This is a genomic window from Amycolatopsis sp. NPDC004625, assembly GCF_040609695.1.
Lineage (GTDB): Bacteria > Actinomycetota > Actinomycetes > Mycobacteriales > Pseudonocardiaceae > Amycolatopsis.
Genome location: NZ_JBEXKX010000006.1, coordinates 113,401 through 194,218 on the forward strand (window position 1 = coordinate 113,401; position 80,818 = coordinate 194,218).

At 71.5% G+C, this 80,818-nt stretch carries 70 protein-coding genes and 1 pseudogene (1 of these 71 cut by a window edge); 33 read left to right on the forward strand and 38 right to left on the reverse strand.

Annotated elements, in window-relative coordinates; translation table 11 throughout:
• The 5 genes from ABZW17_RS08865 to ABZW17_RS08885 all read left to right on the forward strand — a co-directional run.
• Window positions 1-11, forward strand: partial view of a hypothetical protein gene (locus tag ABZW17_RS08865; protein ID WP_354811204.1) — the 3' portion only. It extends 1,081 nt beyond the left edge of the window; only the last 11 of its 1,092 coding nucleotides appear in the window; its start codon lies off the left edge, out of view; it ends in the stop codon at window positions 9-11.
• 260 nt (window positions 12-271) lie between these two features.
• Entirely contained in the window at window positions 272-1,141 is an 870-nt protein-coding gene (locus tag ABZW17_RS08870; RefSeq protein WP_354811206.1) for a ribokinase, read from the forward strand.
• Window positions 1,142-1,169: 28 nt separating this feature from the next.
• Complete coding sequence (locus ABZW17_RS08875; RefSeq protein ID WP_354811208.1) at window positions 1,170-1,907, forward strand: hypothetical protein; 738 nt, start codon at window positions 1,170-1,172, stop codon at window positions 1,905-1,907.
• Window positions 1,900-3,528 carry a phosphoenolpyruvate--protein phosphotransferase gene (gene ptsP / locus ABZW17_RS08880; RefSeq protein ID WP_354811210.1) on the forward strand — a complete coding sequence of 543 codons (1,629 nt, stop codon included), beginning with the start codon at window positions 1,900-1,902 and terminating at the stop codon, window positions 3,526-3,528. The genes ABZW17_RS08875 and ptsP overlap by 8 nt, the downstream gene beginning before the upstream one ends.
• Before the next feature lie 289 nt (window positions 3,529-3,817).
• Window positions 3,818-5,221, forward strand: coding sequence for an MFS transporter (locus ABZW17_RS08885; protein WP_354811212.1), 1,404 nt, complete (start codon window positions 3,818-3,820; stop codon window positions 5,219-5,221).
• A 73-nt stretch (window positions 5,222-5,294) separates the two neighbouring features.
• Here the strand turns inward: ABZW17_RS08885 and ABZW17_RS08890 are convergent, their stop codons facing one another.
• Complete coding sequence (locus ABZW17_RS08890; protein ID WP_354811214.1) at window positions 5,295-5,957, reverse strand: DUF1707 domain-containing protein; 663 nt, start codon at window positions 5,955-5,957, stop codon at window positions 5,295-5,297.
• A gap of 96 nt (window positions 5,958-6,053) precedes the next feature.
• On the opposite strand from ABZW17_RS08890, the gene ABZW17_RS08895 reads away from it, so the two are divergent.
• On the forward strand, window positions 6,054-7,040 hold the full coding sequence (locus ABZW17_RS08895; protein WP_354811216.1) for a hypothetical protein: 987 nt from the start codon (window positions 6,054-6,056) through the stop codon (window positions 7,038-7,040).
• A gap of 3 nt (window positions 7,041-7,043) precedes the next feature.
• Here ABZW17_RS08895 and ABZW17_RS08900 read toward each other — a convergent pair whose 3' ends face one another.
• Genes ABZW17_RS08900 through ABZW17_RS08910 form a run of 3 tightly spaced genes read right to left on the reverse strand, consistent with a single transcriptional unit; the run spans window position 7,044 to window position 10,074 of the window.
• Entirely contained in the window at window positions 7,044-7,703 is a 660-nt protein-coding gene (locus ABZW17_RS08900; RefSeq protein WP_354811218.1) for a response regulator transcription factor, read from the reverse strand.
• Window positions 7,700-8,836 carry a DUF5931 domain-containing protein gene (locus ABZW17_RS08905; protein ID WP_354811220.1) on the reverse strand — a complete coding sequence of 379 codons (1,137 nt, stop codon included), beginning with the start codon at window positions 8,834-8,836 and terminating at the stop codon, window positions 7,700-7,702. The genes ABZW17_RS08900 and ABZW17_RS08905 overlap by 4 nt, the downstream gene beginning before the upstream one ends.
• Window positions 8,833-10,074: an AI-2E family transporter gene (locus tag ABZW17_RS08910; RefSeq protein WP_354811222.1), complete on the reverse strand. Its 1,242-nt coding sequence runs from the start codon at window positions 10,072-10,074 to the stop codon at window positions 8,833-8,835. Before ABZW17_RS08910 ends, ABZW17_RS08905 begins: the two co-directional genes overlap by 4 nt.
• 232 nt (window positions 10,075-10,306) lie before the next feature.
• On the opposite strand from ABZW17_RS08910, the gene ABZW17_RS08915 reads away from it, so the two are divergent.
• Both ABZW17_RS08915 and ABZW17_RS08920 read left to right on the forward strand, forming a co-directional pair.
• Complete coding sequence (locus ABZW17_RS08915; RefSeq protein WP_354811224.1) at window positions 10,307-11,275, forward strand: hypothetical protein; 969 nt, start codon at window positions 10,307-10,309, stop codon at window positions 11,273-11,275.
• Between the two features lie 207 nt (window positions 11,276-11,482).
• Window positions 11,483-14,911, forward strand: a complete 3,429-nt coding sequence (locus ABZW17_RS08920; protein ID WP_354811226.1) for a PE-PGRS family protein — start codon at window positions 11,483-11,485, stop codon at window positions 14,909-14,911.
• A 220-nt stretch (window positions 14,912-15,131) separates the two neighbouring features.
• On the opposite strand, the gene ABZW17_RS08925 is transcribed toward ABZW17_RS08920, so the two are convergent.
• Together ABZW17_RS08925 and ABZW17_RS08930 are read right to left on the reverse strand one after the other, a co-directional pair.
• Window positions 15,132-15,902 (reverse strand): class III extradiol ring-cleavage dioxygenase, encoded by a 771-nt coding sequence (locus ABZW17_RS08925; RefSeq protein ID WP_354811228.1) that lies wholly within the window; start codon window positions 15,900-15,902, stop codon window positions 15,132-15,134.
• A gap of 67 nt (window positions 15,903-15,969) precedes the next feature.
• Window positions 15,970-16,362, reverse strand: a complete 393-nt coding sequence (locus ABZW17_RS08930; protein WP_354811230.1) for a MarR family winged helix-turn-helix transcriptional regulator — start codon at window positions 16,360-16,362, stop codon at window positions 15,970-15,972.
• A 65-nt stretch (window positions 16,363-16,427) separates the two neighbouring features.
• On the opposite strand from ABZW17_RS08930, the gene ABZW17_RS08935 reads away from it, so the two are divergent.
• Window positions 16,428-16,880 (forward strand): MarR family transcriptional regulator, encoded by a 453-nt coding sequence (locus tag ABZW17_RS08935; RefSeq protein ID WP_354811232.1) that lies wholly within the window; start codon window positions 16,428-16,430, stop codon window positions 16,878-16,880.
• On the opposite strand, the gene dnaB is transcribed toward ABZW17_RS08935, so the two are convergent.
• The 12 genes from dnaB to ABZW17_RS08995 all read right to left on the reverse strand — a co-directional run bounded on the left by dnaB (window position 16,877) and on the right by ABZW17_RS08995 (window position 26,610).
• Window positions 16,877-18,286: a replicative DNA helicase gene (gene dnaB, locus ABZW17_RS08940; protein WP_354811234.1), complete on the reverse strand. Its 1,410-nt coding sequence runs from the start codon at window positions 18,284-18,286 to the stop codon at window positions 16,877-16,879. The two genes, ABZW17_RS08935 and dnaB, sit on opposite strands and share 4 nt — an antisense overlap.
• 502 nt (window positions 18,287-18,788) lie before the next feature.
• Entirely contained in the window at window positions 18,789-19,577 is a 789-nt protein-coding gene (locus ABZW17_RS08945; protein ID WP_354811236.1) for an ESX secretion-associated protein EspG, read from the reverse strand.
• Window positions 19,578-19,670: 93 nt separating this feature from the next.
• A complete protein-coding gene (locus ABZW17_RS08950) occupies window positions 19,671-21,017 on the reverse strand; it encodes a hypothetical protein (RefSeq protein ID WP_354811238.1) in 1,347 nt (448 codons plus the stop codon).
• A gap of 1 nt (window position 21,018) precedes the next feature.
• Window positions 21,019-21,618 (reverse strand): DUF3558 domain-containing protein, encoded by a 600-nt coding sequence (locus ABZW17_RS08955; RefSeq protein ID WP_354811240.1) that lies wholly within the window; start codon window positions 21,616-21,618, stop codon window positions 21,019-21,021.
• The gene (locus tag ABZW17_RS08960; RefSeq protein WP_354811242.1) at window positions 21,615-21,971 is read right to left on the reverse strand and encodes a hypothetical protein; all 357 of its coding nucleotides are present in this window, start codon (window positions 21,969-21,971) and stop codon (window positions 21,615-21,617) included. Before ABZW17_RS08960 ends, ABZW17_RS08955 begins: the two co-directional genes overlap by 4 nt.
• Before the next feature lie 128 nt (window positions 21,972-22,099).
• Window positions 22,100-22,561, reverse strand: a complete 462-nt coding sequence (gene rplI, locus ABZW17_RS08965; RefSeq protein ID WP_354811244.1) for a 50S ribosomal protein L9 — start codon at window positions 22,559-22,561, stop codon at window positions 22,100-22,102.
• Between the two features lie 14 nt (window positions 22,562-22,575).
• Window positions 22,576-22,824, reverse strand: a complete 249-nt coding sequence (rpsR, locus tag ABZW17_RS08970) for a 30S ribosomal protein S18 (protein WP_003098744.1) — start codon at window positions 22,822-22,824, stop codon at window positions 22,576-22,578.
• Window positions 22,825-22,867: 43 nt separating this feature from the next.
• Complete coding sequence (locus tag ABZW17_RS08975) at window positions 22,868-23,380, reverse strand: single-stranded DNA-binding protein (protein WP_354811246.1); 513 nt, start codon at window positions 23,378-23,380, stop codon at window positions 22,868-22,870.
• A 17-nt stretch (window positions 23,381-23,397) separates the two neighbouring features.
• Window positions 23,398-23,724, reverse strand: a complete 327-nt coding sequence (gene rpsF, locus ABZW17_RS08980) for a 30S ribosomal protein S6 (RefSeq protein ID WP_354811248.1) — start codon at window positions 23,722-23,724, stop codon at window positions 23,398-23,400.
• A 104-nt stretch (window positions 23,725-23,828) separates the two neighbouring features.
• Window positions 23,829-24,704: a hypothetical protein gene (locus ABZW17_RS08985; protein ID WP_354811492.1), complete on the reverse strand. Its 876-nt coding sequence runs from the start codon at window positions 24,702-24,704 to the stop codon at window positions 23,829-23,831.
• A gap of 85 nt (window positions 24,705-24,789) precedes the next feature.
• Window positions 24,790-25,698, reverse strand: coding sequence for a hypothetical protein (locus tag ABZW17_RS08990; RefSeq protein ID WP_354811250.1), 909 nt, complete (start codon window positions 25,696-25,698; stop codon window positions 24,790-24,792).
• Window positions 25,699-25,815: 117 nt separating this feature from the next.
• Window positions 25,816-26,610 carry a hypothetical protein gene (locus tag ABZW17_RS08995; protein ID WP_354811252.1) on the reverse strand — a complete coding sequence of 265 codons (795 nt, stop codon included), beginning with the start codon at window positions 26,608-26,610 and terminating at the stop codon, window positions 25,816-25,818.
• A gap of 116 nt (window positions 26,611-26,726) precedes the next feature.
• Here ABZW17_RS08995 and ABZW17_RS09000 point away from each other — a divergent pair, with 116 nt between their 5' ends.
• Window positions 26,727-27,500, forward strand: a complete 774-nt coding sequence (locus tag ABZW17_RS09000; RefSeq protein ID WP_354811254.1) for a deoxyribonuclease IV — start codon at window positions 26,727-26,729, stop codon at window positions 27,498-27,500.
• Window positions 27,501-27,510: 10 nt separating this feature from the next.
• Here ABZW17_RS09000 and ABZW17_RS09005 read toward each other — a convergent pair whose 3' ends face one another.
• Complete coding sequence (locus ABZW17_RS09005; protein WP_354811256.1) at window positions 27,511-29,061, reverse strand: glycosyltransferase 87 family protein; 1,551 nt, start codon at window positions 29,059-29,061, stop codon at window positions 27,511-27,513.
• Window positions 29,062-29,109: 48 nt separating this feature from the next.
• Window positions 29,110-30,168: an ROK family transcriptional regulator gene (locus ABZW17_RS09010; protein WP_354811494.1), complete on the reverse strand. Its 1,059-nt coding sequence runs from the start codon at window positions 30,166-30,168 to the stop codon at window positions 29,110-29,112.
• A 56-nt stretch (window positions 30,169-30,224) separates the two neighbouring features.
• Here ABZW17_RS09010 and ABZW17_RS09015 point away from each other — a divergent pair, with 56 nt between their 5' ends.
• The gene (locus ABZW17_RS09015; protein ID WP_354811258.1) at window positions 30,225-31,271 is read left to right on the forward strand and encodes a Gfo/Idh/MocA family oxidoreductase; all 1,047 of its coding nucleotides are present in this window, start codon (window positions 30,225-30,227) and stop codon (window positions 31,269-31,271) included.
• Between the two features lie 42 nt (window positions 31,272-31,313).
• On the opposite strand, the gene ABZW17_RS09020 is transcribed toward ABZW17_RS09015, so the two are convergent.
• From ABZW17_RS09020 to ABZW17_RS09030, 3 genes are all read right to left on the reverse strand, one after another.
• Entirely contained in the window at window positions 31,314-32,291 is a 978-nt protein-coding gene (locus ABZW17_RS09020) for a S8 family serine peptidase (protein ID WP_354811260.1), read from the reverse strand.
• 62 nt (window positions 32,292-32,353) lie between these two features.
• Window positions 32,354-34,684: a transglycosylase domain-containing protein gene (locus tag ABZW17_RS09025; RefSeq protein WP_354811262.1), complete on the reverse strand. Its 2,331-nt coding sequence runs from the start codon at window positions 34,682-34,684 to the stop codon at window positions 32,354-32,356.
• A gap of 135 nt (window positions 34,685-34,819) precedes the next feature.
• A complete protein-coding gene (locus tag ABZW17_RS09030) occupies window positions 34,820-38,185 on the reverse strand; it encodes an RICIN domain-containing protein (RefSeq protein WP_354811264.1) in 3,366 nt (1,121 codons plus the stop codon).
• Window positions 38,186-38,679: 494 nt separating this feature from the next.
• Here ABZW17_RS09030 and ABZW17_RS09035 point away from each other — a divergent pair, with 494 nt between their 5' ends.
• The gene (locus tag ABZW17_RS09035) at window positions 38,680-39,258 is read left to right on the forward strand and encodes a hypothetical protein (RefSeq protein ID WP_354811266.1); all 579 of its coding nucleotides are present in this window, start codon (window positions 38,680-38,682) and stop codon (window positions 39,256-39,258) included.
• A 58-nt stretch (window positions 39,259-39,316) separates the two neighbouring features.
• Here ABZW17_RS09035 and ABZW17_RS09040 read toward each other — a convergent pair whose 3' ends face one another.
• On the reverse strand, window positions 39,317-42,652 hold the full coding sequence (locus ABZW17_RS09040; RefSeq protein WP_354811268.1) for a hypothetical protein: 3,336 nt from the start codon (window positions 42,650-42,652) through the stop codon (window positions 39,317-39,319).
• Window positions 42,653-43,195: 543 nt separating this feature from the next.
• Between ABZW17_RS09040 and ABZW17_RS09045 the strand changes: the two genes are divergently transcribed.
• The gene (locus ABZW17_RS09045; RefSeq protein ID WP_354811270.1) at window positions 43,196-43,648 is read left to right on the forward strand and encodes a hypothetical protein; all 453 of its coding nucleotides are present in this window, start codon (window positions 43,196-43,198) and stop codon (window positions 43,646-43,648) included.
• Window positions 43,649-43,701: 53 nt separating this feature from the next.
• On the opposite strand, the gene ABZW17_RS09050 is transcribed toward ABZW17_RS09045, so the two are convergent.
• Entirely contained in the window at window positions 43,702-46,377 is a 2,676-nt protein-coding gene (locus ABZW17_RS09050) for a transglycosylase domain-containing protein (protein ID WP_354811272.1), read from the reverse strand.
• 67 nt (window positions 46,378-46,444) lie between these two features.
• Window positions 46,445-46,840, reverse strand: a complete 396-nt coding sequence (locus ABZW17_RS09055) for a DUF5318 domain-containing protein (RefSeq protein WP_354811274.1) — start codon at window positions 46,838-46,840, stop codon at window positions 46,445-46,447.
• A 244-nt stretch (window positions 46,841-47,084) separates the two neighbouring features.
• On the opposite strand from ABZW17_RS09055, the gene ABZW17_RS09060 reads away from it, so the two are divergent.
• The 3 genes from ABZW17_RS09060 to ABZW17_RS09070 all read left to right on the forward strand — a co-directional run bounded on the left by ABZW17_RS09060 (window position 47,085) and on the right by ABZW17_RS09070 (window position 49,615).
• Window positions 47,085-47,630: a PadR family transcriptional regulator gene (locus tag ABZW17_RS09060; protein ID WP_013230991.1), complete on the forward strand. Its 546-nt coding sequence runs from the start codon at window positions 47,085-47,087 to the stop codon at window positions 47,628-47,630.
• A gap of 69 nt (window positions 47,631-47,699) precedes the next feature.
• Window positions 47,700-48,788, forward strand: coding sequence for an inositol-3-phosphate synthase (locus tag ABZW17_RS09065; RefSeq protein WP_354811276.1), 1,089 nt, complete (start codon window positions 47,700-47,702; stop codon window positions 48,786-48,788).
• A 356-nt stretch (window positions 48,789-49,144) separates the two neighbouring features.
• Window positions 49,145-49,615, forward strand: a complete 471-nt coding sequence (locus tag ABZW17_RS09070; protein ID WP_354811278.1) for a hypothetical protein — start codon at window positions 49,145-49,147, stop codon at window positions 49,613-49,615.
• On the opposite strand, the gene ABZW17_RS09075 is transcribed toward ABZW17_RS09070, so the two are convergent.
• Window positions 49,581-50,219 (reverse strand): HAD family phosphatase, encoded by a 639-nt coding sequence (locus tag ABZW17_RS09075; RefSeq protein ID WP_354811280.1) that lies wholly within the window; start codon window positions 50,217-50,219, stop codon window positions 49,581-49,583. The genes ABZW17_RS09070 and ABZW17_RS09075 overlap by 35 nt on opposite strands.
• A gap of 66 nt (window positions 50,220-50,285) precedes the next feature.
• Here ABZW17_RS09075 and ABZW17_RS09080 point away from each other — a divergent pair, with 66 nt between their 5' ends.
• The 5 genes from ABZW17_RS09080 to ABZW17_RS09100 all read left to right on the forward strand — a co-directional run bounded on the left by ABZW17_RS09080 (window position 50,286) and on the right by ABZW17_RS09100 (window position 56,506).
• On the forward strand, window positions 50,286-50,744 hold the full coding sequence (locus tag ABZW17_RS09080) for a MarR family transcriptional regulator (protein WP_354811282.1): 459 nt from the start codon (window positions 50,286-50,288) through the stop codon (window positions 50,742-50,744).
• Window positions 50,734-51,954, forward strand: a complete 1,221-nt coding sequence (locus ABZW17_RS09085) for an MFS transporter (RefSeq protein WP_354811284.1) — start codon at window positions 50,734-50,736, stop codon at window positions 51,952-51,954. The genes ABZW17_RS09080 and ABZW17_RS09085 overlap by 11 nt, the downstream gene beginning before the upstream one ends.
• A 97-nt stretch (window positions 51,955-52,051) precedes the next feature.
• The gene (locus ABZW17_RS09090; RefSeq protein ID WP_354811286.1) at window positions 52,052-54,118 is read left to right on the forward strand and encodes a PhoX family phosphatase; all 2,067 of its coding nucleotides are present in this window, start codon (window positions 52,052-52,054) and stop codon (window positions 54,116-54,118) included.
• 88 nt (window positions 54,119-54,206) lie between these two features.
• Complete coding sequence (locus ABZW17_RS09095) at window positions 54,207-55,832, forward strand: SdrD B-like domain-containing protein (RefSeq protein ID WP_354811288.1); 1,626 nt, start codon at window positions 54,207-54,209, stop codon at window positions 55,830-55,832.
• A complete protein-coding gene (locus ABZW17_RS09100) occupies window positions 55,829-56,506 on the forward strand; it encodes an SDR family oxidoreductase (protein ID WP_354811290.1) in 678 nt (225 codons plus the stop codon). The genes ABZW17_RS09095 and ABZW17_RS09100 overlap by 4 nt, the downstream gene beginning before the upstream one ends.
• On the opposite strand, the gene ABZW17_RS09105 is transcribed toward ABZW17_RS09100, so the two are convergent.
• From ABZW17_RS09105 to ABZW17_RS09115, 3 genes are read right to left on the reverse strand one after another with little or no spacing between them, the layout of a single operon-like run.
• A complete protein-coding gene (locus ABZW17_RS09105; protein ID WP_354811292.1) occupies window positions 56,503-57,810 on the reverse strand; it encodes an amidohydrolase in 1,308 nt (435 codons plus the stop codon). The genes ABZW17_RS09100 and ABZW17_RS09105 overlap by 4 nt on opposite strands.
• Window positions 57,811-57,833: 23 nt before the next feature.
• On the reverse strand, window positions 57,834-58,487 hold the full coding sequence (locus ABZW17_RS09110) for a response regulator transcription factor (protein WP_354811294.1): 654 nt from the start codon (window positions 58,485-58,487) through the stop codon (window positions 57,834-57,836).
• Window positions 58,484-60,283, reverse strand: coding sequence for a histidine kinase (locus tag ABZW17_RS09115; protein WP_354811296.1), 1,800 nt, complete (start codon window positions 60,281-60,283; stop codon window positions 58,484-58,486). The genes ABZW17_RS09110 and ABZW17_RS09115 overlap by 4 nt, the downstream gene beginning before the upstream one ends.
• Window positions 60,284-60,455: 172 nt before the next feature.
• Between ABZW17_RS09115 and ABZW17_RS09120 the strand changes: the two genes are divergently transcribed.
• Together ABZW17_RS09120 and ABZW17_RS09125 are read left to right on the forward strand one after the other, a co-directional pair.
• Window positions 60,456-61,157: an ABC transporter ATP-binding protein gene (locus tag ABZW17_RS09120; RefSeq protein WP_354811298.1), complete on the forward strand. Its 702-nt coding sequence runs from the start codon at window positions 60,456-60,458 to the stop codon at window positions 61,155-61,157.
• Window positions 61,154-63,403, forward strand: a complete 2,250-nt coding sequence (locus ABZW17_RS09125) for an ABC transporter permease (protein WP_354811300.1) — start codon at window positions 61,154-61,156, stop codon at window positions 63,401-63,403. Before ABZW17_RS09120 ends, ABZW17_RS09125 begins: the two co-directional genes overlap by 4 nt.
• Before the next feature lie 105 nt (window positions 63,404-63,508).
• On the opposite strand, the gene trmB is transcribed toward ABZW17_RS09125, so the two are convergent.
• The 6 genes from trmB to ABZW17_RS09155 all read right to left on the reverse strand — a co-directional run bounded on the left by trmB (window position 63,509) and on the right by ABZW17_RS09155 (window position 68,404).
• Entirely contained in the window at window positions 63,509-64,204 is a 696-nt protein-coding gene (gene trmB / locus ABZW17_RS09130) for a tRNA (guanosine(46)-N7)-methyltransferase TrmB (RefSeq protein ID WP_354811302.1), read from the reverse strand.
• Window positions 64,205-64,213: 9 nt separating this feature from the next.
• The gene (locus ABZW17_RS09135; protein ID WP_354811496.1) at window positions 64,214-64,765 is read right to left on the reverse strand and encodes a hypothetical protein; all 552 of its coding nucleotides are present in this window, start codon (window positions 64,763-64,765) and stop codon (window positions 64,214-64,216) included.
• 165 nt (window positions 64,766-64,930) lie between these two features.
• Window positions 64,931-65,692: a hypothetical protein gene (locus tag ABZW17_RS09140; RefSeq protein WP_354811304.1), complete on the reverse strand. Its 762-nt coding sequence runs from the start codon at window positions 65,690-65,692 to the stop codon at window positions 64,931-64,933.
• Entirely contained in the window at window positions 65,689-66,597 is a 909-nt protein-coding gene (locus tag ABZW17_RS09145) for an ATP-binding cassette domain-containing protein (RefSeq protein ID WP_354811306.1), read from the reverse strand. Before ABZW17_RS09145 ends, ABZW17_RS09140 begins: the two co-directional genes overlap by 4 nt.
• A gap of 101 nt (window positions 66,598-66,698) precedes the next feature.
• Window positions 66,699-67,448, reverse strand: a complete 750-nt coding sequence (locus tag ABZW17_RS09150) for an ABC transporter permease (protein WP_354811308.1) — start codon at window positions 67,446-67,448, stop codon at window positions 66,699-66,701.
• 17 nt (window positions 67,449-67,465) lie between these two features.
• Complete coding sequence (locus ABZW17_RS09155; protein ID WP_354811310.1) at window positions 67,466-68,404, reverse strand: ABC transporter ATP-binding protein; 939 nt, start codon at window positions 68,402-68,404, stop codon at window positions 67,466-67,468.
• Between the two features lie 288 nt (window positions 68,405-68,692).
• Here ABZW17_RS09155 and ABZW17_RS09160 point away from each other — a divergent pair, with 288 nt between their 5' ends.
• Window positions 68,693-69,280: a TetR/AcrR family transcriptional regulator gene (locus ABZW17_RS09160; protein WP_354811312.1), complete on the forward strand. Its 588-nt coding sequence runs from the start codon at window positions 68,693-68,695 to the stop codon at window positions 69,278-69,280.
• Complete coding sequence (locus ABZW17_RS09165; RefSeq protein WP_354811313.1) at window positions 69,277-70,188, forward strand: SDR family NAD(P)-dependent oxidoreductase; 912 nt, start codon at window positions 69,277-69,279, stop codon at window positions 70,186-70,188. The genes ABZW17_RS09160 and ABZW17_RS09165 overlap by 4 nt, the downstream gene beginning before the upstream one ends.
• A gap of 4 nt (window positions 70,189-70,192) precedes the next feature.
• Here the strand turns inward: ABZW17_RS09165 and ABZW17_RS09170 are convergent, their stop codons facing one another.
• Both ABZW17_RS09170 and ABZW17_RS09175 read right to left on the reverse strand, forming a co-directional pair.
• Window positions 70,193-70,849, reverse strand: coding sequence for a response regulator transcription factor (locus ABZW17_RS09170; protein ID WP_354811314.1), 657 nt, complete (start codon window positions 70,847-70,849; stop codon window positions 70,193-70,195).
• The gene (locus ABZW17_RS09175; protein WP_354811498.1) at window positions 70,846-72,000 is read right to left on the reverse strand and encodes a sensor histidine kinase; all 1,155 of its coding nucleotides are present in this window, start codon (window positions 71,998-72,000) and stop codon (window positions 70,846-70,848) included. Before ABZW17_RS09175 ends, ABZW17_RS09170 begins: the two co-directional genes overlap by 4 nt.
• A gap of 203 nt (window positions 72,001-72,203) precedes the next feature.
• On the opposite strand from ABZW17_RS09175, the gene ABZW17_RS09180 reads away from it, so the two are divergent.
• From ABZW17_RS09180 to ABZW17_RS09215, 8 genes and pseudogenes are all read left to right on the forward strand, one after another.
• Window positions 72,204-73,724 (forward strand): dynamin family protein, encoded by a 1,521-nt coding sequence (locus tag ABZW17_RS09180; RefSeq protein WP_354811500.1) that lies wholly within the window; start codon window positions 72,204-72,206, stop codon window positions 73,722-73,724.
• 59 nt (window positions 73,725-73,783) lie between these two features.
• A complete protein-coding gene (locus ABZW17_RS09185) occupies window positions 73,784-74,431 on the forward strand; it encodes a hypothetical protein (RefSeq protein WP_354811315.1) in 648 nt (215 codons plus the stop codon).
• 32 nt (window positions 74,432-74,463) lie between these two features.
• Window positions 74,464-74,949 carry a hypothetical protein gene (locus tag ABZW17_RS09190; protein ID WP_354811316.1) on the forward strand — a complete coding sequence of 162 codons (486 nt, stop codon included), beginning with the start codon at window positions 74,464-74,466 and terminating at the stop codon, window positions 74,947-74,949.
• Window positions 74,946-75,071, forward strand: a pseudogene (locus tag ABZW17_RS09195) (TetR family transcriptional regulator); the annotation flags it as partial. The gene ABZW17_RS09190 and the pseudogene ABZW17_RS09195, both read left to right, overlap by 4 nt.
• A gap of 499 nt (window positions 75,072-75,570) precedes the next feature.
• Window positions 75,571-75,957, forward strand: coding sequence for a nucleotide exchange factor GrpE (grpE, locus tag ABZW17_RS09200; protein WP_354811502.1), 387 nt, complete (start codon window positions 75,571-75,573; stop codon window positions 75,955-75,957).
• Window positions 75,954-77,792 (forward strand): dynamin family protein, encoded by a 1,839-nt coding sequence (locus ABZW17_RS09205; protein WP_354811504.1) that lies wholly within the window; start codon window positions 75,954-75,956, stop codon window positions 77,790-77,792. The genes grpE and ABZW17_RS09205 overlap by 4 nt, the downstream gene beginning before the upstream one ends.
• Before the next feature lie 101 nt (window positions 77,793-77,893).
• Entirely contained in the window at window positions 77,894-78,586 is a 693-nt protein-coding gene (locus ABZW17_RS09210; protein WP_354811317.1) for a hypothetical protein, read from the forward strand.
• 349 nt (window positions 78,587-78,935) lie between these two features.
• Window positions 78,936-80,759, forward strand: a complete 1,824-nt coding sequence (locus ABZW17_RS09215; protein WP_354811319.1) for a phosphoenolpyruvate carboxykinase (GTP) — start codon at window positions 78,936-78,938, stop codon at window positions 80,757-80,759.
• The last annotated feature ends 59 nt before the right edge of the window (window positions 80,760-80,818 follow it).

An 80,818-nucleotide genomic window follows, 5' to 3' on the forward strand; every position in this document is an offset into this window, starting at 1 on the left:
GGGCTACGTGATCGGCGCCGGCGACCCGATGCCCTGCCCGGCTGGTGCCGGTTGGGGCAACGTCACCACGTCCGACGTGGTGACGCACCAGGAGAGCGGGACCGGACCACGTAGTGACGGCCGGGGGACGGTCATCCCCCGATCGAGTGACGGGCTTCCGCTGCTCGCATGATTGTCGCACTCAGCCCCGGATAAGTTACAAAAACCTTCACTTTCCCTTCCTTGCCCGTGCTGACCTGGAGCGGACGGCTTTCGTGGCACAGTGCGGGGCATGAACTCTGACGTGCTCGTTGTGGGATCCGCCAACGCCGACCTGGTCGTCGCGGTGGACCGGCGGCCGGGTGGCGGAGAGACCGTGCTGGGCGGGGACACCGTGCTCTCGCCGGGCGGCAAGGGCGCCAACACGGCGGTCGCCGCCGGGCGGCTCGGTGCGGACGTCGCGCTGCTCGGCGCGGTCGGCGACGACTCCTACGGCCGGCTGCTGCTCGACTCGCTGCGTGCCGCCGGTGTCGACACCGGCCTCGTGCGGACCAGCGACCGGCCGACCGGCATCGCCTACATCACCGTCACGCCGGACGGCGAGAACTCGATCCTGGTCTCCCCCGGCGCCAACTCCAGCCTGGCGCCCGCCGACGTCGACGCCGTGTTCGACGGGGTCGAGGTCATGGTCGTCTCGCTGGAGGTGCCGCTGCCGACCGTCGAGCACGCTGTCGCGCGCGCGGCCGAGAGGGGCGTAAAGGTGCTTCTCAACCTTTCGCCGGCCGCGAAGCTTTCGCCGGAGACGCTGGCCAGGCTCGACGTCCTGCTCGTCAACGAGCACGAGGCCGCGTGGCTGACCGGGCCCGGCGCCGACTTCCGGAAGCTGCTCGACCTCGGCCCGCGGGCGGCCGTCGTGACGCTCGGTGCGGCCGGGGCCGTGGTCGTCGAAGCCGGTTCGGTGCGCCGGGTCGAGTCGCCGGCGGTCGAGGCCGTGGACACCACCGGGGCCGGGGACGCCTTCGCGGGCGCCCTCGCCGCGTCGCTCGCCGACGGCGCCGACCTCGTGTCGGCGGCGAAGCGAGCGGTGCGGGTCGCCGCGGTCAGCGTCACGCGGCACGGCGCGCAGCCGTCCTACCCCACCGCCGCCGACCTCGGGGAATGATCACCCGGCCTGCCGTGTTGCCGATCACATGGGCGATTCGTTCGGCTCGGCCTGGCGGCGCGGCTACCTCGCGCAGCTGCGGGCGATCGCCGACGCACGCCGGCCGGACCACCTCGCGATCATGCCGCTCGACGAGACCCTCAAGGCGCTCGGCAAACAGACCGAGGTCGACGAAGGCGTCCACGAGGTGCCGCTGGAGGGCGTCGTCGGCACCGTGGCCCGCGCCGGGGACTTCGACCGCGAGTTCCGGCCGCGCAACCGGGCGCTGCGCGACCGTTGGGAACACCTGACCCGGACCTCCGCGGACCTCCCGCCGGTGCGGCTGGTCCGGCTCTCCGACATGTTCTTCGTCGAGGACGGCCACCACCGCGTCGCGATCGCCCGCGCTCGCGGGGCCCGGACGATCCGCGCCCGGGTCCGCTGGATCAGCACGGTCGCCTGCGCGCTGCGCTGCCTGACGCTGGCCGACCTGCCGTCGAAGACCGCCGAGCGGATGTTCCTCGAGCGCGTGCCGCTGCCGGACGACGTCCGGCTCGGGCTGTGGCTCGACGACCCGGGAGACTGGTTCCGGCTCGCCGACTCGGCCGAGGCCTGGGGTTTCCGCCGTATGCTGGCCGGACGGCCGGTGCGCAGCCGCGAAGAACTGGCCGACGCCTGGTGGCACGAGGAGGTCCGGCCGGTGCTCGAACAGGTGCGTGAACGCGGTTTGTGCCCGCCACCACGAGATATCCAGACGTATCTGAGCTATGGTCTAGACCATGTCTGAGCTTCTCTCCGGGGTCGCCGTCAGCCCCGGCCGCGCGAGTGGTCCCGTCGTCCGTGTCGCGGAGCCGCTCGGCGAGCCCGCAGCCACCCCGGCCCCGGCCGATCCGGCCGCCGAAGCCGCCCGGATCGCCCCCGCGGCCGCAACCGTCGCCGGCCGGCTGGAGAAGCAGGCCGAAGGCGCGTCCGGCGAAGCGGCGACCATCCTGATCACGACGGCCGCGATGGCCGCCGACCCGGCGCTCGCGGCCCAGGCCGAAACGCTGGTCAAGACCCAGGGGCTGCCGGCCGCGCGAGCCGTCTACCAGGCCGCGGAAGGCTTCGCCGAAGCGCTGGCCGCGGCCGGCGGGTACATGGCGGAACGCGTCCGCGACGTCCGTGACGTGCGCGACCGGCTGATCGCCGAGCTGCTCGGCATCGCGCCGCCGGGGGTGCCCGAGCTGGCGTCCCCGAGCGTCCTGGTCGCGCGCGACCTCGCCCCGGCCGACACCGCGGGCCTCGACCCGGCGAAGGTCCTCGCCCTGGTCACCGAGGAGGGCGGCCCGACGAGCCACACGGCGATCCTGGCGCGCGCCCTCGGCATCCCGGCCGTCGTCGCGGTGCGCGGCCTGCTGAACCTGGACGCGCAAGCGCTTGCGGTCGACGGCGACACGGGCACGGTCGAGGTCGCGGACCCGTCGGCCCCGGTCGTCGCGGCGACGGTGGCCGAGCTGGCCGAGTGGAACGGCACCGGCGCGACGGCCGACGGCCACCGCGTGAAGGTCTACGGCAACGTCGGCTCCCCGGCCGACGCGCAGGCCGCGGCGGACGCGGGCGCCGAAGGTGTCGGCCTGTTCCGCACCGAGTTCTGCTACCTGGACGCCTCGGACGAGCCGTCGGTGGCCGACCAGCGCGCCGCGTACACGGCGGTGCTCGCGCCGTTCGCGGGCAAGCCGGTGATCGTGCGGACCCTGGACGCGGGCGCCGACAAGCCGCTGGCCTTCCTGTCACCGGACGCCGAGCCGAACCCGGCGCTCGGCGTCCGCGGGCTGCGCGTGGCGTTCGACCGGCCCGAGGTGCTGGACCGCCAGCTCGAGGCCATCGCGGGCGCGGCAGCGGATTCGGGCGCCGAGGTCTCGGTGATGGCCCCGATGGTCGCGACGGTCGAGGAGGCCGCCTGGTTCGCCGGCCGCGTCCGCGCGGCGGGCATCGCCCGGGCGGGCGTGATGATCGAAATCCCGGCGGCGGCGCTGAGCGCCCGCGAGATCCTCGACGCGGTGGACTTCGTCTCGGTCGGCACGAACGACCTGGCCCAGTACACGTTCGCGGCGGACCGCCAGCTCGGCGCGGTGGCCAAGCTCAACGACCCGTGGCAGCCGGGCCTCCTGCGCCTGCTGAAGCTGATCGGCGACGCGGCCAAGGCCACGGGCAAACCAGCCGGCGTCTGCGGCGAAGCGGCCGCGGACCCGCGGCTGGCGCTGGTCCTGACGGGCTTGGGCCTGACGAGCCTGTCGATGAACGCCCCGGCGATCCGCACGGTGGGAGCCAGCCTGGCGGCGGCGACCCTCGCGGAGTGCGAAGCCCTGGCCGAGGCGGCCCTGGCCACATCGGACCCGGCAGCCGCCCGCGCGGCGGCCCGCCCCTGACCCGGACGGGATAGCGGCAGCCGGCTCCCGGTGAGTGGGCCGCCCCCCACTTTCAGTCTATCGGTCATCACCGACAGTGCCGCTCTGTGCCAACCTGGACGGGCGCAGTTGTCCACATTGATCGAGGGGTGTGAACAACTCGCCCGAAGTCCGTGAAGGTCATCACCGCAACCCGGAGGTGGCCTTCGCGGACTTTCTCCGGAAAAAACTTCCGGCCGGTTGTCGATTCCGCGCTTCTCCGCTCGACGCAGGGGTGAACGCGAACGATCGAGCCGAGAGGACCCTCACCATGACCGCCACCATCGCCGCCCCGGCTGATGCCGTTCGGGCCGGACGTCGGGAGTGGATCGGGCTGGCCGTGCTGGCGCTGCCGACCCTGCTCGTCTCGCTCGATGTCTTCGTGCTCGTGCTCGCCCTGCCGAAACTGGCCGTCAGCCTGCACGCCGACGGGACCGAACAACTCTGGATCATGGACACCTACGGCTTCATGGTCGCCGGGTTCATGGTCACCATGGGGACCCTCGGGGACCGGATCGGGCGGCGGAAGCTGCTGCTCATCGGGGCCGCCGCCTTCGGGGTCGCCTCCGTCGCCGCCGCCTTCTCCACCACTGCCGGCATGCTGATCGCCGCCCGGGCCGTGCTCGGGATCGCCGGGGCGACCCTCGCGCCCTCCACCCTCTCGCTCATCGGGACGCTGTTCGAGAACCCGCGGCAGCGGGCCGAAGCCATCGGGATCTGGGCCGGCTGCTTCTCCGTCGGCGCGATCGTCGGGCCGATGGTCGGCGGTTTCCTGCTCGAGCACTTCTGGTGGGGTTCGGTCTTCCTGCTCGGCGTGCCCGCCATGGTCGTGCTGCTGATCGTCGGGCCGAAGCTGCTGCCCGAGTACCGGGACGAGACCGCCGGGCGGCTCGACCTGCCGAGTGTCGCCCTCTCGCTCGGTGCGATCCTGCCCGCCGTCTACGGCGTCAAGGAACTCGCCCGTGACGGCTTCCGGACCGTTCCCGTCCTCGCCCTCGTGATCGGCGTCGTCGTCGGCTACGTCTTCGTCAAGCGGCAGCGCACGCTCGACGACCCGCTGATCGACTTCAGCCTGTTCGCCGCGAAGGCGTTCCGGACCACGCTCGGCGGGATGCTGCTGTTCAGCATGCTCGGCGGCACGACCATGCTCTTCGTCGCGCAGTTCTTCCAGCTCGCCCAGCACCTGTCGCCGGTCGGGGCCGCGCTGGGGCTGCTGCCCGGGATGGCCGGCTCGACCGTCAGCTTCCTCGCCGCGCCCGTGCTCGCCCGCCGCGTGCGGCCCGGCGCCCTCATCGCCGGTGGCGTCGCCCTCGCCGCGTCCGGGATGGTGATCCTCGCGCTCGTCGACCCCGCCGCCGGGCCGGTGTGGCCCGCGCTCGGGTTCGCCGTGACGTCGCTGGGTGTGGGGCCGATGGTCGCCCTCGGCACCGACCTCGTCGTCGGGTCCGTTCCGGTGCGCAAGGCCGGGGCCGCCGCTTCGCTGGCCCAGACCGTCAACGAGTTCGGGTACGCCTTCGGCCTCGCGACCGTCGGCACGCTGGGCAACGCCGTCGTCCGTTCTCACGGCCTGCCCGACGGGCTGCACGTCGTCGCCGGGCTCGCCGCCGTCGCCTTCGCCGCGCTCGTCTGGTTCGTCGCCCGGCACCTGCGCGAGATCCGGCCGCTGGCCGCCTGACGACGGCGAAGGCCTCCCCACCCGATGCCTGGGTGGGGAGGCCTTCCTGACGCCGGGGGCAGAGGGGCCCCGGCTAGCCGAACAGCCCGCGCCGCGGGTGCCGGACGACCAGCGAACCGCCGTGGACCCGGCCGCTCAGCACGTACCGCGGGTTGCCCATCCGCCCGTTGCTGCGGGTCTTGTCCTCCATCGAGCCGAACTTGACGTCCCCGATCGAGTTGAGGTCCACCGCCGCGTGCTCCGGGATGATGATCTCGACCGAGCCCCACTTGGCGTCCAGCTCGATGTGCACCACCGGCGACTGCACCTGGGCCTCGGTGAAGTCCAGCTTCGTCGAGCCGTACTTGTTGCGCACGACCAGCTGGGACGGCACCACCCACGGCCCGCCGCGGTGCAGCGACGAGTACTTCGCGTTCAGCTCGACGCGCGGGCCGGGCGAGTAGCCGCCGTAACCCACCGGAGCCGAGTACGCCGGCGCGGCGGCGAGGGCCGCGGCCGGGTGGTAGAGGCCGGCCAGGTCGGCCAGCACGGCGTTCAGCTCGCCGCGGGTCCGCGACGCCAGCGCGCGGTCCGTGCGCTCGGTGAACTCGTCGAGGTCGATCATGCCGCGGCCGATCGCCTTCTGCAGCACGTTGACGACGTGCTCGCGTTCGTCGTCCGACACCCGGAGATCGCGCTCGCCCAACGGCTTGGTTTCGGTCACCGGTTCCGCTGCCGCGGTCTCTTCCTCGCCCATGTCGACGATGGTAGAACTGGATTCCACCAGGGAGATCGGGGGAAAACCCTGAACGGACCCGTAGTTCGCGCCGCCGCCTTCGCGGCCGTTGTCCTGGTGGCCGGGTGCACCGCCGAGGCCCCGCCGCCGCCACCCGCTCCGCTCACGGAGCTCTCCGGCATCCAGGCAACCGGCGGCATCGGCGTCACCGCGCTGCTGGCGACCACCGCACCCACCCTGTTCGACGCCGACCGCGGCGCCGCGGCCACCGCGCCCGGCTACCCCGGCGGTGACGTCCGGCCGGCCGTCGTGCGGGTCGGGAAGCACGTCGTCCTGACGGTCAGCCCGTTGTACTCCCGGGACGCCGAACCCGCCGAAATCCTCGAGTACACCGGGCCGTCGAGCCCGCCGCGGTCCCTCGGCCGCGCCTTTTCGGCGGGTCCGGACACCGGTGGCGAAGGCGTGTGGCTGATCCGGCAGGACGCGCCGGACACCTGCCGGCTCGAGCACGTTTCGCTCACCGCGGGCGCGCTCGGCCCCGGCCAGCCCGCCAGCTGCCGCACCCGGGTGCGGGCCGAGACCCCGCACGGCCTGCTGATCACCATCAACGCCGATTCCGCCGAGTCGACCGACGCCCTGGTCGAACCGGCGACCGGCCGCACGATCCGGCAGGCGCCGCGCATCCTCGGCGCCGCCGGCGACTGGCTGCTGCTCGACGGCCTGACCGACCTCACCCTGGTCGACCTGCGGGACAACAGCAGCAAGAAGCTCAGCCGGCCCTCGATCGGCGCCGCGCCCACCGTGGTGCCCTCGCGGGAAGGAGCCATCTGGGCGGTCGACTTCGCCAACGCCGCCTACCGCGGCACCAACACGCAGACCCAGGACATCTGGCTGCTGCGCCCGGACGGGCCGACCTGGGACCACGCACCCGGGATGCCGTTCATCACCGAGCACCTCGGCCGCGGCTTCGACTGGTCGGACGCCGGTGACCTGGTGCTCGCCGACCGCGTCCTCGCCGCCTGGCACCCCGGCGAACCGCAGTGGCGGCTCAGCCAGGCCGCCCTGCCCGCCGGCACCTGGTCGGGGTTCGCGGTCCTGCCCTGAGCGTCAGTCCTCGTCGAGGCCGTGCTCGATCGCGTACCGGGCCAGCTCGACGCGGTTGTGCAGCTGCAGCTTCCGCAGCGTCGACTGGACGTGGTTCTCCACCGTCCGGTGCGAGAGCACCAGCCGCTCGGCGATCTGCCGCGCGGTCAGCCCCTTCGCGACCAGGCGCAGGACGTCGGTTTCGCGCTCGGTCAGCCGCGGCGGCTCGGCGCCTTCGGCCGGGGCGTCGGCCATCCGCCTGTACTCGCCGAGCACCAGCCCGGCCAGGCCCGCGGTGAACACCGGGTCGCCGGCCGCGGTGCGGTGGACGGCGTCGACGAGCTCCGCCGCGGACGCCGACTTGACCAGGTAGCCGGACGCGCCGGCCTTCACCGCCTCCAGGACGTCCTTGTGCTCGCCGCTGGCCGAGAGCACCAGCACCTTCGTCGACGGCAGCGCCGCGGTGATCTCGCGGGTCGCGTCCACCCCCGAGCTGCTGCCCAGGTTCAGGTCCATCAGGACGACGTCCGGCTGCACGGTCCGCGCGATCCGCAGCGCCGCGCCGGCGTCCGGCGCGGTCGCCCGCACGTCGAAGCCGTGCTCGCTCAGGTCGCGGGCCACCCCGTCGCGCCAGATCGGGTGGTCGTCGACCACCATCACGGAGATCCGCGGCTCGTCGCTCATCTCGCACCCCTCGTGCTCGGCACCCTGACCTCCCACTCCGTGCCCCGGCCGGGCCCGGTGTCGAGGTTCGCGCTCCCGCCGAGGTCGCGGACCCGGCCCCGGATGGATTCCACCACGCCGAGGTGCCCTTCGGCGGCGGCTTGCTCGAGAACGCCGTCCGGTATGCCCGGTCCGTCGTCGCGGATGCTCACCACGACCTCGTCGCCGAGGTCCTCCAGCAGCACCCACGCGTGCGCGCCGGGGCCGGCGTGCTTCTCGACGTTCGCCAGCGCTTCGCGGGTCACGGCGACCAGTTCGCCGGTCACGTGCGCCGGCAGCTCGACGTCGTCGGCCGGGGCCGAGACCTGCACCGACGACGTGGCGAGCACCTGCAGCGCGGCGCGCAGGCTCGCCCGGCCGCTGTCGTTGCGCCCCACCGGCTCGGTGGTCACCAGCGACCGCAGCGCGATCTCCTGCTCGCCGGCCAGCCGGGCCAGCTCCGCCGCTTCGCCCCCGACCTCGTTGCCGCGCTTGCGGACCCGGGCGAGCACCTGCAGCACGCTGTCGTGGATGGACCGCGCCAGCCGCTCCCGCTCGGCTGTCGCCGCCTCCTTGCGCAGGGCCTGCTCCAGCCGCGCGGCGGACCGGCGGGCCATCGTCGCCGCCATGCCGACCAGCAGGCCGGCGGCGGCGAGCAGGACGCCGTCCCGGGCGACGTCGAGGTCGAACTTCTCCCGGGCCAGCGCGGTCGCCACCCCGACGACCAGCCCGGCGAGCACCCCGCCGACCGCGCCGAAGCGCGCGCCCGCGGCGACCGGGGCCACCGCCGCCCACACCGTCGTGATCAGGGGGACGTTGAGCGCGAACTGCGTGTCGCTGAGCACCCACGGCGAAGTCAGCAGCAGCCCGGTGCTCAGCACGAGGTCGAACACGACCAGCGCCGGCGGCCGCGTCCGCTCGCGCAGGTAGAGGAAGCTGCTCACGACCGACCACACGGCCATCACGCCGAGGATCGCCCACGCCAGCCACTCGCGCCGGTACTGGCCGCTCTGCACGATCACCGTGGCGCAGGCGAACGCCCAGGTGAGGACGCGGAACGCCAGCACCCCCCGCCACATGGGCGTGACCGGGTCGGGCGACCGCCGGACGGTCACGGCTTTTCGTCGCGCTTCGGCGGCTCCGCCGTGGAGGAGTCGGCTTCGGCTTCGCCGACCGTCGCGATCTCGGCCTTCGACGACCCGGGCTCGGCGTCGTTCGGCTGGGCCGCCTGGTCCTTCAGGACGTCCACCGCGGCCGGGTCGGGATCGGTTTCGTGCAGCAGCGACCGCACCCCGGCGTTGAGCACGGCCAGCAGCGGCACGGCCATCAGCGCGCCGGCGATCCCGCCCGCGACCAGACCGGCGGTGATGGCGAGCACCACGGCCAGCGGGTGCAGCTTCACCGCCCGGCCCAGCAGCAGCGGCTGCAGGACGTGGCTCTCCAGCTGCATCACGCCGATCACGATGGCCAGCACGATCACCGCGCCGATGAACCCGTTCGTCACCAGCGCGATCAGCACCGCGACGCCGCCGGTGATGACCGCGCCGATGATCGGGATGAACGCGCCGATGAACACCAGCGTCGCCAGCGGGATCACCAGCGGCACACCCATGATCCACAGGCCGATGCCGATGCCGACCGCGTCGACGACGGCCACCGCCGCCGTCGCCCGCACGTAGCTGACCAGCGACGCGAACCCGCGGCGCCCGGCGACGTCGACGCGGTTGCGGACCCGGTTCGGCACCGCGCGGACCAGGAACGTCCAGATCCCCTCGCCGCCGCTGAGGAAGAAGATCGTGATGAACAGCGTCAGCAGGAAGCCGGTGAGGATCTCGCCGACGGTGCTCGCCGTGGTCAGCGCGGTCGTGGTGATCGACGCCTGGTTGTTCTGGATGAACCCGATCGCCTGGTTGATGAAGTCCTGGATCTGTTCCTGGCGCAGGTGCGGCGGCCCGAACAGGAGCCAGTTCTTGATCTGGTCGAGGCTCGCGTTCACCTGCTGCTGCAGCTGGGGCAGGCCGGAGGAGAACTGCGTGACGACGAACGTCAGCAGCCCGCCCAGCACGGCGAGCCCGGCGATCAGCACGATCGCCGTCGCCAGCCCGCGCGGGAACCGCACCGCCACCAGCTTCTGGACCGCCGGCGCGAGCAGGGCCGAAACGAGCAGGGCGATGCCCAGCGGGATGACGACGACGGACAGGTAGCCGATCACCCACACCACCGCGTACAGGGCGGCGACCACCACGATGAACCGCCACGCCAGCGCCGCGCTGATGCGCAGGCCCCGGGGGATCAGCCCGGTGACGTCCTCGTGCTCCGGCAGGAACGGGTCTTCGCGTCGCGCGTGGCTCACCGGCCCACCGTAGCGGCTGGGCCGCCCGATTCGGCGCTTTCCGGCAGCCGCGTCCGACACGCTCGGCGGCCAGGCATGATCACCGATCGTCAAACCGGGTTACACGGTGTGTCTTTCACACGATGGGGGCATCAAGTCCGGTCGGAGGTGCGCGGCGCCGCGCCGGTTTGGTTAGGTCGCTTTCGCAACGGCATGTGGCCGGCTGATCACCCGATCCGAGGAGACCGATCCAGTGGCGAACACCGCGACGAACGAGGGGCAGGGCGCGAACCGCGTCGGCCGGCTCGTGTCGCGTGCGCTGCTGGTGCTCGGTGGTGCGGTGGCCGGCACGGCCGCCGCGTGGCTCGTCTCCGGCGCGGCCGCCTCCGCGGACACCGTCGAGGTCGGCACCGCCTCCGTCACCCCGGTCACGGACGCCACGGCGGGCAGCCTCGGCGACGTGAACCACGGCACCGCGCACTTCGCGGGCGGCATCGCCGGCGGGGTCGCCGAGACGGCCTGCCACCAGGACGCGACGACGTGGAGCGAGCCGCACCGCCCGTGCAGCCCCGCCGACGCCAGTGCCGTCGAGCGGGAAGCCTCCGAGCGCGTCAGTGGCTCGGTGGCGGACCTCGCCGACGACGCGGTGCTGAGCCCGGCGGAGCGCACCCTCGGCGCGTTCGAGCACATCGCCCGCAAGCCGGAGGACACCCGCCAGGTCATCGAGCAGACCATCGCTCCCGCGCCGGCCAAGGACTTCGGCCGCCAGGTGTGGCAGCTGCTCGACCCGGCGGGCCGGGAAACCCTGGTCCCGCTGCCCGGCCTTCCGGGTGGCAGCTCGGCCACCGAGCCGGTGACCTCGAGCGTCGGCGAAGCAGCCGGCACGCGCGAAGTCACCACCATCGAACTCCCCGCCGCGGTGCAGAACGCGATGCCGGCGGGTCTCCAGCACGACGACGTCACCGGTGTCGCGGGCCAGTCCCGCGACGAGCACCGTGACCTGCCGTCGCCGCTGTCCCCGGCGCAGCTTCCGGTTGCGCCGGCCGTCCCCACCGCCCCGGGTGGCAGCACTGCCCCCGGTGGACACCTCGACGGTTTCAACTTCGGCGTCCCCTCGTGGACGACCGAAGCCGTCGACACCGCCGTCGCGGCGATGACCCGCGCCGGCCTGCGCCACTCGCTGCGCACCCCGGGCGAACAGCCCGGCGTCACTCCTGACTGAACACCTCCCTTCACGGGTCGCTGACGCGCCCACGTCCGTCCTTCGCTGACGGCGTCGCGTCACTTCCATTCCCGTGAGCCGGCGGTGCGCCTTGGTGCGCCCGCACGAAGTCCATCACCCCCTCGGTGCGGCTCGGACTCATTTCGAATTCGACGAGCGCACCCTCACAAGCCCGCAAGGGAACCCGAAATAAAGGAGAAAAACCCCATGCAGACGTGGGCAAAGCGCGGACTCCAGACCGCACTTGTCACGGGTGGGTTGCTGATGCTGGGTACCGGCATCGCTTCGGCCGACGAGAACGTCAACCCCGACACCCCGGCCTCCCCGCTCGACCTGAACGTCACGGCTCCGATCCAGGAAGCCAACAACGCGGTCGGCACCCCCTTCGGCCAGCTGGACCTGCCCGCCGGGCAGACGGAGCTGAGCACGAAGCCGGTCACCAACGCGGCGAACAAGGCCGCGCAGCAGCTCGACGAAGACAGCCCGATCAGCCAGAGCACCCTCGGCGGTGTCAACAAGGCCGACGGCGCGGGCGTCTTCACCCCGAGCCACAACAACCTGAAGGGCAACAAGGTCACGGGCGACGTCGTCGTCCCGATCCAGATCGTCGACAACGCGATCGGCGTCGTGGGCGACGCCAACGTGCAGGGCGGCGACCACACGCAGAGCTGGTCGCACGACCAGGACATCAAGACGACCGGCCGCGACTCCAGCCTCGCGGGCAACGCCGTGGCCCTCGACTGGGCGCTCCCCGTCCAGATCGCCGGGAACGGCGGCGGTGTCGCCGGCGGCACCGGCCGCGTGACCGGCGGCTCGGCCAGCCAGAGCACGACCGAGACCGGCGACGTCGCCACCAACGGCAACGGCTCCGCGCTCTCCGGCAACGTGGTGGCGGGCCAGTTCGCCACCCCGGTCCAGGTGACCGGCAACGCCGCTTCGTACCTGCTCGGCAACGGGCAGAGCCACGGCTACTCGGCCGACACCGTCGCGGCCTCCGGCGGCTCGCTGCTGAGCGCCGGTGACAACGCCTCCGGCTCGGGCAACGTGGTCGGTGCGCCGATCGCCCTGCCGGTGAAGTTCAACTGCAACTCCGGTGCCGTGTGGGGCTCGCTGTCGAACTCCGACGGCTGCAACACCTCCGCGGACGCCAAGGCCGGCAGCACCCGCAAGGGCCGCCTCGCCATCCCGACCTACCTCGAGACCAGCGGCGACAACTCGTTCCTGTCGGGCAACGGCGGGGCCGCCTCGCTGTCCCCGATCGCGAACGTCGCGGGTGTCGCGGGCTCGTGGATCGGCAACGCCTCGGCCGGCATCCCCGCCCCCGGCAGTTCCTCCAGCACGGTCGACTCGGGCGGCTTCGTCAAGACGACCGGTGACGACTCGAGCGGGTCGGGCAACGTGCTCAACCCGTCGGTCGCGCTGCCGGTCGAGGCCTTCGGCATCGGCGGCACCTACATCGGCCAGGCCGACGCCGTCCACGACAACACGACCGACGCCAACGCCGGCAACGGCAGCTACACCAAGGGCAACGGCGCGTTCCTCGGCGGCAACATCGTCAACACCCAGGCCGCGGGCGCGCCCGAGGTCTTCGGCATCGGCGGCAGCCACATCGGCAACGCGACCGGCACGGCGACCGAGGACAAGACGGTCACCGCCGGGGCGTACGACGGCACGCAGGGCGCCAACTCGTCCGGCTCGGGCAACATCGTCCAGGTCCCGGTGGGCCTGCCCGCCGAGGTCTTCGGCATCGGCGGCTCGTTCATCGGCCAGGGCTCCGGCGCGGCCGACGAGACCAAGGTCGTCTCCGGCGGCGGCGGTGGCAGCACCGTGGACGACGGCGGCTTCCTGAGCTCCAACCTGGGCACGGTCCCGGCGTCGATCCCGGTGCAGGCGGCCAACATCGGTGGCGCCCTCATCGGCCAGGGCCACGGCAAGGGCTCGACCGACACGACGTCCAACGCGGGCGGTGCCGTCAAGGCCCACGGTCCCGGCGGGGCCGGCGCGGGCAACATCATCGAGGCCCCGATCGCGCTGCCGCTGCAGGCGATGGGCGTCGGCGGTGCCGTCGGCGGCATCGGCACCGGTGAGAACGACAACATCACCGACGCGACGGCGGGCGGCGACGCCGTGACCGACGGCCGCTTCGGCGCGCTGACCGGCAACATCGTGAAGGCCCCGATCGCGGGGGCCGGCTCGGTCTTCGGCGACGGGCTCGCCGGTGGCGCGCTCGGCACCGGCGTGGGCACCAACGACGTCTCGTCGATCGCGGGCGGCGACGCCACCACCAGTGGTGACGGCGGCAGCGTGGCCGGCAACATCGTCGGCGTGGACGCGCTGCCGGTGGCGCAGGTCTTCGGTGACGCCGTGAGCGTGGGCGGGGTCGCCAAGGGCGTCGGCGTCAACATGACCGACGTGACGAACTCGGGCAACGACACCACCTCCGGTGTCGAGGGCGCGATCTCCGGCAACATCCTCGACCTGCCGGTGACCGCGATCGCGCAGCTGTTCGGCGACTCGGCGACCGTGGGCGGCGTCGCGCACGCCGTCGGCGAGAACATGCTGACCACGAAGAACGGCGGCACCTCCGTCACCCAGGGCGACGAGTCCGCCCTGTCGGGCCTCGACCTGTACCACGCGTTCGCGCTGCCGGTGCAGATCTACGGCGTGCCCCTCGAGCTGCTCGGCGTCGCCACCGCGTACGCGACCAACGCGACGAGCATCGACGGCGAAGCCGCGGACACCGACCTGTTCCCGAAGGAGGGCTCGGAGCTGGCGGCCGACGAACTGCCGTCGCTGTCCGAGGTCCGCAGCACCCTGGCCAGCCGCAACGTGCCGTCGGTGGACGGGCTGACCGGCACCCTGCCGATCACCCAGCTGCTCGGCGGGCTGCCGTCGCTCGACGGGCTGACCAGCGCGCTGCCGGTCGCCGGCCTGCCCACCCAGGGCCTGCCCACCCAGGGCCTGCCCGCGCTGCCGGTCACCACGCCGCTGAACGAGCGTGCCGACCTGCCGTCGGTGGGCAACCCGCTGGCCGCGGCCACGAAGCTGGTGCAGCTGCCGGCCGCCGGTGTGCCGGCGCTGCCGAAGGCGGGCCTGCCCACCGTGGCCGGGCTGGCCTCGGTCGGCCAGACCCTGCCGGGCCAGGGCCACACCGAGCGTGCGGACCTGCCGGCCGCCGGCCTGCCGGTCGCGCTGCCCGCGCTGCCCGTCGTCGGTGGGCTGCTGCCGACCGCCGGCCTGCCGACCGCCGGCCTGCCGACCGCCGGCCTGCCGACCGCCGGCCTGCCGGCCGTGGGTGGCCTCCTGCCGACCGGTGGCCTGCCCGCCGTCGGTGGCCTCCTGCCGACCGCCGGGCTGCCCGCGGTGGGTGGGCTCGTGCCGGCGCACACCCAGCGTGCCGCCCTGCCGACCCCGGCCCTCCCGGCCGCCGGTCTGCCGGCGCTGCCCGCCCTGGGCAACGTCCTGCCGGGCCACACCGAGCGTGCGGACCTGCCGGCCGTCCCGGCCGTCCCGGCCCAGCTGCCGGTGAAGGCCAAGCTGCCGGTGCTCGACAGCGCCCCGCAGGTGCCGGCGATGTCGGGCCTGGACTCCACCGGCTTCCTCGCGAAGCTGCTGGGCCTGGTGAAGCGCAAGTAGTGCGGTGAAGCCGGCGGGTTCCCCGGAACCCGCCGGCCCACGAACCCCGCTGTCACGGCGGCCGGCTCTCCACCGCGCCGCGAGGGCAACCTCGCACGGAGTGCCGGTGACGTGACCGCGGATGCGGGTCCTCCCCCGCGAACACCGAATAGCTCTCCTTCCCTGGAGACGAAGAGCCCCAGGAGCCGAACCGGCTCCTGGGGCTCGCTCGCGTCCGCGGTCAGGAGAACTGGAGGGAACGCTTGGCCAGTCCGTGCCAGAAGCCGTCGATCACCGTGCGGCCGGACTTCTCGTCCGAGGTGGCGCCGAGGGAGACGAACAACGGCGCGAAGTGTTCGATCCGCGGGTGCGCGAGCGTGGCCGCGGGTGCCTTGTGCCGGAAGTCGAGCAGCGTGTCGACGTCACCGCTGCGCAGGACCTCGTCGCCCCAGTGGTCGAACTCGGCCGACCAGGCCGGCGGTGTCCCGTCGGTGGAACGGGCCATGCCGCTCAGGTTGTGGGTGAAGAAGCCGCTGCCGATGATCAGCACGCCTTCGTCGCGCAGGGGCGCGAGCTTGCGGCCGAGGTCGAACAGCTCCCGCGGGTCGAGCGAGGGCATCGAGATCTGCAGCACCGGGATTTCGGCGTCCGGGTACATCTCGACGAGCGGCACGTAGGCACCGTGGTCCAGGCCGCGCTCGGGCGCGTCGTGGACCGGCGTCTCAGCCGAGCGAAGCAGCTTGCGGACCTTCGCCGCCAGCTCCGGTGCACCGGGAGCCGCGTACTTCACCTGGTAGTAGCGCTCGGGAAAGCCCCAGAAGTCGTACACGAGCGGCACCGTCGTCGTCGCCCCGAGGGTCAGCGGCGCCTCCTCCCAGTGCGCCGACACGACCAGGATCGCGCGGGGCTTCGGCAGGCCGGCCGACCAGCCGGCGAGCTGCCGGGTCCAGGTGACGTCGTCGGCGAGCGGCGGGGCGCCGTGGCTGAGGTAGAGAACCGGGGTGCGGGTCATCGGTCGCTCCAGTGATTGAAAGTTCAACTACTAGAGTACCTGACGCCTGGCGGTCCCGGGTTATTCCTCAGGCGGGTTCGAGGTTCGCGGCGCAGCGCTCCAGCGTCCGGATCGTGGTGCGGTAGTCGTCGTCGCTGATGCCCTCGAAGCTCTTTGTGCGGAACGCTTTGATCCGGCCCTCCACGCGGGCGTGGGCTTCGCGGCCCTCGGCGGTCAGGGTGCCGTCTTCGGCGACCCAGCCACGGGCGCGCAGGTCGGCCACCTTCGGTGCCATCGGGCCTTCGCTGATGACGAACGGCGCCATCGCCGCGTCGACCTGCTCCGGCGTGCGGGCGCCGAGGGCGATCGTGTTGAGTACCTGCCAGTGCCGGCGGGTCAGCGATTCCGCCTCGAGCGTGTGGGCCATGGAGGATTCGAAGAGCTCGTGGAGGTGGCGAAGCCACCAGCCGAGGGGTTTCATGAGGACTCCGGATGTCGATGAACAACTACATGTAAAAGTACATGTAGTTCGGAGGTGGAGCAACCATGACGGACGCGGTGGCCGACGTCGAGCGCGCCATGATCGCGATCCGCCGCAGCCAGCAGCGGCGAGCCCTCAGTCGGATCGGGAAGGCGAGAGGCCGCGGCGCGCACGATCCCGTGCTCGAGCTGCTCGACGTCGTCGAGGAGCTCGCCGAACGCGGCGAAGCCGGCACGGTCACGGCGTTGAGCGCCGCGATGGGCGTCGACCAGCCGCGCGCCAGCCGGCTCGTGGCGCGCGCTGTCGAGCAAGGACTGCTCCGCCGCGAAGCCGACCAGCGCGACGGACGGCGTGCGGTGCTCGTGCCGACCGAAGCCGGCCAGGCGCACCTGGACGAGCTGCACGCCTTCCGCCGCGGGGTGTTCGCGGAGGTGATGGCGGACTGGCCGGACGAGGACCGCGAAAACTTCGGCCGGCTCCTCACCGCGTTCGTCCGCGGGTACGGCGCCCTCGGTTAGTCGTGCGAGAGGTCGACGAACCGGCTGTAGTGCAGCTGGTGGGCGACGGTGATCGTCGCCGTCGGCCCGGCGCGGTGCTTCGCGATGATCAGGTCCGCCTCGCCCGCGCGCGGGTCGTCCCGCTCCCAGGCGTCCGGGCGGTTGACCAGGATGACGAGGTCGGCGTCCTGCTCCAGTGAGCCGGACTCACGCAGGTCGGACAGCATCGGGCGCTTGTCCGTCCGCTGTTCCGGACCACGGTTCAGCTGGCTGATCGCGATCACCGGGACCTCGATCTCCTTGGCCAGCAGCTTCATCTGCCGCGAGAACTCCGAGACTTCCTGCTGCCGCGACTCGACGCGCTTGCCGGACGTCATCAGCTGGAGGTAGTCGAGGACGACGAGCTTGAGGTCGTTGCGCTGCTTCAGCCGCCGCGCCTTCGCCCGGATCTCCATCATCGTCATGTTCGGCGAGTCGTCGACGAACAGCGGTGCCTCGGACACCTCGCTCATCCGGCGGGCCAGCCGCGTCCAGTCGTCGTCGGACATCTTGCCACCGCGCATGTCGGCGAGGCGGATCTTCGCCTCGGCCGAGAGCATGCGCATGACGATCTCGGTGCGGCTCATTTCCAGCGAGAAGATGACGCTGGTCAGGCCGTGCCGGATCGACGCCGAGCGCGCGAAGTCCAGGCCGAGGGTCGACTTGCCGACACCGGGCCGGGCGGCGACGATGATCATCTGGCCGGGGTGCAGGCCGTTGGTCAGCTCGTCGAAGTCGGTGAAGCCGGTCGGGATGCCCTGGGACTGGCCGCCGCGGGACGCGATCGCGTCGATCTCGTCCATCGTCGGCTGCAGCAGCTCTTCCAGCGCGACGTAGTCCTCGCTGGTCCGCCGCTCGGTGACGTCGTAGATCGCGGCCTGCGCGCGGTCGACCACCTCGTCGATGTTCGCGCCGTCGGCCGCGGCCGCGCCGTAGCCGTACTGCACGATCCGGGTGCCCGCCTCGACCAGGCGGCGCAGCACGGCCTTCTCCGAGACGATCTCCGCGTAGTAGCCCGCGTTCGCCGCCGTCGGCACCGTCGCGATCAGCGTGTGCAGGTAGGGCGCGCCGCCGACGCGGCCCAGCTCCCCGCGCCGCTCGAGCTCCGCCGAGATGGTGATGGGGTCGGCCGGCTCGCCGCGGCCGTAGAGGTCGAGGATGCAGTCGTAGATCGCCTGGTGCGCGGGCTTGTAGAAGTCGTCGGGGCCGAGCGCCTCGATGACGTCGGCGACCGCGTCCTTGGACAGCAGCATGCCGCCGAGCACGGACTGCTCGGCCGCGATGTCCTGCGGCGGCTGGCGGTCGAAGCCACCACCGCCCGGACCGGGGTCGCTGGGACCCGGGTCGGACTCCGCGTACATCGGACTGCGGTCGTCGGTCAGCGCCACCGCCCCGGACACCTCCTCAGTTGTCGAACACCCGTTCGAGTATGCCGGATCTTCGCTCTCGAAGCACGCGGCTGGCGCCCGTGCTCTCGTCCCCCGGGCCCGCTCCCGATGATCGGCGACAACCTCGGTCAGCTGGTGCAGACACGCGGAACGCCACCGTGAGTACAGGCCCGAGCGGGCACGCTAGATCCCCCGGAAGGCCGATGGCAATTTGGGTTGGGGACCCTTCTGTGGACAACCTGGGGATGAATGGGGGTAACCAGTCACAGGTGCCGCGAGAGCTGTGGACAAGTTGGGGACAAACGTGATCGGCTTTGGTGAATGCGCAGGTCAAAGGCTGTGGACATGGTGTGGAGAACTCGCGGAAAACTCGTCCGGCGTGTCGCGCGAAGTCCGTTCTTCGGCGTGTCGTGGACCAGCTCGAACCCATTGACCCGCGGCGCCTGTGGATGAATATCACGGAGAGTGGAGGCGTGACCCGGAGGGCTGAACGGCGTCCGCGTCAGGCCGCGGTGAGCCGGCCCTGTGCGCTGCGTAACCGGTCGGCGAGAACGCGCTGGTCGGCCGGGGTGAAGGCGATCCGGTTCTCGCCACGTCCCGGAACCTCCTCGGTCAGCCACCGGCCTTCCGACGTATCGATGTAGTTCACCGGGCGTTCGATCCGGTGCCGCGCCCCGGTGCGGTTGCGGGCCGCGACGTAGAGGCTGCCACTCCCCATCCGGCGTAACGCGAGGATCCGGCGGAGCTCGTCGGCCTCCTGCGAACCCTCGGCCGGGCGGTCGCTGCGGAGCACTGCGAACCCGCCCTCGTCACCGCGGGCGGTCCCTTCGAGCCGGCTCTTCGGCACCGCGAGCGGCATCCCGCGGCCGGGCGCCAGCTTGGGGATCTGGCCGAGGAAGTCGTCGAGCAGCTCGTGCGGCTTCGTCGACTCCAGCACGACGGCGTCCAGCTCCTCGTGCTTGGCCAGCACGAACGCCTCGCCGCCCGCGGAGCCGGCGAGCAGCCGGTAGCTCACCGGCTTGCCCTGGAACCCGCCGTCGATCCAGCCGTAGTACTCCAGCTGCGGCCGGGCGATCGCCTCGACCGTCGCGACGAACCCCGGGTGCATGCCGCGCGGGCCGAACAACCCGGCCTTGGCCAGCTCGGCGTTGGTCCGCTCGTCCTCGGCGCGCTGGGCCTCGTCGCCGTACCAGGCCGGCTTCTCGGACAGCACCACGTGCGGCTCGCCGCCCCGGCGCCGGATCAGGTTGACCAGGGTGCCGGTCGTGATGGTGACCTGCCTGTCCAGCACCGCGCTTGCCCCCAGTGAAGAGTGAAAACCGTTGGTGAACCCGCAAGAGCCGGGCGCGCCCATCTTGGCACGCGCCTGACGCTCCCGCGTCCGCTACTCGCCGATGACCGGCGGCGCGGTCAGCTCGTCGGTGCCGAAGATGTCGTTCGGGTCGTCGCCGAGCAGGTACTTCGACGTGCGCTCCTCGTCGCCGCCGCCCTGGCCCTTGGCGCCGCCGGGGTGCATGCCGCCCATGCCACCCATCCCGGACGCCCCGGCCCGGCCCGCGCCCGCGCCCGCCCCGGCCGCACCACCCGCCGCGCCGGCGCCCGAGCCGCCGGGCCCGAAACCCGCACCGCCGGGCACGGCCGCGCCGGTCGAACCGCCGGGCCCGAAGCCCACGCCGCCCGGCCCGAAGCCCGCCGCCGGGTCGCCGATCCCGCCCGAACCACCGGGGCCGAAGCCGCCGCCGGGGATCGAGAAGTCACCCGCGCCGCCGCCCGAGCCACTGGGCCCGAAGCCGCCGGCGCCGGGGATCTTCGGCGGGGTGAAGCCCGACGAGTGCGTGCCGTCGTCGAAGCTCGGCGGGGTGAAGTTGCCACCCGGGATCTTCGAGGGGTCGAAGTTCCCGCCGGGGACCTTCGACGGGTCGAAGTTCGGCGGCTTGCCCGGGTCGAACCCGGGCACCTTGGACGGGTCGAAGCTGCCGCCCGGCGTGTTCGGCCCGCCGGGGAAGGACGGCACGCCGCCCGGACCCGGCATGTTCACGCCGCCGGGCACCGAACCGGTGCCGTTCGGGTTCCCGGTTCCGGTGGTGCCGTCGTCGCCGCCCGGCTTCTTCTTGCCGTCCTTGCCGCCGTCGACGTTGACGTTCTCCTGCTGGCCCTTGAGCGCGGAGTACGTCGGCATCTTCTGGCCGTTGTCGTTGCTCGCCTTGTAGTAGGTGTTGAAGGCGTCGACGTTGGCCTGGCCCTTGGTGTTGTAGTCGCGGATCGCGCGGTCGGTGTCGGTCGTCCACGGCGTGATCGCGTTGAGCAGGTTGTTCTTCGGCGGGTCCTTCGGCACCTGCTGCACCTGCGCGTGCACCGTGGTGAACGCGTTGTGCTGCTCGCCGAGGTACTTGTCGGAATCGGTGAGCTTGGTGCCGGAGTCCTCCATCCACACCCGCAGCGGGTGGGCGCCGGCCTGCTGCGCCGCCTCGGAGCCGCCGCCGGTCCAGGCCGCGTCCATCTCCTTGGCCAGGTCGTCGATCGTGCCGAGCCGCTCCTGGTAGGCGCCCTTCAGCCGGCTCGCGGCCGCCTGCCCGTTCTCGATCGAACCCGGGCCGGGACCGGTGGTGATCTTCTCCCAGATGTCGTAGCAGTCGATCTTGCGGTCGCCCTGCACCGACGTGTGGTCGTCCGAATGCGTGGTCGCCATGTTGTAGGCGGCGAAGCCGCCCAGCAGCACCAGTTCCAGCACCTCAGCCTCCCAGCGTGTGGATCATCGCCTCGCCGAACTTCATGGCGACCGGGCACGGGTCCGACGCCCCGGCGCCGTTGTCGTACTGCACCAGGATGTTGACCGCCAGCTGGTCGGTCACCGCGACGAACAGGCCGCACTTGCCGCTCTTGCGGTCGTCCACCGCGGCGGCGTAGACGCCCGGGTACCCGGCGGCCTGGGTTTCGCCCCAGTAGGCGTCGTTGGCCTTCGTGTCGTAGACGTCCTGGAGGCCGTTCTTGTTCGCCGTCACCGTGGTCACGTCGATCTGGTTGCCCGGGTCGGCGGCTTCCTGGAACGTGCAGCTCGGGCCGTTGCCGGTGGTGCGCGGGCGCCCTTCGCCGAGAGCGAGGCCGGAGCGCGCCGACGCCGACAGCGTCGCGCAGGCGTCCGAGGTGATCGAGCCGGTGTTCAGCGGGCTCGGCACGTGCGGGGCGGTGTCGGCGGTGGACCGGGTGGTGCTTTCGCTGCTCGTCTCGGACGCGGGCGCCGGGTTGGCGGTGCCCCGGGTCTGGCCCGCGCAGCCGGCGAGGGCGAGCACGGCGAAGGCCAGCGCGGGGACGGCGATCAGTCGTCGGTTCACGTGGCCTGGGTCCTCGTCTTCGAAAGGTCGGCCTGGGTGTCCGACTCCTTGGTGGTGATCTTCTGCTTGGCGGCGGTGAGCGCGTCGATGTAGTTCTTGACGTACTCCTGCATCTTCCGGTTCTGCTCGAGGAACGCCTTGCCGGACGGGTTGGCGAGCTTCTCCCAGTCGCTGCTGGCGAACTCCTTGCCGGGCGCCTTGACGTTCGCCATCAGGTTGGCGTCGTCGTAGTCGCGCTTCAGGTCGGCCTGCAGGTCCTGCCACTTCTTGATGACGCCGTCGATCTTGCCGGCGTCGAAGGTGAAGCCACCGCCCCCACCGGCCGGCGCGGACATGTTGACCTCGTTGCCCATCCCACTCAACCCCCTTCGCATCCGGCGCTCATTCTCCTCCGACGCCGCCGCCTTGTCCGGGGTTCCCCGGAAAGCGTGAAGGCGGGCCACCCACCAGGGGTGACCCGCCTTCACGACGACGTACTGCCTTACTGCGCGATGGCCTTGACCTCGAGCCGCACGTCGACCTTCACGTCCGGGTGCAGCCGGGCGCCGACCGAGTGCTTGCCGACGGTCTTGATGTGGTCGCGCAGCTCGATGACGCGCTTGTCGAGCAGCGGGCCACCGGCCGCCTTGATCGCGTCGACGATCTCGCCGGCGGTGATCGAACCGAAGAGCTTCTTCGAGCCCTCGGCCGCCTTGCCGGTGAGCTGGATGGCGCCGAGGCCCTCCAGCGTCGCCTTGATCTCCTTGGCGTGGTCGAGGTCGCGGATGCGACGGCTCTCCTGCGCGCGCTGGATCGTGCGCACGTTCTTCTCCGCGCCCTTGGAGGCCACGATCGCGTAGCCCCGCGGGAGCAGGTAGTTGCGCGCGTAGCCGTCCTTGACCTCGACGATGTCGCCGGGGCCGCCCAGGTTGGCCACGTCCGTGGTGAGAATGATCTTCGCCATGTCAGTGCCCTCCCTTAGCGCGCGGTCGAGGTGTAGGGCAGCAGCGCCATTTCGCGGGAGTTCTTGACCGCGATGGCGATGTCACGCTGGTGCTGGCTGCAGTTGCCGGTGACGCGACGGGCACGGATCTTGCCGCGGTCGGAGATGTACTTCCGCAGCAGGTTGGTGTCCTTGTAGTCGATCAGTTCCGGGCGGCCCTTCTTCTCGGCCTTGCAGAACACGCAGACCTTCTTCTTGGGCTTGCGGATGGGTGGCTTGGCCACTGTCTACTCCTGGTAATTCAAATCTTTGTGGATGTGTACGAGATCAGAAGGGGGGCTCGTCCGAGAAGCCGCCGCCACCGCTGCTCGCGGCGGGCGCGGAACCCCACGGGTCGTCGGCCGGCATGCCGCCGCCGCCACCGCCGCGGTTCCCACCGCCGCCACCGCCGCCGCCGAAGTCACCGCCGCCACCGCGGCTGACCTTGTTGACCTTGGCCGTGGCGTAGCGCAGCGAGGGGCCGATCTCGTCGACCTCGAGCTCGACGACGGTCCGCTTCTCGCCTTCCTTCGTCTCGAACGACCGCTGCTTGAGGCGGCCCTGCACGACGACGCGGGCGCCGCGGGTCAGGGACTCGGCGACGTTCTCCGCCGCCTGGCGCCAGATGTTGCAGCGCAGGAACAGCGCCTCGCCGTCCTTCCACTCGCCCGACTGCTTGTCGAGCGTGCGCGGGGTGGACGCGACCGTGAAGTTCGCGACCGCCGCACCGGAAGGGGTGAAGCGCAGCTCCGGGTCGGACGTGAGGTTGCCGATCACCGTGATGACGGTGTCTCCAGCCATCGGGAATACCCTTCGGCTCAGGCCTTGGCGGCGACGGGCTTGGCCGCGGCGCGCTTGATCTCGCGACGCATGACCTTGGTGCGGAGCACGGTCTCCTGCAGCGACAGCTGCCGGTCGAGCTCCTTGACCGCGTCGGCCGAGGAGTTCAGGTCGAGCAGCGCGTAGATGCCCTCGGCGTGCTTCTTGATCTCGTACGAAAGGCGGCGGCGGCCCCAGACGTCGACCTTCTCCACGGAACCGCCCGAAGTGCGGATCACGTTGAGGAAGTTGTCCAGCGTGGGGGCGACCGTGCGCTCGTCGAGCGTGGGGTCCAGGATGACCATTACCTCGTAATGGCGTGACACAACCACTCACCTCCTATGGGCTCGCGGCCACGGACTGTCCGTGGCAGGAGGGTTTGTCCAGGTAAGGCTACCTGGGGGTACCGGCAGGACCGGACGCCGGGGGGTCAGGCGGCCCGGCGCAGCACCCAGGTGCGCACCAGACCCGCGGTCACGCCGGCCAGCACGATCACCGCGATCAGCATGGGCAGCTGCACGTCGTTCGACGCGCCGTTCGAGGCCAGCGACTGCGCGTTGCCGGCGTCGCGGATGTCCGCGCCCTGGCCGCTCTGGTCGCCCACGCCCGCCTGCGGAGCCGACGCGTCACCGGGGAGCGTGCCGTTCGCCGGGTAGCGCACGCCGGGCGCGACGGCCGTGCCGGCGGTCGCCGTCGGGATGCCGCTGTAGTCGCGCATCGGGGCGCTGCCGCCCGTGCCGCCGGCGGCGCCCGGGTTCAGGTTCGAGAGGTTGCCCGACGCGCCGGGGACGGTCCCGGCATTGCCCTGCTGGCCGCCGGGGCCGCCCGTGCCCGGCTGGGCCGGGGTGCTCGGTGCCACGTAGTTGCTCGCGAGCAGCGTGAGGCCGCAGCCCTTGGCGACCGTGCTCTCCACGCTGTTCAGCGTCTTGTTCCAGTCGAGGCCGAGGCCCCACGTGCCGGAGGCGGCCAGCGCGGTGCGGACCGCCTTGCCGATCGCGGCGCCGGTCGCTTCGCCGCCCGCCGTGTTCGGCACCTGGCCCACCGGGATCGAGTGGTTCTTGGCGATGGAATCGCCCGCCCAGCTGCCGATCGCGAGGGTGCCGGCGTTGTTCGCGCCGTTGGTGACGAGGGTCTTGACCGAAGCCCCGTCGATCGAGACCTGGTCACCCATCTGCCCGGTGACCGAACCCGTGCAGCTGTTGCTGACGAGGGTCGTGGTGGCGGAGGCCGTGCCCGTGGAAAGGAACGCGCCGCCGACCAGGAACGCGGCCGCGGCGGTGACGGTCATGATCTTCCGCACGAGCATGTCCTCCAGGGGGATCACGGGGGCGTCGTTCAGAGCAACATCAGGATGAACGACCGAGATACGTGAAAGATACTCGGCAGTTGGATCAATTCGCAGCGGCCATTCGGCGGAGCACCCAGGTGCGGACGAGGCCCGCACTGACTCCGGAGAGTGCCAGAACCGCAATCAGCAGCGGAAGATTCGACCCGTTGGTGAAACCGTCCGGTGCGGAGGGTAGCGCTTCGGCCTGGCCCGCCGTCTGCACGCCGGAATTGCCGTCGGCCGCGCCGTCCGGACCGGTGAGGCCGTACTGCGGCGCGTAACCCGGGATCTGGCTGCCGTACCGGATCGCCGGCGACGGCGTGAAGAGCCCGGCCGTCGCGAACGGGATGCCGCTGTAGTCGCGCATCGGGGCGTAGCCCGTGCCGAGGGTGAACGGGAAGCCGCCGAACACCGGGCTGCTCGCGAAACCGGGCAGGAGCGGGCTGTTCGCGTCCGGGATCGGCGTGGTGCCCGCCGGGGTGCCGCCCTGCTGGGGCGAGCCACCGGTGCCGCCCTGGGCCGGCGGCTGCTGCGGGTTGCCGCCCGTGCCGCCGGGTTGCTGCGGGGCCGGCTGGCCGCCGCCGCTGAGCGTGCGGAGACCCTGCTGGGCACCGCCGGTCAGGCCCTGGACGCCCTGGTTGAGCGCGCTCGCCGCGGGTGCGCCGACCACCGGCACCGGCGAGACGACGGTGTTCACCACGTTCACGGTGACCTGGCAGAGCGTGCCGAGGATGGCGTTGATCGTGCCGGTCAGCACCTTCGTGCCCTCGGTGACCACGCCGAGGTTCAGGGGGAGGCCGAGCAGCGGTGTGGTGGCCTTGACCGTGTCGCCGGGCTTGGCGCTGATCGTGTCGCCGCACTTGGCCGTGACGGTGTCCGCGGAGGCGGTGCCGGGCAGCCCGAGCACGGCCGAACCCGCGAGGACGACCGCCGCCGCACCGACCGCTGTTGCCCTCCGTGTCCGATCCTGCATGCTCGCCGCCCCTGGTCTCGTCGCCTGCTTACCAGTACAACGACGCTAAGGCAGCCGGGTGACGCCCGCTCGTTCAAAAATGTCCGGCATTCGGGTGGAAGCGGACGTCACCGTGCGTCAGGCCGGGCTGCGGCGGATCCACGCGCGGACGAGGGCCGCCGCCACGATGGCCAGCGCCAGGACCGCGAGCAGCATCGGCAGCTTCGCCGGCGGGGTGACGCCGGGCAGCGCCTCCGCGGTGCCGGACCGCTGCTCGTCGACGGTCGGCGGGACCTGCTGACCGGGGATGATCTGGGCGATCACCGGCGCCTGCACCAGGCTGCCCGGCAGCAGGGCGGCGTTGGTGTAGATGCCCGAGATGGCGTCACCCGGCAGGCTCGCGTTGCCCGGACCGGTGACGATCGGGCCGGTGCTGCCGCCGGGCGGCGGGTTCGGCGCCGGCGGGTTCGGGCCCGGCGGGTTCGGGCCGGGCGGCGCGGGCTGGGGCGGGTTCGGGGCCGGCGGCAGGGGCAGCGGCGGCAGCTGGCCGGCCACGCCCTGGGTCAGGTTGCCGACCGCGTTGACCGTGCCCTGCGCGGCCGGGCAGACGCCCTTCGCCGTCGCGTCGCCGACCAGCGGCACCTGGCCGATTCCGAGCGCCTTCACGGTGTCGCCGAGGGGCAGGGTGAGCAGCGGCGCGGAGCCGTTCGTGTTCCGCGAACTCGAGTCGAGGCCGATGGTGAGCTGGTTCGGGGCGTTGAGCGGGGCGCCGGCGTCCAGCGTCAGGCCGGACGCGCTGCCCTGCTGCAGCGTGGCCTCGCAACTGCCGCCCAGCGTCGGGCTGGTGGCGGCGCTCGCCAAGCCCGGCGTCGCGAGCGCCGAGGCGGCGAGGGTGAATCCCAGTGCGGTGATCCGGGCGACGTGCTTCCCCATCGGTGCCCTCCGGCAGTCGGACCAAATCTGGATCACGGAACGCGCTCACGGTACTCCACCAGCGTCACCAACCGGGCCCACCGGCCGGAACCGGGCGCCGGAGTAGCGTGCTCGGCATGCTGATTGGCGCCCATGTCCGTGACGACGACCCGTTGACCGCGGTCGCCGAGCGCAAAGCCGACGTCGTCCAGTTCTTCCTCTCCGACCCGCAGGGCTGGAAGGCCCCGAAGCCGCATCCGCACGGCGAGGCCATCGCGGCCGACCCGGTCGAGGTGTTCGTCCACTCGCCGTACCTGATCAACGTGGCTTCGCTGAACAACCGGATCCGGATCCCGTCGCGCAAGAACGTCACGCAGCACGCGGACGGCGCCGCGGCGATCGGCGCCAAGGGCCTGATCGTGCACGGCGGGCACGTCGGCGACAACGACGACGTCGAGGCCGGCCTGGACAACTGGCGCAAGCTCTTCGAGCGCGAGCAGGAGAAGGGCGGCTTCAAGGTCCCGATCCTGATCGAGAACACCGCCGGCGGCGAGAACGCGATGACCCGCGACCTCGAGGTCATCGCCCGGCTGTGGGACAAGGTCGGCGAGTTCGGCGCCGGGTTCTGCCTGGACACCTGCCACGCGTTCGCCGCGGGCTGGGACCTGGCCACCGCCGTCGAAAAGGTCAGGGCCATCACCGGCCGGATCGACCTGGTGCACCTCAACAACTCCCGCGACGAGTTCGGCTCGACGCGCGACCGGCACGCGAACGTCGTCGAGGGCGAGGGCACGATCGACCCCGAGGTCCTCGTCGGCGTCGCCCGGGCGGCGGGTGCGCCGGTCGTCGTCGAGACGCCGGCCGACGGCCAGGCCGCCGACATCGCCTACCTGCGGGAACAGCTCGGTTAGCCGGCTGGGTTCAAACGCCTACGGTCTTCCGGCGGCGCCGGGTGGCGTTCGGGATGATCACGTCCCGGGCGCCGTCCAGGAAGCCGCCGGCCGGGTCGTCTTCGCCGTCCAGCCGGACCAGGTCGGTCGCCGGGCGCCAGACCTCCCGGACCACCAGCACGCACAGGCTCACGACGGCGAGGTCGCGGACCACGACCGTGCCGAGGAACCAGCCCTCGGGCAGGCCTTTGTGGTCGATGCCGAGGTAGTAGAACATCCGCGGCACCCAGACGACGGCGTCGAGCAGCATCCAGCCGAGCAGCAGCCGCCAGCGCGGGATGGCCAGCACGGCCAGCGGCACCAGCCACAGCGAGTACTGCGGGCTCCACACCTTGTTGGTGAGCAGGAACGCGGCCACCACGAGGAAGGCGAGCTGGCCGACGCGCGGCCGGCGCGGCGCGGCGAGCGCGAGGTAGGCGATCCCGGCGCAGCAGGCCAGGAACAGCACGGCCACCGTGATGTTCAGGTACGCCGGGGTCTGGTTCTTCTGCAGCACGCCGTCGAACCCGGCCCAGCCGGTGGTGTACGAGAAGACGTTGTACAGCGAGTCCGGGTCCATCGGCCGCAGCGCGCTCATCCGGAAGAACTCCCACCAGCCGCGGGTGGTGAACAGGATGAACGGCGCGTTCACCGCCAGCCACGTCACGACGGCGGCGATCGCGGTCTTCCAGAACGGCGTCAGCTTCCCCGCGCGCAGGCACAGCGCGAACAGCACGCCGAGCAGGAAGAGCGGGTACAGCTTCGCCGTCGCGCCGAGCCCCAGCAGCAGGCCGGCGAGCACCGGGCGGCGGCGGGCCCAGGCGAGCAGGCCGGTCGCGGTGAACGCGGTCGCGAGCGCGTCGAAGTTGGTGAAGGCGTGCACCAGGACCAGCGGTGAGACCGCCACCAGCACCATGTCCCACGGGCGGCGTCTCGTCGTCCGGCCGGTCGCCCACACGGTGACCAGCCACGCGGCCGCCAGGAAGAACGCGGTGATGTCGAAGTAGATCGCCACCGGCAGCGCGCCGGGCAGCCAGCCGGCCTCGGCGACGTTCAGCCAGCCCGCCGCCAGCTTGGCGTTCGCCCACTGGAAGAGCCCGGTGAGCACCGGGTACTCCATGTACCGGGTGTTGTCCTCGGCGGTCTGCGAGCTCTCCTTCCACGACGTCGCGTACGGGAAGGTGCCCGGCCGGTCGAGGCGCTCGGAGCCGTAGAGCGGCACGATGTCGGAGTAGCACATCGCGACGAACGGGCGGCCCGCCCGCCAGTCGAGCTGGGTGACGCCGTTGGCGTCCTGGTACTGCTGGATGCACGAGCCCTTGCCGAACCAGCACAGCATCAGCGCGAGCGTGGCCAGCAGCAGCCCGACGCGCTGGGGTGACCAGAACCAGTGCCTGCCGACCGCCGCGTGCTCGCCGAGCGGCCCGCCGAGGGGTCTGGTGACCGCCGCCGCGAGGGGGTCGGTCCAGCTCGGGACGACCCGTTCCGCCCGGGTCAGCGTCACGGGTCCGGGGTCAGCCTCCCGTGTGGTCTCCTCTGGCACGAGCCGGATCGTATCGGTGATCGGGGTGCGCGGCGGTGAAGCCGGTGATCATGCCGGATTCGCGTAGTACGAGGCCAGAACCTCGGCGGCCGCGCCGCGGGTGACGATCTCCTCGCCGGAGCCGTCTTCGACGACTTCGATCCGCTGCCAGTGCGGTGCCGGCAGCAGTTCCCCGAGCCGCGCCGAAACGGCTTCGCGGTGGACGCCCGGTTCGTCGCGGACCGCCCGGCCGGCCAGCACGATCTGCTCCAGGTCGAGCACCTGCACGAGGTCGGCCAGCCCGATGCCGAGGAACCCGGCGGCGGTCCGCGTGTCGGGGGCCTGCTTGGCCATGATCTCGACGCAGCCGCGGCGCCCGCAGCCGCAGCGCGGCCCGTCGTAGGCGATCGTGGTGTGCCCGAACTCGCCCGCGTTGGTCCGCGGGCCGCGGTAGAGCCGCCCGTCGATCAGCAGGCCGACGCCGATCCCGGTGCCGGCGAGGATGACCGCGGTCGCCGTCGGCTCGCCGTGCGGCCACAGGCGCGCGAACGCGGCGGCGTTCGTGTTCTTGTCCAGCGTCACCGGCAGCCCGGTGCGCTGCTCGAGGAGGTCACGCAGGGGGACGTCGTGCCAGCCGGGCATGTTCGTCGCGTCGCGGACCAGGCCGGCCCGGTGGTCCAGCGGGCCGACCGCCCCGACGCCGAGGCCGAGCACGTCGAAGCCGTCGGCGAGTTCGAGCGCGGTGGCACCGATGGCTTCGACGGCCTGGGCGGGCGTGAAGCCGGCCGGGAGCGGGCCGCCCGCCGCCTCCTCGATTTCGCCGAGGAGGTTGGCGCGGACCACGTGGAACTCGTCGCGGTCGAGCCGGGCGCCGAGCGCGTGCTTGGCGCCGGCCCGGATGCGCAGCTGCGTGCGGGGCTTGCCGACCGCGCCGGACGGCTGGCGCTGTTCGTCCAGGAGGCCGGTGTCGAGCAGTTCGGGCACGATCTTGGAGACGGCCTGCTGGGTGAGCCCGGTGCGTTCGGCGAGCTCGACCCGGCTGAGGCCGCCGGCGCGCAGGATGTGCGTGAGCAGCAGGGTGCGGTTGTGCGCGCGCACGTCGCGCAGGTTCACCCCGGTGTCCGCCATGGACGAGATCTTCGCACGTCTGGTCAATTAGGCAACGCTGTTGTTTAATGGCGGGCATGGCGGACGACTTGCGGGTGGGCATCCTGGGGTACGGCATCGGGGGACGCGTTTTCCACGCGCCCCTGGTGGCGGCCACGCCCGGGCTGACCCCGGCGGTGATCACGACGTCGGGCAACGCCGCCCAGGCGCGTACCGACCACCCGGGCGCGGAGATCGTGCCCGGCGCCGACGAGCTGTTCGAGCGCGCCGGCGACCTCGACCTGGTCGTCGTCAGCACGCCGAACCGCACGCACGTCCCGCTCGCGCTGCGGGCGATCGAAGCCGGCCTGCCGGTGGTCGTCGACAAGCCGTTCGCGCCCACCGCCGCCGAGGCCGAGCGGGTCGTCGCCGCGGCGAAGGCGGCGGGCGTCGGCCTCACGGTCTTCCAGAACCGGCGGCTCGACTCCGACTTCCTCACCGTGCGGAAGGTCCTCGATTCCGGGCGGCTCGGCGAGGTGTTCCGCTTCGAGTCCCGCTACGACCGCTGGGTGCCGAAGATCAAGGACAACTGGCGCGAGTTCGGCGACCCGGCCGAGGCCGGCGGCCTGCTCTACGACCTCGGCGCGCACATCGTCGACCAGGCGCTGCAGCTGTTCGGCCCGGTCACCCGCGTCTACGCGGAGGTGGACCGCCGCCGGGACGGCGTCCAGGTCGACGACGACGTCTTCGTCGCGCTGACGCACGCCAACGGGGTCCGCTCGCACCTGTGGTCCTCGGCGCTCGCGGGTACGCAGAACCCGCGCTTCCGGGTCCTCGGCGACCGCGCGACGTTCACCAAGTACGGCCTCGACGTGCAGGAACCGCAGATCAAGGCCGGGCTGCGGCCGGGTGACGCGGGCTGGGGCGAAGAGCCCGCGGCGGACGCCGGGAAGCTCGGCGTCGGCCCGGACGTCGAGACCGTGCCGACCGAAACCGGCCGCTACGAGCAGTTCTACGCCCAGGTCCGTGACGCGCTGCGCGGCGAAGGCGAGTTCCCGGTCGACCCGGAGTCGTCGGTCGCGGCCCTGCGCGTCATCGAGGCCGCCCACCGCTCCGGCGTCGACGGCACCGTGGTCGAACTCTGACCCCCTGACCGGCCGTGACCTCGGTGACCCCCAGCTCCGAGGTCACGGCCTCCTTTTCCGCAGCACCACGAGCAGCGCGCAGGCCGCGCCCAGCACCAGCACGCCGCCGGTCGCCCACAGCGCGATGACCCACCACGGCGTGCCCGTGTCCGGTTCCGCGGACAACGCGGCCACCGGGTCGATCAAGCCGTAGCCGTACTCGTTGTCCCGGCCCGGCACGCCGAGATCCTTCGCCGTCCGGGCCAGCTGGTCGGTGACCTGGGCCGCGGTCAGGTCCGGGTACCGCGACCGCACGAGCGCGACCACGCCGGACACGATCGCGGCGGCCTGGCTCGTCCCCGACGTCGGCGCCTTCTCGCCGGGACGGGATGTCGAGATGTCGACACCGGGCGCCGCGAAACTCACCTCCGGGCCGGACACGCTGACGTCGTCGCGGAACCTCCCGGTCCGGTCGACCGCCGTCACGGCCAGCACGCCCGGCCGGTCCGCGGGGCTGGTCACCCCGCGGTCCTCGCCCGCGTTCCCCGCCGCCGCGACGACGACCACGTCGTGGTCACGGGCGTAGTTCACGGCTTCGTCGTACTCCGTCGTCCGCCCGCCGCTGCCGATCGACAGGTTGACGACCTTCGCGCCCTGGTCCACGGCCCACCGGACGGCGGCGACCGCGTCGGACGGGCCACCGGTCAGCCGGGCCGGCAGGAGCTCCGCCTTCGGGGCGACCCCGCGGGTGCCCGCGGTGCCGCGGCCGGCGATCAGCAGGGCCATCGTCGTCCCGTGCCCGATGGCGTCCCCCGCGGGCGCGCCGAGGTCGGGGAAGTCCGCGCCGGGCCGCACCGCGCCGTCGAGGTCGGGGTCCGCGGCGACGCCGGTGTCGATCAGGCCGACCCGCACCCCGGCGCCCTCGGACAGCTCCCAGGCCGCGGGCAGCCCGAGCTCGTCGGCCCAGTACGGCGCGGCGGCGTCCGCGGTCGTCGTCAGGGCCAGCAGGACGGCGAGGGTGAGGGGAGCGAGTTTCCGCATGGCCTTCCCGACGGATGATCGCGGGACGGGCGTCCCGCGATCATCCTGGCAGACGCGGGAGGTCAGGGGCCGGAATTCGACTGCCCGGTGTCGTTCCCGTTGCCGCGCCCGGGACCCCGGCCGTCACGCCGGTCGCGGCCGCGGTTCTGTTGCTGCTGCTGTTGTTGCTGCTGGTCCTGGTTGCCGCGGCCGAAGGTGAAGTCCTGCTGCTGCTGTTGTTGCTGCTGCTGGAACTGCTGCTGCTGTTGTTCCTGCTGGAGCTGCAACTGGAACTGGTCGTCCTGCGGCGAAGTGATCGCCTGGACGCGGTTGAACCGCTCGCCCGGCTTCCCGGCCAGGTAGAGCTGCATGAACCGCTGCCACACCGGGCCGGCCACGACGGACGGGGTCAGCGGCTGGCCGGTCGGGCCGCGCAACGCCTTGTCGCCGTCGCCGCCCACCCACACCGCGGCCGAGACCGACGGTGTGTAGCCCACCATCCACGTCTGGGAGTTCGTGTTCGCCGCGGACGCCGGTTCGTCGTCGCCCGGGGTGTGCTGCTGGGTGCCGGTCTTGCCGGCGCACTCGTGCCCGGACGGGCAGGTCAGCCGCGAGAACGGGATCACCGGCGCCAGCGCGGCGGTGACGTTCCCGGCGATCTGCTGGCTCTTGCCACGGTCGTTGTCGGCGAACGCGTCCGTGGCGCGCGTGTCGGCCTCGTAAGCGGTCTCGCCCTGGGCGTTGGTCACCTTCTGCACGAAGTGGCGGCCGCGCTGGACCCCGCCGGAGGCGAAGGTCGCGTACGCCGCGGCCATGTCCGCCGGGGTGACGGCGGTCTGGCCGCCGCCGATGGAGATGTTGTTGTCCCCGGTGAACAGCACGCTGCGGCCGCCGGTGTCCTTCGTGCGGATACCCGCCTCCTGCGCGGCCTCGGCCACGCCCGACGGCTTGGTCACGTTGAGCACCATGTCGTAGAAGACGGTGTTGGTGGACCGCTGCATCGCCTCGGCCACCGTGCACGTCTCGGAGCAGCTGCTGGTGGTGCCGGCGTTGCGCACCGGCAGCGGCACGTCCGGGAACGACCGCGGCGAGCGGCCGTCGAAGACGGCGTTGAGACCGCGGCCGTCCTTGAGGAACGCGGTGAGGTCGAACGGCTTCATCGACGACCCGGGGTTGTGCGCTTCGTCCGCCCAGTCGCGCCCGGCCTGGTCCTCGCCGTTGGGGCCCTTCACGATCGGCGCCCCGCCGTAGTAGGCGAGCACGCCGCCCGAGCGCGGGTCGACGGCGACCAGCGCGTCGAGGATGCGGTCGTCGGTCTGCCCGGCCATGCCCTGCGCGACGGCCTGCTCGGCGGCGTTCTGCGCCTTCGAGTCGATCGTCGTGAACACCTGGAAGCCCCCCGCGTAGTACTTCTCCTCGGGGATGCCCGCGGCCGCCAGCTCCGCCTTGACCTGCTTCTTGATGAACGGGTTGAGCGTGGTCCCCTGCCGCGAATCGACGAGCGGGACCGGCGTCGGGAACTTCGCCGCCGCCCGGTTGGCCGCGGTGAGGTAGCCGTTGCGCTGCATGCGGTCCAGCGCGGTGCTCCACCGGTCGCGGGCCACCGTCGCGTTCTCCGACCGGCCCGGCTGCTGGATCAGGCCGGCGAGCAGCGCGGACTCGGAGAAGTTCAGCTGGGCGGCGTCCTTGCCGAAGTACGCCTGCGCGGCGGCCTGGATGCCGTACGCGCCGCGGCCGAAGTAGATGGTGTTGAGGTAGGCGGTGATGATGTCCGCCTTCTCGTAGGTCTGGTTCATCTTGAACGACTTCGCGAGCTCGACCCACTTGCGGGTCAGCGTCGGCGCGTCGTCGCCGGTGGCCTTCTTGATGTACTGCTGCGAGATCGTCGACCCGCCGCCGGACCCGCCGGTGGCCTGGTTGTAGGCGGCCCGCAGGATGCCGGAGACGTCGAACCCGGAGTTGGTCTCGAAGGACGCGTCCTCGGTGGCGATCACGGCCTTCTTGACGACGTCCGGGATCTGCGAGGGGGTCAGGATCTGCCGGTTCCCGCCGCTGGGGACGTCCTTGCCCATCTCGGTGCCGTCGGCGTAGAGGTAGGTGACCGCCTGGCCCTGCGACTGCGCGACCTTGTCCGGCGAAGGCACGTCGACGGCGAAGTAGGTCACCACGAAGGCGACCGCGGGCACCATGAAGAACAGCCCGGCCAGCACGTACACCACCCGGCGGACGGTCTTCCAGCGCCGACGGCGGCGCAGGGCCGCCGGTGGGACGGCGGCACCCGGCTCGTCCGGTTCGGGCAGTTCGTGCGGTTCGGTCAGGTCGTGCGGCAGCGGCGGGAGGGGCCGTCGTGGCTGGTAGCGACCACGCGGACCCGGCCGCCGGCCGGACCTCGAGCGATTTCGGTCGGTGTACACGGGCCGTCCTCGATGCGCGAAGTGGGCTGCGGGCGCAGACCCCTCGACACTCACACGTCCCGCGGGCGGCGGCGGTTCACGGAAAACGGGCCCGGCAGGCGGAGTGCCTGCCGGGCCCGGTCGATCATCCGCCGGTCAGGGTGCGGTGGCCATGTACTTGCCCCACCACTGCGTGTCGTCGAGGACGTGGTCCCCGTCGAGGTCGAGCGCCCGCTGGGTCATCGGCGCGCCCTCCGTCTTCGCCGAATCCTTGGGCCCGGCGTAGAGCCCGCTCTTCATGTTGTGCAGCCCCTCGGAGGTGAACGACTCGGTGTTCGTCAGGGTGCCGAAGCTCCACTGCTGAGCCGTGTCGTTCACGTCGCAGGCCGCCTCGACGATCGCCGCCCCGCTGGCCGTGCTGCCGCCGGCGACCGTGAGGCACAGGTGGCTGCCCCGGTCGACGACCTGCACGATGTGCGAAAGGGTGGTGCCGCTGCCCTCGGTGCGCAGCTCGTTGAGGTGCCAGTAGTTCGCGGTGAAGGCGTTGCACGCCCGCTGCTCCACGACCGCGCCGTTGGCCGGGGTGTTGCCTCGCAGCACCAGGCACATCTTCGAACCGTCGTTGTGGAAGCCCGGGTTGTAGTCGCCCTGCTCGTCCGTGCCGTACGCCGGTTCGAGCGCGGCCGCGTCCCAGGCGACCTTCTCCGTGCCGTCGCCGGTCTGGTCGATCGTGCCGAGGTGCACCTTCGGCACACCCTTGAACGGGAACACGCCGAGGTTCATCCAGCCGTTGCTGCTGGTCGACTGGGCCGCGCGGACCGGGACCGGGCCGTTGGCCGTGTCGATCGTGTAGGTCACCGTGCCGCCGTCGCTCATGTGCGCCGGGATGTGCACCTTGACCCTGGCCAGGCCGTCGATCGCGGTGAACGTCCAGGTGCCGGTGATCTGCGTCTTGCGGCCCTCGGCGTTGTCGGCGCGGGTGTGGCTGAACCAGAAGTGCGAGCCGTAGCCGCCGCCGAGCTGGTGCAGGTCGATCTTCGACGATTCGAAGCCGTTCGCGTCCTTGGCGAACGTGAAGTCGAAGCTGCCGAAGTTCTTGCCGATCCCGTTGCAGTTCGGGTTCTGGATCGGCTTGGTGGCGTCCGGCACGTCGTCGACGGTCAGCGCGTCACCGGACAGCCCGACCGTGTTGCAGGCGGGCGGGTAGCTCGTCCCGTTCGCCGGTTCCGCCGCGAAGTCCGGGTAGTCGTAGCGGATGAACTCGTGCCCGCACTCGTTGTCGCAGTCGGACTTGTAGTTGAGCGCGCTGTGCACCCAGCACTTGAGGTCGTACTGGCCCGCGCTGTTCGTGTGCGCGCACGGACCGGCGGGTTCGCCGGCGACCTCCGGCGCGTTCGGCGTGTGCGACGAACCCCAGTCGCACGCGTTGTCCCCGGTGCAGAACAGCTGCGGGGCCGGGACCGCCGCCGCCCGGTAACCCTCGGTGTTCCACCAGGCCGCGCGGAAGAACGGCACCTCGACGCCCGGAGCCTCGAACCCGCTCGGCGGGTAGGTGGCGAAGCCGAGCACCTTCTCCTCGTACGGCCACTGCTGCGGGTGCGCGAAGTCGTGCGGGTCGCTGCCGAACGGGTGGCGGGACGGGTTGTAGCGCGGGTTGGCCGGGTTGTTCAGCCAGCCGAGCCCGTACGCGCCGTTCGTGCCCGCTTCGCCCGGGTTGTGGTACCCCGAGTTGTACGCCCAGGTCGCATAGAACCAGTTTTCGATCTTCGCCGGGTCGTTGTTGTTGACCTTCATCCCGACGCTCTGCATCAGGTTCCACTTCGAGACGAGGATCCGCAGGCCGGCGGCGACGTTCGCGGCGTAGTCGGTACCCGCCGCGATCTGCTGGTTCGCCGGCAGCAGCGTCTCACCGGGCTTGGCGTGCCCGGCCAGCCGCATGCCGTCGGTGATCTGCGAGACGCCGTAACCGCAGTCGGCGTCGTCCCAGTGGATGTCCCAGTCGTTGCCCGCGTCGGCGTCGTAGATGTCGAGGCCGTAGTAGTTGCCGATCAGGGCGTTGCCGGTCTCGCCGGGCAGCGCGTACCGGCTGGCCTGCCACAGGTTCGACTCCTGGCCGAGGATGCCGAGCATGATCTGCGCGGGCACCTCGCCACCGGTCGACAGCGCGACCGGCGGGAACATGCCCTGCGGCGTGTAGGCGCTGAGGCCGTTGTTGTTCCAGTTCGCCGGCCGCGAAGCGAAGAGGTGACCCTTGACCGCCATGTCGGCCGCCCACTCCACCTGCTTCGGCTTGGGCTGGTACACCTGCACGCCGGTGTTGTTGCGCGGCACCGAACACGTCCGGGCCGGGTCGGTCGTGTCGCTCCAGCGCGGCTTCGGCGTCGAGCCCGGGTCGAAGCTGAACCCGAGCGGCTTGCCGGTCTTCGTGCTCTGGCTCTGGATGTGCACCTGCTCCGGCACGGCCGGGTCCGCGTTGGTGACCTGCGTCTGGGTGCGGGTCACCGCGGCCTCGCCGAGGGTGGAGACCTCGCTGGTCGCGGGCGTGTCCAGCTTCCGCACCGGCGCCGGCAGCGCGGCGAGCGTGTCCGCCTTGCCGGTGATGAACACCCGGCCGCCCGCTCCGCCGGCGACGTCGAGCGCGCCGAACTTGCCGCTGGCCAGCGCCGTGACACCGGCACCGGGCGCCACGCGGAAGACGCGGGCCTTGTCCTTGTCTCGGTCCATGAACACGACACCGCCCGCGGAGTCGGCGCGGACGCCGAACGGCACGCCGCCGGTGTCCTTGACCAGCCGGGTCCGGGTGCCGTTGTCGCCGACCTTCAGCAGGCCGAGCCGGTCCGCCACGACGAACCCGCCCGCGGTGGGCGTCGCCGAGGTGACCTGGCCGGCGAGTTCCGTGCGCGGGCTCAGCTTCCCGGTCGCGGCGTCGACGACGAGCACCCCGGTCTTGCCCAGGTCCTCGTCGGCTTCCTGGGTCAGCGCGGCGGTTTCCCCGGCGCCGCACCCCGGGTTGTAGTACGCGAGCGACGTGCGCACCGGCAGGTCGGTGACCGCGCCCGTGGCGAGGTCGACGACCGCGGTGAGACCGCCGCGGCCGGTCAGCGCTTCCTTGTTGGTGAACCGCCTGGGCGCGTAGACGACGACGGCCCGCTGGCCGGAACCGGTCACGCAGGCGTTGCCGATCCACTGGTCGACGTCCGCGTTCGGCTTGCCGAGGGTGGCGGCGGTCCGCCACGTGTAGCCGGTCTTGGCCTCGGCCACCAGGACGTGGAACCCGGAGGCGTCGCTGCTGGTGGTCCAGAGCCGGTCGCCGGAGCGCTGCCAGCCCTGGCCGAGCAGTTCGTCGCGCTTGCCGGGGTCGACCGTGGGCGGGTCGGCGGGTGGCGCCGGCGTGGTGTTGGCCTGCACCGCACCCGGCGGCAGCGTGGGGACCGCGTCGGGGTCGGCCGCGGCGGTCATCACCGGGGCCAGCGTGAGGAAGGCCAGTGCCGCCACCGCGGCTTTCGGCCAGCTTCGTCTCATTTCTTCCCTCTCTCGCACGCCGGGCGCGCCGAATTCACCGGTCGCCGGGGAAACCGGCATGCGAAATCCTTTGAAATACGCGACTGATGAATAAGGAAAGCGCTATCCGGCGGAGCGGGTGACGGCTCGACGCGGATCGGCGCACGAGAGCGGCGAAGGCAAGACAGTGAACACGGTTCTCCCCCGGGTACTGCTGCGACGCCGGCACCTCCCCGTGCCCCGGCGGTCGTGGCCAGGGCAAACACCCCAGCGCACTCGATCATCAAAGCTCTCCTGGTTCGGCTCGCGCCAGCCGCCATTCGGGTGCAATATCGGACAAAACACCCACGGCGTGTAGCGGCTTCACCCGCCTTTTGCGGTCGGCGGGGTACAAGGCGCAGGGCTCTCTGCTCCATTGGAAGCAATTCCTTTTTCCACCTTGATCACCGGGGGTCGGTCGGGCACTCTGCGAACTGACGGGGTTTCCCCGGCATTCATTTCCGAGAGGGGTAAAAATGGCTGGAACACGTCTTGCCGCCGTGCTCGCGGCAACGGTGCTGTCCTTGGTCGGCGGCGCGGTGTCGGCGGGAGCGGCGCAGACGCACCCGGACTTCCGCGCGGACGCCGTGGCGGCGGGCCTGACCGCCGACCAGGCCGCGGCCCTGCAGGCGAAGGCGGACAGCTACCTCGCCGCGGTCGGCGGCAAGCAGATCGCGCCGAACAAGATCGACCTGGACGGCAACGCCACGGTCGGGCTCACGGTGCCGGGCGAGTCGAAGGTGCGCAACCTGAAGACGACGAACACCGCGGCCGACCTGGACCCGTGCTTCTACGGCGAGCAGCACGCCAAGGACGGGCACTTCTGTGCCTACAGCGACACGTTCTTCGCGGGCGACTCGATCGACATGTACCACTGCGCCAGCTACTCGCTGCCGAACTGGACCGGCACGGGTTCGTGGATCAACCAGCAGTCGTCGGGCACCCGCGCCAGGTTCTACGGCAAGACCGGGAACCTGCTCTACACGACGCCGGTGCCCAACAGCTTCGAGCAGTCGTACTACTGGGGTCCGGTCTGGACCATCCGCAACTGCTGACGCCGTAGGGGAAAACGGGCCCTCCGCGCACTCGCGCGGAGGGCCCGTTCTTCGTCCGTCAGGGCAACGGGTTGCCCTGCGTGTACCCCTTCCAGTACTGCCACGGCTTGTTGCCGCCCTGGTCGCAGGTTTCCTGGACGACCGGGGTCGTCCCGTTCGGGTTCGCCGTGCCGAGGCTCATGCACTTCAGCGTCTTCACGTTGACCGCGAACTGCGGGGTCGGTCCGGCCGGCAGCGCCGGCGGTGGCGGTGGCACCGTCCACATCTGGTTCGTGTCGCCGGCCACGCAAGGTGCGAGCACCACCGGGGCACCGTCGTCGGTGCGCCCGTCGGCCACCTGCAGGCACAGCCCGGCCGTGCGGTCCTGGACGACGTACGCCTTCAGCTGCGTGGACCCGACGTTGACCACCACGTTGGTCCCGACCACGTTCCAGTACCCGTAGCCCCACGCCTTGTTGCAGCCTCGGAACTCGGCCGTCGACCCCGCCTTGGCCACGTTGCCCTTGAGCTGCAGGCATGCGTAGCCGCCGTCGGGCCCGGCGGAATCGTTGACGATCATCGGCGTGTACCCCGGCCCGTCCGGCACCTTGTCGATCGCCATGGCGTCGAACGCGAGCGCGTCCAGGCCGTTCGCCCCGGCCGTGATCGTGTTCAGGTGCACCTTCGGCTGACCGTAGAACGGGAACACCCCGAGGGTCACCCATTCGTCGTGGTGGTCGCGTTGCCGCACCGGCACGTTCAGCGGCCCGCTCGCCGTGTCGACCACGTACACCACGTCCGCGTCCGCGAGGTGGGACGGGATGTAGACCATCAGCTTGGCCAGCCCGTCGATGGACGGGAAGGTCCAGTTGCCGATCAGTTGCGTCTTGTGGCCTTCGTCGGTGTCGGAACGGGTGTGGCCGTACCAGTAGTGCGCGCCGTAGCCGCCGCCGACCTGGTGCAGGTCGATCTTGGACGACGCACTCGGGTAGCTGAACGAGAAGTCACTCCCCGCCAGGTTGGCGTGGATTCCCCGGCACGGCCGGACCGGCGGTGTCTGGGTGGTGACGTCGTCGACGACCCCGGCCGTGGCCACGATCCCGTTGTGGCTGGGGTTGCTGTCGTTGTTGTCGCACCGCGGCGGGTAGCTGGCGCCGTCGGCGGGCTTGCCGACGCCCGGGTCGTACCGGACGAACTCGAAGCCGCAGGTGGTACTGCAGTCCGGCTTCCAGGTCGCCGCGGTCTTGACCCAGCACCGCAGGTCGAGCTTGCCGGCCGCGTCCCGGTGGAGGCAGGGGCCGGGCGGCTCACCCGACACGTCGGGCGGGACCGCCGTGCCCCAGGAGCAGTTGTTGTCCGCGGTGCAGAAGGTCTGCGGTGCGGGCCGCGCGGTGCGGCGGTTGTAGTTCGCCGTCCCGGGCGTGGTGTCCGGTCCGCTCGCGCCGTTCCAGGTTGCCGGCCGGAAGAACGGCTCGGGCTGGTTGGGCCCCTCGTAGCCCGACGGCGGGCTAGTCGCGAAGCCGAGCACCTTCTCCGGGTACGGCCAGTTCTCCGGGTGGGCGAAGTCCGCCGGCTTGGCGCCGAAGTTCGCCCGGCCCACCGGGTAGCGCGGGTTCGCCGGGTTGTTGAGCCAGCCGAGGCCGACGACACCCGCGTCGTCCGGCTGGGTTCCGTCGTGCAGCCCCGAGTTGTACGCCCAGGTCGCGTAGAACCAGTTCTCGATGCGCATCGGGTCGTTGTTGTTCAGTGTCATGCCCCGCGCCTGGAGCTGCTGCCACTTGTCCAGCAGGATGTCCAGGCCGGAGTTGACGTTCGAGACGTACTGGGTGCCGATCGCGCGCTGCTCGCTCGGCAGCCGCGTCACGTCCGGGGTGCCCGGCTTCGGGTGCCCGGCGAGCCGCATGCCGTCGGTCGTCTGGGTGACGCCGTAGCCGCAGTCGGCCTTGTCCCAGCGGATGTCCCAGTCGTTGCTGGGGTTGTCGTCGTAGATGTCCAGGCCGTAGTAGTTGCCGACCAGTGGGTTGCCGTACTCGCCGGCCCAGATGTTGCGGGCGGCCTGCCACAGGTTCGACTCCTGGCCGAGCACGCCCAGCAGGATCTGCGCGGGGATCTTGTTGCCCACGCTGCGCGCACCGGTCACCGCGTTGTCCGCGGCCCACTCCACCTCGCGCGGGGTGGGCTGGTAGACCTGCGTACCCGGGTCGTTGCGGGGCACCGAGCAGACGCGGTCGGCGTCGACGGTGTCGTTCCAGCGCGGCTTGATGCTGTCGCCGGGGTCGACGCCGAAGCCGAACGCCTTGCCGGTGCGCAGGCTGCGGGTGGCGATGTGCACCGGACGCGGCCGGTGCGGATCGCTCGCCGCCTTCGTGCCCGGCTTCACCGGCGCGAGGGCCACGTCGGTGATCGCGGTCTGGCCCAGGGACGAGACCTCGGCGTCCGCCGGCACGTCGAGCCGGGCGACCGCACCGGGCAGAGCGGCCACCTTGGCCGGCGTACCCGTCACGAACACCTTGCCGCCGACGCCCGAAGCGACGCCGACCGAGCCGAGCGGGCCGCTGGCCAGCGTCGGCGCGTCCTGGCTGAGCTGCCGGGACGACGTCGCGCGCCGCACCCGGCTGTCGTTGCCCGCGAGGTCCATGAAGACCACGCCGCCCTGGGCGTCGGCCCGGACGTTGAACGGGACGCCGCCGGTGCCGGCGACCAGCCGCTGCCTGGTCCCGTCGGTGCCGATCTTGAGCAGGCCCGCGGCGTCGGCGACGACGAACCCGCCGTCGACCGGGGTGGCCGACGTCGTCTGCCCGGGGAGTTCGGTGCGGGCGCTGAGCTTGCCGGTCGTCGTGTCCACCGTGACGATGCCGGTCTTCGGGAGCCGGTCGCCGCCTTCCTGCGTCAGCGCGGCGGTTTCACCGGCACCGCAACCGGGGTTGTAGTACGACAGCGTCGTGCGGATCGGCAGCTTCGTCACCGCGCCGGTGACGAGGTCGACGACCGCGGTGAGGCCGCCGCGGGAGGTCAGGTCCTCCTTGTTGGTGAACGTGCGGGGTGCGTAGACGATCACCGCCCGCTGTCCCGAGCCGGTGACGCAGCCGTGGCCGATCCACTGGTCGGTGTCGACGCCGGTCACCGTCAGGTCGGCGATCGTGCGCCAGCTGTAGCCCGTCTTCGCTTCGGCCGTCAGGACGTGCAGGCCCTCCGCGTCGCCGGTGGTGGTCCAGAGCCGGTCGCCGGAGGCTTGCCAGCCCTGGCCGAGCAGCTCGTCCCGCTTGGCGTCCGCGACGACGGGGGGATCGTCGGCGGGAACCGCCCGGGTTTCCTGGGTCGTCTGCTCGGCGGCGGCCGGCGTGGCCGTCACCGCCGGCAGCAAGGTGAGGAAGGCCAGCGCGCCGAGCGCAGCCTTCCGCCAGCTGGATCTCATCTCTTCTCTTTCCTACGCGCAGGAATGGCCGAATGATTTCGGACACGGGGATTTCCGGCGCGCGAAATCGGGGTTTGCCGAAGTGCGGGGAAAAGGCGTACTACGCCAAAAGCGCTAGCGTGCGCGGAAAAGAAGACCCGTGGTGCGCAATAGGGAAAGTGGGCTGCCGACGAAAGACGACATGAGGAAACCTCACAGCCTGGTGGCGCCGATGCCTCCCCTTGCTCGGCCACGATCATCAGCGCGAACTCGTGGCAACCAACATCAAACTTCGCGTTACCGGCGCCGCCAAGCCGCCATTCGGGTGGAGTTCACCGAGAGCTGGGCCGCCTGGTGGAAGGCTTTCCTGCCGGATTCGCGGCTTTTGTCGCGTTGTTCGGGCCGGTGGACGCGGGGGCCCGGCCGGGGTCGGTGTCGCCCTCCGACCGTGATGGCCTATTGGTGAAACCGGGGTGTTCGTGGTTTGCTGCCGACGGGGAGGGTTATCGCGGCGCGTGCTGCGCTTTCTCCTCATTCACTGGTACTCAGGAATTGGGGATCGAATTGTCATCATTGCGAAAGCTGGGCGCGTGCGCGGCCGTGGTCGCGGCCTCCGCGTCCCTGTTGGTCGGCGTTTCCGGGGTGGCTTCGGCGTCGGCGGCCGACTGCGCGCACGGCGCCAACGGGTTCGTCGACATCCCGGACGACCTCGAGGGCACCGTCGTGGCCAACTCGCCGGGGCGCAGCCTCACCGTCGAGGTCGGCATCGTCCAGGGCGTCAAGCGCGGGTGGGCCCGGGCCCACGGCAGCGAAGCCGCGCTCGGGCCGGGCGACTCGGTCTGGATGGACTGGTCGCAGGACGGCGGCCGGACGTGGCTGCAGTGCGGCCCGTTCGGCACGTCGACCTACAAGTGGTCGCTCACCTCGGCCGCCAAGGCGACCAACCCGAGCCCGAACTGGCGCTTCCGCGGCGGCGCCTACTTCAACGGCGTCCTGACGCTCACGCCGTGGTACTGACGCACTCCCGGTAACGGCAAAGGCCCCGCACCGGGAGGTGCGGGGCCTTTGCGTCAGCCGGTTTCCGAGCCCGGTGGCCGGGCGAACCCGTCACCGCCGGGCAGTGGCGGGGTGGGCCCGCCGGTACCCGGGCCCGGCCGCGACCTGGTCGGCTTGCTCGGCGACGTCTCGGTCTCGGTGTTCTCCGTGCTCGGCGCGCTCGGCGTCGTCGTCGGCGTCTCGCTCGGCGTCGGCGTGTCGGACGGCTTGGAGGGCGTCGTCGTCACCTCGGCCGGGTCCTTGCCGATCGGCTGCACCTTGTCGAACTTCTCCGGTGCCTGGCCGGCGAGGTACAGCGACATGAACTCCTGCCAGATCGGCCCGGCCAGCGTCTTACCGCCGATCGGCTTGCCGCTCTTGTCCTTGAGCGCGTAGTCCTTGTCGCCACCGACCCACGCCGCCGCGGACACCGACGGGGTGTAGCCCACCATCCACGTCTGGGAGTTGTAGTTGCCCATCGCCGCGGGCTCGCCCTCGGCCACCGTGTGCTGCTGCGTTCCCGTCTTGCCGGCGCACTCGTGGCCCGGCGGGCACTTGAGGTCCGAGAAGTCGATCACCGGCTTGAGCGACTCGGTGACGTTGCCCGCGATCTGCTGGCTCTTCGTCTGGTCGTTGTCGAACGCCGGCCTGCCCTGCGCGGTGTTGTTCTCGTCGAACTCCACCTCGTCCTGGGCGTTGGTCAGCTTGGCGACGAAGTGCTGGTCGTGCCGGACGCCGCCCGAGGCGAAGGTCGCGTACGCCGCGGCCATGTCTTCGGGCGCGACCTCGGTCCGGCCACCGCCGATCGACTGCGAACCGTCGAGGCCCATCGAGTCGCGGGTGCCGTACTTCTCCGGGATCCCGGCCGAGTACGCCGCCTTGGCCGCGGCCTTCACGCCCGTCACGTTGACGACCATGTCGTAGAACACGGTGTTGATGGAGTGCTCCATCGCCTTCGCGACGGTGCAGTCCTTGCCGCAGCTGCTGTCGTTGCCCGCGTTGTTGATCGGCTTGTCGACACCCTTGAACTTGCGGCCGGACGTGCCGTCGAAGGTGTCGCCCAGTCCCTTGCCCATCTGCAGATAGGCGACCAGGTCCAGCGGCTTGATCGACGACCCCGGGTTACGCGGGGTCGACGCCCAGTCGGTGGCCAGCTGGTCCTTGCCGTCCACGTTCACGACCGTCGGGCCGCCGTAGTAGGCGATCACCCCGCCGGTCTTCGGGTCGACGGCGACGACCGCGTTCTTGATGCGGTCGTCCTTCTGGCCCTTCATCTTCTCCGTGACGGCCTGCTCGGCCGCCTGCTGCGCCTTCGGGTCGATCGTGGTGTAGATCTTGGCGCCGCTCGCGTGCAGCTTGTCCTTGTCGTACCCCTTGGCCGCCAGCTCCTGCTCGACCTGCTGCTGCACGAAGTAGTTGAGCGTGCCCTGCGACTCCTGGCGCGACTGGTCCTTGGGGATGGGGGTCGGGAACTGCGCGGCCGCGCGCTCGTCGGCCCGCAGCCACTTGTTGGCCACCATCTGGTCCATCACGTAGTTCCAGCGCCGCTGGGCGTACTCGGGGTTCTCCGAGCGGCTCGGGCCCTGGATCAGGCCGGCCAGCAGCGCGGCTTCGGACGCGCTGAGGTCCTTGGCGTCCTTGTTGAAGTAGGCCTTCGCCGCCGCCTGGGCGCCACTGGCGCCGCGTCCGAAGTAGACGATGTTCAGGTACGCGGTGATGATCTCTTCTTTGGACTGCTGGTTGTTCATCTTGAACGACTTCGCCAGCTCGGTCCACTTCCGGCTGAGGCTGGGGGCGTCGTTCTCGGTGGCCTTCTTGATGTACTGCTGGGAGATGGTCGAGCCACCGCCTTGGCCGCCGGTGGCCTGGTTGTACACCGCGCGCAGGATGCCGGTGACGTCGAAGCCGGAGTTCGTCTCGAACGTCGCGTCCTCGGCGGCGTACGCGGCGTGCTTCAGCACCTCCGGGACCTCGCCGACCTTGATCAGCTGCCGGTCGCCGCCCTTGGGCAGCTCGCGCCCCATCACCGTCTTGCCGTCGGCGTAGTAGTAGGTGATCGGCTGGCTCTGCAGCGCCGCGACGCTCTCCGGCGTCGGCACGTCGACCATGAAGTAGGTGATCACGAACGCGATCGCCGGCACGACGAAGAAGACGCCGACGCACGCGTACGCGACTCGCCGGATGATCTTCCAGCGGCGCTTCTTCCGCTGCGCCGGGGAGAGGACCGGCCGGCCCTTCTCGTCGAGCTCGCGCTGGGGCTCGACGTCGTCGGCGAACTCGTCGAACCGCCGGTCGTCGTCGTACGAGTCGTACGCGTCCTCGGTGCCGTTGTGCGCGTGGTGGGTGATGAGATCCGGCTCACGCTCGGTCTGCGGCTCGGGACGGCGGCCGCCCGGCGGGGGCTGCCGGAAGCCCTGCGGCGGCGAACCGGGGGGTGCGCCGGCGGGACGGCGGCCAGGCGGGGGCGTCTGACGGCGGGCGCCGCCGGGCGGCGTCTGCGGGCGCCGGGCCTGGTCGTTCGGCCACTGCGGGCCACCTTCGTCGCCGGCAGGCCAGGCGGGGCCGGACTGCCGCGCGCCACCGCGAGGCGGGGTGGCGCGCCGGGCGGATTCACCGGGCCACGCCGGTCCCGCGTCTTCGCCCGGCCACTGGGCACGGCGAGGTGCGTCTGGCTCCTGGTTCGGCCAGGAGCGGTTGTGGTCGTCGGTCACGGATGGGCCTCCCGGATCAGTACCCGCAGGGGCACTGACCTGCGCGTTGCGTTGGTCGTACGGTGGCTCACCGGCCTGCGGTCCTTCGCGGACCCGCCGGTTCCCCTGTGCCCAGGACGTATGACCGGACCAAGTGGTTCCAGTGGCAGGCCCGGCACACTTCGACGTCGTACACGGTGAACTCCGCGAACGAGCCCGCCATCCTGGCCAGCTCCTCCGGGGTCCTGGCCGAGCCCGCGACGTGCTTGAGCTCGTCACCGTAGACCCAGGACACCAGGGTCAAGGGCTCCTGGCGGCAGATCGGGCAGGGTTGGTCACCCGCCCGGCCGTGGAACTTCGCCGCCCGCAGCAGGTACGGGCTCGCGTCGCAGGCTTCGAAGCTGCCGACGCGCCCGGAGCGGACTTCGGCCAGCAGCGCACGGCGCTGCAGCGCGTAGTCCACGACCTGCCGCTGGTTAATCACGAGGACAGAGTACGGGCTCTTCCTGTGGCGTCCACGCCCCCTAGCGGCACCAGACCGCGGACCGGGCCGGACACGCCGGACGTTCGATAACTCTCCGGTGAATTTCCGACACTCCGGGGTGGTCGGTCCTGTTGGCTTCGCCACTTCGATGTATCGGCGCGATATAGTGGCTGAGTAGGTTGGATCGAGGCGCTCGTTCGGAGCAACGCGGGTCGTCTCGGTTTGTTCCCGAAGGGGGTGCGGTGTGCTGGAGTTCGCGATCCTCGGTCTTCTGCACGAAGCGCCCATGCACGGGTACGTGCTGCGCAAGCGGCTGCACGAGACGCTCGGCACGTTCCGGACGTTTTCGTACGGCTCGCTGTACCCGACCCTGCGGAAGCTGCTGCGGGCCGGGTACCTGGTCGAGGAGCTGGACGAGGCCGACGACCGGGCGTGGTCGCGGCGCGGACGGCGGGTCTACAAGCTCACCGCGGAGGGCAAGGAGCGCTTCGGTGAGCTGCTCGGCGACGCCGGGCCGCAGACCTGGGACGACGAAGGTTTCGGCGTCCACCTGGCCTTCTTCTCGCGGACCCCGGCCGACGTGCGGTTGCGGATCCTCGAGGGCCGCCGCCGTCGCGTCGAGGAACGCCGCGAGGGCATGCGGGCGGCGCTGGCCAGGGCCGAGGAGAAGATCGATCGTTACACCCGCGAGCTGCACCGGCTGGGGCTGGAGACCAGCGAGCGGGAGGTGCGCTGGCTCAACGAGCTGATCGCGCACGAACAAGCCGAACGGCAGGGTCCGGAAACCTGAGCCGGCCGGCCGGGCCGCAGCGTCGCGGCACCAGACCTACTGAACAGACGGATTGAAGGAGAAACCCCCATGGGCGAGAACCGCCGCGTACGGGTGGCCATCGTGGGCGTCGGCAACTGCGCGGCGTCGCTGGTCCAGGGTGTCCAGTACTACCGCGACGCGGATCCGGCCACCCGCGTCCCCGGTCTGATGCACGTCGACTTCGGCGGCTACCACGTCCGCGACATCGAGTTCGTCGCCGCGTTCGACGTGGACGCCAAGAAGGTCAGCCGCGACCTGTCCGAGGCGATCTTCGCCTCCGAGAACAACACCATCAAGATCGCCGACGTGCCGCCGCTCGGCGTCACCGTCCAGCGCGGTCACACCCACGACGGCCTCGGCCGCTTCTACCGCGAGACGATCGAGGAGTCCGACGAGACCCCGGTCGACATCGTCGCCGCGCTGCGCGAGGCGCAGGCCGACGTGCTCGTGTCGTACCTGCCGGTGGGCTCCGAGGTGGCGGACAAGTTCTACGCCCAGGCCGCGATCGACGCGGGGGTGGCGTTCGTCAACGCGCTGCCGGTGTTCATCGCCTCCGACCCCGAGTGGGCGAAGAAGTTCACCGACGCCGGCGTCCCGATCGTCGGCGACGACATCAAGTCCCAGGTCGGCGCGACCATCACGCACCGCGTGCTGGCGAAGCTGTTCGAGGACCGCGGCGTCCAGCTCGACCGGACGATGCAGCTCAACGTGGGCGGGAACATGGACTTCCTGAACATGAAGGAGCTCGAGCGCCTCGAGTCGAAGAAGATCTCGAAGACCCAGTCGGTCACCTCGCAGGTCGACCGCGAGCTCGGCAAGGGCAACGTCCACATCGGACCGTCCGACTACGTCCAGTGGCTCGACGACCGCAAGTGGGCCTACGTCCGGCTCGAGGGCCGCGCGTTCGGCGACGTCCCGCTGAACCTGGAGTACAAGCTCGAGGTCTGGGACTCCCCGAACTCGGCCGGCATCATCATCGACGCCGTGCGGGCGGCGAAGATCGCCCTCGACCGCGGCATCGGCGGCCCGATCCTGTCGGCGTCCTCCTACTTCATGAAGTCGCCGCCGGAGCAGTACGACGACGCCACCGCGCGTGACGCCGTGGAGAAGTTCATCCGCGGCGAGGTCGAGCGGTAAGACCGACTCACGAGGAAGGCCGTCACCTGGTGGTGGCGGCCTTCTTCGCGTGCTGCACTAAACACCGGCAGACCTGGGCGCGCCGACCTTCCACGCCCTGTTCCGCGAGTACTTCGGCCCGATGACGCGGCTGGCCCACCTCCTCGGCGCGGACGACGCGGAGAACGTCGCACAGGAGGCGTTCGTCAAGCTCCACCAGCGCTGGGACACCCTGGCGGACCACACGAGGGTGGCGGGCTACCTCCGCACGACCGTGGTGAACATGACCCGGTCGCGGACGCGGCACCTGCGGATGACCCGGTCTCCGGTCGGTCCCGCCCGCGAAAGCCGGCGAGCCGCTGGACCTGGCACAGGCCGTGTACTACCCGTTTGCCGAGTTGCACAACGTCGGTCCGCCCACGGCCCTCACCGACTTCGAAGACCTGACCGGGATCTGGACCTCCTACGCGTTCTTCGCCACGGTCGAGGGAGCGCCGCAGTTCTGTGTCGCCGGGGTGCCCAAGCAGCAGAGCATGCTCACGAAGCTGACGGCCGCGTTGCCGCAGTTCGGGGTCAAGTCGCCGTCGTGCGCTCCGCTGTCGGCGGGTGTCGTGCGCGCCGGATACGTCGGCGAGGCCGGTGGCCCGCTGCCTCCCCGCATCGCGGTCTACCTCGTCGATCCGGCGGTCCGCGAGCTGCGGTTGTTCGATGCCGGTGGCGGGATGTCCTTGGCCCGAGGCGACGCGAAACTGGAAATGGATCGGGTGTTCTTCGCCTCGGTGTCCCCCGGCTCGCCGCCGGTGCGCTTCCAGGTCAGCCGAGGCCCAGGGCCCCCGGCAGGTCGGTGATCTTCTCCACCACCGCCGTCGCCTGCCGCAGCACCGCCGGGTCCGGGGGGAAGTGCGGGTTCGGTACCGCGTACACCGCCATCCCCGCCGCCAGTGCCGACCGCAGGCCGTTCGTCGTGTCCTCCACCGCCGCGCACTCCGCCGGTGTCGCTCCCAGCAGCTCTGCCGCCCGCAGGTACACGTCCGGGGCCGGCTTGCCCGCGCCGACCTGCTCGGACGACACCGCCGCGCCCACCGGCAGGCCCGTCACGTCCAGGAAGCCCTTGATCAGGATCACCGGTGACGAGCTGGCGATCGCCACCGGCCACCGCGCCGACACCTGCCGGACGACCTCCACCGCGCCCGGGATCAACGGTGGTTCCGCCGCGTACCGCGCCGCCATGCGCTTGACGACCAGCGTCGCGATCTCCGGCGGCGACAGCTGCGCGCCCAGTTCCTCCACCAGGTAGCGGGCCCACTCCGGGGTGCTCATCCCCTGCTGCGCCCGGGTCGCCTCCTCGCGCCAGGTGCCGCCGTGCTCGGCGACGACCGCGCGCCGCACTTCGTCCCAGATCCGCTCGGAGTCCACCAGCACGCCGTCGAGGTCGAAGATCACCGCTTCCATGCGTCGAGCCTAGCCTGTGAGAGGAGTTACTTAGCTACCCTTACTAATTTTTGTTAGCCTGGCTAAGTGACTTCCGCGATCACCGATCTCGCCCACCGGCTGCGGCCGCTGGTCTTCCGGCTGTACCACCAGGTGCGCCGCCAGACGCCGCAGCTGTCGCTGACCCTCACCCAGGGGTCGGTGCTGAGCGAGCTGGTCAACGGCGGGCCGCGCCGGATGAGCGCGCTGGCCGAGTTCGAGCAGGTCAAGCTGCCGTCGATGACCGACGTCGTCGGCCGGCTCGAACGGCTCGGCCTCGCCACCCGCCGCCCGGACCCGGCCGACGGCCGGGCCGTGCTCGTGGACGTCACTGACGAAGGCCGTCGCTTCTACGCCGAGACGGTGGCCGCCCGCGAAGAGTTCCTTCGCGAACGGCTCATCGCCATGGACGACGCCGACCGCGCAGCGATCGAAGCCGCCCTCCCGGCCCTCGCCAAGTTGCTCGTAGCCACCACCAAGGAGGAACTGATCAGCGATGAACGCTGAGCACCACTACTCGAGCCTGCTGGACGCCGTCAAGGGCCAGCCCAAGCAGGTGTGGATCACCGCGTTCGCCGCGGTCATCGCCTTCATGGGGATCGGGCTGGTCGACCCGATCCTGCTGTCCATCGCCAAGGGCCTGGACGCGACGCCGTCCCAGGTCACCCTGCTCTTCTCGTCCTACCTCGGCGTCCAGGTCATCGCCATGCTGGTCACCGGCGCGGCGAGCGCGAAGTTCGGCGCCAAGCGGACCGTGCTGGTCGGGCTGACGCTGATCGTCGCGGCCACCGCGCTGTGTTCGGCCGCCGGCTCGATCGAGCAGCTCGTCGGGCTGCGCGCGGTCTGGGGCCTCGGCAACGCCTTCTTCATCGCGACCGCGCTTTCGGTGATCGTCGGCGCCGCCACCGGCGGCCAGTCCGGCGCGATCCTGCTCTACGAGGCCGCCCTCGGCGTCGGCCTGTCGGTCGGCCCGCTGCTGGGCGCGCTGCTCGGCAGCATCTCGTGGCGCGGCCCGTTCCTCGGCACCGCGATCCTGATGGCCGGCGCGCTCGTGCTGTGCGCGGTGTTCCTCAAGAGCGACAAGCACGAGCAGCGGGCCCCGATCAAGCTGCTCGACCCGATCCGCGCGCTGAAGCACACCGGCCTGCTGCGCACGTCCGTCGCCTCCGCGCTGTACACCGCCGCGTTCTTCGCCGTGCTCGCCTGGTCGCCGTTCGTCCTGGGCTGGAGCGCCATCGCCGTCGGGCTGGTGTTCTGCGGCTGGGGCCTGTGCGTCGCGGTCGCCGGGGTCGCCCTCGCGCCGCGGCTGGCCGCCAGGCTCGGCGAGCGGCACGCCGCCGCGGCCGCCGTCTTCGGGTACGCCGTGCTGATGCTGGTGCTCGCCGTGCCGAGCAAGCCGGTGCTGGTCGCCGGGATCATCGTCTCCGGGCTGGTGTCCGGCCTGCTGAACACGCTGTTCACCGGCACCGCGATGTCGATCAGCGACGCCCCGCGCCCGGTCGCCAGCGCGGGCTACAACTTCTGCCGCTGGCTCGGTGGCGCCGTCGCCGCGACGCTCGTCGGGCACGTCGCCGAGTGGTTCGGGTCGCCGCAGGCGCCGTTCATCGCCTCGGCCGTGCTGTGCGTCGTCGCGGGTGCGCTGCTCTCGCTGCGGGAGAAGAAGGCGGACCCGCACACCGTGCCGCGGGAAGCGGTGCTCGTCGGCGAGGAGTTCTAACCCGGCCGATACACCCGGAATTCACCTGAATGTCTGGAAAGGCTGGTTTTGGGAGCTTACGGTCGGGTCGTTCCCGAACTCCCACCATGGAGGCCTCGTGCCCGACCGTCTGCTCCCGCTCTTCCCCGCCCACCCGGGCGGGCGCTCCCCGGTGACCTGCGAATACCGCTGCGGCAACGCGTGCGCCCACCCCGAGGCCAACGAATCCGGCAACGAGTACTTCGGTGACGTCGTCAAGGACATCTCGCGCCGCCGCGTCTTCCAGGCCGGCGCCGTGATGGCCGCCGCCGCGGGCGGGTTCGCCGCGCTCTCCACGGGCACCGCCGCCGCCGCGCCGCTGCCGAAGCCGCGGCCGTCGCGGCCGGTGCCCGGCACCGACTTCGACCCGGTCCCGCCGAACAAGCTCGACCAGGTCAGCGTGCCCGGCGGCTACGCGCAGCGCGTCGTCGTCCGGTGGGGCGACCCGGTGGTCCCGGGGGCGCCGAAGTTCGACTTCACGAAGCAGACGGCGGCCGCGCAGGCCAAGCAGTTCGGCTACAACAACGACTTCGTCGGCCTGATCCCGCAGGACCCGCTGGGGTGGTCGAACCTGCTCGTGGTCAACCACGAGTACACGACCGAGGTCCACATGTTCCCGGCCGACCAGTACGACCCGGCGAACCCGACCGAGGAGCAGGTCAGGATCGCCTGGGCGGCGCACGGCCTGTCGGTGCTGCTGACCCGCCGCGACCCGGTCCGCGGCGGCCTCGAAGTGGTCCCGAGCCGGTACGGCCGCCGGATCACCCTCGACACGGTCTTCGAGGTCCGCGGCCCGGCCGCCGGGTCGAAGTTCCTCAGGACGTCGGCCGACCCCTCCGGGCGCAAGGTCCGCGGCACGCAGAACAACTGCTCCGGCGGCGTGACGCCGTGGGGCACGGTGCTCTCCGGCGAGGAGAACTTCGACCAGTACTTCGCGAACGCCGACAAGGTGACCGAGCCGGTCGCGGCGGCGCGGCTCAAGCGCTACACCGTCGGCACCGGCGCCAGCACCCGCAAGTGGGAGCGGTTCGACAAGCGCTGGGACGTCGCGCAGGAGCCGAACGAGCCGAACCGGTTCGGCTGGGTCGTCGAAATCGACCCCAACGACCCGAACTCGACGCCGGTCAAGCACACCGCGCTCGGCCGCTTCAAGCACGAAGCCGCGAACATCAAGATCACCGCCGACGGCCACGTCGCCGTCTACTCCGGTGACGACAGCCGGTTCGAGTACATCTACAAGTTCGTGTCGAAGGGCAAGTACAAGCCCGGCCGCAGCGCGCACGCCCGGCGGCACAACTCGGCCCTGCTCGACGAGGGCACGCTGTACGTCGCCCGCTTCACCGGCGACAGCCCGGCGCCGGAGGTCGACGGCACCGGCAAGCTCCCGGCCGACGGCCAGTTCGACGGCACCGGCGAGTGGATCCCGCTGGTCAGCGGCGACAAGTCGTTCGTCGACGGGTTCACCGCCGAAGAGGTCTACGTCTTCACCCGCCAGGCCGCGGACAAGGTGGCCGCCACGAAGATGGACCGGCCGGAGGACATCGAGCCGAACCCGGTCAACGGCCGGATCTACGCGGCCCTGACCAACAACACCGACCGCGGCGCCGCGGGCAAGGCCGGCGTCGACGAGGTCAACCCGCGCAACGGCAACAAGAACGGCCACGTCCTGGAGTGGGAGGAGGACCGCGGCGACGCGGCGTCGACCCGGTTCTCCTGGCGGCTGCTGCTGGTCTGCGGCGACCCCGAGGCCGCGGACACCTACTTCGGCGGCTTCCCGAAGGACCAGGTCAGCCCGATCTCCTGCCCGGACAACGTCGCCTTCGACCGGCACGGCAACCTCTGGGTCGCCACCGACGGCAACGCACTCGGCGCGAACGACGGCCTGTTCTCGGTGCCGGTCACCGGCCCGGAGCGCGGCCACGTCAAGCAGTTCCTGTCGGTGCCGGTCGGCGCCGAGACGTGCGGCCCGGTGGTGACCGACGACCTGGTGCTCGTCGCCGTCCAGCACCCGGGCGAGAACGCGGCGAGCTCGGCGAACCCGACGTCGCACTGGCCCGACGGCGGCACCGCCCAGCCGCGGCCGGCCATCGTTTCGGTGTGGAAGACGGGCCGCTTCGGGCGCCCCGGCCGCATCGGCGAACGCTGAGGCAGGCGGCCCGCACCCGCCGAGTTTCACTCTTAAGTGGACGGTTCTCGGCCGGTGCGGGCCGGTGCCACGCGCCATAGTCGAAGGCATGGTCCGTTCGGCGCGCGTGCTGGCAGTGGCGGTGGTGGCGCTCGGTGCGGCGGTCGTGCCCGCGTCCGCCGAGGAGCCGCCGCCGTCGTGCGGCGGGGTCGCGGCCAACCCGAGCGTCGAAGAGACGGCCCGCAACGGCGCACCCGACGGCTACCTCTTCACCCCCGCCGCGCCGGTCCCGCCCACGACCCCGGCGGCCAAGGCACCGCGGCTGCTGACCGAGCAGGCGTACGCCGTCGACGGGCAGCGGGCGGCGGTCATCCAGACCCCGGACGGCAAGACGAGCACCGCCTACCAGACCGAGCGGTTCGTCCCCGGCGGCGTCTACACGCTCAGCGTCTGGACCGCCTCGGCCGCGCCGCGCTACGAACCCGGCACCGGCCTGCGGTTCTTCGACGCGTCCGGCACGCAGGTGCAGGAGACCAAGCTGGTCGCCGGCCACTACGCCGGCGACGGGAACCTGGTCCGGCAGGACTTCCCGGCGGCGACGGCGCCGGCGAAGGCGGCCGCGGTGAAGTTCTTCGCCACGACGACCCTCGACCGCCTGCACTGGGACTGCGTCGACCTGCAGCTCGCGGCGTACTCGGTGAAGAAGGAAGTGCAGAACCCGGCGACCGGCGCGTGGGGCTCGTTCGCGACGGTCACCGCGGGCGAAACCGCGCACTACCGCGTCACGGTGACCAACGAGGGCACCGAGGACCTGACCGGGATCACCGTGGCCGACCCGTGGTGCGCCGCGACGTTCGAGCCGTTCGCGCTGGCCGCGGCCGCGAACCGGCAGCTGACCTGCGACCACCCGGACCTCACGGTGGCCGACGACAAGCACGTGAACACGGCGAAGGTCACCGGCGTGCACCACCCGGGCGGCACGCTCGGTGACAAGACGGCGTCGGCGACGATCACCGTCCTGCCGCCGCCGGCCGTCGCGAAGATCGGCGACTTCGCCTGGGCGGACCGCAACCGCGACGGCCTCCAGGACCCGGACGAGCCGGGTGTCGCGGGCGTCAAGGTGACGCTGAAGGACGGCGCGGGCGGCACGGTCGGCACCACGACGACCGACGACAAGGGCCACTACGGCTTCGAGAAGCTGAAGGACGGCACCTACCAGGTCTGTTTCGCCGTCCCGGACGGCTTCGCCGTGACCCGCCGGGACGTCGGCACCGAAGACCGCGACTCGGACGCGGACGCGAGCGGCTGCACCGCACCGCGCACCGTCGGCGGGCCGTCCCACCAGGACTTCGCGGCGGACATCGGGCTGGTCACGCCGACGAACCGGATCGGCGACCTCGCCTGGACCGACACGAACGGCAACGGCCTGCAGGACGCGGGCGAGCCCGGCCTGGCGGGTGTCAAGGCGGTGCTGAAGGACGCGGCGGGCAAGGAGCTGGCGAGCGTGGTCACCGGACCGGACGGCACGTACGGCTTCGACGGCCTGGAGGACGGGACGTACCAGGTGTGCTTCACGGCCGACGGCCACCACCCGGCGGCCAGGGACGCCGGCGACGACACCCGCGACTCCGACGCCGACCCGGCGTCCGGCTGCACGGACCCGCGCCCGCTCGGCGCGGGCCACCGCGAGGACCGCACGGTGGACGCCGGGTTCGCCGCTACGGTGGGGGCATGACGGATCTTCCCCTCGCCCTGGTGACCGGCGCGTCCCGCGGCATCGGCGCGGCGGTCGCCCACCAGCTGGCCCCGACCCACCGTCTCCTCCTCGGCGGCCGCGACGCCGACGCGCTGGCGGCGCTGGCGAAGGAGCTCCCGGGCGCGCAGCCGTGGCCGGTGGAGCTGACGGACCCGGCCTCGCTGGCCGCGGCCGTCGCGGACATCCCGTCCCTGGACGTCCTGGTCCACTCGGCGGGCGTCGCGCACCTGGGCCGCATCGAGGACGCTTCCGCCGAAGCGTGGCGAGCCAACTTCGAGGTCAACACCCTGGCGGTGGTCGAGCTGACCCGCCTCCTGCTCCCGGCCCTGCGCGCGGCGGGCGGGCACGTGGTGGTGATCAACTCGGGCGCGGGCCGCAACGCCCGCCCGGGCTGGTCCCCGTACGCGGCGAGCAAGTTCGCGGTCCGCGCGTTCGCCGACGCCCTGCGCGAGGAGGAGCCGGGCATCCGCGTGACGTCGGTCTACCCGGGCCGCACGGACACGGAGATGCAGCAGGAGATCTTCGCGGGCGAGGGCCGCGAGTACGACACCACGCACCTGCTGAAGGCGGACTCGGTGGCCACCGCGGTGGTGACGGCGGTGTCAGCGACCCCGGACAGCCACCAGACGGAGATCATCCTCCGCCCGCGTTAGACCCGCAGCCGGGCCGCGGTCTCCGCCACGCCGGCCTGCACCTTCGCCCGGTCCACCTTCGTCGACTCCCCGTCGGCCACGACCTGCTCGCCGGCGACCCACACGTCCCGCACCCGCCGCGAGCCGGCCGCCCACACCAGGTTCGACAGCAGCTGCACGTCCGGCACGTCCAGGCCGCACGCGAACGCCGGGTCGTCCAGGTCGACGTGCACCAGGTCCGCCCAGCGGCCCGGTTCCAGAGAACCGATGTCCGACCGGCCCAGAGCCGCTGCGCCGCCGCGGGTTGCCAGCAGGAACACGTCCGCCGCCGTCAGGACCGTCGAGTCGCCGGTGGCCAGGCGGGCGAACATCGCCGCCAGCTGGAGTTCTTCCCACAGGTCGATGTCGTCGTTCGACGCCGGGCCGTCGGTACCGAGACCGACCGCGACCCCCGCCGAACGCAGGTCCGCGATCCGCGCGATGCCCGAGGCCAGCTTCGCGTTCGAGCCCGGGCAGTGCGCCATCCCGACCCCGTACGCCGCGTACAGCGCGATGTCCGCGTCCGACAGGTGGATCGAATGCGCCGCCAGCACCCGGCCGTCGAGCATGCCGAGCTCCTTCAGAAGAGCCGGCACCGAACCGTGCGCCGCACGCACCGCCGTGTCCTCCGCCGCCGCCTCGGCGACGTGGATCTGCACCAGCGCACCCCGCGACGCCGCCGACTCCGCCGTCGCCCGCAAGCCGTCGGCCGACAGCATGTACGCCGAGTGGGGGCCGTAGCCCAGCTCGATGCGGTCGCCGTGGCCGAAGCGGAGGCCGTCCGTGTCGATCCAGCGCTCGATCGCCGCCAGCTGGGCCTTCCAGTCCAGGCCCGGCAGCTCCATCACCGGCGGCGCGACCAGCACGCGGCCGCCCGTCGTGAGGACCGCGTCGACCAGCTGCTCGCCTTCGAAGTACATCTCCGCGCTGGTCGTGACGCCGTGGCGGAGCATCTCGACCGAACCGAGCAGCATGCCGGTGCGGACGTCCTCCGGGCGCAGCTTCGCCTCGGCCGGCCAGATGATCTCGTTGAGCCAGGGCAGCAGCGGCAGGTCGCCGCCCATGCCGCGCAGCAGCGTCATCGGGCTGTGCGCGTGCGTGTTGACCAGGCCGGGCAGCAGGATGCCGGTCAGGGTGGTGACCGGTGCGGCGGACTCGGGGGCGGTGGCCGCCGGTCCGCAGTAGGAGATGCGCCCATCGGTGTCGACGTCGACGACCGCGTCACGCAGGAGCGAACAGGACGGGTCGGCGGGGAGAACGACAGGGGCGTGGAAACGGCGTTGCATCTCTGGATACTACGCACCGGGAATTACGAAACGACTCCGCTCCGCCACGCCCACGCCGCGGTCTCCACCCGGTTGCGCGCGCCGATCTTGCCCTGCACCGACGCCAGGTGCGTCTTCACCGTCGACAGCGACAGGAACAGCTCCGCGCCGATCTCGGTGTTGGTCAGCCCGCGCGCCACCGCCTTGACCACGTCGAGCTCCCGCGCGGTCAGCGGCTCGGACGGCGGCGGGACCTGCGGTTTCGCGGTGCCGCCCCCGTTGAAGTGCTTGAGCAGCCGGACGGTGATCTGCGGCGAGACGAGCGCGTCGCCGCGGTCGGCCGCGCGGACCGCCTCGATCAGCAGCGCCGGGCCCGCGTCCTTCAGCAGGAAGCCGGACGCGCCGTTGCGCAACGCCGTGTGCACGTACTCGTCGAGGTCGAAGGTCGTGACGACGACCACCTTCAGCGGGTCGGTCACGTCCGGGCCGGCCAGCTGCCGGGTCACTTCGAGGCCGTCGAGGCCGGGCATGCGGATGTCGAGCAGGCAGACGTCCGGGCGCAGCTCGCGGGCCTTCGACACCGCCGAGACGCCGTCCGCGACGTCGGCGACGACCTCGATGTCGTCGTGGGAGTCCAGGATCATGCGGAAACCCATCCGCACCATCTCCTGGTCGTCGGCGATCAGTACCCGGATCACTCGTCCCCTTCCGTGTCTTCTCCGGCCGCCAGCGGCAGCCAGGCCTCGACCCGCCAGCCGCCGCCCGGGTCCCGCCCGGCCGAGAGCCGGCCCTTGAGCAGCGCGACCCGTTCGCGCATGCCGACCAGACCGTAACCGCCCGACCCACCGGCCGGCCGGTGTGCCGTCGCGCGCCCGTCGTCCGTCACCCGCAGGTGCAGTTCGGCGCCGGCGACCTCGGCGACGACGAACGCCTCGGTCGCGTCGGCGGCGTGCTTGCCGACGTTCGTCAGCGACTCCTGCACCAGCCGCAGCGCCGAGCGGCCGACCTCGTGCGGCAGGTCCGGCGGCAGGTCGAGGTGCATCGACGTCGGCACGCCGTGGTTGGCGCTGTCGACCAGTTTCCGCAGGTCGGCGCCGAGGTCGGTGGTCGCCTGCTCGCTGAACTCGCTCGACCCGGCCGGTGCGTCGCCGCGCATCGAGCGGACGAGCCGCCGCATCGCCGCGAGCGCCTCGACACCCGCGTTCTCGATCCGGCCCATCGCCTCCACGGCGATCTGCGGGTTCCGCTCGGCCATCAGCCGCGCGGCCTGCGCCTGCACGACGATCCCGGTGACGTGGTGGGCGACGACGTCGTGGAGCTCGCGGGCCAGCGCCATCCGCTCGGCGGTCTGCGCGTCGGACACCGCGGACTGCACGGCCTGGGTGCGTTCGGAGTCCCGGGACCGCAGCATCAGGCCGACGGCGATCGAGATGCCCAGCATCAGCGTCGCGGCGAAGGCGAGGATCGACAGGGTCTGCGGATCGGTCTGCAGGCCCCGCCGCGCGTCCGAGTTGAGGATCGCCCCGAGCGCGACGACCGCCGAGAGCACGGCGACCCGGGACCAGGACTGGCTCAGCCCGCGCGCCCGGGTCAGGTTCACCACCACGCCCATGCCGGCGACGATCTGCGTGGCCGGGATGCCGCCGGGCACCGGGTATTCGTAGGACTGCAGGCGCAGGAACGGCGTGACGACCGCGGACAGCAGCATGATCCCGGCGAGGCCGAGCAGGGCGTCCGCGGGCCGCCGCGGGGACAGCACCGCGATCACGGCCGCGACGATCGAGCAGAACAGGATCGGGAACCCGCGGGCGGTGTTCGAGTACGTGTAGCCGAACTCGAACAGCAGCGCGAAGGCGAGCAGGCCCATCAGCGGCCACTGCCCCATCGCCAGCTCGTTCACCCGGCGCAGCACCCGGGTCCGCGGCTCGCCGCGCGGGCTGCGGTCCCGCGCCGCGATGGCGGGCACCAGCGGACCGGCGAGCAGCAGCAGGCCGAACAGCAGCGCCTGGGTGCCGGTGCCGCCGTCGATTTCGGCCACGCCCGCGTACCGGCCGAAAACGGCGGTGAGGCCGGCGAAGACCAGGAAGGCGACCACGCAGAACGCCACACCCGCCCGCGCCCGGCGGGCCACGTAGTAGACCATCAGCACCCCGGCCACGACCTCGGTGATGGTCACCTTCGGCAGCACGCTGGAGTACGGCGGGATGCGCAGAGTGTGGATGAAGAGGGTGGACATCACCAGCACCCCGCCACCGACCACCCCGGCGACCGCGGCGCGCTTCTGGGCCCACACCCCGCAGGCCGCCATCGCGAAGATGCCCGGCAGCAGGCCGAAGTCGACGAAGAGCGGGCCGTTGTCGTCGAGCGCCGCCTGCGTCGTGAAGACGACGTCGAACAGCAGCGCCGCGTACAGCACAGCGGAGGGCACGCCGATGCGCCGCACCAGGGCGGCGGCGCGGGTGGCGAGCGTGTTCGAAGGGGGCGCGGCGGGCACAACGTGACGTTACGTGATTCCCCTGCGCCCGCACCTTGGCCGAGTGGCCCGCGCTCCCTCGGCCGATCGGCCGATGCGCGCCGGTGCGTGACTGGCCGTCTGCCCGAAGTGGACGCTCCCGATCTCCGCGAGGCTCATCGGCATCAAGATCCGAACCGACAGGGAGAACCTCGTGGACCCGAACACTCCACACGCGACGAACGGCCCGGTGCTCTCCGGCCGCGGGCTGGTGAAGCGCTACGGCACCCAGTACGCCCTGGCCGGCATCGACATCGACATCCAGCCGCGGGACGCCGTCGCCATCGTCGGGCCGTCCGGCTCGGGCAAGACGTCGCTGCTGCACGTGCTGGCCGGCATCCTGAAGGCCGACGACGGGCAGATCTTCCTGGCCGGGCAGCGGATCGACCACCTCGGCGAGAAGAAGCGCAGCGAGCTGCGCCGCACCGAGTTCGGGTTCGTCTTCCAGTCGGGAATGCTGGTCGCGGAGCTCTCGGCCGAGGAGAACGTCGCCCTGCCGTCGCTGCTGGCGGGGCTCGGCCGCAAGGAGGCCATCGACGCCGGCCGCCAGTGGCTCGCGCGCCTCGGCCTGGCCGGCAAGGAGAAGCGCCGCCCCGGTGAGCTGTCCGGCGGCGAGGCCCAGCGCGTCGCGATCGCGCGGGCGCTGACCCACCGGCCGAAGGTGATCTTCGCCGACGAGCCGACCGGCGCGCTCGACACGCGCACCGGCCGCGAGACGATGGACGCCCTCCTCGGCGCCGCCCACGAAACGGGCGCCGCGGTGATCGTGGTGACCCACGACCGCGAGCTGGCCGAGTCGATGCCCAAGACCGTCGCCATCCGCGACGGCCTGATCGCGACGAGGCTGGCGGCGTGAACTCGCTCCAGATCGCCCTGCGGGTGCTGAAGGTCGACCGGCGGACCCGGACGTCGGCGATCCTGACCGCGATCGGGGTGGCCGTCGCGACCGGGCTGGTGCTGCTGCTGGCGACGCTGCCGTTCGCCACGCAGAACCGCGAGCAGCGGGCCCTCTGGCAGGGTGAGCACTTCTACAGCCACGGCTCCGACGGCCCGGTGAACCTGCTCTTCAACGCGTCGAAGGACTACTTCGACGGCAAGCAGATCGTCCGCGTCGACATCGCGCTGGCGCCCGGCGCGACGCCCGGGTCGATCCCGCTGCCGCCGGGCGTGCCGCAGCTGCCCGGGCCCGGCGAGACCGTCGTGTCGCCCGCGCTGGGCCGGCTCCTGCAGGGCAGCCCGGCCGCGCAGCTCGGCGACCGGTTCGGCAAGCCCGTCGGCGCGCTCGGCGAGGGCGGCCTCCGGTTCCCGGAGCAGCTCGTCGCGCTGACCGGGCACACGCCGGACGCGATGCCGCAGAACGTCTCCCGGCTGTCCGGGTTCCCGGGTGGGAAGGCGAGCGCGGACGCGCTGCTCATGCTGCTGTCCTGGGTCGGGATCATCGTGCTGCTGGTGCCGAGCCTGGTGCTGGTCGCGTCCTCGGCCCGGCTGACCGCCGCCCGGCGGGAACGGCGGCTGGCCGCGATCCGGCTCGCCGGGGCGACGCCGGGGCAGGTCACGAACATGGTGGCCGCCGAGACGACGTTGTCGGCCGGCATCGGCGCGCTGCTCGGCCTGCTGATCAGCCCGGCGCTGCACGGCCTCGCGTCGTTCGTGCCGTGGGCCGGGGGCACCTGGCTCGCGTCGGACTTCGCGCTGCCGGCCGGGCTGACGGTGTTCATCGTGGTGGCCATCCCGGTGCTCGTGGTGCTGGCCGGTGTCCTGGGCCTGCGCCGGGTGCTGAAGAACCCGCTGTTCGCGACCGGCGGCCACACGAAGAAGCCGTTGCACTGGTGGCGGCTGCTGGCGCTGCCCGCGGCCGGGGCGTTCTTCCTCATCGCCGTGACGACGGTGAAGGAGACCGGGGGCATCGGGCTGGTCATGGCCGGCCTGTTCTTCCTGGTCGGCTCGGCCGCGATCGTCGGGCCGTGGGTGACGTCGGCGGTCGGCGGCACGTTCGTCCGGATCTGGCGGCGCCCGTCCGCGCTGCTGGCCGGCCGCCGCCTGCGTGACGACCCGAAGGGCGCCTACCGCTCCTCCGCCGGGATCGTGCTCGCGGTGTTCGCCGGGTCGATGGCGCTGACGCTGCTGCCGACGTTCGAATCGATGGCCGGCGGCGGGCGGTCGTTCTCCGACTCCGTGCTCTACGTCGACACCGACAACGAGCACGCGGGCAAGATCGTCGACCAGGCCAACGCCTCCCTGCAGAAGTACGGCCAGAACGAGAAGGCGGTCGCGGTCGGCGAGATCTACCTGGTGAAGGGCCAGGAACCGAACCGGTACGGCCACCGGGCCCTGGTGATGACCTGCGCCGACGCCGTCAAGCTGACCCGCTACGGCCTCACGCCGGAGAACTGCACCGGCGGCCCGGCCGTCTTCGGCGACACGGCGATCGACCTGGCCCAGTACAAGTTCGCCCCCGCGTGGGACGGGCCGGCGACGGCCGCGAAGTCGGGCACCCGGGTGGAAGCCGTGCACCCCCGTGACCCGGACCTGTCGGACACGCTGATCATCGACCCGGCCGCGCTGCCGGACGGCGTCACGCCGAAGGACTACACCGTCGTCGCGCCGACCACGGACGCGAACCGCGAGATCGTCCGGACGGCGCTGGCCGGGCCGGCGGCCGGTGCCGAGATCGGCAGCCGCGACCAGTACCTGTTCAACCAGCAGACCGAGCTCGGTGACCTGCGCCGCGTCACGGTGATCGGCCTGATCGCGGCCGGGGTCCTGGCCGGCTGCAGCGCCGCGGTCGCGACCGCCGGCTCGGTGATGGACCGCCGCCGCACCTTCGGCGCACTGATGGCCGCGGGCACCCCGGTGCGGGTGCTGGCGAGGGCGTTGCGGATGGAGGCCGCGCTGCCCGCGCTGGTCGCCACGATCGGCGCGGGAATCGTCGGGGTACTTGTCGGCGTTGGGTTGTTCAGCTTGGTCGACGAGCGGGGCATCGTGCTCAGCCCGTGGATCCTGGCGCCGGTCGTGCTCGGCGTCGGGGTGGCCCTGCTCGGCGCGTCGGTCTGCACGCCCGCCCTCAAGCGGGTCCAGGCCGAACCGCTGGCCGACGAATAGGCGTTCGCCCCTCTGTCGGGGGAGGGGCGAATACCGGGGGTAGTGAGCTGAAGGGGACTTTCTCCGCAGGGGATCCGGGGAGAGTCCCCTTCAGCGCTTCCCGGATCAGCGCCGTTCGAAGATCAGGTCGTGCGAGACGCGGCCCTCGACGTCGGCGCGCTGTTCGAACTTCGTCACCGGCCGCCACTCCGGCCGCGGCGCCCAGCCGTCGTACCGGTTCTTCAACGCCGGTTCCGCGGAGCAGACCTCGAGCATCTGCTCGGCGTAGTTCTCCCAGTCGGTCGCCAGGTGGAAGGTGCCGCCGGGCGCGAGCCGCGATGCGACGAGCGCGGCGAACGACGGCGACACGATCCGCCGCTTGTGGTGCTTCTTCTTCGGCCACGGGTCCGGGAAGAACAGCCGCACGCCGTGCAGCGAGTCCGGCTCGACGTGCTCGGTCAGCAGCACGACGGCGTCGCCGTGCAGCAGCCGCAGGTTTTCGACGCCGAGCTTTTCGGCGCGCAGCATCAGCTGGCCGAGGCCCGGGTCGTAGACCTCGGCCGCGACGTAGTTCAGCTCGGGTGCCGCGGCGGCCAGCTGTGACGTCGTCTCGCCCATGCCGGAGCCGATCTCCAGCATCACCGGCGCCTCGCGGCCGAACCACGCGGTGAAGTCGAGCGGCCCTTCGGCCAGCTCGCTCACCGTGCGGCCCAGCCGCGGCCAGTGGTCGTCCCACGCCCGCTGCTGCCCGACGGTCATCCGGCCACCGCGCTTGACGTAACTGACCACGCTGCGCAGCCGACGTCCGTCCTCGTTTTCCACCAGCCGAGGTTAACGAACGGCTTCGAACACCCCGAGACGAGACCGCAGGCCGGCGAGCCCGGCCACGGGGATCGGGTCCGGCGTGCGCCCGGTGTGCGCCGGGAGGACGTCGATCCAGCCCTCGTGCCGGTCGGTGTTCATCACCGTCGTGGGAATCGCGTGCCCCGATTTGCCGCGTTCGGACGGCATGAACTCCCAGTAACCGGATTCCCCGTCCGCGGCCCACGGGACGAATTCCCAGCCCGGGCGCCGGCCGAGCAGTTGCGCGATCCGGTCCTCGACGCGGAAACCCTGTTCCCGGGAATCGAGCTTGCCGTCCGCGATCGCGCGCAGCCACCACGGCGCCGGGATCGGGCCCGCCATCCCGGCCGAAGCGCGGAACAGGGCCAGGACGCTGTCTTCGGGCGCGCGGTGCACCCACGCCCGGCGGAGTTCGGCGGGCGTCGCCGCCGTCATGGCGGCCTGCGGGAGTTCGATCGCCCGCGACCATTCGAGGTCCAGCATGGGTTCGAGCCGGGGAGCGTCGCCTTCGACGCGGGCTCGGGGAATCGTGCCGCCCAATTCTTGCCCGGTGTCCACCGTCAAGATTCACCTCCAGGGGAGCTAGACGGTTCCGGTGCTCACTTCGAATATTGCCTGGTCATAGCAGTATGTCCGGCGCCTGTGAGAGAAGCCACAGCCATTTCATCTCGTCTTAACACGGATTTCTGCGGTATGAGACCGCGGTCACGCGTCGCGGCGAGCCGTGACGAGCACGCCGGCCGCCAGCAGGACGACGCTGATCGCCGCGAAGTAGCCGAGGTAGCCCCACGGGCCGAGCGGCGCGGACGGCAGCTGCAGCGCACTGCCGGCGAACCCGCCCGCGCCGACGAACTCGTCGGCCGCGTGGAACGGCATCCACTGGTAGACGTGCTTGCCGACGCCCGGGATGAAGGGCAGCACGCCTTCGAGCACCTGCGTCCACACCAGGACCACCGTCAGCGCGAAGGCGACGCTGCGCAGCAGGAGGGCGACGCCGACGCCGGCCACCGCGGTGAACAGGAAGACCAGGCTCTGGCCGAGCACCGAGCGCCAGTCCGCGCCCGTGTGCAGTGCGAGGTCGGCGTCCGGCTGCACCAGCGACGCCAGCGCCCACGAGCCGAAGCCGACGACGAGCCCGAGCCCGGCGCCGACCGCCGCGACGACCACGGTCTTGGCCAGCAGGGCCGGGACCCGGCTGGGGACGGCCTGGAACGTCAGCCGCATGGTGCCCCAGTTGAACTCCGACGCCGTCGCGAGCACGGCCAGGACGAGCAGCACGGTCCGGCCGTTGCCGCTCGCCAGCTGGGTGTTGCCGACCGTCGGCGGGATTTCCGGCCCGGCCAGCGCGAAGAACAGCGCGGTGAACCCCAGCGGGGCGATGAGCGCGATGGCCAGGCACCACCACGGCGCCCGGGTGCTGCAGAGCTTGATGCGCTCGGCGCGCAGGAGGTTCGTCGACGCGGTCACTGGACGGCCTCCGGGGTGGCGAACTCGACGGCCTCGTGCGTGAGGTCGAGGTAGGCCTGCTCGAGCGAGCCGGTGATCGGGCTCAGCTCGTGCAGGGTCGCGCCGGCGTCGAAGGCGAGCTGCCCGATCCGGTCACTGTCCATTCCGGACACCACGAACGCGCCGCCGTCCTCGGTGAACTCGGCCTGGCCGGTCAGCGCCGTCCGCAACGCGTCGGCGTGCGGGGTGCGCACGCGCACACCGTGTTCACTCGTCCGTGCGACGAATTCGTCCATCGTGCCCTGGTAGATCAGCCGGCCGCGGCCGATCACCACGAGGTCCTGCGCGGTCTGCGCCATCTCGGGCAGCAGGTGGCTGGACACGAACACGGTCCGGCCTTCGGCGGCCAGCGCGTGCAGCAGCTGCCGGATCCAGGCCATGCCCTCCGGGTCGAGGCCGTTGACCGGCTCGTCGAACAGCAGCACGCGCGGGTCGCCGAGCATCGCCGCGGCGATCCCGAGCCGCTGCTGCATGCCGAGCGAGTACTGCAGGACGCGCGTCTTGCCGACGCTGGTCAGCCCGACCAGGGCCAGCACCTCGTCGACGCGCGTGTCCGGGAGGCCGTTGGTCGCGGCCAGCCAGCGCAGGTGGTCGCGCCCGGTGCGGCCGGGGTGGCGCCAGGTGGCGTCCAGCATCGCGCCGACCGTCCTGAGTGGATCTTCCAGCTCGCGGTACGGGACGCCGTCGACGAGCACGGTGCCCGCGTCCGGGCGGTCGAGGCCGAGGATCAGCCGCATGGTCGTGGACTTGCCGGCCCCGTTCGGGCCGAGGAAGCCGGTGACGCGCCCGGACCGCGCGGTGAACGTCAGCTCGTTGACCGCCGTGGTGGTGCCGTACCGCTTGGTCAGCGCGGTCGCTTCGATCATGGGGCTCCCTCGTCCGTCACCGGAAGCCTACTGCCAAACGGGAATCCGGGTCGCCCCCCGACGGTGCGACCCGGATTCCCGTTTTCCCCTTGTTCCCCCTGTTATGCGTCCCGCTTCTTCGCGACCCCGAGCGCGACCAGCAGGAGCACGATGGCGATGCCGGCGAAGTACGCCAGCGCCCAGCCCGGGCTCAGCGGCGAGTCCGACGGCGGCGGGCCGTCGACCTGCGCGCTGCCGCGCAGGAACTTGTTCGCCACGTTGAACGGCATCCACTCGTGGATGTGACGCCCGACCTTCGGGATGATCTGCACGAGCTCTTCCACGGCCAAGTAGTAGATGAGCAGCAGGGCGATCGCCCCGGCGCTGTGCCGGATCAGGATCCCGAGCGCCACCGCGAGCACGGCGCTGATCGCGAAGATCGGGCCGAGCCCGGCGACGTTCAGCCAGTCCTGCGTGCTGTGCAGGCCGAGGCCGTCGTTCGGCCGCATGACCATGCCGAGGCCCAGCGCGCCGAACGCGGCGACCTCGCCGATGACCAGCGCGACGAGCGCGACGAGGATCGCCTTGGCGACCAGGGCGGGCGAGCGGTGCGGCACGGCCTGGAACGTGGTGCGGATGGTGTTGAAGCGGTATTCGGTGGTCACCGCGAGCGCGGCGAGCACCATGACGACGGCGATGCCGAACTGGGTGCCGCCGTACAGGGTCGCGGAGACCGAGAGCTGGGAGTCCGACGACGTCGCGCTGGCGATGATGGCGGCGAAGCCGATGGCCAGGGCCAGGGTGATGAGCGCGCACCACCACGGCGAGCGCGTGCTGAACAGTTTGATGCGTTCTACCGCGAGCAGGTTCATGGTCTTGGTTTCCCCGGTTACTTGGCGGACTCGAGCACGTGCTGCGCCTCGGCGTCGAGGCCGGTGTGGTACTCGACGGAGTCGCCGGTGATCTGCATGAAGGCCTGCTCCAGCGAGCCGGTCTGCGGGCTCAGCTCGTGCAGCACGATCCGGTTGGCGGCGGCGATTTCGCCGATCTTGTCGCTGTCCATCCCCGACACCACGAGCGCCTTTTCGTCCCCGGTCACGCCGGCGCTGGCGCGCTGCAGGGCGTCGCGGAGCTCGGCCAGCTGCGGCGAGCGGACCTTGACCGTGTTCTCCGCGGCGCGGGCGACGAAGTCCTCGGTCGACGACTGCGAAATCAGCTGCCCCCGGCCGATCACGACGAGGTTGCTGGCGGTCAGCGCCATTTCCGAAAGCAGGTGGCTCGACACGAAAACGGTGCGGCCTTCGTCGGCGAGCCGGTGCATGAACTTCCGGATCCACAGGATGCCCTCGGGGTCCAGGCCGTTCACCGGTTCGTCGAACAGCAGCACCTCGGGGTCGCCGAGCAGGGCGGCGGCGATGCCGAGCCGCTGCGACATGCCGAGCGAGAACCCGCCGGCGCGCTTGCCGGCGACGCTGGTCAGGCCGACGGTCTCGAGCACCTCGTCGACCCGGGCCGCCGGGATGCGGTTGGACTTCGCCATCCAGAGCAGGTGGGCGCGCGCCGAGCGGTTCGGGTGCACCCACTTCGCGTCGAGCAGCGCGCCGACGGTGCGCAGCGGCTCCTTGAGGTCGTGGTACTTCCTGCCCCCGATGGTGACCTGGCCGCCCGTCGGGTTGTCCAGGCCCAGGATCATCCGCATGGTGGTGGACTTGCCCGCCCCGTTCGGGCCGAGGAAGCCGGTGACCTGACCCCCGGCCACGGAGAACGACAGGTTGTTCACCGCCAGCGTCTTTCCGTACCGTTTGGTGAGGCCGGTTGCCTCGATCATGGCTGCTCCTCTTCCGCCCCTCGCTTACGACGCGTTCATCGTCGCGGGTCGAGGATGGTTCGCGCGTCACCCTGGAGGCCGAACCCCTCCCCCTACCTGAGTAGTACCTTGCTGGCTCTTCGGCCGATGCGCGATCCGTGATGACCCTGAGTCGACCCTGAGAACCTTGTTCAGCCGTCGGCCGGCGCGACGGTCGCCGCAGGTGGGCAGGCTGCGGTCCGTGGCGCCGCCCTAACCAGAACAAGGTTCTGATTCGACGCCATTAATGAACTGTGGTTCAATAATGGCGTGGCCCGGCCGAGGAGCATCACCGACGAGCGGCTGCTGGCCGCGGCGGAGACCGTGGTCGGCCGCTGCGGTCCCGGTTTCACGCTCGCGCAGGTGGCCGCGGAAGCGGGCGTCTCGGTCGGCACGGTCGCGCAGCGGTTCGGCTCGAAGAGCGGCCTGCTGCAGGCGATGAGCCGGCGGGCCACGAGCCGTGCCGTCGAGCAGATGCGGGAGTGCGCCGAGCGCGCGGACGACCCGGTCGGCGGCCTGCGCGCCGCGGCCGTGTCGGTCTACGCGGTGCTCGGGGACGCCGAGGAAGCGGCGAACCACCTGGGCCAGCTCGGCGTGGACATCGGCGACCCGGTGCTGCGGTCGCTGCTGGGCGAGCACTTCACGGCGGTGGAAGCGGAGCTGCGGCGGCTCGTGCGCGCGGCGGCTTCGTCGTTGCCGCACGCGCCGAGCGTGCCGCGGGCGGCCCGGGCGGTGCTCGGAATCATCAACGGGGTGTCGATCGACTGGTCGATCCGGCCGCACGGGCGGCTGGCCGACCGGCTGGCGGAGGACGTCGACGCGGTGCTGTCCGCGTGGCGGGGACGGGAGGAATCATGAGTCTGCAGGGCAAGGTCGCGGTCGTGACGGGCGCGACCCGGGGGTGTGGCCGGGCGATCGCGGTCGAGCTGGGCCGCGCGGGCGCGACGGTGTACGTCACCGGCCGCACGACCCGCGAAACGGTGTCGCCGATGAAGCGCCCGGAGACGATCGAGGAAACCGGCGAACTGGTGGAAGCGGCGGGCGGCCGCGCGGTCGTCGTCCGCTGCGACTTCACCTCGGTGTCCGATGTGGACGCGTTGAAGGCCCGGATCGAGTCCGAAGTGGACGGAATCGACATCCTCGTCGACGACGTCTGGGGCGGCGACATGTACTTCCACTTCGACGCGCCCTTCTGGGAGACGCCGCTGGCGGACGCGCTCGACCTGACGCACAACGCCCTCGACACCCACCTCATCGCGCTGCACAAGCTCCTGCCGCTGGTGATCGCCCGCCGCGGCCTGGTCCTGGAGGTGACCGACGGCGACAACGACGACTACGTCGGCGCCGGCCTCCCCTACTACCTGGCCAAGTGCGGCATCCGCGCGCTCGGCCGGGCCCTCGGCGCGGAACTGGCGAAGAACGACAGCGTCGGGCTCGCGGTCACCCCGGGTTTCCTGCGGTCGGAGTCGATGCTCGACCACTTCGAGGTCACCGAGGCCACCTGGCGCGACGCGGTCGGCAAGCTGGCCCCGGTCGACTTCAAGATCTCCGAGACGCCGTACCTGCTGGCCCGCGGGGTCGCGGCCCTGGCGCAGGACCCGGACGTCGCCCGCTTCGCCGGCCGGACGCTGGCGTCGTGGACCTTGATGAAGGAGTACGGCTACACCGACGTCGACGGCGACCGCCCGGACTTCGGCCGCTGGCTCACCGAAGTCCGCAACGCGGGCAAGGACCCGGCGACGACCCCGCCGGACGACTACCGCTGACGGCTCAGCCCAGGCCGGGGCGGGTGAGGCCGGTCTCGTAAGCCAGCACCACCGCCTGCACCCGGTCCCGCAGGTCGAGCTTCGCCAGGATCCGCCCGACGTGCGTCTTCACCGTCGCCTCGGACAGGAACAGGGCCTCGGCGATCTCCAGGTTCGACATGCCCTTGGCGATCAGCACGAGCACCTCGCGCTCGCGGTCGGTCAGCACGTCCAGCTCGGCGGTGTCCCGCATCGGCGGGCCGCCGGTGCCGACGAACCGGTCCAGGAGCCGGCGGGTCACCGACGGCGACACCACCGCGTCACCCGAGGCGACCGCGCGCAGCGCCGACACGAGGTGGTCGGGCTGGGTGTCCTTGAGCAGGAACCCGCTCGCCCCGCCCTGCAGGGCCGCGTAGACGTACTCGTCGAGGTCGAACGTCGTCATCACCAGGACGCGCGCGGTGCCGTCGGCGACGATCCGCTTCGTCGCCTCGACGCCGTCGAGCACCGGCATCCGGACGTCCATCAGCACGACGTCGGGCCGTAGTTGCGACGCCAGCTCGATCGCCTGGGCGCCGTCGCCCGCCTCGCCGACGACGTCGATGTCCGCCTGGGCACCGAGCACCATCCGGAACCCGACGCGCATCAGTTCCTGGTCGTCGACGACCACCACCCGGATCACTTGTCCAACCTAACCGGCAGGGCCGCGCGGACCTGCCATCCTCCGCCCGGAGCCGGGCCCACGTCCAATGTTCCGCCGTACACGTGCGCGCGTTCGCGCATGCCGATCAAGCCGTTCCCGCCCGGCAGCCGCGGGTCGCGCGGGCCGGCCGGGACCAGCTGCGCGACGCCGGCGCCGTCGTCGGACACCAGCACCTCCACCAGGTCGCCGGTGCGCTGGACCCGCACCGAAGCGGTCGCGCCGCGCCCGGCGTGCTTGAGCGTGTTCGTCAGCGACTCCTGCACGATCCGGTAGATCCCCAGTGAGACGCCGGCCGGCAGGTCGCCGAGCTCGCCGAGCTCCAGGTCGACCGGGACGCCGGCGGTGCGCATCCGGTCGGCCAGCTCGGCGAGGGCGTGCGCGTCCGGCTGCGGCACCCGGGGCTCGCCGTCCGCGTCGTCGCTGCGGAGCACGTCCAGCAGGCGCCGCAGTTCGCCGAGCGCGCCCCGGCCGGTCTCGGAAATCGTTTGCAGGGCCCGCTGGGCGAGCTCGGGGTTGCTCTGGAGGGCGTAGGAAGCGCCGTCGGCCTGCACGACCATCACGCTCACCGCGTGCGCGACGACGTCGTGCAGCTCGCGCGCGATCCGCCCGCGCTCCTCGGCCACCGCGATCCGGGTGGCCTGGTCCCGTTCGGTCTCGAGCAGGTGCAACCGGGCCTCCACTTCCACGTCGTAGGCGCGCCGGGCCCCGACGAACTCGCCGAGGGTCCAGCACAGGGCGATCCCGAACGCCAGGAACAGCGCCGAGATCAGGAGCTCGTCCGCCGGCCCGAGCGCCAGCTGCACGGCCGACCCGGCGACGACGGCACCGACGTACACCAGCCCCTGCCGCCGTCCGGCGTAGACGACGACCGAGTAGATGCTCATCGCCAGCGCGGCGACGCTGGAGACGCCGAGCTGGAGCGTGCCGTGCACGGTGCTGATCACCAGCACGACGTACGCCGACCAGAGCGGCGACTTCCGCCGGAACACCAGCGGCGCGACCATGGCGACGTCCACCGGCACGGCGATGTACCAGGGCGGCATTTCGGCGATCTCGCCGAAGCCGTCGGCGGCGAACAGCAGCAGGTCGATCAGGCCGAGCAGGACGGCCAGCACCGTGTCGCCCGCCATGGGGTGGGCACGCATCCAGAGACTCAGCCGTCGCACCACTCAACCCTAGGTCGCGGGGCGAAGTTCGCGCGTCCGTCGGCGGTACCACCTTCGGTGCGACCAACGGATGACCCGCATGGCACGATTCAGGGGTTGTCCGCACGACGGGAGGGCTGGGGGCCGTGACGTCACCGGAGCAGGGCCGGCTCGCGGGCCCGCTGTCGATGTCGGTGGCCAACCTGTGCCACCGCCTGCAGTCGCAGGTCTCCGCGCGCACCGCCGCCGGGTTCGCCGAGGTGCTGCGCCGGCTCGGGGCGCCGCTGCAGGTGGCCGTCGCCGGCCGGATCAAGTCGGGCAAGTCCACGCTGGTCAACGCCCTGATCGGGCGCCGGGTCGCGCCGACCGACATCGGCGAGTGCACCCGGCTGGTGACCCGGTTCCAGTACGGCACGGTCGACCGCGTCGAGATCGTCTTCACCGACGGCCGCAAGCAGGTGCTCCCGTTCGCCTCCGACGGCATGATCCCGGCCGAGCTGGGCGTCGACATCGACAAGGTGTCGCACATCGAGGCGTACCTGACCAACGCCGTCCTGCAGGGCATGACGGTGATCGACACCCCGGGCCTCGGCTCGCTCGACGCCGCTTCGGTGTCCCGCACCGAGCAGCTGCTGGGTGCGGCGAAGCACCGCAAAGAAGAGGACGAAGAAGGCTCCGACGAGCTCGACGACACCTCGCGCAACGCCGTCGCCGGTGCCGAAGCCGTCCTTTACGTCGTCACCCAGGGCGTCCGCGCGGACGACCAGCAGGCCCTCGCCGCCTTCACCGCGGCCACCGCGAGCCGCGAAGCCGGCCCGGTCAACGCGATCGCCGTGCTCAACAAGGCCGACACCATCGCGCCCGAGTCGGTCGACGGCGCCGGCGGCGACATCTGGAAGGCCGCGACGATCCTGGCCGAGAAACAGGCGAGCACGCTGAAGCCGCGGGTCGCCGACGTGCTGCCGGTGATCGGGCTGATCGCCGAATCCGCCGAGTCCGGCGGGTTCACCTCCGCCGACGCCGAAGCCCTGCGGCAGCTCGCCGGCCTCGACGACGACGTCCTGCAGACCATGCTGATCTCGGCCGACATCTTCACCAGCTGGGAGTGCGACGTCCCGGCGGGCACCCGGCTGCGGCTGCTGGAGAAGCTCGACCTGTTCGGCGTCTCGCACGCCGTCGAGGCCATCCGCAAGGAACCCGAGCTCACGGCGGGTGCGCTGCGGCGGTCGCTGCTCGACGCGTCCGGCCTCGAAGCCGTCCGGCAGCGGCTGTCGATCGTGTTCGCCGCCCGCGCCGACGGCATCAAGGCGGCCGCGGCGCTGGCGTCGGTGACCGCGCTCGCGCACGCCTCGCACGACCCGGCCGAACGCCAGCGCGTCCACGACGCCATCGAGGTGCTGCTCGCCAAGCCCGAGGCCCACCAGCTGCGGCTGCTCGAAGCGCTGACGCTGGTCGCGTCCGGCGCGGTCGACATGCCGGAGGACCTGTCCGAAGAGGTGCTGCGGGTCGGCAGCAACGCCGACATCGGCGCCCAGCTCGGCAAACCCGGTGCCCCGCGGCCGGAACTGGCCGCGCACGCCCTCGAGCGGGCGGGCTGGTGGCGCTCCTTCGCGTCCTTCGGCGCAACGCCGGCGCAGAGCCGCGTCGCGCACGTCGTGCACCGGGCGTACTTCTTGATCTGGCAACAGGTCCGCGAGCCGCAGAGCTGAGTTTGTCTCTGCTTGCCGACTTCTCCTGAACCCGGCGTTTCGCCGCGTACTGTGAAAACGTGCGCCTAGAAAACACGACATCCTGGCGAGCGGGCTGGAGCAGCGAGTCCGAAGTCGACGTCGCGCTGTACATCCGCGATGCCCTGGCCCTGTCCGTTTCCGAAGGACAGGTGCTGCCGCCGGTGGAGCCGCAGGTCCCGGTGCACGTCCCGGCCGGGGTCGACCGCGCGGCCGTCCAGGCGCAGTGGGCCGACTGGTGGGTCGACCTGCTCGCCTTCCTGCGCCACCGCGAAGACCCGGACCCGCGCAGCCCCCGCCTCCGCTACGGCCGGCCGGCCCTCGCCCAGGGGTCGGCGATGCGCCAGGCGGTCGACTTCTTCGCCCCGGCCGCGGCCCGGCACTTCGCGAACGCCCGCGGCCCGGCCCTGCGCGGCGCGGGTGAGCCGGCCGGCGGCACCCCGTGGGCGCCCGGCTTCTACCGCCGCCAGATCGTGGCCGGCGAGCGGCTCGGCCAGCTCGTGCGCGAGGCCGAGGTCCGCCACGGCCGCCGCGCGTACCCGTTCCGCCTGAACGTCATCGAGATCTCGGTCGCCGGCGCCATCTGGCTGCGCACGGCCGACGACCAGCTGCTGGTCTCCTCCCGCCTGGCCGAGGACGGCCCGGGCCTGGAGGCGGTCCTGCGCACGGTGATCGACGACCTGGTCTGACCCCTTTCATAAACCGAGCGAGCGGTCGGATAATGGGCGGCGTGGAGACGACCGTCGACGAGCCGCCGTGGCTGCGCACCGCGTCCTGGGCCGGCTGCCCGCTCGTCGGAGGTGCGCTCGGCGCCGGTGTCTGGGCCGTCGCCGCCTGGGTGAGCGACCTGCCCGCCTTCCCGTTCCAGGGCCTGTTCAAGGTGCTCACGAAGCTGCCGCAGCCGTGGGCGACGCTGGCCGCGGTCGCCGGCGGCCTCGTGCTCGGCCTGGTGTTCGCCGTGGTCTGGGCCCGCGAGCGGCTCGTCGTCACGGTGTCCCCGACCCGGGTCACGCTGGTCCGCGGCGACCGGACCCGCCGCATCGAGGCCGACCTCGAAGCCGTCTACCTCGACGGCAAGGAACTCGTCCTGCGCACCACCGACGGCCGGGAGATCGCCCGCGAGAAGACCGACCTCACCGGCCGTGAGCTGGCGCCGGCCTTCGCCGAGCACGGCTACCCCTGGCAGGACGAGCCGGTCGAGCGATGAGGACCGTCGACCCGGTCAAGCACGCGGCCAAGCGCCGCGCGATCGTCGACGCGGCCGCCGGGTGCTTCGCCGAGAAGGGCCTCGAGCGGACGACGACCGCGGACATCTGCCGGGCCGCGGGCATCAGCTCCGGCAGCCTCTTCCACTACTTCCCCAGCAAGCGCGCGGTCTTCACGGCGGTCTTCACCGACGACGCCGCCGAGACGGCCGGCCGCCTCGAAGCCGCGGCGAAGACGGACGACCCGCTGACGGCGCTGCTCGACGTCGTCACCGAGCTGGCCGGCCAGGTCGCGCACCCCGCCGTCGTCCGGCTCGTGCTGGAAGCCGCCGCCCAGGCCGCCCGCGACGCCGCCTTCGCCGCGCTGATCCAGCGCAACGACGCGGCCCTGCGGGACGGCTTGGCCGTGCTGGTCACCCGGGCCGCCGTCGCCGGGCAGATCGACCCCGGCGTCGCCCCGCGCCGGCTGGGTCGCCGGGCTGATCGACGCGATGATTTCGCGGGCCAGTCTCGACCCGGACCTCGATCTGCCCGCCGAACAGGCGATCCTCCGCACGATCCTGATCCGGTTCCTTCGCCCGGTTCCGCCCTCGGACGGCGGCTGAATGAGGTTCACTGTCGGCATGGCGTGGTTTCGCAAGGAGGGAACCGACCGCGGTGCCGCCGCGTCGGACCTCGATGTGCACCCCTTGCAGCAGGTCACCGACCTCGAGCGAGCTCTCGCGGATCGCCAAGCGCTGATTCGGATGTGCCTGTACGCCATGGACCGCGCCCGCAGCGGCGGCGTCGTCGAACGGCTGGAAGAGGGGCTCGCCGCAATCGGCGTCCAGGCCCTGCGGCCCGACGGCGAGCGGTTCGACCCGGCCCGGCACGAAGCCGGCGGTGCCGTCCCCACCGAGGACCCGGCGCTCGACGGGATCGTCGCGGAAACCGAGGTCACCGGTTTCGCGGACCACGACCACCTGCTGCGCGCCCCGATCGTCACCGTCTACGCGAAGAAGAGCCCGTGAGCGCACCGACCGCGCCGAGCCTGCCCACGCAGGTCGCCGCGACCCGAGACCAGCTGCTGACCGTCGTCCGCGACGCCGATCCGGCCGCCGCCAGGTGGGTCGAGGACATCCGGAAGGCCCGGCCGAAGAAGCCGGCCGTCGTGGTCGTCGGGGAGACCAACCGGGGCAAGAGTTCGCTGGTCAACGCCCTGCTCGCGCGGCCGGGACTGTCCCCTGTGGACGCCGACGTGGCCACCGCGACCTACCTCGTGTTCGACCACGCGGACACCTGGGGCGCGCAGGCCTGCTACCCCGGCCAGCTCGCGCCGGTGCCGATCGACCTCGGCCAGCTGGTCCACTGGGTGTCCGCCGCCCACGAGCTCCCGCCGGGGCAGATCCCGCCGCGGTACGTCGAGGTCACCGGGCCGGTGCCGCTGCTCGAACGCCTTTCGCTGGTCGACACCCCCGGGGTTGGCGGGCTCGACTCGATGCACGGCGAGCTGGCCAAGGAGGCCGCCGCGGGCGCGACCGCGCTGCTGTTCGTCGTCGACGCCTCGGCGCCGTTCACCTCGACCGAGCTGCAGTTCCTGCGTGACGTCGGCGAGCGCGTCGAGACCGTGGTGTTCGCGCTGACCAAGGTGGACATGTTCCGCGGCTGGCGCGAGGTGCTGGAGGCCGACCGGCAGCTGCTGCGCGAGCACGCGCCCCGCTTCGCCGACGCGGTGTTCCACCCGGTGTCGGCGCGGATGTTCGAGACGGCGGCGAAGGCGCCCAACGAGCAGATGGCCGCGATGCTGCGGGAGAAGTCCGGCGTCGCGGCGATCCAGACGGCGTTGCAGGAGCTGCTCGTCGGCCGTTCGGCGATGCTCGGCGAGGCGAACACGCTGCGCGCGCTGTCCACAGCACTGGGCGAACTCAAGGCGAAGCTGCAGGCCGAGAGCCGGGCGCTGTCCGCGGGCGAGGCCGAGGCCGAACAGCTGCGCGAACGCCGTGACCAGCTGCAGGCCGAACGCCGCAGCTCGACCCGCGGCTGGCAGCTCAAGCTGCGCGGCGAGGTGCAGCGCACCCGCGTCGAGGTCGGGCACGAGAGCAGCCGGCAGATGCGCGACGCGCAGACCCACTTCCGCCAGCTGATCGACGCGGCCAAGCGCGACGAGCTGGCCGCGCTGCCGCAGCAGGTCGACATCGCGCTGCAGACGACCTCGCAGCGGATCTCGATGCTGCTCTCGCAACGGCTGAACCAGGTCACCAACGTCTCGCTGTCGGAGCTGTTCTCCCCCGAAGAGCTCGACGTCATCCGCGCGCAGTTCGCCCGGGCCGGTGGCCCGCCGGTGGTGCTGCGCCCGCCGGACAAGAAGCCGCCGACGGCCGAGGACAAGCTGCTCGTCTTCATGGGCATCTCCGGCGGCGTCGGGGCGGGCAAGGTGGCCGCACTGCCGCTGGCCGGCGTCGCGATCCTGAACCCGGTGGTGCTGCCGGCGACGATCATCATCGGCCTCGGTGCGGGCTGGTGGATGGCCCGCACGCGCAAGCACGCGGCCGACAAGCAGCACATGAAGCAGTGGCTGGTCGAAGCCATCGCGGACGCCCGCTCGACGCTCGACCAGCTGGTCGCCGAGCAGCTCATCGAGGCCGAGCAGCAGCTGTCGATGGCGCTCGACGAGGCACTCGGCCGCCGCATCGACGCCATCGAGGCGGAGCTGAAGGAAGTCGACAAGACGATCAAGATGGGCGCGCAGGAGCGGGCCAAGAAGATCGCCGTCGTCTCGAAGCGGCTCAAGGAGGTCAGCGACGGCCGCGAGCGCGCCGAGGCCTTCCTGACCCGCATCCGGGCACTGCGGGACAAAACCGCCTGAGCACCCGTCCGGTTGTGAAGCGGAACCGAACGGGCCTACGGTGAGTCATACCCTCAGACAGCAGGTCGGAGCGTGTTACCCGGTTCGAAGGGGGAAGTCCCATGTGGGTCGACGAGAGTGGCGGCAGCGACACCGACGCGAGCAGCCCGGACGCGATGACCGTCCACGTCGACGGCCAGGAGTACCAGGCCGAGGTCAACTACGACGTGAACGAAGACGGGGTGAACGACACCGCGATCATCGAGCACGACGACGGCTCGGCCCAGGCCTTCATCGACACGAACCACGACGGCGAGGCCGACCACTACGCCGTGCTGGACGAAAACGGGAAGGTCGTCGAGCAGGCGGTCTACGACGAGGCCAGCGGCCAGTGGGTCCAGGACGGCTCGGGCGGCCACGACCACTCCGACACCGGCGGCCGCGACGACAGCGCGGGCGGCCACATCCACGCGGACATGCCGGACGGCGAGGTGGACGCGGGCGTCGCGACCATCGACACCGACCACGACGGGCACAACGACACCGCGATCGTCGAGACGAAGAGCGGCGGCACCATCGCCTTCACCGACAAGGACGGCGACGGCGAAGCGGACATCGCGGTGCAGACCGAAGCCGACGGCACGACCACGACGTTCGAGCACACCGGACACGGCCAGTGGACCGAGGTCTCCAGTGGACTGATGAACGAAGGCGACCCGGCCGCGGACGCCGCCTGGGGCGAGGCCGGCACGCAGACGCTGGAAGGCGTCGCGCGCATCGACTCCGGTACGGGACAGTGGATTTCGCCGAACTGAAAGTGACCCAGGTCATAGTTTGAAAGCCCGAGGCTGCGGCCTCGGGCTTTCTTCATGTCTTCAATGAAAACGAGCAGGTCACGGCTGTGTCGCAGGCCACCGGAAGATTTTCAGCGAATACACCGATCAAGTGACATCTGAATCGATTCCCTTATCGTTCTTGTGAGAGAACCTACACGTCAGCTCTCGGTTACTTGCCGGTCATGCGGCTACTCTCAGGGAATCCCCAATCGCAGACACCGGTTCGCCAGCCGGTGTGCGAAGCCATTCGGTCGCCGGCAATGACGCCCGCACCGGGACAACGTCGTTCCGGTGCGGGCGCATTTGTCGTCGGAAGTCAGGAGTAGAGATGACCGCAGTCGCCATCCCCGGACTGGACACCGCGCCGACGACGCACACTGGCGTGCTGTCCTTCGTCCGGGAGGTCGCCGAGCTGACCAACCCGGACCGCGTGGTGTGGGTCGACGGGTCTGACGAAGAAGCCGCCCGGATCAACCAGGAGCTGGTCGAGTCCGGCACGTTCGTGCAGCTCAAGTCGAAGCCCAACTCCTTCTGGGCCACTTCCGACCCCAACGACGTCGCCCGCGTGGAAGACCGGACCTTCATCTGTTCGGAGCGTCCCGAGGACGCCGGTCCGACCAACAACTGGATGGACCCGGCCGAGATGAAGGCCACGATGACCGAGCTGTTCCGCGGCTCGATGCGCGGCCGCACGATGTACGTCATCCCGTTCTGCATGGGCCCGCTCGGCGACGAGAATCCCAAGCTGGGTATCGAAATCACGGATTTCGCCTACGTCGTCGCTTCGATGCGCGTGATGACCCGCGCCGGCAAGGCGGCCCTCGAGAAGTTCGTCGCGCCGGACGGCAGCGAGCGTGAATTCGTGCCCGCGCTGCACTCGGTCGGCCACCCGCTCGAACCGGGCGAGCAGGACGTTTCCTGGCCCTGCAACGAAACGAAGTACATTTCGCACTTCCCGGAAGAGCGCGCGATCTGGAGCTACGGCTCGGGCTACGGCGGCAACTCCCTGCTGGGCAAGAAGTGCTACTCGCTGCGCATCGCTTCGGTGATGGCGCGCGACGAGGGCTGGCTCGCCGAGCACATGCTGATCCTCAAGCTGATCTCGCCCGAGGACAAGGTCCACTACGTCGCGGCCGCGTTCCCGAGCGCCTGCGGCAAGACCAACCTGGCCATGCTGCAGCCGACCATCCCGGGCTGGCGCGCCGAGACCCTCGGTGACGACATCGCGTGGATGCGCTTCGGCGAGGACGGCCGCCTGTACGCGGTCAACCCCGAGTTCGGCTTCTTCGGCGTCGCGCCGGGCACCGACTGGCACACCAACCCGAACGCCATGCGCACGATCGAGAAGGGCAACACGGTCTTCACGAACGTCGCCCTGACCGACGACGGCGACATCTGGTGGGAGGGCATGGAGAACCAGCCCGAGCACGCCACCTCGTGGAAGCACCAGGACTGGACGCCGGACTCCGGCGAGAAGGCCGCGCACCCGAACTCGCGCTACTGCACGCCGATGTCGCAGTGCCCGATCCTCGCGCCGGAGTGGGACGACCCCAAGGGCGTGCCGATCTCGGCGATCCTGTTCGGCGGCCGCCGCAAGACGACGGTCCCGCTGGTCAACGAGGCCCGCGACTGGCAGCACGGCGTCTTCATGGGCGCCACGATGTCGTCGGAGACCACCGCGGCCGCGGCCGGCGCGGTCGGCAACGTGCGCCGCGACCCGATGGCGATGCTGCCGTTCCTCGGCTACCACGCCGGTGACTACTTCAAGCACTGGCTGAACCTGGGCAAGAACGCCGACGCGAACAAGCTGCCGAAGATCTTCTACGTCAACTGGTTCCGCCGCGGCGACGACGGCCGGTTCCTGTGGCCGGGCTTCGGCGAGAACTCGCGGATCCTGAAGTGGGTCATCGAGCGCGTCGAGGGCAAGGGCAACGCGGTCGAGACGCCGGTCGGGTTCGTGCCGCGCGCCGAGGACCTCGACACCGAGGGCCTGACCGAGCCGATCGAGGACATCCAGGCCGCCCTGGACGTCAAGCCCGAGGAGTGGCGCGAAGAGCTGCCGCTGATCGAGGAGTGGTTCGAGAAGATCGGCGACCAGGTCCCGACGTCGCTGCGTGACGAGCTCGACGCGCTGGCCCAGCGCCTCGCCTGAGCCCCCTGCCGCACCCGGTCGTGAGTGGTAAGGCGTGTTCTAACACGCCTTACCACTCA

Coding starts and splice junctions, on each gene's coding strand:
- ABZW17_RS09145 (WP_354811306.1), bottom strand. CDS start 66,597: ATGATCGAAGCGACCGCGCTGACCAAGCGGTACGGCACCACCACGGCG.
- ABZW17_RS09020 (WP_354811260.1), bottom strand. CDS start 32,291: ATGCGGAAACTCGCTCCCCTCACCCTCGCCGTCCTGCTGGCCCTGACG.
- ABZW17_RS08870 (WP_354811206.1), top strand. CDS start 272: ATGAACTCTGACGTGCTCGTTGTGGGATCCGCCAACGCCGACCTGGTC.
- ABZW17_RS09015 (WP_354811258.1), top strand. CDS start 30,225: ATGGCGGACGACTTGCGGGTGGGCATCCTGGGGTACGGCATCGGGGGA.
- ABZW17_RS08930 (WP_354811230.1), bottom strand. CDS start 16,362: ATGAAACCCCTCGGCTGGTGGCTTCGCCACCTCCACGAGCTCTTCGAA.
- ABZW17_RS08890 (WP_354811214.1), bottom strand. CDS start 5,957: ATGGGCGAGGAAGAGACCGCGGCAGCGGAACCGGTGACCGAAACCAAG.
- ABZW17_RS09105 (WP_354811292.1), bottom strand. CDS start 57,810: ATGCAACGCCGTTTCCACGCCCCTGTCGTTCTCCCCGCCGACCCGTCC.
- ABZW17_RS08935 (WP_354811232.1), top strand. CDS start 16,428: ATGACGGACGCGGTGGCCGACGTCGAGCGCGCCATGATCGCGATCCGC.
- ABZW17_RS09190 (WP_354811316.1), top strand. CDS start 74,464: ATGGGCGGCGTGGAGACGACCGTCGACGAGCCGCCGTGGCTGCGCACC.
- ABZW17_RS09215 (WP_354811319.1), top strand. CDS start 78,936: ATGACCGCAGTCGCCATCCCCGGACTGGACACCGCGCCGACGACGCAC.
- ABZW17_RS08920 (WP_354811226.1), top strand. CDS start 11,483: ATGCAGACGTGGGCAAAGCGCGGACTCCAGACCGCACTTGTCACGGGT.
- ABZW17_RS09100 (WP_354811290.1), top strand. CDS start 55,829: ATGACGGATCTTCCCCTCGCCCTGGTGACCGGCGCGTCCCGCGGCATC.
- ABZW17_RS09040 (WP_354811268.1), bottom strand. CDS start 42,652: ATGAGATCCAGCTGGCGGAAGGCTGCGCTCGGCGCGCTGGCCTTCCTC.
- grpE (WP_354811502.1), top strand. CDS start 75,571: ATGGCGTGGTTTCGCAAGGAGGGAACCGACCGCGGTGCCGCCGCGTCG.
- ABZW17_RS09075 (WP_354811280.1), bottom strand. CDS start 50,219: ATGGAAGCGGTGATCTTCGACCTCGACGGCGTGCTGGTGGACTCCGAG.
- ABZW17_RS09175 (WP_354811498.1), bottom strand. CDS start 72,000: ATGGCGGGCGACACGGTGCTGGCCGTCCTGCTCGGCCTGATCGACCTG.
- ABZW17_RS09035 (WP_354811266.1), top strand. CDS start 38,680: ATGGCTGGAACACGTCTTGCCGCCGTGCTCGCGGCAACGGTGCTGTCC.
- ABZW17_RS09210 (WP_354811317.1), top strand. CDS start 77,894: ATGTGGGTCGACGAGAGTGGCGGCAGCGACACCGACGCGAGCAGCCCG.
- ABZW17_RS09165 (WP_354811313.1), top strand. CDS start 69,277: ATGAGTCTGCAGGGCAAGGTCGCGGTCGTGACGGGCGCGACCCGGGGG.
- ABZW17_RS08995 (WP_354811252.1), bottom strand. CDS start 26,610: ATGGGGAAGCACGTCGCCCGGATCACCGCACTGGGATTCACCCTCGCC.
- ABZW17_RS08990 (WP_354811250.1), bottom strand. CDS start 25,698: ATGCAGGATCGGACACGGAGGGCAACAGCGGTCGGTGCGGCGGCGGTC.
- ABZW17_RS09095 (WP_354811288.1), top strand. CDS start 54,207: ATGGTCCGTTCGGCGCGCGTGCTGGCAGTGGCGGTGGTGGCGCTCGGT.
- ABZW17_RS09000 (WP_354811254.1), top strand. CDS start 26,727: ATGCTGATTGGCGCCCATGTCCGTGACGACGACCCGTTGACCGCGGTC.
- ABZW17_RS09155 (WP_354811310.1), bottom strand. CDS start 68,404: ATGATCGAGGCAACCGGCCTCACCAAACGGTACGGAAAGACGCTGGCG.
- ABZW17_RS08925 (WP_354811228.1), bottom strand. CDS start 15,902: ATGACCCGCACCCCGGTTCTCTACCTCAGCCACGGCGCCCCGCCGCTC.
- ABZW17_RS08885 (WP_354811212.1), top strand. CDS start 3,818: ATGACCGCCACCATCGCCGCCCCGGCTGATGCCGTTCGGGCCGGACGT.
- ABZW17_RS08985 (WP_354811492.1), bottom strand. CDS start 24,704: ATGCTCGTGCGGAAGATCATGACCGTCACCGCCGCGGCCGCGTTCCTG.
- ptsP (WP_354811210.1), top strand. CDS start 1,900: ATGTCTGAGCTTCTCTCCGGGGTCGCCGTCAGCCCCGGCCGCGCGAGT.
- ABZW17_RS09010 (WP_354811494.1), bottom strand. CDS start 30,168: ATGGCGGACACCGGGGTGAACCTGCGCGACGTGCGCGCGCACAACCGC.
- ABZW17_RS09150 (WP_354811308.1), bottom strand. CDS start 67,448: ATGAACCTGCTCGCGGTAGAACGCATCAAACTGTTCAGCACGCGCTCG.
- ABZW17_RS08975 (WP_354811246.1), bottom strand. CDS start 23,380: ATGGCTGGAGACACCGTCATCACGGTGATCGGCAACCTCACGTCCGAC.
- ABZW17_RS09180 (WP_354811500.1), top strand. CDS start 72,204: ATGTCGGTGGCCAACCTGTGCCACCGCCTGCAGTCGCAGGTCTCCGCG.
- ABZW17_RS08900 (WP_354811218.1), bottom strand. CDS start 7,703: ATGAGCGACGAGCCGCGGATCTCCGTGATGGTGGTCGACGACCACCCG.
- ABZW17_RS08960 (WP_354811242.1), bottom strand. CDS start 21,971: ATGGGCAACGAGGTCAACATGTCCGCGCCGGCCGGTGGGGGCGGTGGC.
- ABZW17_RS09030 (WP_354811264.1), bottom strand. CDS start 38,185: ATGAGACGAAGCTGGCCGAAAGCCGCGGTGGCGGCACTGGCCTTCCTC.
- ABZW17_RS09085 (WP_354811284.1), top strand. CDS start 50,734: ATGAACGCTGAGCACCACTACTCGAGCCTGCTGGACGCCGTCAAGGGC.
- ABZW17_RS08875 (WP_354811208.1), top strand. CDS start 1,170: ATGGGCGATTCGTTCGGCTCGGCCTGGCGGCGCGGCTACCTCGCGCAG.
- ABZW17_RS09065 (WP_354811276.1), top strand. CDS start 47,700: ATGGGCGAGAACCGCCGCGTACGGGTGGCCATCGTGGGCGTCGGCAAC.
- rplI (WP_354811244.1), bottom strand. CDS start 22,561: ATGGCGAAGATCATTCTCACCACGGACGTGGCCAACCTGGGCGGCCCC.